Annotated in this window: 105 protein-coding genes, 2 tRNA genes and 1 pseudogene (1 of these 108 running past the window's edge); 46 read left to right on the forward strand and 62 right to left on the reverse strand. The window is 70.2% G+C overall.

Translation table 11 applies throughout. The features are described 5' to 3' along the window. The 20 genes and pseudogenes from DN771_RS13240 to DN771_RS13335 all read right to left on the reverse strand — a co-directional run. Positions 1-417: pseudogene (locus DN771_RS13240) on the reverse strand (hypothetical protein); the annotation flags it as partial. Between the two features lie 214 nt (positions 418-631). Then, entirely contained in the window at positions 632-1,783 is a 1,152-nt protein-coding gene (locus tag DN771_RS13245) for an FtsW/RodA/SpoVE family cell cycle protein (protein WP_162941902.1), read from the reverse strand. A 39-nt stretch (positions 1,784-1,822) separates the two neighbouring features. Continuing rightward, positions 1,823-4,120 carry a penicillin-binding transpeptidase domain-containing protein gene (locus DN771_RS13250; RefSeq protein ID WP_116998026.1) on the reverse strand — a complete coding sequence of 766 codons (2,298 nt, stop codon included), beginning with the start codon at positions 4,118-4,120 and terminating at the stop codon, positions 1,823-1,825. 178 nt (positions 4,121-4,298) lie between these two features. Then, positions 4,299-4,844 (reverse strand): hypothetical protein, encoded by a 546-nt coding sequence (locus tag DN771_RS13255; RefSeq protein WP_116998027.1) that lies wholly within the window; start codon positions 4,842-4,844, stop codon positions 4,299-4,301. A gap of 82 nt (positions 4,845-4,926) precedes the next feature. Then, positions 4,927-6,033 (reverse strand): rod shape-determining protein MreC, encoded by a 1,107-nt coding sequence (gene mreC / locus DN771_RS13260; RefSeq protein ID WP_116998028.1) that lies wholly within the window; start codon positions 6,031-6,033, stop codon positions 4,927-4,929. Between the two features lie 25 nt (positions 6,034-6,058). After that, positions 6,059-7,093, reverse strand: coding sequence for a rod shape-determining protein (locus DN771_RS13265; RefSeq protein WP_116998029.1), 1,035 nt, complete (start codon positions 7,091-7,093; stop codon positions 6,059-6,061). 70 nt (positions 7,094-7,163) lie between these two features. Then, entirely contained in the window at positions 7,164-7,574 is a 411-nt protein-coding gene (ndk, locus tag DN771_RS13270; protein WP_116998030.1) for a nucleoside-diphosphate kinase, read from the reverse strand. A gap of 77 nt (positions 7,575-7,651) precedes the next feature. Beyond that, entirely contained in the window at positions 7,652-8,788 is a 1,137-nt protein-coding gene (locus tag DN771_RS13275) for a hypothetical protein (protein WP_116998031.1), read from the reverse strand. Positions 8,789-8,799: 11 nt separating this feature from the next. Beyond that, positions 8,800-9,528 carry a neutral zinc metallopeptidase gene (locus DN771_RS13280; RefSeq protein WP_205528573.1) on the reverse strand — a complete coding sequence of 243 codons (729 nt, stop codon included), beginning with the start codon at positions 9,526-9,528 and terminating at the stop codon, positions 8,800-8,802. Between the two features lie 121 nt (positions 9,529-9,649). Further along, positions 9,650-10,939: a bifunctional folylpolyglutamate synthase/dihydrofolate synthase gene (locus DN771_RS13285; protein ID WP_116998033.1), complete on the reverse strand. Its 1,290-nt coding sequence runs from the start codon at positions 10,937-10,939 to the stop codon at positions 9,650-9,652. A 35-nt stretch (positions 10,940-10,974) separates the two neighbouring features. Next, positions 10,975-11,484: a hypothetical protein gene (locus DN771_RS13290; RefSeq protein WP_162941904.1), complete on the reverse strand. Its 510-nt coding sequence runs from the start codon at positions 11,482-11,484 to the stop codon at positions 10,975-10,977. After that, positions 11,463-11,966 (reverse strand): type IV toxin-antitoxin system AbiEi family antitoxin domain-containing protein, encoded by a 504-nt coding sequence (locus DN771_RS13295; RefSeq protein ID WP_162941905.1) that lies wholly within the window; start codon positions 11,964-11,966, stop codon positions 11,463-11,465. Before DN771_RS13295 ends, DN771_RS13290 begins: the two co-directional genes overlap by 22 nt. A gap of 193 nt (positions 11,967-12,159) precedes the next feature. Then, positions 12,160-13,440: an ATP-dependent Clp protease ATP-binding subunit ClpX gene (gene clpX, locus DN771_RS13300; RefSeq protein ID WP_116998036.1), complete on the reverse strand. Its 1,281-nt coding sequence runs from the start codon at positions 13,438-13,440 to the stop codon at positions 12,160-12,162. A 72-nt stretch (positions 13,441-13,512) separates the two neighbouring features. After that, complete coding sequence (locus DN771_RS13305) at positions 13,513-14,145, reverse strand: ATP-dependent Clp protease proteolytic subunit (protein WP_116998037.1); 633 nt, start codon at positions 14,143-14,145, stop codon at positions 13,513-13,515. Positions 14,146-14,151: 6 nt separating this feature from the next. Then, complete coding sequence (gene tig / locus DN771_RS13310; protein ID WP_116998038.1) at positions 14,152-15,564, reverse strand: trigger factor; 1,413 nt, start codon at positions 15,562-15,564, stop codon at positions 14,152-14,154. Positions 15,565-15,980: 416 nt separating this feature from the next. Further along, positions 15,981-16,328 (reverse strand): single stranded DNA-binding domain-containing protein, encoded by a 348-nt coding sequence (locus DN771_RS13315; protein ID WP_116998039.1) that lies wholly within the window; start codon positions 16,326-16,328, stop codon positions 15,981-15,983. Positions 16,329-16,330: 2 nt separating this feature from the next. Continuing rightward, on the reverse strand, positions 16,331-17,164 hold the full coding sequence (locus DN771_RS13320) for an SDR family NAD(P)-dependent oxidoreductase (RefSeq protein ID WP_116998040.1): 834 nt from the start codon (positions 17,162-17,164) through the stop codon (positions 16,331-16,333). Beyond that, positions 17,161-17,706 carry a carboxymuconolactone decarboxylase family protein gene (locus tag DN771_RS13325; RefSeq protein WP_116998041.1) on the reverse strand — a complete coding sequence of 182 codons (546 nt, stop codon included), beginning with the start codon at positions 17,704-17,706 and terminating at the stop codon, positions 17,161-17,163. Before DN771_RS13325 ends, DN771_RS13320 begins: the two co-directional genes overlap by 4 nt. Positions 17,707-17,710: 4 nt before the next feature. Further along, positions 17,711-18,382: a potassium channel family protein gene (locus DN771_RS13330; protein WP_116998042.1), complete on the reverse strand. Its 672-nt coding sequence runs from the start codon at positions 18,380-18,382 to the stop codon at positions 17,711-17,713. Then, positions 18,382-19,062, reverse strand: coding sequence for an NAD-binding protein (locus tag DN771_RS13335; RefSeq protein ID WP_116998043.1), 681 nt, complete (start codon positions 19,060-19,062; stop codon positions 18,382-18,384). The genes DN771_RS13330 and DN771_RS13335 overlap by 1 nt, the downstream gene beginning before the upstream one ends. 92 nt (positions 19,063-19,154) lie before the next feature. Here DN771_RS13335 and DN771_RS13340 point away from each other — a divergent pair, with 92 nt between their 5' ends. The 3 genes from DN771_RS13340 (at position 19,155) to DN771_RS13350 (ending at position 22,343) form a co-directional block, all read left to right on the forward strand. Beyond that, complete coding sequence (locus DN771_RS13340; protein WP_116998044.1) at positions 19,155-21,020, forward strand: APC family permease; 1,866 nt, start codon at positions 19,155-19,157, stop codon at positions 21,018-21,020. A gap of 20 nt (positions 21,021-21,040) precedes the next feature. Continuing rightward, the gene (locus DN771_RS13345; RefSeq protein ID WP_116998045.1) at positions 21,041-21,310 is read left to right on the forward strand and encodes a hypothetical protein; all 270 of its coding nucleotides are present in this window, start codon (positions 21,041-21,043) and stop codon (positions 21,308-21,310) included. A 109-nt stretch (positions 21,311-21,419) separates the two neighbouring features. Then, positions 21,420-22,343 (forward strand): Dyp-type peroxidase, encoded by a 924-nt coding sequence (locus DN771_RS13350; RefSeq protein ID WP_116998046.1) that lies wholly within the window; start codon positions 21,420-21,422, stop codon positions 22,341-22,343. A 137-nt stretch (positions 22,344-22,480) separates the two neighbouring features. On the opposite strand, the gene DN771_RS13355 is transcribed toward DN771_RS13350, so the two are convergent. Beyond that, the gene (locus tag DN771_RS13355) at positions 22,481-23,677 is read right to left on the reverse strand and encodes a hypothetical protein (protein WP_162941906.1); all 1,197 of its coding nucleotides are present in this window, start codon (positions 23,675-23,677) and stop codon (positions 22,481-22,483) included. 275 nt (positions 23,678-23,952) lie between these two features. On the opposite strand from DN771_RS13355, the gene DN771_RS13360 reads away from it, so the two are divergent. Then, positions 23,953-24,684, forward strand: coding sequence for an enoyl-CoA hydratase/isomerase family protein (locus tag DN771_RS13360; protein ID WP_162941907.1), 732 nt, complete (start codon positions 23,953-23,955; stop codon positions 24,682-24,684). 52 nt (positions 24,685-24,736) lie between these two features. Here DN771_RS13360 and DN771_RS13365 read toward each other — a convergent pair whose 3' ends face one another. The 3 genes from DN771_RS13365 to DN771_RS13375 are packed head-to-tail and all read right to left on the reverse strand — an operon-like array spanning position 24,737 to position 27,428. Beyond that, entirely contained in the window at positions 24,737-25,915 is a 1,179-nt protein-coding gene (locus DN771_RS13365) for a transketolase family protein (protein WP_205528574.1), read from the reverse strand. After that, positions 25,912-26,745, reverse strand: a complete 834-nt coding sequence (locus tag DN771_RS13370) for a transketolase (RefSeq protein ID WP_116998049.1) — start codon at positions 26,743-26,745, stop codon at positions 25,912-25,914. Before DN771_RS13370 ends, DN771_RS13365 begins: the two co-directional genes overlap by 4 nt. Next, on the reverse strand, positions 26,742-27,428 hold the full coding sequence (locus DN771_RS13375; RefSeq protein WP_116998050.1) for a TetR/AcrR family transcriptional regulator: 687 nt from the start codon (positions 27,426-27,428) through the stop codon (positions 26,742-26,744). Before DN771_RS13375 ends, DN771_RS13370 begins: the two co-directional genes overlap by 4 nt. A 150-nt stretch (positions 27,429-27,578) precedes the next feature. Between DN771_RS13375 and DN771_RS13380 the strand changes: the two genes are divergently transcribed. The 6 genes from DN771_RS13380 to DN771_RS13405 all read left to right on the forward strand — a co-directional run bounded on the left by DN771_RS13380 (position 27,579) and on the right by DN771_RS13405 (position 34,387). Further along, positions 27,579-29,198: an ABC transporter substrate-binding protein gene (locus DN771_RS13380; RefSeq protein WP_116998051.1), complete on the forward strand. Its 1,620-nt coding sequence runs from the start codon at positions 27,579-27,581 to the stop codon at positions 29,196-29,198. Between the two features lie 21 nt (positions 29,199-29,219). Continuing rightward, positions 29,220-30,233, forward strand: a complete 1,014-nt coding sequence (locus DN771_RS13385) for an ABC transporter permease (protein ID WP_116998052.1) — start codon at positions 29,220-29,222, stop codon at positions 30,231-30,233. Beyond that, the gene (locus DN771_RS13390; RefSeq protein ID WP_116998053.1) at positions 30,230-31,117 is read left to right on the forward strand and encodes an ABC transporter permease; all 888 of its coding nucleotides are present in this window, start codon (positions 30,230-30,232) and stop codon (positions 31,115-31,117) included. Before DN771_RS13385 ends, DN771_RS13390 begins: the two co-directional genes overlap by 4 nt. After that, entirely contained in the window at positions 31,117-32,100 is a 984-nt protein-coding gene (locus DN771_RS13395) for an ABC transporter ATP-binding protein (RefSeq protein ID WP_162941908.1), read from the forward strand. Before DN771_RS13390 ends, DN771_RS13395 begins: the two co-directional genes overlap by 1 nt. Further along, positions 32,097-33,128: an ABC transporter ATP-binding protein gene (locus DN771_RS13400; RefSeq protein ID WP_162941909.1), complete on the forward strand. Its 1,032-nt coding sequence runs from the start codon at positions 32,097-32,099 to the stop codon at positions 33,126-33,128. Before DN771_RS13395 ends, DN771_RS13400 begins: the two co-directional genes overlap by 4 nt. Positions 33,129-33,226: 98 nt before the next feature. Further along, positions 33,227-34,387, forward strand: a complete 1,161-nt coding sequence (locus DN771_RS13405; RefSeq protein ID WP_116998166.1) for an aminotransferase class III-fold pyridoxal phosphate-dependent enzyme — start codon at positions 33,227-33,229, stop codon at positions 34,385-34,387. Positions 34,388-34,394: 7 nt separating this feature from the next. Here DN771_RS13405 and DN771_RS13410 read toward each other — a convergent pair whose 3' ends face one another. Continuing rightward, positions 34,395-35,150 (reverse strand): SDR family oxidoreductase, encoded by a 756-nt coding sequence (locus DN771_RS13410; RefSeq protein ID WP_116998055.1) that lies wholly within the window; start codon positions 35,148-35,150, stop codon positions 34,395-34,397. A gap of 239 nt (positions 35,151-35,389) precedes the next feature. Between DN771_RS13410 and DN771_RS13415 the strand changes: the two genes are divergently transcribed. The 6 genes from DN771_RS13415 to DN771_RS13440 all read left to right on the forward strand — a co-directional run bounded on the left by DN771_RS13415 (position 35,390) and on the right by DN771_RS13440 (position 41,963). After that, positions 35,390-36,133, forward strand: a complete 744-nt coding sequence (locus tag DN771_RS13415; protein WP_116998056.1) for an alpha/beta fold hydrolase — start codon at positions 35,390-35,392, stop codon at positions 36,131-36,133. Between the two features lie 122 nt (positions 36,134-36,255). Beyond that, a complete protein-coding gene (locus tag DN771_RS13420) occupies positions 36,256-37,770 on the forward strand; it encodes an MFS transporter (protein ID WP_116998057.1) in 1,515 nt (504 codons plus the stop codon). Beyond that, a complete protein-coding gene (locus DN771_RS13425) occupies positions 37,767-38,060 on the forward strand; it encodes a UBP-type zinc finger domain-containing protein (RefSeq protein ID WP_116998058.1) in 294 nt (97 codons plus the stop codon). Before DN771_RS13420 ends, DN771_RS13425 begins: the two co-directional genes overlap by 4 nt. A 142-nt stretch (positions 38,061-38,202) precedes the next feature. Continuing rightward, a complete protein-coding gene (locus tag DN771_RS13430; protein WP_162941910.1) occupies positions 38,203-38,778 on the forward strand; it encodes a hypothetical protein in 576 nt (191 codons plus the stop codon). A gap of 87 nt (positions 38,779-38,865) precedes the next feature. Then, the gene (locus DN771_RS13435) at positions 38,866-41,637 is read left to right on the forward strand and encodes a helix-turn-helix transcriptional regulator (RefSeq protein ID WP_116998167.1); all 2,772 of its coding nucleotides are present in this window, start codon (positions 38,866-38,868) and stop codon (positions 41,635-41,637) included. A 65-nt stretch (positions 41,638-41,702) separates the two neighbouring features. Next, positions 41,703-41,963 (forward strand): hypothetical protein, encoded by a 261-nt coding sequence (locus DN771_RS13440; RefSeq protein WP_116998060.1) that lies wholly within the window; start codon positions 41,703-41,705, stop codon positions 41,961-41,963. A 2-nt stretch (positions 41,964-41,965) separates the two neighbouring features. Here the strand turns inward: DN771_RS13440 and DN771_RS13445 are convergent, their stop codons facing one another. The 3 genes from DN771_RS13445 to DN771_RS13455 form a co-directional block, all read right to left on the reverse strand. Then, positions 41,966-43,408, reverse strand: coding sequence for an FAD-binding protein (locus tag DN771_RS13445; protein WP_205528576.1), 1,443 nt, complete (start codon positions 43,406-43,408; stop codon positions 41,966-41,968). Then, positions 43,405-44,073, reverse strand: coding sequence for a sigma-70 family RNA polymerase sigma factor (locus DN771_RS13450; protein WP_116998062.1), 669 nt, complete (start codon positions 44,071-44,073; stop codon positions 43,405-43,407). The genes DN771_RS13445 and DN771_RS13450 overlap by 4 nt, the downstream gene beginning before the upstream one ends. Positions 44,074-44,171: 98 nt before the next feature. Next, positions 44,172-44,396 (reverse strand): hypothetical protein, encoded by a 225-nt coding sequence (locus DN771_RS13455; protein WP_162941911.1) that lies wholly within the window; start codon positions 44,394-44,396, stop codon positions 44,172-44,174. Between the two features lie 128 nt (positions 44,397-44,524). On the opposite strand from DN771_RS13455, the gene DN771_RS13460 reads away from it, so the two are divergent. Next, positions 44,525-45,469, forward strand: a complete 945-nt coding sequence (locus DN771_RS13460) for a DUF808 domain-containing protein (protein ID WP_116998064.1) — start codon at positions 44,525-44,527, stop codon at positions 45,467-45,469. 54 nt (positions 45,470-45,523) lie between these two features. Here DN771_RS13460 and DN771_RS13465 read toward each other — a convergent pair whose 3' ends face one another. Continuing rightward, the gene (locus DN771_RS13465) at positions 45,524-47,347 is read right to left on the reverse strand and encodes an ABC transporter ATP-binding protein (protein ID WP_205528577.1); all 1,824 of its coding nucleotides are present in this window, start codon (positions 47,345-47,347) and stop codon (positions 45,524-45,526) included. After that, positions 47,334-49,139: an ABC transporter ATP-binding protein gene (locus tag DN771_RS13470; RefSeq protein ID WP_116998066.1), complete on the reverse strand. Its 1,806-nt coding sequence runs from the start codon at positions 49,137-49,139 to the stop codon at positions 47,334-47,336. Before DN771_RS13470 ends, DN771_RS13465 begins: the two co-directional genes overlap by 14 nt. Positions 49,140-49,314: 175 nt before the next feature. On the opposite strand from DN771_RS13470, the gene DN771_RS13475 reads away from it, so the two are divergent. The 5 genes from DN771_RS13475 to DN771_RS13495 all read left to right on the forward strand — a co-directional run bounded on the left by DN771_RS13475 (position 49,315) and on the right by DN771_RS13495 (position 52,360). Beyond that, positions 49,315-49,938: a DedA family protein gene (locus tag DN771_RS13475; protein WP_116998067.1), complete on the forward strand. Its 624-nt coding sequence runs from the start codon at positions 49,315-49,317 to the stop codon at positions 49,936-49,938. A 39-nt stretch (positions 49,939-49,977) separates the two neighbouring features. Then, complete coding sequence (locus DN771_RS13480; protein ID WP_162941912.1) at positions 49,978-50,811, forward strand: hypothetical protein; 834 nt, start codon at positions 49,978-49,980, stop codon at positions 50,809-50,811. Continuing rightward, positions 50,808-51,389 (forward strand): NADPH-dependent FMN reductase, encoded by a 582-nt coding sequence (locus tag DN771_RS13485; RefSeq protein ID WP_116998069.1) that lies wholly within the window; start codon positions 50,808-50,810, stop codon positions 51,387-51,389. The genes DN771_RS13480 and DN771_RS13485 overlap by 4 nt, the downstream gene beginning before the upstream one ends. Before the next feature lie 85 nt (positions 51,390-51,474). Then, positions 51,475-52,017 carry a CinA family protein gene (locus tag DN771_RS13490; protein WP_227462349.1) on the forward strand — a complete coding sequence of 181 codons (543 nt, stop codon included), beginning with the start codon at positions 51,475-51,477 and terminating at the stop codon, positions 52,015-52,017. Further along, positions 52,001-52,360 (forward strand): hypothetical protein, encoded by a 360-nt coding sequence (locus DN771_RS13495; protein ID WP_116998071.1) that lies wholly within the window; start codon positions 52,001-52,003, stop codon positions 52,358-52,360. Before DN771_RS13490 ends, DN771_RS13495 begins: the two co-directional genes overlap by 17 nt. Before the next feature lie 50 nt (positions 52,361-52,410). On the opposite strand, the gene DN771_RS13500 is transcribed toward DN771_RS13495, so the two are convergent. From DN771_RS13500 to DN771_RS13510, 3 genes are all read right to left on the reverse strand, one after another. Further along, entirely contained in the window at positions 52,411-53,415 is a 1,005-nt protein-coding gene (locus DN771_RS13500; RefSeq protein WP_116998072.1) for a JmjC domain-containing protein, read from the reverse strand. Positions 53,416-53,524: 109 nt separating this feature from the next. Beyond that, the gene (locus tag DN771_RS29495) at positions 53,525-53,704 is read right to left on the reverse strand and encodes a hypothetical protein (RefSeq protein WP_162941914.1); all 180 of its coding nucleotides are present in this window, start codon (positions 53,702-53,704) and stop codon (positions 53,525-53,527) included. A 60-nt stretch (positions 53,705-53,764) separates the two neighbouring features. After that, a complete protein-coding gene (locus tag DN771_RS13510) occupies positions 53,765-54,868 on the reverse strand; it encodes a helix-turn-helix transcriptional regulator (RefSeq protein WP_162941915.1) in 1,104 nt (367 codons plus the stop codon). A 159-nt stretch (positions 54,869-55,027) separates the two neighbouring features. On the opposite strand from DN771_RS13510, the gene DN771_RS29500 reads away from it, so the two are divergent. Both DN771_RS29500 and DN771_RS13515 read left to right on the forward strand, forming a co-directional pair. Continuing rightward, positions 55,028-55,480, forward strand: a complete 453-nt coding sequence (locus DN771_RS29500) for a VOC family protein (protein ID WP_162941916.1) — start codon at positions 55,028-55,030, stop codon at positions 55,478-55,480. Between the two features lie 91 nt (positions 55,481-55,571). Further along, positions 55,572-56,984 carry an MBL fold metallo-hydrolase RNA specificity domain-containing protein gene (locus DN771_RS13515; RefSeq protein ID WP_205528579.1) on the forward strand — a complete coding sequence of 471 codons (1,413 nt, stop codon included), beginning with the start codon at positions 55,572-55,574 and terminating at the stop codon, positions 56,982-56,984. A 16-nt stretch (positions 56,985-57,000) separates the two neighbouring features. Here the strand turns inward: DN771_RS13515 and DN771_RS13520 are convergent, their stop codons facing one another. Together DN771_RS13520 and DN771_RS13525 are read right to left on the reverse strand one after the other, a co-directional pair. Beyond that, a complete protein-coding gene (locus tag DN771_RS13520; RefSeq protein WP_116998075.1) occupies positions 57,001-57,471 on the reverse strand; it encodes a pyridoxamine 5'-phosphate oxidase family protein in 471 nt (156 codons plus the stop codon). Further along, complete coding sequence (locus DN771_RS13525; RefSeq protein ID WP_116998076.1) at positions 57,471-58,343, reverse strand: universal stress protein; 873 nt, start codon at positions 58,341-58,343, stop codon at positions 57,471-57,473. Before DN771_RS13525 ends, DN771_RS13520 begins: the two co-directional genes overlap by 1 nt. A gap of 254 nt (positions 58,344-58,597) precedes the next feature. On the opposite strand from DN771_RS13525, the gene DN771_RS13530 reads away from it, so the two are divergent. From DN771_RS13530 to DN771_RS13535, 3 genes are read left to right on the forward strand one after another with little or no spacing between them, the layout of a single operon-like run. Beyond that, the gene (locus DN771_RS13530) at positions 58,598-61,252 is read left to right on the forward strand and encodes a cation-translocating P-type ATPase (protein ID WP_116998169.1); all 2,655 of its coding nucleotides are present in this window, start codon (positions 58,598-58,600) and stop codon (positions 61,250-61,252) included. Then, positions 61,249-61,389 carry a hypothetical protein gene (locus DN771_RS29505; protein WP_162941917.1) on the forward strand — a complete coding sequence of 47 codons (141 nt, stop codon included), beginning with the start codon at positions 61,249-61,251 and terminating at the stop codon, positions 61,387-61,389. The genes DN771_RS13530 and DN771_RS29505 overlap by 4 nt, the downstream gene beginning before the upstream one ends. 50 nt (positions 61,390-61,439) lie before the next feature. Further along, on the forward strand, positions 61,440-61,835 hold the full coding sequence (locus DN771_RS13535) for a DUF302 domain-containing protein (RefSeq protein ID WP_116998077.1): 396 nt from the start codon (positions 61,440-61,442) through the stop codon (positions 61,833-61,835). A 12-nt stretch (positions 61,836-61,847) separates the two neighbouring features. On the opposite strand, the gene DN771_RS13540 is transcribed toward DN771_RS13535, so the two are convergent. Beyond that, entirely contained in the window at positions 61,848-64,217 is a 2,370-nt protein-coding gene (locus DN771_RS13540) for a heavy metal translocating P-type ATPase (RefSeq protein ID WP_116998170.1), read from the reverse strand. A gap of 275 nt (positions 64,218-64,492) precedes the next feature. On the opposite strand from DN771_RS13540, the gene DN771_RS13545 reads away from it, so the two are divergent. The 8 genes from DN771_RS13545 (at position 64,493) to DN771_RS13580 (ending at position 74,549) form a co-directional block, all read left to right on the forward strand. Further along, the gene (locus tag DN771_RS13545; protein WP_116998078.1) at positions 64,493-64,966 is read left to right on the forward strand and encodes a CoA-binding protein; all 474 of its coding nucleotides are present in this window, start codon (positions 64,493-64,495) and stop codon (positions 64,964-64,966) included. Between the two features lie 56 nt (positions 64,967-65,022). Next, complete coding sequence (locus DN771_RS13550; RefSeq protein ID WP_162941918.1) at positions 65,023-65,532, forward strand: 2'-5' RNA ligase family protein; 510 nt, start codon at positions 65,023-65,025, stop codon at positions 65,530-65,532. Positions 65,533-65,666: 134 nt separating this feature from the next. Then, positions 65,667-68,510, forward strand: a complete 2,844-nt coding sequence (locus tag DN771_RS13555; RefSeq protein ID WP_116998080.1) for a bifunctional acetate--CoA ligase family protein/GNAT family N-acetyltransferase — start codon at positions 65,667-65,669, stop codon at positions 68,508-68,510. Then, entirely contained in the window at positions 68,507-68,755 is a 249-nt protein-coding gene (locus DN771_RS13560) for a DUF1918 domain-containing protein (RefSeq protein ID WP_116998081.1), read from the forward strand. Before DN771_RS13555 ends, DN771_RS13560 begins: the two co-directional genes overlap by 4 nt. Beyond that, entirely contained in the window at positions 68,752-69,786 is a 1,035-nt protein-coding gene (locus DN771_RS13565; RefSeq protein WP_116998082.1) for a zinc-dependent alcohol dehydrogenase family protein, read from the forward strand. The genes DN771_RS13560 and DN771_RS13565 overlap by 4 nt, the downstream gene beginning before the upstream one ends. After that, positions 69,783-71,147, forward strand: coding sequence for an ATP-dependent 6-phosphofructokinase (locus DN771_RS13570; protein ID WP_116998083.1), 1,365 nt, complete (start codon positions 69,783-69,785; stop codon positions 71,145-71,147). Before DN771_RS13565 ends, DN771_RS13570 begins: the two co-directional genes overlap by 4 nt. A gap of 72 nt (positions 71,148-71,219) precedes the next feature. Further along, the gene (locus DN771_RS13575) at positions 71,220-71,993 is read left to right on the forward strand and encodes an ABC transporter ATP-binding protein (RefSeq protein ID WP_116998084.1); all 774 of its coding nucleotides are present in this window, start codon (positions 71,220-71,222) and stop codon (positions 71,991-71,993) included. A gap of 6 nt (positions 71,994-71,999) precedes the next feature. Next, positions 72,000-74,549 (forward strand): ABC transporter permease, encoded by a 2,550-nt coding sequence (locus DN771_RS13580; RefSeq protein WP_116998085.1) that lies wholly within the window; start codon positions 72,000-72,002, stop codon positions 74,547-74,549. A gap of 29 nt (positions 74,550-74,578) precedes the next feature. Here DN771_RS13580 and DN771_RS13585 read toward each other — a convergent pair whose 3' ends face one another. From DN771_RS13585 to DN771_RS13590, 3 genes are read right to left on the reverse strand one after another with little or no spacing between them, the layout of a single operon-like run. Next, positions 74,579-75,688: a bifunctional aminoglycoside phosphotransferase/ATP-binding protein gene (locus DN771_RS13585; RefSeq protein WP_205528580.1), complete on the reverse strand. Its 1,110-nt coding sequence runs from the start codon at positions 75,686-75,688 to the stop codon at positions 74,579-74,581. Then, on the reverse strand, positions 75,678-76,103 hold the full coding sequence (locus DN771_RS30060; RefSeq protein WP_205528581.1) for a hypothetical protein: 426 nt from the start codon (positions 76,101-76,103) through the stop codon (positions 75,678-75,680). Before DN771_RS30060 ends, DN771_RS13585 begins: the two co-directional genes overlap by 11 nt. 3 nt (positions 76,104-76,106) lie before the next feature. Continuing rightward, positions 76,107-76,901 carry an AMIN-like domain-containing (lipo)protein gene (locus DN771_RS13590; RefSeq protein WP_116998086.1) on the reverse strand — a complete coding sequence of 265 codons (795 nt, stop codon included), beginning with the start codon at positions 76,899-76,901 and terminating at the stop codon, positions 76,107-76,109. 197 nt (positions 76,902-77,098) lie between these two features. On the opposite strand from DN771_RS13590, the gene DN771_RS13595 reads away from it, so the two are divergent. Beyond that, entirely contained in the window at positions 77,099-77,545 is a 447-nt protein-coding gene (locus tag DN771_RS13595) for a CBS domain-containing protein (RefSeq protein WP_162941919.1), read from the forward strand. Positions 77,546-77,614: 69 nt separating this feature from the next. Here the strand turns inward: DN771_RS13595 and DN771_RS13600 are convergent, their stop codons facing one another. From DN771_RS13600 to DN771_RS13615, 4 genes are all read right to left on the reverse strand, one after another. After that, positions 77,615-77,869, reverse strand: a complete 255-nt coding sequence (locus tag DN771_RS13600) for a hypothetical protein (protein WP_116998088.1) — start codon at positions 77,867-77,869, stop codon at positions 77,615-77,617. 14 nt (positions 77,870-77,883) lie between these two features. Next, positions 77,884-78,309, reverse strand: coding sequence for a hypothetical protein (locus tag DN771_RS13605; protein WP_116998089.1), 426 nt, complete (start codon positions 78,307-78,309; stop codon positions 77,884-77,886). 202 nt (positions 78,310-78,511) lie between these two features. Beyond that, positions 78,512-78,967 (reverse strand): Hsp20/alpha crystallin family protein, encoded by a 456-nt coding sequence (locus tag DN771_RS13610; protein ID WP_116998171.1) that lies wholly within the window; start codon positions 78,965-78,967, stop codon positions 78,512-78,514. Between the two features lie 116 nt (positions 78,968-79,083). After that, on the reverse strand, positions 79,084-79,491 hold the full coding sequence (locus DN771_RS13615) for a pyridoxamine 5'-phosphate oxidase family protein (RefSeq protein ID WP_162941920.1): 408 nt from the start codon (positions 79,489-79,491) through the stop codon (positions 79,084-79,086). Between the two features lie 187 nt (positions 79,492-79,678). Here DN771_RS13615 and DN771_RS13620 point away from each other — a divergent pair, with 187 nt between their 5' ends. After that, positions 79,679-82,273, forward strand: coding sequence for a cation-translocating P-type ATPase (locus tag DN771_RS13620; protein ID WP_420810928.1), 2,595 nt, complete (start codon positions 79,679-79,681; stop codon positions 82,271-82,273). A 64-nt stretch (positions 82,274-82,337) separates the two neighbouring features. On the opposite strand, the gene DN771_RS13625 is transcribed toward DN771_RS13620, so the two are convergent. Next, positions 82,338-82,414 (reverse strand) — tRNA-Pro (locus tag DN771_RS13625). Between the two features lie 186 nt (positions 82,415-82,600). Between DN771_RS13625 and DN771_RS13630 the strand changes: the two genes are divergently transcribed. Genes DN771_RS13630 through DN771_RS13650 form a run of 6 tightly spaced genes read left to right on the forward strand, consistent with a single transcriptional unit; the run spans position 82,601 to position 88,461 of the window. Next, positions 82,601-83,482, forward strand: coding sequence for an aldose epimerase family protein (locus DN771_RS13630; RefSeq protein ID WP_162941921.1), 882 nt, complete (start codon positions 82,601-82,603; stop codon positions 83,480-83,482). Between the two features lie 20 nt (positions 83,483-83,502). Continuing rightward, positions 83,503-84,948: an FAD-dependent oxidoreductase gene (locus DN771_RS13635; protein ID WP_116998092.1), complete on the forward strand. Its 1,446-nt coding sequence runs from the start codon at positions 83,503-83,505 to the stop codon at positions 84,946-84,948. A gap of 10 nt (positions 84,949-84,958) precedes the next feature. Beyond that, complete coding sequence (locus DN771_RS29510; protein WP_162941922.1) at positions 84,959-86,284, forward strand: L,D-transpeptidase family protein; 1,326 nt, start codon at positions 84,959-84,961, stop codon at positions 86,282-86,284. A 53-nt stretch (positions 86,285-86,337) separates the two neighbouring features. Next, a complete protein-coding gene (locus DN771_RS29515) occupies positions 86,338-87,075 on the forward strand; it encodes a gamma-glutamyl-gamma-aminobutyrate hydrolase family protein (RefSeq protein WP_162941923.1) in 738 nt (245 codons plus the stop codon). Next, entirely contained in the window at positions 87,072-87,617 is a 546-nt protein-coding gene (locus tag DN771_RS13645) for a MarR family winged helix-turn-helix transcriptional regulator (protein WP_116998093.1), read from the forward strand. Before DN771_RS29515 ends, DN771_RS13645 begins: the two co-directional genes overlap by 4 nt. Further along, a complete protein-coding gene (locus DN771_RS13650) occupies positions 87,610-88,461 on the forward strand; it encodes a DODA-type extradiol aromatic ring-opening family dioxygenase (RefSeq protein ID WP_116998094.1) in 852 nt (283 codons plus the stop codon). Before DN771_RS13645 ends, DN771_RS13650 begins: the two co-directional genes overlap by 8 nt. 44 nt (positions 88,462-88,505) lie before the next feature. Here DN771_RS13650 and DN771_RS13655 read toward each other — a convergent pair whose 3' ends face one another. After that, the gene (locus DN771_RS13655; RefSeq protein WP_116998095.1) at positions 88,506-89,966 is read right to left on the reverse strand and encodes an aldehyde dehydrogenase family protein; all 1,461 of its coding nucleotides are present in this window, start codon (positions 89,964-89,966) and stop codon (positions 88,506-88,508) included. Further along, positions 89,963-90,886, reverse strand: a complete 924-nt coding sequence (locus tag DN771_RS13660; protein WP_116998096.1) for a fumarylacetoacetate hydrolase family protein — start codon at positions 90,884-90,886, stop codon at positions 89,963-89,965. Before DN771_RS13660 ends, DN771_RS13655 begins: the two co-directional genes overlap by 4 nt. A gap of 77 nt (positions 90,887-90,963) precedes the next feature. Between DN771_RS13660 and DN771_RS13665 the strand changes: the two genes are divergently transcribed. Then, positions 90,964-92,283, forward strand: coding sequence for a type I glutamate--ammonia ligase (locus DN771_RS13665; RefSeq protein ID WP_162941924.1), 1,320 nt, complete (start codon positions 90,964-90,966; stop codon positions 92,281-92,283). Positions 92,284-92,307: 24 nt separating this feature from the next. Here the strand turns inward: DN771_RS13665 and DN771_RS13670 are convergent, their stop codons facing one another. The 7 genes from DN771_RS13670 to DN771_RS13700 form a co-directional block, all read right to left on the reverse strand. Beyond that, positions 92,308-94,101, reverse strand: coding sequence for a branched-chain amino acid ABC transporter ATP-binding protein/permease (locus tag DN771_RS13670; RefSeq protein ID WP_116998098.1), 1,794 nt, complete (start codon positions 94,099-94,101; stop codon positions 92,308-92,310). Beyond that, positions 94,098-94,988 (reverse strand): branched-chain amino acid ABC transporter permease, encoded by an 891-nt coding sequence (locus DN771_RS13675; protein ID WP_116998099.1) that lies wholly within the window; start codon positions 94,986-94,988, stop codon positions 94,098-94,100. The genes DN771_RS13670 and DN771_RS13675 overlap by 4 nt, the downstream gene beginning before the upstream one ends. Next, entirely contained in the window at positions 94,985-95,713 is a 729-nt protein-coding gene (locus DN771_RS13680) for an ABC transporter ATP-binding protein (protein ID WP_116998100.1), read from the reverse strand. The genes DN771_RS13675 and DN771_RS13680 overlap by 4 nt, the downstream gene beginning before the upstream one ends. A gap of 6 nt (positions 95,714-95,719) precedes the next feature. After that, on the reverse strand, positions 95,720-96,949 hold the full coding sequence (locus DN771_RS13685; RefSeq protein WP_116998101.1) for an ABC transporter substrate-binding protein: 1,230 nt from the start codon (positions 96,947-96,949) through the stop codon (positions 95,720-95,722). A gap of 118 nt (positions 96,950-97,067) precedes the next feature. Continuing rightward, positions 97,068-98,378, reverse strand: a complete 1,311-nt coding sequence (locus tag DN771_RS13690; RefSeq protein ID WP_116998102.1) for a cytochrome P450 — start codon at positions 98,376-98,378, stop codon at positions 97,068-97,070. Further along, complete coding sequence (locus DN771_RS13695) at positions 98,375-99,190, reverse strand: acetoacetate decarboxylase family protein (RefSeq protein ID WP_116998103.1); 816 nt, start codon at positions 99,188-99,190, stop codon at positions 98,375-98,377. Before DN771_RS13695 ends, DN771_RS13690 begins: the two co-directional genes overlap by 4 nt. Before the next feature lie 106 nt (positions 99,191-99,296). Continuing rightward, positions 99,297-100,061: a hypothetical protein gene (locus tag DN771_RS13700; RefSeq protein ID WP_116998104.1), complete on the reverse strand. Its 765-nt coding sequence runs from the start codon at positions 100,059-100,061 to the stop codon at positions 99,297-99,299. A 181-nt stretch (positions 100,062-100,242) separates the two neighbouring features. Between DN771_RS13700 and DN771_RS13705 the strand changes: the two genes are divergently transcribed. Next, positions 100,243-100,316: transfer RNA gene (locus DN771_RS13705), tRNA-Gly, on the forward strand. Between the two features lie 32 nt (positions 100,317-100,348). Here DN771_RS13705 and DN771_RS13710 read toward each other — a convergent pair. The 6 genes from DN771_RS13710 to DN771_RS13735 form a co-directional block, all read right to left on the reverse strand. Beyond that, the gene (locus DN771_RS13710) at positions 100,349-101,581 is read right to left on the reverse strand and encodes an ROK family transcriptional regulator (protein ID WP_116998105.1); all 1,233 of its coding nucleotides are present in this window, start codon (positions 101,579-101,581) and stop codon (positions 100,349-100,351) included. After that, positions 101,581-103,941, reverse strand: coding sequence for a glycoside hydrolase family 31 protein (locus DN771_RS13715; RefSeq protein ID WP_116998106.1), 2,361 nt, complete (start codon positions 103,939-103,941; stop codon positions 101,581-101,583). The genes DN771_RS13710 and DN771_RS13715 overlap by 1 nt, the downstream gene beginning before the upstream one ends. Before the next feature lie 64 nt (positions 103,942-104,005). After that, on the reverse strand, positions 104,006-105,244 hold the full coding sequence (locus tag DN771_RS13720) for an ABC transporter substrate-binding protein (RefSeq protein WP_116998107.1): 1,239 nt from the start codon (positions 105,242-105,244) through the stop codon (positions 104,006-104,008). A gap of 103 nt (positions 105,245-105,347) precedes the next feature. After that, positions 105,348-106,184 carry a carbohydrate ABC transporter permease gene (locus DN771_RS13725; RefSeq protein ID WP_116998108.1) on the reverse strand — a complete coding sequence of 279 codons (837 nt, stop codon included), beginning with the start codon at positions 106,182-106,184 and terminating at the stop codon, positions 105,348-105,350. Continuing rightward, complete coding sequence (locus tag DN771_RS13730; RefSeq protein ID WP_116998109.1) at positions 106,174-107,058, reverse strand: carbohydrate ABC transporter permease; 885 nt, start codon at positions 107,056-107,058, stop codon at positions 106,174-106,176. The genes DN771_RS13725 and DN771_RS13730 overlap by 11 nt, the downstream gene beginning before the upstream one ends. Positions 107,059-107,183: 125 nt before the next feature. Continuing rightward, a complete protein-coding gene (locus tag DN771_RS13735) occupies positions 107,184-108,623 on the reverse strand; it encodes a DUF222 domain-containing protein (protein WP_116998110.1) in 1,440 nt (479 codons plus the stop codon). Positions 108,624-109,371: 748 nt separating this feature from the next. Here DN771_RS13735 and DN771_RS13745 point away from each other — a divergent pair. Further along, positions 109,372-110,424: a L,D-transpeptidase family protein gene (locus DN771_RS13745; RefSeq protein ID WP_162941925.1), complete on the forward strand. Its 1,053-nt coding sequence runs from the start codon at positions 109,372-109,374 to the stop codon at positions 110,422-110,424. A 66-nt stretch (positions 110,425-110,490) separates the two neighbouring features. Here the strand turns inward: DN771_RS13745 and DN771_RS13750 are convergent, their stop codons facing one another. The 3 genes in view from DN771_RS13750 to DN771_RS13760 are tightly spaced (at most 3 nt apart) and all read right to left on the reverse strand, a layout consistent with a single transcriptional unit that may run on beyond the window. After that, on the reverse strand, positions 110,491-110,772 hold the full coding sequence (locus tag DN771_RS13750) for a metal-sensitive transcriptional regulator (protein WP_116998113.1): 282 nt from the start codon (positions 110,770-110,772) through the stop codon (positions 110,491-110,493). Positions 110,773-110,775: 3 nt separating this feature from the next. Next, entirely contained in the window at positions 110,776-113,166 is a 2,391-nt protein-coding gene (locus DN771_RS13755; protein ID WP_116998114.1) for a heavy metal translocating P-type ATPase, read from the reverse strand. Beyond that, positions 113,156-113,828, reverse strand: partial view of a hypothetical protein gene (locus tag DN771_RS13760; protein ID WP_116998115.1) — the 3' portion only. 275 nt of this gene lie beyond the right edge of the window; only the last 673 of its 948 coding nucleotides appear in the window; its start codon lies off the right edge, out of view; its stop codon occupies positions 113,156-113,158. The genes DN771_RS13755 and DN771_RS13760 overlap by 11 nt, the downstream gene beginning before the upstream one ends.

The raw sequence follows: 113,828 nt of genomic DNA on the forward strand, positions 1-113,828 counted from the left end.
CGCCGCCGCGTCGTCATCGGTGCGCGGCGGCCGGGCCAGGCTCCGGGCGACGACGACGAGGGTCGCCGACGCGGCGACGGCCCCGGCAAGGCTGGGCACGACGGCGTGCCACGGCGCCCCCTGCCGGCGCGTCGCGGCGGCCCACGCACCGACGAGCCCGAGCGCAGCGACGCCGGCGATCCCGACACGCACGTCACGGCGCAGCCCCACGACACCGACGATCAGCGCGGCGAACACGGCGAGGATCGTGCCGATGCCGATCAGCAGCGCCGGCTTGTCGTTCGTCCCGAACGTGTCGATGGCGAACTCCTTGAGGAAGACCGGCACGCGATCGATCACGCGGTCGCCGACGTCGAGCACCGGTGACCGCCAGTCACGCCGGAACCCGGCGACGAACTCGGCTCCCGCCAGGGCCACGCCGCCGATCACCAGGCCGGTGACAGCCGCGAAGCGCCGCGTGGGCGGCGACGTTTCGGTTGTCGATGACGACGAGGTGGACGGGAGGAGAGATCGAGGCGTGCCGGAGTTCACACCCAAGGTTCGTCAGCGACCGCCCCGCGGATTGGGCGTGGCGATCGCCGGCTCTGCCGGCCTCGGGGGCCGCGGGCCGGTCAGGTCAGGTCAGGTCAGGTCAGCGCATGCGGCGCATGTGCACGCTCTGCACGAGGCCGAACATCACGTACCACACGATGAGTCCGGACCCGCCGTACGAGATGAACGGCAGCGGCAGGCCGGTGACGGGGAGGATCTTCATCGTCATGCCGACGTTCTGGAACACCTGCCAGACGAGCATGGTGAACACGCCGGCACAGACGTAGGTCCCGAAGCGGTCGCGCGAGAGGTGGGCGATGCGCCAGATGCGCAGGAGGGCGACGATGAACAGACCGAGCACGACCGCGCACCCGGCGAGGCCGAACTGCTCACCGAGGGCGGCGAACGGGAAGTCGGCCCAGATCACCGGGATGTCGGCGTTGTTGGTGAGCGGTCCCTGCAGCCAGCCCTTGCCGAAGATGCCGCCGGTGCCCAGCGCCTGCTGGGCGAGGTCGACCTGGTACGACACGCTGCGGAGCTCGGGGTTCTTCTCGTCGAAGAGCACACGGATCCGGTCGAGCTGGTACTCGTTGACGAACTTGCCGGCGAGGGCGGCGAGCACCGTGGCGAGGGCGAGCGCCGAGTAGGCGACGATGTACTTGAAGCGCGCACCGGCCACGAGCAGCATGCCCATCGCCATCGCGGCGAGCACGGACGCCGATCCGAGGTCGGGCTGGACGAGCACGAGCACGCCGGCGATGCCGACGATGATGAGGCCGCCGATGAAGCGCGGATAGCTCACCTCGTCGGAGCGTTCTTCGTGCAGGTAGGCGGCGACGGCGATGAGCACCGCCACCTTTGCGAGCTCGGCGGGTTGGATGTTGATGGGGCCGATGTCGAACGAGATGAGGTCCTGGCCCGTCACCTTGCCCATGCCGAGGAGCAGGACGAGCAGTCCGACCGTGCCGAGATAGAGCGTGCCGGCCCGGTGGCGGAACCAGTCGTAGTCGACGGCCATGACGACGAACAGCACGATCGTGGCGAGCACGATGAAGATGACCTGCCGCTCGAGGAACTGGTACGGGTCGGCGCGCCGGGTACGGGTGGCCGAGTAGATGGTGGCGCAGCCGACGACGGTGAGCAGTCCCTGCACGAGCAGCAGCACCCAGTCGACGTTGCGACCGGGCGAGGCCGGCGAGGCGCGGATGTTGCCGAGCCCCGAGTCGGGCTTGCGATGGAGCAACGTCGGCACGGCGAAAACGATAGGGGCGAGGCGTGCGGGCGCTGGACGTCAGTCCTGGGCGGTGGCGATGGTCGGCGGCCGTGGCGTCACGTTGTTGCCGTCGCTGCCGGCCATGCACTCGGTGCCCGTTCGCGGCCAGTCGACCGCGGCCCGGTCGCTGTCGAGATCGAGCGGCTCGGACAGCGACGGGATCGGCAGGCGCGCCTGGTCGGCCAGCCCCATGAACATGCACTTCACCACCGGCGCTGCGGCCCGGGAGCCGAAACCCGACTTCTCGAGGTAGGCGACGACCGTGTAGGTGTGCGCCGGGTTCGGGTCGTTGTAGTTGAAGGCGGCGAACACCGACGAGTCGTTCCACCCGTACGAGTTGGCGCCCTGGGCCGTGCCCGTCTTGCCGGCCAGGGGAATCGTCCAGTTGAGCGAGTTGTAGAACTGGCCCTCCATCAGCTCGCCGGCGGTGGTGCTGCGACCGTTGCGCCCGTTGCCGAGGATGTTGTCCCGCAGGCCGTAGAGGATGAGATCGCGGTACTCCTGCGGCATCGGCACGTCACGCCACTCCGGAGCCATTCCCTGCACCAGGACCGCCCGGGACAGGTCGACGAACCCGGGTTGCGGGCTGGCCGGCGTGTTCGGCGCGTAGATCGCCTGCACCACCCGCGGGGTGAGCCACTTGCCGTTGTTTGCCAGCGTGGAGTAGGCCGTGGCGAGCTGGATCGGCGTGGCGGCCAGGAGACCCTGGCCGATCGACAGGTTGATCACGTCGCCCAGCAGCAGGTTCGGCTGTTCGCCCTCGGCGAGCACCCCGCGCTCCACCAGGTCGGCCTTGTTGGCGTTGGTGGGCACCCGGCCGTCGTACTCGCTGGGCAGGTCGATGCCCGTGTCGCGGCCGAACCCGAACTCCATCAGCCAGCGCGAGAGCAGCTCGTGCTCGGTGCCCTCGCCTGCTTGGAACATCTTCTCGGCCAGCCAGTAGAAGAACCCGTCGCTCGACACCGCCAGGGCGCCGGCGGCGTCGAGCCGCTGGTACACACACGGTCGTCCGTTGCCACAGACGCTGTTGCGCCACGAGCACTTCCACCCGTTCTGCCGGCACTCCTCCGGGTCGATCGAGCGCGCCTCGTAGATGCCGTCGTCGTCGTACGTCGAGCCCGTCTCCATGATCTCCGGCCCCGCCATCAGCGCCGACCAGATGACGAACGGTTTGAACGTCGAGCCGAGGTTGTACTGCCCCTGCACCGCGCGGTTGGTGAGCGAGGCCTGGTCGGGATCGTCGCGCGGCTCTCCCGCGCTGTTGAGGACAGGATTGCCGTCGCGGTCGAGCAACGGGTGCTTGAACAGCTCGTCGAACTTCTCCCGACCGATGTCGGCGCCGAACCAGCGGTTGTCGTAGGTTGGATAGCTGGCCATCGCGGCGACCTGGCCGGTCTGGTTGTTCATCACGACGACCGAGCCGGCGGGCGCGTCGTAGTTCACGTACAGACCGCACGTGAGGCATTCGAGCTGGCGCGTGCCGTCGGGTTTGCGCACCATCTGGTTGCGGGCTTGCCAGTTGCGCTGGATGTGCAGGCGGGTGACGAGCAGCTGCTCGGCGTAGAGCTGGATGTCCCCGTCGATCGAGAGCTGGACGTCCTGGCCGTTGATCGGCTCGGTGCGGCTGATCTCGCGGAGCACCCGCCCGGACGAGTCGATCTCGTAGACGGCCCGGCCCCACTCGCCGTGGAGGACGGTCTCGTACGACTGCTCCACACCGGCTCGCCCGACGTCCTCGCCCTGGTTCGACGTGTCGTAGCCGAGGTCCTTGTAGTAGTCCTCGTCCTCGGCCGTGATCGAACCCATGTAGCCGATGACGTGCGACGCCAGGGGCGCATACGGGTACACCCGGCGCCAGTCGTACTCGAACGCCACGCCCGGGAAGTCCTCGATCCGCTCCATGATCGCGGCGATCGTGCCCTCGCCGACGTCCTCCTGGAGCGGCAGCGGCCGCAGCGGGTTGTAGCCCCCGACGTCATACCGGCGCTCCATCTCCTCGACCGGCTGGTTGAGCCAGCCCGAGAGCCGCTCGAACAGCAGGGCCCGGTTGGAATCCCGGCGGATCGCGTCCCGCGACACGACGACGTTGACGACGCGCTCGTTGCCCGCCAGGAGGCGGCCGTCGACGTCGAAGATCTGCCCCCGCTCCGGCGGGATCAGCAGCGTGCGGGTGTTGCGCGAGTCCACCTGCGCCTGGAGCCCGTCGGCCTCCACGGCCTGCAGGAACCACAGGCGGGCACCGAGGGCGCCGAAGAGGATGATGCCGACCACCGCCAGCATCCCCAGCCGCGCCGCGCGCTTGTCGGACGTGGGCATTACTGCTGCGTTCCCCGGCTACGCAGGCCGCGTGCTTGCCCGCTCGAACTCCGGGACGCTCGCTGGCGCTCGCTCACGCTCCCGCATCTCACGGCCACCATTGTTACAGTTCCGTGGCAGAACGGGACGTCGTACCTTCGGCTGATTTTCCGGCGATCGACGCCGGTGACCGGGCGCATCACGTCTCCGGCGTCGGCCGCGGCGCCACCTTGGTCCAGTCGGTGCGCTTCACCTTCACGCACCACCGGCCGATCGGCGCCAGCACCGGGCTGAGCACCATCGCCGCCGCGGCGACCACACCCACCACGCGGACCCAGCGGAACGTCACGTCGTGCTCCTCGCCGAGGAACGCCCGCACGACCGGCACCGCCGACTCCCCCACCGCCGCCCCGAGACCGGTGAACAGGGCGATCAGCCACCACTGCGGGTCGACGGTGATCGACAAGGAGTACCCGGCGACGTAGCCACCGAGTCCCATCGTGAGGGAGGAGGAGCCCACCGGCGTGCCGGCTCGGAGGTCGTACATCAGCCCGAGGGCGAACCCCGCCAACGCGCCACGCTGCGGGCCGGCCGCCGCACCGGTTGCCGCGGCCAGGGCGAGGACGACCTGGACGATCACGCCGGCCGGGCGCAGATCGACGAAGAGCGTCTGTTGCAGCGCGACGAACAGCATGCCGACGAGCATCAGCCGGGGCACCGGTCCCTGTACGAACGAGGCGAACATCAGCGGGTCGGGCGGAGGGTCCGGGCATCAGTCGGCAACGGAGTCGTGGCGTCGTGCCAGGCCGGGCAACGCGGCGAGCCGGTCAATCGTCGGCCTCGGACTCGGGCTGGTAGAGGATCACCTCGACGAACTCGAGGCTGTTGATGTCGACGATCGGCGCCACCTCGATGGTGAGGCCTTCCGCCGGCGAACGCCGGTCGACCGACGCGACCACGCCGACGAGGAGGTTGGGCGGGGCCAGGCCCTGGCTCCCGCCGACGGTGAGCACCGCGTCGCCCGGCACCGGTGACCCGAATGCCGGGGTGTCGGCCACCAGCTCGATCACCGGGTACTCGCCGGGGCCGCGCCCGGTGAGGAGTCCCGTCTCCCGCTCGGGGTCGACCACCGTGGTGGGAGGTGCGGGGATCGTGGTGGTGGGGGCGCTCGAGTCTCCGGTGACCTCGGGGGCTGCCGTCGTGGTCGTCGTCGAGGAGGTCGTGGTGGCGGCGGTGGGCGGCGGCTGCACGACCGGGACGGTCGTGGTGGGCTCCACCAGCGAACCGTCCGGCGTCGTCTGCGGCGGCGGCGCCGTGGTGGTCGTGGTGGTCGTGGTCGTGGTGGCGAACTGCGGCTGCGGGAGCTCGTCCTCGGGACGGACGATCTTGACGTGCAGCCAGTAGTTGGTGTCGGTGAGGAGGCGCACGACGGACCGGTCGGCCGTCACCTCGGTGATCTTGCCCACCACGAATCCCGACGGCGAGATCACCGGCATGCCGACCCGGATGCCGTCGTTGCGGCCCTTGTCGATCTCGAGCGTCTGGTCGATGTTGCTCGGGCTCAGGCCGACGACGCTGGCCGAGACGCGGGGGAAGTCACCCACCGTCTCGAGATCGGCTGCGGCCTCGAGCTCACCGAGGCGGGCGAGCAGGCTGCGCGCGAGGATGGTGTCGGCCTGTTGGGCGTCCCGCTCGTTCCGCAGCCGGCGGTTCTCCTCCTGGAGATCGTCGTAGTCGGTGATCCCCCGCCACGCGTTGCGCACCGGTCGGGCGACCACCTCGGCCGCCGATTCGAACGGGCGCAGCGCCTGGTTCCACGCCGATCGTGCGCTGTTGAGGATCGAGTTGCCCCGGAGGTCGAGCGTGATGAGCAGGAGCGACGACAGGATCAGCAGGATGATGGCCCGGCGCCGACCCGGCGAGTACAGCGACATGGCGCGTCGGGCGGCTCGGCCGCCGTCAGTCGTCGCCGCCGAGTGACATCAGGCCGCGCATCGCGTCGATGTTCTCGAGCGCGCGGCCGGATCCGATGACGACGCTATAGAGGGGCTCGTCGGCGACGCGGATCGGCATGCCGGTCTCGTGGGCCAGGCGCTCGTCGAGTCCGCCGAGGAGGGCACCGCCACCGGTGATGCAGATGCCGTCCTCCATGATGTCGGCAGCCAGCTCCGGCGGCGTCTTGTCGAGCGTGGTCTTCACGGCGTCAACAATGGCAGCTACCGGCTCGGCGAGGGCTTCGCGCACGTGTTCCGTGGTGAGCTGGATGGTGCGCGGCAGTCCCGAGATGAGGTCGCGACCGCGGATGTCGGCGGTGAGCTCCTCCTCCATCGGCCACGCCGACCCCATCTGGATCTTGATCTCCTCGGCGGTGCGATCACCGATGGCCAGGGAGAACTCCTTCTTCACGTACTGCATGACGGCGTCGTCGAGCTCGTCGCCCGCCACACGGACGGACTGCGCGGTGACGATGCCGCCGAGGCTGATGACGGCGACCTCGGTGGTGCCGCCGCCGATGTCGACGACCATGTTGCCGCTCGGCTCGTGGACCGGCAGGTTGGCGCCGATGGCCGCGGCCATCGGCTCCTCGATGATGTGCACCGGCTTGCGGGCGCCCGCGTACTCGGCGGCATCCTGGACGGCGCGCTGTTCGACGCCGGTGATGCCCGACGGGACGCAGATGACCATCCGCGGCTTGTTCCACTTGCTGGCGTGCACCCGCTGGATGAAGTAGCGCAGCATCTTCTCGCACACCTCGAAGTCGGCGATCACGCCGTCCTTCAAGGGACGGATCGCCTTGATGTGATTGGGTGTGCGGCCCATCATCCGCTTGGCCTCGAGGCCCACGGCCACCGGCTTGCCGTCGTTGATGTTGATGGCGACCACCGACGGCTCGTCGAGCACGATGCCCTGCCCGCGCACGTAGATCAGCGTGTTCGCGGTGCCGAGGTCGATCGCCAGATCTCGACCGAGGCTGAGCGGGTTGTTGCGAGCCATACGGAACTCCTTGGGCATGAGCGAGGCCGTCGCGGAGGTCGCGCCAGGCCCGGCAGCCGATCCCGAGAGGTTACAGTTTCGGGAAGAAGATGTTGATCTCGCGCTCGGCGGATGCGAGCGAATCGGAGCCGTGCACCAGGTTCTCGGTGAACAGGATGCCGAGGTCACCTCGGATCGTGCCGGGGGCCGCCGAGCGGGGGTTGGTGGCGCCCATCATCGTGCGCACGACCTCCCACGTGTCCTCCGGTCCCTCGAGCACCAGGGCGACGACGGGCCCGCGGCTCATGAAGGCGACGAGGTCGTCGTAGAAGCCCTTCCCGACGTGCTCCTCGTAGTGGCGAGAGAGGGTGTCGGCGTCGAGCTGGCGGAGGTCGAGAGCGACGATCTTCAACCCCTTGGCCTCGAAGCGGCTGAGGATGGCGCCGACGAGCCCGCGCTCGACGGCATCGGGCTTCAACAGGACGAGCGTGCGATCAGACATGGCTGCCAACGCTACCGACGCGCAGCCGCAAGTGTTACGGGTGGTTCCAGCCCGCCCGTAACACTCGACCGGATGTCTCAGCCGGCGGCGACCGAGGGACAGAGCGTGGCCAGGGCGACGTCCCACGCCCGCTGGGTGTCGGCGGGGTTGGCCGCCGGGAACACGCCTCGCACGTAGTTGTCGTAGTCGGCGAAGGCGACGCCGGTCGACGCGTTGGCGCATGCCCAGAGGCCGACGAAGGCCGTCTCGGGCACCGTCACCTCGTTCGTCGAGAACCAACCGAGACCCTGGTTGTAGACGTACGTGTCGAACGCCGCGGGGTCCGCGGCCACGATCGAGTCGAACAGCGCCTGCACCGTCGCGTCACACGGGGTGACCGTGTCGCGAATGGAGATGATGTCGGCGCACGTGAAGTCGCGCGGACCGTCGGCCGTGCGGATCTGGGTCGTCGTTCCCGCCGTGGGCGGCACCGTCGGCACCGTCGGGATCACGCCGGTGGTCGTCGCCGGCACGGTCGGAACCGCCGCGGTCGCGGGGACCGTCGGCACACCGGGCACGGTCGTGATCGCCACCGTTCCGACCGGCACGGTGGTCGGCGTCTGGGCGGCCACCTCGGCGGGGACGTGGAAGTCCCACTCCGAGCTGCGGGTGTGCTGCAGTTCGGGGCACACGTAGGTCATCGCCGCGTCGAACAGCTTCTCGTTGGCGCTGGCCGAGTAGTCGGTGAACGTCAGCAGCTGGTAGTCGAGCCAGACCAGGTCGTCCTCGCCCTTGAGCACGCCGATGCACGCGTACAGCACGCTCTCGTTGAACTCCCAGTCGTGGTCGCCGACCGGCGCCCACACGCCGAGGCTGATCGGCAGGTCGGATGCGTACAGCAACCCGAGCTTGCCGCCGAACAGGTTGAAGCCCTCGGCCGCCGCGGCAGGGCAGGGGTCGGTGGAGGTCGGCGGCTGGATCGCCTGCTCGCACGTGGTGTACACCGGCAGCGTGCCGCTCGTCGACGGTGTGGAGACCGGCCCCGTGGTCTGGTCGAACGTCGTCGGCGCCCCCGGCTGCGTCGTCGGCGCCGCGGGGGTCGTCGGCGGCACGGTCGGGGGCACGGTGGGCGGGGCCTGGGCGGGCGAGGACGCGGCCGCCGTTCCTGCGGTGACGGCGCCGAACGAGGCGGCGGCAGCGACGGCGACGGTGGCGATGGTTCGCGTGATGGTCATCGGTCCTTCGTTCACGGGAAGACGGTCGGGGCCAAGGTGTTGCACGCCGCGATGCCGTCGTCGAACCCGAGGGTGAACGATGCGACGCGCTCGGCAGCGGTGCCATGGGTACGGTCGGGGATGTTGGGATGGGAGATGAACAGGAGCACCGCCTCGGCCTCCTGGTAGTCGTCGCCCTCGAGCATTCCCTGCTTGAGGGCGAAGTCGGTCCAGGCGCCGGCGATGCAGTCGGCCTGCAGCTCGTCGGCGAGGATCTGGGCCTCCGTGTTCCCCACGTGGTTGCGCAGGTTCTGGTAGTGGTGGGCGTACTCGTGGGCCATGCTCACCGGGAGCGACATGTCGCCGTAGATGTCGGTGTACTCCTCCCACACGCCGAGCCCGCCGATGTAGACCGTCATGTCGAGCGGGCAGTAGAAGTACGACATCTCGTCCGCCGGTGGGCCGGTGCAGGGATCGTCGAACGTGTCCCCCAGCGCCACGTAGAACAGCGTCGGCAGGGCCTCGTCGGGATAGCTCTCGAGGAAGAACGCGTCGACCTGGGGCTTCGTGCAGAGGAGGTATTGCTTCATGTGGTCGCTGGCGGTGAACACGCCCTCGAACGTCTCGGTCGGACAGCCGTCGGGGCCGAGAGGCGGGGTGGTCTGTGCCGCCGACGTGGCCGGGACCGAGGCGGATCCGGCGAACGGGAGGAGCATCGAGGCGACGGCCGACACAGCACTCAACCCGATCGCTCGCCTCACATCGCCCTCCCCAGGCACGCTCACGGGGGACCACTCCGCCCGCTCACCGGACAGTACCTGGCCGGGGCAACCGCCGCAGGCAATATCGGGCGAGATCGCCGTTACGGGCGCCGGCGAGCCGTTACGGGGAGTACTTGAGGATCGCACCCCGAGCGGCGCCGGCCACGTACAGCGAGCCGGTGGCGAGGATCGCATCGTCGCCGTCGGCCCCGCGCAGCGCCGCCCGGCAACCCTCCTCGACGGTGTCGAAGGCGAGCACCTCGTCGCAGCCAAGCTCGACGGCCGCCTTGGCCACCGCGGCCGCGTCGGCCGCGCGGGGCGACGGTGCCGTGCACGCGATGACGACGTCGAACTCGTCGGCGCGCAGCGCCTCCAACATCGCCTTCGGCTCGCGCAGCGTGCCGACGACGAGGATGCGACGGCCCTCGGGGTCGAAGTTGTCGAAGAAGACCTGAGCGCACGTGTCGCCGCCGGCCGGGTTGTGGGCACCGTCGACGATGGCGAGCGGCTGGTGCGTGAGCACCTCGAACCGCCCCGGCATCGTCACCATGGCGAACCCCTCGTTGACGACGTCCGGCGACAGCGGCGCGGCGAAGAACGCCTCGGCGGCCGTGAGGGCGAGCGAGGCGTTGTCGCCTTGGTGGGCGCCGTGCAACGGCACGAAGACCTCGGGGTAGATGGTGGTGGGCGTGCGGATGTCGACGAGGCGGCCGCCGAGGGCGAGCTGGTTCCCCGCCGTCTCGAAGTCGGCCCCACGCAGTAGACGGGTGGCCGCCGGCTGTTCGGCGAGCACGTCGACGAGCGCCGGATCGAGCTCGCCGATCACGGCCGCGCTGCCCGGTTTGATGATCCCCGACTTCTCCCTGGCGACGTCGGCGAGCGTCGGTCCGGCGAACTCGTTGTGGTCCATGCCGATGTTGGTGACCACGGCGACCTGGGCGTCAACGACATTGGTGGCGTCCCACCGCCCGAGCAGCCCGACCTCGACGACCGCCACGTCGACGGCGGTGTCGGCGAAGTACCGCAGCGCCGCCGCGGTGACCGCCTCGAAGTAGTTCGGCCGCACCCCGGCCAGGCCTTCGAGGTCGGCGACGGCGGCGATCTGCTCGGCGAAGTCGTCGTCGGGGATCGGCTCGGCGTTCCGTGCGATGCGCTCGTTGATGCGCTCGAGGTGGGGGCTGGTGTACGTGCCGACCTGCAGCCCGTTGGCCATCAACAGGCGGGTGATCATCTGCGACGTCGAGCCCTTGCCGTTGGTGCCGGTGACGTGGATCACCGGGTAGGCGAGCTGCGGGTCCCCCATCGCCCCCACGAGGCGGGCGATCCGGTCGATCGTCGGCGACTCGATTCGTCCGGTGTTGTTGTAGGACGCGTGATCGTCCAGGTAGGCCAGCGCCTCGCCAAAGTCCACGCCCGCAGTCAACCACCCGATTCACCCCATCCGATTCACCCGTCCGAGTGTTGAAGCGCTCCCGAGTGTCGGGTGCCCCCCGTCTGGACGTTCAACACTCCGATGGACCTCGCCCGCTCCCGGTAGAGCGACAGCAGTTCGTCCGCGAGCCGCTCGACGTCGACCATGTCGAGCTCGGTCACCGGCTCGACCTGCCAATCGCCACGATGGCGCGATCGCATCCGGCGGGCGTCGCGCTGCGCTCCCTCGAGACTGCGATGCTCGTGGTGGAGGTCGAGCTCGATCCCCCAGCGGACCTCGGGGACGGAGAGATCGGGGTGGGTCGTGACCTCTCCCGGCAGCGACAGCTCCCATTGCGGGACGATGGGGACGCCGCGCCGCAACAGGGCGTCGCCGAGGACGACCTCGGGATGGGAGTCCTGCGATTGCTCGCCGAGGCGCGCCAGCGTGAGGCGATACGTGATCGTGCCCCGTCGGGCCGGATGGCAGAGCCGGCCGCCGACGGCGAACAGCTCCTCGTCCGTCACCATGCGGCGATCACGCATCTGCTCCACGATCGAGAGGTGGTCGAGCGGCGTGTGGTAGCGGCGAGATCGAACGCCAGGCGGGGCGCCGACGCGACCGTGATCCCGTCGTCGCGGCGCCGACGGTCGTCGCGCCGGATCTTCGTCGATTGGCGGAAACGAACGCCGGGCATCGGGTCGATGTGCACGCCGTGAGGCAGGCAGATATCGACGAGGAACGTGCGCGGCTGGCGGCGCAGTTTCGCCAGCACGGCCGCCGCCGGCCCGGTGACGAAGCCGCTCGGGTACAGGCAGCTGAGCATGCGACAACGGTGCTCGAGCGTCGGCTCGGCCGAGGTCAGGACATAGACGCCGCGGGCGAAACGCACGACGACGCCCAGGCGCATCAGGCGAGCGAGCGCCTTGCGCCCGACGTGGCATCGCTGCAGCTCGGCGGCGGTGGCGACGCCGTGGTGGGTGCCGAACCACTTGGCGGCGGCCGGCGTGAATGGTGACGTGGGCAAGGGACCCTCCCAGGGCCATGCGCTCAGCGAGCGCCGGGGCTGGGGGGATGTCGGCAACGGCGACCCTACTCCGACGGTGTCACACCGACGCTGGGGCCAACCCGTCCGAGTGTTGAACGTCCGGACGGGGGGCGCCCGAGACTCGGGCGCGGTTCAACACTCGGGTGGGTTGAGGTGAGGGCCGGGAGCGGGGTCAGCTGGCGGCGCGGCGGGGGCGGGTGGTGCGGCCCTGCTCGCGAGGCACGAGGGTGGGATTCACCTTCTCGCGCACGGTGGCGGCGTCGATGACGACCTTGCCGATGTCGGTGCGACCGGGCAGGTCGTACATCGTGTTCAGCAACACCTCTTCGAGGATCGCCCGCAGGCCGCGAGCACCCGTGCCACGTAGCAACGCCTGGTCGGCGATCGCTTCGAGACCGTCAGGCGTGAACTCGAGCTCGACGTCCTCGAACTCGAACACCTTCTGGTACTGACGCACCAGGGCGTTCTTGGGCTCGGTGAGGATGCGGACCAGCGCCTCGGCGTCGAGGCTGCTGACGGCGCCCATCATCGGCAGACGTCCGATGAACTCCGGGATCATGCCGAACTTCACGAGGTCCTCGGGGAGCACCTGCGTGAACAGGGCACCGGGGTCGGACTCGGCCCGCGAGCGCACCGTGCCGTGGAAGCCGACGCCCTTGTGGCCGATGCGGCTCTCGATGATCTTCTCCAGGCCGGCGAACGCCCCACCCAGGATGAACAGCACGTTGGTGGTGTCGATCTGGATGAACTCCTGGTGCGGGTGCTTGCGCCCGCCCTGCGGCGGCACCGAGGCCACCGTGCCCTCGAGGATCTTGAGCAGCGCCTGCTGCACGCCCTCGCCCGAGACGTCACGGGTGATCGACGGGTTCTCGCTCTTGCGCGCCACCTTGTCGATCTCGTCGATGTAGATGATGCCCGTCTCGGCCCGCTTGGTGTCGAAATCGGCAGCCTGGATGAGCTTGAGCAGGATGTTCTCGACGTCCTCGCCGACGTAACCGGCCTCGGTGAGGGCCGTGGCGTCGGCGACGGCGAACGGCACGTTGAGCATCCGCGCCAGCGTCTGAGCGAGGTGGGTCTTGCCGCAACCGGTGGGGCCGAGGAGGAGGATGTTCGACTTGGCGAGCTCGACGTCGCTGCGGCCGACGCCGACCGACTGCTGGTACTGGATGCGCCGGTAGTGGTTGTACACCGCCACCGACAGGATCTTCTTGGCGTTCTCCTGGCCGACGACGTAGTCGTCGAGGAACGCCCGGATCTCACGCGGGTTCGGCAGGTGATCGAAGTTGAGCTCGGCCGGCTCGGCCAACTCCTCCTCGATGATCTCGTTGCAGAGATCGATGCACTCGTCGCAGATGTACACGCCGGGGCCGGCGATGAGCTTGCGGACCTGCTTCTGCGATTTCCCGCAGAAGGAGCACTTCAGCAGTTCTCCTGTGTCCCCGAACTTGGCCACGCCTACGTCTCCGTTCGCTGTCGACTCTGATCCGCTACCAGCTGATCCACTACCTGATCCGCAACCCGGAGGTCAGCGGATTGCCCCGCTCTGGTCGATGACGTCGCGAGACTCGATCACGTTGTCGATGATGCCATACTCCAACGCCTCCCTTGCCTCCATAACGAAATCGCGGTCGGTGTCGGCGTGGACCCGCTCGACGGTCTGGCCGGTGTGCTTGGCGAGGATCTGCTCGAGCAGGTCCCGCATACGCAGGATCTCCTTGGCGGCCAGCTCGAGGTCGGACACCTGGCCGTAGCCGGCGCCGCCGTGGGGCTGGTGCAGCAGCACCCGCGAGTGGGGCAGCGCGAGGCGCTTGCCCTTGGTGCCCGCCGCCAGCAGGACGGCCGCCGCCGACGCCGCCTGCCCGAGGCAGATGGTGGCGATGTCGTTGCGGATGAACTGCATCGTGTCGTAGATGGCGAACAGCGACGTGATGTCACCGCCGGGGCTGTTGATGTAGATGTTGATGTCCTTGTCGGGGTTCTCCGACTCGAGATGGATCAACTGGGCGCAGATGAGGCTGGCGATCTGGTCGTCGATCGGCGTCTGCAGGAAGATGATGTTGTCCTTGAGCAGCCGGCTGTAGAGGTCGTAGGCGCGCTCGCCCCGGCTCGTCTGCTCGACCACATTCGGGACGAGGTAGTTGTAGGCGTCGAGATTCATCGGGCGTCAGCTCTCTGCGTGGTCGTGGTCGTGACCGTCGTGGTCGTGACCCTCATGATCATGGTCGTCGTCGAGGGCGGCGAGTTCCTCGTCGTGTTCGTGGTGGCGGCCGGCGATGAGCGGCTCGCGGTCGAGGGGTTCACCCGCCTCGTCGACGATCTCGACGTTCTCGAGCAGCCAGTCGAGCGCCTTGGTCTTGCGGATCTGCGCCTTGAGCTCGGGTACCAGGCCGTTGGCCTCGTAGGCCTTGCGGATCTGCTTGGGCTTCTGGCCGATGTGCAGCGACAGGTGCTGGTACTCGGCCTCGATGTCGTCGTCGTCGATCTCGATCCCCTGGGCCGTGGCCACGGCCCGCAGGGCCAGATCGACCTTGACGGCCTGTTCGGCCTGGGGCCGGAAGTTCTCGACGAACGCCTGCGGGTCCTGGCCGGTGGCGCCGAGGAACTGCTCGACGTTGATGCCCTGGGCGGCGAGCTGCCGGACGGTCTGCTCGACCCGGCGCTGCATCTCGCTGCGCACGAGCGGCTCGGGGACCTCGAACTCGCCGAGGGCGACGAGGCCCTCGGTGGTCTTGCCGATCAGCACGTTGCGGGCCTGCTCGAGCTTGCCGGCGGCGATGCGCTCGCGCACCGACTCGCGCCATTCGGCGACCGTCTCGAACTCGCCGAGGTTCTCCGACACCCACTCGTCGGTGAGCTCGGGGGGAACCAGCTCCTGCACCTTCTGCACGGTGACCGTGAAGTCGGCTTCCTCGCTGGTGCCCTTGGGCGTCGTGGTGAAGGCGAGCTCGGCGCCCGCCGACGCGCCGACGATCCGATCGTCGAAGTCGTCGGCGATCCAGCCCTGGCCGACCTCGTAGGACCAGTCCTCGGTGTTGAGGCCGGTGACGGGCTCGCCGTCACGTGTGGCGGCGAGGTCGAGCGTGACGAAGTCGCCGCGCTCGGCCGGACGGTCGAGATCGGACAGCGTGCCGTGACGACGCAGTTCGGCCGTCAGCTCGGCCTCGACCTCGTCGTCGGTCGCTGCCGGATTGGGGAGCTCGACGCGCAGCCCCTCGTAGCCGGGGACGACGACCTCGGGGCGAACCTCGCACGTGGCGTCGAAATCGACCGGGCCGGCTTCCTCGCCGGACGTGATCTCCACCTCCGGCGTGGCGATGAGGTCGACCTCATGCTCGACGACCGCCTTGCGCAGGTACTCGGGAATGGCATCGCGCAACGCCTGCTCCCGGGCCGGGGCGACGCCGATGCGGGCCTCGAGCACGCGGCGCGGCACCTTGCCGGCGCGGAACCCGGGGATCCTCACCTCACGGGCGATGCGGCGGAACGCCTGGTCGATGTCGCGATCGAACTCGGTCTCGTCGATCGTGACCGAGAGCTTGACCTTGTTGCCCTCGAGGGCCTCCAACGAACTCTTCACAGATTGACCAGGCTATCTATGGCGTTCCCCGGCCACGCAGGCCGTCGCGCCGGCTCGCTGCGCTCGCCTCTCCGCTCGAACTCCAGGACGCTCGCTGCGCTCGCTGAACCCCACCAGCTCTGGCGTTCCCCGGCCACGCAGGCCGTCGCGCCGGCTCGCTGCGCTCGCCTCTGCGCTCGAACTCCAGGACGCTCGCTGCGCTCGCTGAACCCCACCAGCTCTGGCGTTCCCCAGCCACGCAGGCCGTCGCGCCGGCTCGCTGCGCTCGCCTCTGCGCTCGAACTCCAGGACGCTCGCTGCGCTCGCTGAACCCCACCAGCTCTGGCGTTCCCCAGCCACGCAGGCCGTCGCGCCGGCTCGCTGCGCTCGCGGCGAGTGCGTTCCGAGATAGTGCCAGGCACTATCTCGGAACGGGCCTAGGGAATGAGGGTGTAGGCGGGGTTGAAGATGACGTTGCGATCGCGCTCGGGGACGGCCACGCCCTCCAGGATCACGGCTCGGCCGTGCTCGATGCCACCGATCGAACGGCGGCCGGTGAACACGGCCGTGATCGACCCGCTGCCGTCCGAGATCATCACCTCGAGCGTGGGAACGCCGTGACGGGGAGCGATGACGACGCGAGAGATCTCCCCACCCACGCGGATCGGCCGGCGCGGCACCACGCCCGACAGCGGTGACAGATCGAGCCCGGCGAACCGCTGCGACAGCCGCGTCCGCTCCAACTCCTCCACCGACGCCCGCAACCGCTGCCCCAACTTCGACATCGTTACCGCAATGTAGTGAGGCCGCCGTCGACAACGAGCGACTGGCCGGTGACGTAGGACGACTCGTCCGACAGCAGGAAGAGGGCCGCGTAGGCGGTCTCCCAGGCCGTGCCCTGGCGCCCGAGCGGGATCGGCGCCTTGGTGCGCGACGGTCGTCCGGCCGACGCCACTCGGCCGAGCGACGTGTCCATCAGACCGGGAGCCACGACATTGGCGCGGATGCCGCGCCGCTCCCCTTCGACGGCGACGTGGCGCATCAGCCCGACGAGACCCGCCTTCGACGAGTCGTACGCCGGGATCCTGGTCCCGGGCTTGATCCCGGCGACCGACGAGATGAACACGATCGACGAGCGGTCGTCCACCACGGGCAAGACGGCCCGGGCGACGAGCATCGCGCCACGCAGGTTGACCGCGAACACACGGTCCCAGGTCTCGGCATCGGTGCCATCGAGGCCTCGGCCCCCGCCGATGCCCACGTTGTAAACGACCCCGTCGAGACCGCCGAGCGCGTCGGTCGCGTCGGCGACGAGGGCGCCGACGGCGTCGGGGTCGGCGACGTCGGACACAGCGGCGAGGAACGTCGAACCCTCGGCGGCGACGAGTGACGAGGTTCCCGTGAGGTTGCCGGCAGACACATCGGAGCCGAAGACCGTCGCGCCCTCACGGGCGCACAGCGCCGAGATCGCCCGGCCGTTGCCGATGGGAGCGTCGGCGAGCCCGTAGTCGTTCTGCCCGGCCCCGACCACGAGGATCCGCCGGCCGGTGAGTCGCCCGCGTCCCGGCGACCGGCCGGTCGCCTCTGGCGGCAGCGGCGGGTCGGACGCGGCGTCGCTCACCGCCCGGCCTTGCGCGTGGCCACCTCGACGGGATCCTCCTCGATGTCGATCCCGATGGTCTCCAGATAGCGGCTGACCAGCATGTAGTAGCCGATCGTGACGACGAGCTCCTGCACGCCGGCCTCCCCCACCACGGCGATCGCCGCGGCGAGGGTGTCGTCGCCGGCGCGCACGTTGGCGACGACGTCGTCGGTGAAGCGCAGGACCGCCCGCTGCGCGTCGTCGAAGGCAGCGGCGTCGGGCCCCTCCCGGAGGGCGGCGATCAGGTCGTCGGACGCGCCGACCGATCGGGCGATGCGATCGTGCTGGTGCACCTCGTAGGCGGCACCCGACAGGAGGCCGACACGGACGATCGCCAGTTCTCGCAGCAGCGGGTCGAGCGGCGACGTCAAGAGAATGTGGTTGCCCAACCGGGTGAACGCCCGCAGCAGCCCGGGCGAGCCGGCGAGCATGCGGAAGATGTTGAGCGGCGGCATCTTGGCGAGCAGCGCCGCCGACTCGGGGTCGAGGTCGTCCGCCGGCGGGTAGGGAATTCGTGCCATGCCGTCAGGAACTCGTGAGGAGGCTGTTGACCTCGTCTTCGGAATCGGTGGTGACGAGCACGATGACCTCGTCGCCCGCCCGCAACAGCGTGTCGCCGCGGGGCACGATGAGCCGCCCGTTGCGGAGCACCGCCACGACCGTCGCGTCGCGGGGCACGCGAAGTTCCTCGATCGTCTTGCCGTCGAGCGGTGAGCCCTCGGCGAGGGTGACCTCGGCGAGCTTGGCCCGCCCACCTTCGAACGACAGCAGGCGGATGAACGACCCGACGGCCACGGCCTCCTCGACGAGGGCGGCGAGCAGGTGCGGCGTCGACACGCTCACGTCCACGCCCCAGACCTCGTTGAACAGCCACTCGTTCTTCGGGTTGTTGACGCGGGCGACGACGCGGGGCACGCCGAACTCCTGCTTGGCAAGCAGCGAGATCACCAGGTTGTCCTCGTCGTCGCCTGTCACGGCGGCGACGACGTCGGCCTCCGACAGCCCGGCGGCTGTGAGCGCCTCGATCTCGCAGGCGTCGCCCTCGCGCCAGTCCACCCCGATCGGCTCGCCGGACGCCGCGGCCCGGGACACGACGTCGCGGTCGTTGTCGATGATGAGCACCGAGTGCCCCTGGCCATGCAACTGCTCGGCGATGAACCGGCCGACGCTTCCCCCGCCTGCGATGATCACACGCATCAGTGCCCCGCTTCCCGCTGGCTGCCGGCCGGACTGGCCTGCAGCCGAGCGTCCACCTCGGCCACGGCCGAGACGGCCACGGCGATGTACAGGAGGTCGCCTTCTTGGGCGACGGTCTTGTCACTGGCGACGAGCGCCGCACCCATGCGGCCGACGGCGGCGACACGCGTGCCGGTCTCCTCCTCGAACTCGGTGATCGTGCGTCCGACCCACGACTTCGTCACCGATCGCTCGACGATGCTCACGGCGGCCGTCGGGTCGGTCCACTCGGCACCGGTGGGATCGGGAAGCAGCCGGCGCATCACCTGGTCGGTGGTCCACGCCACCGTGGCGACCGTGGCGAGCCCGAGCCGTTGATAGATCGCCGCCCGCCTGGGGTCGTAGATGCGGGCCACGACCCGCTCGATGCCGAACGTCTCGCGCGCCACGCGGGCGATCAGGACGTTCGAGTTGTCGCCGTTCGTGACGGCGGCGACCGCTCCAGCTTGTTCGACACCGGCCTCGACGAGACGGTCCCGGTCGAAGCCGATGCCCTGGATCTTCTGGCCCCGGAAGTCGTCGGGAAGCCGTCGGAACGCTTCGGCCCGACGATCGATGATGGCGACCGTGTGGCCGTCGTCGAGGAGTTGTTGGGACAGGGCCGAGCCGACTCGGCCGCATCCCACGACGATCACGTGCACTCGGCCGAGTGTATGCACAGCGCCGCAACGGGACAGGGTTGCGGACGGTTTGACGCGAGGACGCCCCGGTGGTCATAGAGTGCGAAACTCGTATGGTCTCACTGGCCAAGCGCCTCCTGATCGGCAAGCCGATCGCCACATCCGAAGAAGGGCACCAGCGGCTCCGCAAGCGTGTGGCCCTTCCGATCTTCGCCTCCGACGCGATGTCGTCGACGGCGTACGCGACTGACGAGATACTCCACGTGCTGGTCGTGGTCGCCGGCGTGGGCGCTGTGGCGTTCAGCCGGCTGGTGCCGCTGGCGATCGTCGTCGCCGTTCTGCTGTTCATCGTCATCCTCTCGTACCGCCAGACCATCCACGCCTACCCGTCGGGTGGCGGGGCCTACGTCGTGGCCAAGGAGAACCTCGGCGCGATCCCGTCGCTCGTCGCCGGGGCGTCGCTCCTCACCGACTACGTCCTCACGGTCGCCGTGTCGGTCGCGGGCGGCGTGCTCGCGATGCAATCGGCGTTCGACTTCGACGAGTCGCTGCGGGTACCGCTGTGTCTCGGGCTGGTCGCCATCGTGACGGTCGCCAACCTGCGCGGGCTGCGCGAGTCGGGGGCGCTGTTCGCCCCACCGACGTATCTCTACATCGTCATGCTCGGCGTGCTGATCGTCGTCGGCCTGTACCGGGTGTGGTTCCGCGACCTCGGGCCGATCCCGGCCTCCCAGCTCTCCGAGGAGGCGCGGGAGCTGGCGAGCCACACCAAGACCCTCGGCGTGTTCATGCTGCTGCGGGCCTTCTCGTCCGGTGCCGTCGCCCTGTCGGGCGTGGAGGCGGTGTCCAACGGCGTCCAGACGTTCCGCAAGCCCGAGAGCCGCAACGCGTCGATGACGCTGGCGATGATGGGGCTCGTGCTCGGGTCCGGCTTCCTCGGCATCTCGATCCTCGCCTCGAAGCTCAAGCCGTTCCGCGACGACGCCGACCCGACCGGGATCGCGATGATGGCCGAGCACGTCTTCGGCGGCAAGAACGTCCTGTTCTGGATCATGCAGATCTCGACGTTCGCCATCTTGGTGCTCGCTGCCAACACCGCCTACGCCGGCTTCCCGTCGCTGTCGTCGATCATCGCCCGTGACGGCTACCTGCCGCGGCAGATGTCGAACAAGGGCGACAAGCTCGTGTTCTCCAACGGCATCATCTTCCTCGCCGCGATGGCTGCGGTGCTGATCATCGTCTTCAAGGGCAACATCACCGCCCTGATCCCGCTGTACGCGTTCGGCGTGTTCACCGGGTTCACGTTGAGCCAGGCCGGCATGGTGATGCACCACTGGCGACTGCGCGAACCGAAGTGGCGACCGTCGCTGGCGATCAACGCCTTCGGTGCGGTGTCCACGGGCGCGGTCGCGCTCATCGTGGTCGTCACCAAGTTCACGACCGGCGCGTGGATCCCGGCCGTCGTGATCCCGATCATGGTGGTGGGGTTCCGCGCCATCTGGAAGCACTACCAGGGCGTCGGTTCGTCGGTACGTGTGGAGCCGGGATACAAGCCGCAGCGGCACACGCACACCGTGGTGATCCTCGTCGGTTCGGTCCACCGAGGAGTGCTCGACGCCGTCCAATACGCCCGCGAGCTCGCCCCCGACCGCCTGATCGCGGTGTCGGTGGTCACCGGTCCCGAAGAGCAGGAGAAGCTCGCCAAGGCGTGGGAACGGTACGAGATCCCGATCCCGGTGCACACGCTGCTGTCGCCCTACCGGGAGCTGACGGGCCCCGTGCTCGCCTATCTCGACGAACTCGACGCCGACACGGTGGACGACATCATCACGGTGATCATCCCCGAGTTCGTGACTCAGTGGAAGACGCAGTGGCTGCACAACCAATCGGCGTTCGCGCTGAAGGCCCGTCTCTTGTACCGGCCGAACACCGTCGTCACCTCGGTGCCGGTGATCGTGGAATCCAGCCCGGCGGAATAGCCCCACTATCCTCGTCACCGATGCAGTTCTGGAAGCCGCACTCCCTCGCCAAGCCCCACGACGGGCAACTCGACCTGCGCATGGGCGACCGGGTCCGCACGGTCGTCGACCTTCCCGGCGTCGCTGAGGGATCCGAAGGCAGGGTGATCCTCGCCAACGGCTTCAACTGGCAGCGGTACCGAGTCCTCTTCTCCAACGGCGTCGAGGTGGCCGATCTCGATCAGCGACACATCGAGCCGGTGGGCAAGGCGGCCAGGCGTCTGGCGAAAGCGGCCGCCAAGGCGGGCTGACGCCGCCGACGAGCCGGATCACACCAGGTCGTCGAATTTCACAAGAAGTCACAGTCTGAAATACGGTGACGGCTCCGACCACCCGATTCTCCCTCGGAAGGAGCCAGCGATGGCCAACCCGCAGCCCGCGATCTTGACCAACCTCACCAAGTATCAGTGGTACACGCACTTGAGTCGTGTCGAGGGCGCCGATCTCGGCGTCATCAAGAAGGCGCTCAACGACGTGCGGGCCGCTGGTACCGACGTCGGTGTCACGGTGCCGGTCAATGTGTGCTTGCTGTTCGGCCCGACACTGCTGGCCGACCTCACCAACGACATCCCCGAGGACTTCCAGCCGTATCCGGGCTACGAGTCGCCCGACGGCAAGGTGGCCAAGGGCACGCAGGAGGAGCTCCTCCTCTGGGTGCACTCCGACGACAAGGACCTCTGCTGGGAGACCCAGTTCAACTTCCGCAACGCCGTCGCCGGCCACATGAACGTCGCCCGTGAGACGCCGACGTTCATCTACCGCAACAGCCTCGACCTCACCGGCTTCATCGACGGCACCGGGAACCCGGAGCCGCACGAACAGCACGACCGGGCGATCATCGACGAGGGCCAGCCGGGTGCCGGGGGGTCGTTCTGCATCGCTCAGCGCTGGGTGCACGACCTGAAGTACTTCAACGGCCTGTCGCTCGAGGAGCAGCAGAACGTGTTCGGCCGCACGAAGGACGACTCCACACGGCTCGACGTGCAGGTGCCGACGTCGCACCTCGCCCACGTCGAGCTTCGCGAGGGTGACACGGCGGACGCGTCGAAGCCCAAGCGTGGCGAGATGGTGCGCCGGTCGACGCCGTACGCCTTCCACGACGGCACCGTCGGCCTGTACTTCATGGGCTTCTCGAAGACCCAGGCCGTGCTGCGCGAGCGCATGGAGGCGATGTACGGGCAGAACGGCCAGCCGCGTGACGCCATCACCGACTACTCCACGCCGGCGTCGGGTTCGTACTACTTCGCTCCGTCAGTCGAGACGCTCGACGCCGCCCTGGCCTGAGGCGACCGAACGCACTGACGGCGAAGGGCGCCGTCCGGACGGAGACGTCCGGGCGGCGCCCTTCGAGCGTTTCGGCCATGCTGTCGCCAGCCGGCCTGAGTCTGATCAGCGTGTGGCCCTGATCAGAGTGTGGCCCGTCAGAGCGTCTCGGGGAGGGTGAAACCGCTGGACGAGTCGGTCGGCACGTTCTCGGGAACGTTGCAGCCGGAGGTCGCGGGCGGATATTGCACCGTTGCCGTGTCGGTCGGGTTGACGGTGAGCACCACGGTCAGGCCCTGGTGCAGATGAGCGTCGCTGGAGTCGGGAACCCACTGGCCGTTGGCGTACCGCCAACCCGGCCAATCCGTGGCGTTGCCGCCGGCGTCGACGCTCGCCCCGGGGTAGACGAACTGCACGGTGTCGCCGACCCTGAACGTGACCGAGTGCGTGGCGACGGTCGTCCCGTTGACGTCCACGAAGCTGACCGTGCCCGTGCGGCCGTCGAACACCGGGTCACCGCCGAAGGTCACGGCGATGTACGGCGCGTCCTTGTGACACAGCGGCGTCACGGCGGCGATGCGCACCGTGGGCGCCGTCGTCGTCGAGGTCGTCGTCGAGGTCGTCGAGGATGTCGTCGACGTCGTCGTCGTGTCGTCCGGAGCACACGCCTCGGCCTCCTCGTCGGTCAGCGGCCGGGTGATCGTCTCGACGACCGGTTCTCCGTCCCTCACCTTGTCCCAGGTGTCGGTGTCGTAGTTGTAGACCGCGACGTAGTTGGTGGTCGTCCTGGTTCCGGTGACCTCGGTGTCGCCGGTGGAGCAGTCGCCCCACTCCTCGATCACGTCGGGCGGGAATGACGGCGGCTCGCCGCACGGGATCTCCGCGCCCTTGACCGTGCGCTCGCCGGTCTGGGTCCAGCCGTCTCCGTCGGGCGGGCCGCTCAGCCAGCCGGTGGTCTCGTATGTCGTGCCCATCTGCGTCTGACGGGACTCGCCGCTCTTCACGAACCGGTAGTCACGTACGACGTGGTCGGTGTGGTCGTCGTGGGGCTCCCACCATTCGCCGAAGTTGCCGGACTCGATGACCTCGACGTCCTCGATCGACCACCTCGGGATGCCGGCGTCCCACCAGGTCCAGTCACCGACTTCGGTGACGTCGCCGTCGGGGAGGAGGTGCGTGACCGTGATCCGGACCTGCTTCTTGTACAGGTACTCCGTCTTGTAGACGGGCGTCGCCCGCTCGTACTGGTACTCGATGACCTGCTCGTAGCAACCGGTCGTGGTGCCGCCGTTCTCGGTGTGTGGGGCTGCGGTGGCCCGCGGCGCGGCAACTGCCGCGCCGCTGACTGCCACCACTGCCGCCACCATCACCAAGCGCGCGCTTGACGAGTGACATGCTCGTGTATCCGCCTTTTCTGCCGCCGAAGGTCGACCGTCCGCTTGGTCGATGGTTCCGCCCCTTCGAAGGCGTCAGTAGTGAACACCCTCAAGGCTGTCGTGCGCAAGGGATTTCTCGAATCGGTGTCGAGAACGCAGTCCCATCGCCTGGCCGGGCCAGGTTTTCGCCCGTACGCCCGAGCACCGGAGATCGGCTCTCTACGCAGGCACTCCGGCCGGTACGGTCGCGTCGCATGCCCGACGACCTCGTGCTCCGCTCCGACCGCGACGGGCTGGCGACGCTCACGCTCAACCGCCCCGACAAGCTGAACGCTCTGACGCCGGGCTCGTTCGTGGCGCTGCGGGCCCATCTCGACGCGATCGCGACCGACGAGTCGATCGGCTGCGTGGTGCTGCAAGGGGCCGGGCGTTCGTTCTGCGCCGGGCACGACCTCGGCGCGATCGCCGACCACGAACGCCCGCCGAGCAAGCATTTCGAGCCCGAGACGGTCGACGCCCTCGAGCTGTTGCCGCAGCCGACGATCGCCCGTCTCCACGGGCACTGCTTCACCGGTGGGCTCGAGCTGGCGCTCGGCTGCGACGTCCTCGTCGCCGGCGAGTCGACCGTGCTCGGCGACACCCACGGGCAGTGGGGCCTGGCCCCGGTGTGGGGGATGTCGGTCCGGCTCCCCGAGCGCATCGGGCGATCACGGGCCAAGGAGTTGATGTTCACCAGCCGGCGGATCTCCGGCACCGACGCGGCGGCGATCGGTCTCGTCGATCGCGCCGTCCCGGACGACCAGCTCGACGACGCCGTCGCCGCGCTGGCGGCCGAGATCCTCGCCAACTCGTGGGGCACCAACCGCATCGACAAGCTGCTCCTCGCCGCCGGCGTCGACCGGACGCGGACCGAGGCCCTCCTCCACGAGCGGGAGCTTCCCTACGGCCTCCCGGCCGACATGGCCGAGCGCATGTCCCGCCACTGACGGTCCGGTTCCGGACGTGACGGGATGTGTCTCTGTCACATCCCGTCAGGCGTCAGGTGTAGGTGTCGAGGAGTTGGCGGAGGGCGGCGAGCAGGCCGTCGGCGTCGAGGCCGTAGTGGGCGTACAGGGCGGCGGGCGGGCCGATGGGAACGTGCTCGTCGGGCACGTCGACGCGCCGTACCCGCACGTCGTGGTGACCGCCGTCGAACAGGGCCTCGACGACCGCCGTGCCGAGCCCGTTGGTGTGATTGTGTTCCTCGGCGACCAGGACCCGCCCCGTCCGCGCCGCCGCGGCAACCGCACCCGTGTCGAGCGGCTTGACCGTGTGCATGTCGTAGACGGCGACCGCTGCACCGGTCTCGGCACGTAGCCGCTGCGCGGCCGCGACGGACGGGTGGACGGTGGAGCCGGTGGCGACGATCGCCGCGTCGCCGCCGTCGACGACGCGGATCGCCTCGCCGAACCTCACGTCGGGCACGTCGCCGTACACCTCGGGATCGCGTCCCCGTCCGAGGCGGATGTACATCGCGCCGGGGTGATCGACCGAGGCACGGAGCACGCCGCGCAGATGGTTGGCGTCGGTGGCACAGACCACCGTGAGGTCGGCGATCGTGCGCATGATGCCGAGGTCCTCGAGGGCGTGGTGGCTCGTGCCGTAGAACCCCATCGACATCCCGGAGTGATGACCGATCACCCGGACCGGCAGATGCGGGTAGGCGCAGTCGGTGCGGATCTGCTCACACCCGAGCAGCGCCGAGAACGAGGCGAACGTCGCCGCGTACGTCACCATGCCCGACGCCGCCATCCCGGCGGCGACGGTGATCATGTTCTTCTCGGCGATGCCGAGGTTGAAGAAGCGGTCCGGGTGGCGACCAGCGAAGTCGTTGAGTCGGTTGGCCTTGGCGAGGTCGGCGGTCAGGACGGCGATGCGGTCGTCATGGTCGGCGAGATCGGCGAGCTCCTCCCCCAGCACGAACGCCGGGATCGCGCGCTGCTGATCGCTGCCGTCGGACGACCGCTCGTCCCGCAGTCGCGTGGCCCCCGACGCCGTGCCGCGGAAGACCTCGGCCGTGTCCTGCACGTCGCCGGAGTCGGCGGTGGAGCGGAGATCGTCGCTCGCTGCGCTCACGACGCCACCTTGGGGGCTGCGCCCCCGCTCGCTGAGCTCGCGCCCCATCGCCGCGCCGGCTCGCTGGCGCTCGCTCGGGCGGCCGTCGCTCGCTGCGCTCACGACAACCCCGCGGCCAGCTCGGCCATGACGTCGTCGTAGTCCTCACCGACGAGGTTGCCCACGTGCCAGTCGAGCGACAGTTCCATGCGGGCGACTCCCCGTCCCTTGATGGTGTCGGCGATGATCGCCTGTGGCTGGCCCCGCTCGGCCCTCGGCAGATCGGAGAACGTGGCCACGATGGTGTCGAGGTCGTGGCCGTCGATCCGCTGGACGTGCCAGCCGAACCCGGCGAAGCGATCGGTCAGCGGCTCGACGCTCATCACCTCGTCGGTGAACCCGTCGATGCACATCTGGTTGCGGTCGACGACCGCCACGAGGTTGCCGAGCTCGAAGTGCCCGGCCGCCATGGCCGCCTCCCAGACCTGTCCCTCGGCGAGCTCGCCGTCGCCGAGCATGCACCACGTCCGATGATCGCTCCCCCGCACGCGACCGGCGAGGGCGATGCCGACGGCCGCCGAGAGGCCGTGCCCGAGCGAGCCGGAACTGAAGTCGACACCGGCGATCTTCTTCATGTCCGGATGATCCCCGTAGCGGCTGCCGAATCGCGTGTAGTCGTCGAGCTCGCTCGGCTCGAAGAAGCCGAGATCGGCGAGGATGGGATACAGCCCGATCGCCGCATGGCCCTTCGACAGCACGAAGCGGTCGCGATCGGGCCAGGCGGGTTCGCCGGGACGAAGCCGCAGGGCGTGGTAGTAGAGCGCCACGAGCAGCTCGGCGGCCGAGAACGACGACGCGTAGTGGCCGGCCCCGGCTATGCGCGACAGTCGCACGGTCTCGGTACGGACGAACCGGGCACGATCGCGCAGATGGGCGAGCAGGTCATCGCTCATGTGGACTCCTTCTTCCAGCGTTGCTTGGACGATGGGCGAGACGACGCTCCGGGCGAGCCGGAGACAGCGGGCAACGGCACGAGATACCGACGGTTCGCGCCGAGGGACACGAGGAGGGCATCGAGCAGCAGGTCGATGCGTTGGCGGGTGATCAGCTCGGGGTACACCAGACCCTGCAGGCCGATGCCGTCGACGAACCCGACCAGCAGATCGGTGACGACGTCGGCCTTGCGCTTGCGATCGATCTGCCCGGCCCGCTGGCTCTCGCGGACGAGGTCGAGGATGCAAGTGCGCCATCCGTCGTGGTCCCGGTGCTGCAGCGTGCGCAGGGCCGGCTGGTTGAGGGCGCGGGCCCAGAAGTTGACATCGAGCGTGAGCTCGAACTCCCGCTCCTCGTCGAGTGGAAGGGCCTGCCGCAGGGCGTCCCGCAGCCGCGTGACCGGCCGGGCGTCGGCCGGCATCTGGTCGAGACGGTCGCGGATCTGCTGATCGGCCCGTTCCAGTGCCGACCGCAGGATGTCGTCCTTCGTGGGGAAGTAGTGCGCCAGCGATCCCGTCGAGTACCCCGACTCGAGGGCGATCTCGCGGACGGTCGTCTTCTCGAGTCCGCACCGGTTGATGACGCGCCAGACCGCCTCCACCAGCTGCTGTCGGCGCTCCTCGTGGTCGACGATCTTCGGCACGCTTCCTCCGGGTTGACACCGTAGTCCGCTCGCGGCATTGTTAACACGGACGTCCGAAATAGATCATCGACCGGAAACACGGTCGGGGGATGATCGACGTCGACCGGCTGCCAGGCGGCGCCGGAACCGGACGAATTTGAGGGGAGCACGATGAGGTCCACCACCGACGCCGCGCCGCGGCGGCACCGCCGACGGCTGGGAATTGCCGCGACCGCGGCCGTCCTCGCCGTGTGGGCGGGATCCGCCAGCACCAATGCAGGCGGCAGGCCGGCACCGCAGGCGGCAGACGCCCGCGAGCTGCTGATCGCCCGCGACATGGACCTGACCACGCTGGATCCCGGCCTGGTCTACTGCGACACCTGCCAGATCTACCTGACGGCGGTGTACGAGACCCTCGTCGGCGTCGACCCGGCCGATCTCAACGTGCTCGTGCCACGCCTCGCCGAGTCGTGGGAGGCCAACGCCGACAACACCCAGTTCACATTCACGCTCGACGCCGATGCCCACTTCGCCGACGGCGCTCCGGTCACGTCGGCCGACGTGAAGTTCTCATGGGACCGCCTCGCCGGGCTCGCCGGCTCGGCGTCGTACCTCATTGCCGGGGCCACGATCGAGACACCAGACGAACAGACCGTGGTCGTGACGTTCGAGCAGCCCAACTCGGCCTTCCTCAGCGTCGCCGCCGCCCCGTACCTCGCCATCACCAACTCGGCCCTCGCCGAGGAGAACGGGGCGACGACGAGCGCCGACACCGACACCGCCGAGCCGTGGTTCCTCGAAAACTCCGCAGGCAGCGGCCCGTTCGTCCTCGAATCGTACTCCGACGGCGAGGAGCTGGTGCTCGTGCGCAACGACGACTACTGGGGCACGCCGAGCGTCTTCCCCGGTGTCACGTTGAAGCAGGTCGTCGACTCCACGTCCCAGTTGCAGCAGCTGCAGCAGGGCGACGTGGACATCGCCATGCAGATCAGCTTCGACTCGATCGGGGAACTGGAGGGCGACGCCGAGATCACGACCGAGATCGTCAACTCCTACAACTTCGTCTACGTGGCATTGAGCCCCGGCGCCCCCGGGGGCGAGGAGCTCGCCAATCCCGACGTGCGCAACGCCATCCGTATGGCGCTCGACTACGAGGGCATCCTCAACACCACCGTGGGCGGCAACGGCCGACTGCAGGCGTCTCCGATCCCCAACGGCTTCGCCGGCTCCGAGGATCTCCCGCTCCCGGTGCAGGACGTGGAGGGAGCCCAGGCGTTGCTCGACGCGGCCGGCGTCGATGGCCTCACCCTGCGCGCCGCCTACCCCGCCGTCAACGTCTATGGCGTCGACTTCGACACCTTGATGGCGAAGGTGCAGCAGGACCTGACGGCGATCGGCGTCGAACTGGAGCTCGAGCCGCTGGAGTTCGCACAGTGGGTCGAGCAGATCACCGGCGACGGCATCCCCGTGACCGCCGTGTACTTCGCACCCGATCACGTCGACCCCAGCCAGTACGTGCAGTACTTCGGGATGGTCGAGGGGTCGGCGTGGCTGGGCCGCAGCGGCTTCGACGCCAACCCCGAGCAGGACGACCTTCTGGCCCAGGCGCTGGCGGCGAGCGGCGAAGAGCGGACGGCGCTCTACGCCCAGCTCGGTCAGGCGATGATCGACGACGCGATCATCCTGCCGCTCGTCAACCCCGATCTCGTGCTCGCCTACGCCGCCGACCTGACTGGCGTCCGCTACAGCGCCTGCTGCAACCTGGAACTGGGGAGCGTCGGCATCTCGTGAGCGCCGCGGCCGCCGCACGGCATGGGTAGCTATCTGCTGCGGCGGCTCGCCGTCACCCCGATACTGCTGTTCGGGATCCTGACCCTCGCGTTCATCATCGCCCGGCTCATCCCGGCCGACCCCCTGGCGTCGATCGTGGGTGAGCGGGCGATGAACAACGAGGTGGTCGTCGCCGCGGCACGCAAGAAGTGGGGCCTCGACGGCTCGATCCTGGAGCAGTACTTCTCGTACCTCCGCAACGTGTTCTCCGGCGATCTCGGTACGTCGTTCCGCACCCGCAAGCCGGTGACGTCCGATCTGTGGGATCGGCTGCCGGCGACCGCCGAGCTGGGGCTGGCCGCGCTCCTGTTCGGCGGCATCGGCGGCGTGATCCTCGGCGTCGTCTCGGCCCGGCACCAGAACCGCCTCGTCGATCACGTCGCCCGGCTGACCGCACTGGTCGGTTCCTCGCTCCCGGTGTTCTGGCTCGGACTGGTCGTCCTGTACGTGTTCTACGCCCGCCTCGGCTGGTTCCCCGGCCCGGGACGGCTGCCGTCACGGGTCGACCCTCCCGACCACGTCACCGGGCTCTACACGATCGACGCCCTGCTGGACGGCAACCCGAGCCTCGCGTGGCAATGCCTGCGCCAGCTCGCCCTGCCGGCGCTGGTGCTCGGGTGGAGCCTGATGGGCATCGTGTCCCGGCTCGTCCGGGCCGCGACCCTCGACGAGTTGCACGCCGACTACGTCCGCACGGCGAGGGCGAAGGGCCTCGACGAGGGTGGCGTCATGCGGCACCACGTGCTGCGCAACTCGCTCACCCCGGTGATCACGATCATGGGCCTGATGCTCGGCGTGGTCCTCACCAGCGCCGTGCTCACCGAGACGGTCTTCTCGTGGAACGGCATCGGTTCCTACGCGGTCGAGTCGACCACGCGGCTCGACTACCCGGCGATCAACGGCGTGTGCCTGACGGCCGGCGTGATCTTCCTCGTCAGCAGCCTCCTGGCCGACATCGCCTACGCCGTCGCCGACCCGAAAGTGCGCTTGTCATGAGCCTCGCCGATCCGACGATCGACGCCGTTGCCGTGGCGGCGCGCCCGTCCGAGGCCGGACGCTGGGCGACGATCCGCTCGGCCTTCCGCCGCCCGACGATCGCCATCGGAACGGCGGTGCTGGTCGCGTGGGCGATCGTCGCCATCACGGTGCCGATCTGGGGATGGGCGACGCCCACCGAGGCCGTCGGTGAACGGCTCAGCTCGCCGAGCTGGTCGCACCTGCTCGGGACGGACTCCCTCGGCCGCGACGTGTTGCTGCGCACGCTCCACGGGGCCCGCCAGTCCGTGCCGGCCACCGCCGTGGTGATCGCCGCCACGGCGGTGATCGGCGGCCTCCTCGGCGCGATCGCCGGGTTCCGAGGAGGATGGATCGACTCGGTGATCATGCGGGCGAGCGACATCGTTCTGGCGTTCCCGCCGATCTTCCTCGCCATGGCCGTCGCCGCGGCACTCGGTCCCGGTCTGCGCAACACGGTGATCGCCGTGATCCTCGTCTGGTGGCCGTTCTACGCGCGCCTGCTGCGCGGCCAGGTGCTGTCGATCCGCAATCGTGAGCACGTGGAGGCGGCGACGTCGGTGGGTGTCCCCCGTCATCGCATCCTCCGCAAGCACGTCCTGCCGCTGGCCTTCACCCCGGTCCTCGTCAACGCGACGATGGACTTCGGCCAGGTCGTGATCCTCACGGCGTCGCTCAGCTTCCTGGGTCTCGGCGCCGCCCCACCGTCGCCCGAGTGGGGGCTGATGATCGAGGACGGGACGAAGAACTTCTACCAGTGGTGGATCTCGCTCGGGCCCGGGCTGGCGATCCTGTCGATCTCGCTCGCCGCCAACTTCCTCGGCGACGGCCTGCGCGACCACTTCGACGTGAGGTCTCGCAGCTGATGCCGCTGCTCGAGATCCGTGACCTCAACGTCCGCTTCGGCACCGAGGCCCGTGCGCTCCACGCCGTGCGCGGCATCGACCTCGACGTCGGGGCCGACGAGGTGGTGGCGATCGTCGGGGAGTCGGGGTCGGGCAAGAGCGTGACGATGCTGTCCGTGCTCGGCCTGCTGGGTCCGAGCGCTCGCGCCAGCGGGAGCATCGTCTTCGACGGCATCGATCTGCTCGATGCGTCGCCGGCGACGTTGCGAGGCATCCGCGGGCGACGCATCGGGGTGGTGTTCCAGGACCCGATGACGTCGCTCAACCCGGCGCACACGGTCGGTCACCAGCTGGCCGAGGCGGTGCGGATCCACCAACGCGGCGACCGCGGCAACGCCACGCGCCGCGCCGCAGAGCTGCTCGAGCTGGTCTCGATCAGCGACGTCGGGCGGCGCCTGCGCAACTACCCTCACGAGCTGTCGGGTGGCATGCGCCAGCGGGTGATGATCGCCATGGCCCTCGCCAACGATCCCGAGCTGCTCATCGCCGACGAGCCGACCACGGCGCTGGACGTGACGATCCAGGCGCAGATCCTCGACGTCCTCGCCTCCGTCCAGCGCGAGCGCAAGCTCGCCGTCGTGCTGGTGACGCACGACCTCGGCGTGGTCGCCGGCCTCGCCCAGCGCGTGGTCGTGATGTATGGAGGTCGGGTCGTCGAGCAGGGCGGGGTCGTCGACGTGTTCCACCGTCACCACCACCCCTACACACGAGGACTGCTCGCCTGCCTTCCGCGGCTCGACCGGCGTCACGACCTCGTTCCGATCGGGGGCGCTCCTCCGTCGCTGGACCAGCTTCCCGGCGGATGCGCCTTCCACCCGCGATGCCCGGTCGCCATCGATCGCTGCCGGACCGAGGCGCCGGAGCTGTTGCCCCGGGGTTCGACGTCGGCCGCGTGCCACGTGGCGGCGATGCCGGTCGCCATCGGCAACGGAGCCACACCATGACGGCGTTGCTCGACGTCGAGCATCTCGTGAAGACGTTCGCCATTCGGGGCCGGCCGTTCCGGCGCTCGACGGGTCGTGTCCACGCGGTGGCCGACGTGTCGTTCCACCTCGATCGCGGCGAGACCCTGAGCCTGGTCGGCGAGTCGGGCTGCGGCAAGAGCACGACGGCCCGCTGCGTCGTCCGCACCGTCGAACCGGACAGTGGGTCGATCCGCTTCGCCGGTACCGACCTGATGCAGCTCGGCACCGAGGAGTTGCGGGTCATGCGCCGCCGCTTCCAGATGGTCTTCCAGGATCCGCAGGCGACGCTGACACCCCGGATGAAGGTCGGCGAGCTCCTGGCCGAGCCGCTGCGCGTGCACGGCATCGATCCCGGGCGCGAGGACCAGCGGGTGGCCGAGCTGCTCGACCTCGTCCAGCTGCCCCGCAGGGCCGCCGAGCGATATCCCCACCAGTTCTCCGGCGGACAGCGCCAGCGCATCGGGATCGCCCGGGCGCTGGCACCGCGCCCCGACATGCTGGTTCTCGACGAACCCGTGTCGGCCCTCGACGTGAGCATCCAGGCCGAGATCGTCCGGCTGCTGGAACAGCTGCGGACCGAGCTCGACCTGGGCTACCTGTTCATCGCCCACGATCTGTCGGTCGTGCGGCATCTGAGCGACCGGGTTGCGGTGATGTACCTCGGCCGCATCGTCGAGCAGGGAACGGCCGAGGACGTCTACGACCGGCCGGGCCACCCGTACACGCAAGCGCTGCTGTCGGCGGTCCCCATCCCCGACCCCCTCGTCGAGCGGCAGCGGCGGCGCATCGTGCTCGCCGGCGAGGCGCCGACGCCCATCTCGCCGCCGTCCGGCTGTCACTTCCGGACCCGCTGCTGGAAGGCGACGGAGCGCTGCGCGCTGGAGGTGCCCCTGCTGGCCGATCCGGGGATCGGTCACCCCGTCGCTTGCCATCATCCCGAGTCGACCAGCGTGCTGCCGACTCTGTCTCCACTCCCGTCCCCGACCCTCGAAACGGAGGCGCTGTGACGCCCACCAACTCCATCACGCCCACGACCGACGACGTCCGCCCCCGCCAGGCGGACCGTGCCCTGCGCGCCCGTGCCGCGGCCGTGATCCCGGGCGGCATGTACGGCCACCAGAACGTCGCCCGCCTCCCCGCCGCACTCCCCCAGTTCCTCGAGCGTGGCGAGGGCTGCCACATTTGGGACGTCGACGGCAACGAGTACGTGGACTTCATGTGCAGCTACGGGCCCATCGTGCTCGGGCACCGGCACGCCGCGGTGGAGGCAGCGGCGGAGGATCAACGCCGGCGGGCCGACTGCCAGAACGGGCCCGGTGCCGTGATGGTCGAGCTGGCCGAGAAGCTCGTGTCGGTGGTCGACCACGCCGACTGGGCGTTGTTCGCCAAGAACGGCACCGACGCCACCACGACGTGTGTGACGGTCGCCAGGGCGACGACGCAACGGCGCAAGGTGCTCGTCGCCGAGGGCGCCTATCACGGTGCCGCGCCGTGGTGCACGCCGATCACCAACGGCACGACCCCCGAGGACCGCGTCCACCTGTTGCACTACCGCTTCAACGACCTCAAGTCGGCGATCGCCGCGGCCGAGTCCGCCGGTGACGACGTCGCCGCCATCGTGGTCTCGCCGTTCAAGCACGACGCCCGCTTCGACCAGGAGCTGGTGGATCCGGTGTTCGCCGCCGGACTGCGCGAGCTGTGCGACGACCTCGGAGCGGCGCTGATCCTCGACGACGTGCGGTGCGGGTTCCGGCTGGCGCTCGGTGGCAGCTGGGAACCGATCGGGGTGAAGCCCGACCTCTCGGCCTGGAGCAAGGCGATCGCCAACGGCTACCCGCTCGCCGCCGTTCTCGGCAACGATCGCTTCCGGCCCGGCGCCGAGGGCATCTTCGTGACCGGCTCGTTCTGGTTCTCGGCGGTGCCGATGGCGGCGTCGATCGCCACGATCGACTCCCTCGCCCGCGAGAGCGCCGTGGCGACGATGGAGCGGGCCGGGCAGCGGCTACGCGACGGGATCGCCGCCCAAGCCGCCGCCCACGGTCTGACGGTGAACCAGACCGGCCCGGTGCAGATGCCGTTCATGACGTTCGAGGCCGATCACGACTACCGGCTGGCGTCGCATTGGACCGAGATCGCCGCGCGTCACGGCGCCTACTTCCATCCGATGCACAACTGGTTCCTGTCCGCTGCGCACACCGACGCCGACATCGACCGGGCCCTGGAGGCCACCGAGGCCGCCTTCGCGTCGGTCGCCACCATCGCCTGATCGGCGCCTACCCGTTGGCGGCCTGCGCGGCGACCCAGTCCTGGAAGCGGATCTCACCGAGCTGGGCGTCATCCTCGGGCACGAGGGTGCGCTCGCTGACCTTGACGTCCCAGTACGGCGCTTCCGGATCGGTGACGACCTGGCGCGGATCGCCCTTGGCCGCCAGCACGTTGCGGACGAGCTCGTCGAGGCGGAACTTCTCCGGTCCGCCGACCTCGACGATGCCGTTGACCGGAGGGCCGGCCGCGGTGCGGCCGACGGCCTTTGCGACGTCGGCGGCGGCCATCGGCTGGAAGAGCACCGGTGGCAACCGGACGACGTCACCGTTCGTCGCCGTCTGGGCGATCGTCTTGATGAACTCGTAGAACTGCGTCGCGTGGACGATCGAGTACGGGATCGACGAGCTGGTGATCAGCTTCTCCTGCGCGATCTTGCCGCGGAAGTAGCTGCTGCCCGAGAGACGGTCGGTGCCGACGACCGACAGCGCGACATGGTGGCCGACCCCGGCCGCCGCTTCCGCCTCGAGCAGGTTCCGCGTCGAGGTCTCGAAGAACTCGAGCACCGCCGACTCCTCGAACGACGGCGAGTTGGTGACGTCGACGACGACCGACGCACCCCCCATCACGTCCGCGAGACCGGCGCCGGTCATCGTGTCGACGCCAGTTGCCGGGGACGCTGGGATGGCCTCGTGGCCGTGCTCGTTCAGACGGGCGACGACCTGCGAGCCGATGAGGCCGGTGCCTCCGATGACGACAACCTTCATGATGAGCCTGCTTTCTGGAAGGGGTGGAGCCGACGTGCGGTTGTGGTGAAGACCGCACAGCTCGCCGGTCTGTGACAGATGGACGTCCGACCCGACGGCCCGGACGTCACGACATCGGCCTGACCGCGGCCGGACCCACCGGGGAACGGACTGGGGACTTCGACGGACGCGAACGGGGGCGGCGCGGCGCGACGTTGCGGAGGTCGGCAACCGATCGACACGAGTGAGGAGACCCCGCAATGTCCCAACGACCCACCATCGTCCTCGTCCACGGCGCGTTCGCCGAGTCGGCGAGCTGGAACCCCGTGATCGAACGGCTCCGGCACTACGGCACCACACTGATCTCCGGAAGCCGCAACGCCTGTGACATCGTCGCCGTGGCGAATCCTCTGCGCAGTCTCGCCGGGGACGGCGCCTACGTGCGCGACGTGATCGCCGGGATCGGCGGCCCGGTGCTGCTCGTCGGCCACTCCTACGGTGGCATGGTGATCACCGAAGCGGCAGCCGACAACGACGCCGTCGTCGGACTCGTCTACGTCGCCGCCTTCATGCCCGACACCGGGGAGTCGGCCTTCGAGCTGTCGACGAGATTCCCCGGCAGCACGCTGGGCGACGCCCTCACCGCGTACCCCGTGTCGTCGGGTGGCGAAGAGTTCGTTATCCGTCAGGACCTCTTCCACGCCCAGTTCGCCGCCGACGTGCCCGCCGAGCAGGCCGCCGTGATGGCCGTGACGCAACGACCCGTCACCGCGGCAGCCCTGTCGGATGGTCTGCCCACGGCGTCTCCCGCCTGGACGTCCATCCCGTCGTGGTGTGTCTACGGCAGCGAAGACCGCAACATCCCCGCCGACCTGATCCGGTCCTTGGCCGATCGAGCGTCGGCCAAGGTGGCCCGCCAGGTCGTCGGCGGCTCGCACGCCATCAGCGTGTCGCGGCCCGACGAGGTGGCCGCGACGATCCTCGACGCCTACGCGACTCTGTAGTACCCGCGGCCGCGGCACGAGCACCGTGCCGGCGGACTCGCCACCCCGCCCCCCCCGGGGTCGCGCGTCCGCCGGCAGGACATCACATCGTCGGCCAGACTGGCGAGCAGGGAGGCAGTCGGATGCCACACGAACCAGGAGCAGCGGAGCCCGACGATGCCGAGCTTCGCGTCGGGACACCGCAGGGACGGTGGGTGCTCGCCGCCACGGTCCTCGGCTCGGGCATCGCCTTCCTCGACGGCACCGTCGTGCAGGTCGCCCTGCCGGCGATCGGCGACGACCTCGGGGGCTCGCTCGCCGATCTCCAGTGGACGATCAACGGCTATCTCGTCACGCTCAGCGCGCTCCTCCTCCTCGGCGGGAGCCTGGGTGATCGTTTCGGGCGGCGGCGTGTGTTCGTCGCCGGTCTGGTGGCCTTCACCGTCGCGTCGGTACTGTGCGGCCTCGCCCCGTCTCCCGGCCTGTTGATCGCGGCCCGCGCCCTCCAAGGTGTCGGCGGGGCGATGCTCGTCCCCGGCAGCCTGTCGATCGTCGCGTCGAGCTTTCACGCCGAGGACCGGGCCAAGGCGATCGGCGCCTGGTCGGGGCTCGCCGGCGTGGCGGGTGCCGTCGGCCCGTTCGTGGGCGGATGGCTCATCGACTCGGTGAGCTGGCGCTGGGTGTTCCTGATCAACCTGCCCCTCGCCGCGGTGGCGATCTGGATCACCGTCCGCCACGTCCCCGAGACCCGGTCGGCGACGGCGACCCACCTCGACGTCCCCGGCGCCGCGCTGGCGACCATCACGCTCGCCGGGATCACGTACTTCGCCATCGACCGCGGTGGCGGGCTCAGCGTCGCGTCGGGAGTCGGCGGCTTGGCGGCCGGCATCGCCTTCGTGGTGGTCGAGCGCCGCAGCCCACAACCGATGTTGCCCGTGAGCTTGTTCGCGTCGCGCCAGTTCAGCGGCGCCAACCTGGCGACGGTCGCCGTGTACGCCGGGCTGGGCGGCGCCTTCTTCCTCCTCGTCCTGCGCCTGCAGTTCTCCCTCGGCTACAGCGCGCTCGAGGCGGGCGCCGCACTCGTTCCGTTCACCCTGCTGCTCCTCGTCCTGTCCGCCCGCGCCGGCGAGCTCGCCCAGCGCATCGGGGCCCGGGGTCCGATGACGCTCGGGCCGTTGGCGGCAGCGGTCGGCATCGTGCTGCTCTCCGGCGTGTCTCCTGGTGATCGTTACGTCAGCGGCGTCCTGCCGGGCGTCGTTGTGTTCGGGCTGGGCATGGCGCTGACCGTCGCCCCGCTCACCGCGGCGGTGTTCGCCAGCGTTCCCGACGAGTCCGCCGGAGCGGCGTCGGGCGTCAACAACGCAGCAGCGCGCATGGCCGGCCTCCTCGCCGTCGCCGCCCTTCCGTCACTCGCCGGCGTCACCACCGACGGCCCGGTGGCCGACAGCCTCGATGCCGGCTTCGCCGCCGGCATGCGCATCGCGGCCGCTGTGACGGCCACCGGAGGGCTGATCTCGTTCCTGCTCGTACGCGAGACAGCCCCGGTGCATGCTGTCCCGCAGCCCTCGGCGCAGTGGGCGTGCCACGACCCGTCGGTCAAGAGCGAGGCGAGCCCGTCCCATCGTCCCAGCCAACCAACACCGAAAGCTCACCCATGACCACCACCTGCACCCACCTCGGCACGGTCGCCGACGTCACCCCGTCCAGCCAAGGCTGCGAGGATTGTCTCGCCATCGGCGGCCGCTGGGTCCATCTGCGGATCTGCCAAGCCTGCGGCCACGTCGGATGCTGCGACTCGTCACCCAACCGGCATGCCACCGCGCACTTCCACTCGCACCCCGACCACCCGTTGATCCGCTCCTACGAGCCGGGCGAGAACTGGTGGTGGTGCTACGCCGAAGAGCTCTTCTTCGAGCACGGCGACACGCCGTCGCCGTCCCACCCGTGACCGTGCTGACCGCCCCGAGATAGTGCCTGGCACTATCTCGGGGCGGCCCGCACCGCGGTGTCACAGGAAGGCGGCTTGTGCGGTCTTCGTTGCGGTGACAACGATCCCACCACAACCCGTCGTGCGAGGATGCCTCCGCCGGGTGAACGCCGACCAGGCCCGCCGCGTCGCCATGGCGTTCGCCGACGCGCCGCGATCGTCCGCCGATCCGTCGATCGCCCACGCCTACGCGGACCTGAGTGAGCAGGCCTGCCGCTGGTTCGACCGGCTGACGGGTCCGCGAGGTCGGCGCCCCGTGCGCGTCGTCTACACCCGCTGCGCCGAGCCGTACGTGTCAGCCGTCGAGCTCGCCGAGTCCGTGCGTCACCACCGCGTGCTCGAGCTGTGGCCGGTGGCGTACGACCGCGATCGCCGGCCGCCGTTGCTCGACTCCCGGATCGGCGGTCCGTACGACCGCTTCCGGGCGGTTCACGACATCCTCAGCCACGGCTGGTTGCAGCTCGGTTTCGACCGCGACGGCGAGTACTCGGCGTGGCTCGCCGAAGATCGGCTGTACCGCGGAGCAGCCCGGAAAGCGTTGGCGACCGAGCTCCACGGCGAACACAGCGTGCGCTGGACGAGCGGCGACCTCGCCGACCACAAGGCCGTTCTGCTGGACGAACGGCTCATCGAGGCATCGCGGCGCAATCGCCCACCGGCCGGCCACGAGCGCCGGTAGTGCCGAGTGGCTGGCATCGGTGCGGCAAGCGCGGCGGCGACCCTTAGTCTGACAGATCGATGTCGAACTCTCGGCGGGGCGGTGGGCATGCTCGGCTATGAGCCCGGCCCTCCCGTGCTGCTCGGACGCAGCAACGAGTTCGACGTGTTCGACCGCCTGCTCGACGACATCCGGCAGGACAGGAGCCGAGTGCTCGTCCTGCGAGGGGAGGCCGGCATCGGCAAGTCGGCGCTTCTCGACCACCTCGCCAACGGGGCCGGCGACTGCCGCGTGCTGCGAACGGCCGGCGCGGAGTGGGAGATGGAGCTGGCGTTCGCCGGGCTCCACCAGCTCTGCCTACCGATGCTGGATCACCTCGACGCCCTGCCCCGCCCCCAGCAGGACGCCCTCGGCACGGCGTTCGGCATCGTCGCCGGCGACGCCCCGGACCGCTTCCTCGTCGGCCTCGCCGTGCTCAGCCTGCTCGCCGCATCGGCGGAGCACATCCCGCTGTTGTGCCTCATCGACGACGCCCACTGGCTCGACCACGTGTCCGCCCAGGTGCTGGCATTCGTGGCCCGCCGGCTGCTCGCCGAGTCGGTCGCCCTGGTCTTCGCGGTGCGCGATCCCAGCGACGCGGTGGAATTCGACGGACTGCCGCAACGGACGATCGGGCCACTCGGCAGCGCCGACGCCCGAGCCCTGCTCGAGTCGGCGAGTCCCGGCCGGCTCGACGAGCGTGTCCGCGACCGGATCGTCGCCGAGACCCGCGGCAACCCGCTGGCCCTCCTCGAGCTGCCTCGCGGTCTGAGCGCGGCCGAGCTCGCCGGCGGCTTCGCGCTTCCGGACGCCCGACCGCTGTCGAGCCAGATCGAGCAGGCATTCGTCCGGCGCGTGCAGGTGCTCCCACCCGATGTACAACGCCTGCTGCTCGTCGCCGCGGCCGAGCCGATCGGCGATCATGCCCTGCTTCGGCGGGCCGCCACTCGTCTCGGCATCGGGCCCGACACCGAGCTCGCGGCGGAGGGAGCCGGGCTCATCGAGTTCGGCGCGCACGTCCGTTTTCGCCACCCGCTGGTCCGATCGGCGGCCTACCGCTCCGGCAGCGCCGCCGACAGGCAACAGATCCATCTGGCACTCGCGGAGGCGACCGATGCCGATCACGCCCCCGACCGCCGGGCGTGGCACCGCGCCCATGCCGCCGTGGCTCCCGATGAATCGGTTGCCGCCGACCTCGAGCACTCCGCCGGCCGGGCGCAGCGGCGCGGTGGGGTGGCGGCGGCCGCGGCATTCCTCGAGCGGGCCGCCGAGCTCACCGCCGACCCGGGTCGCCGTGCCGGCCGCATCCTGGCCGCCGCGCAGGCCAAGCTCGACGCCGGGGCGTTCGACGCCGCAGACGCCCTGCTGACCGCGGCGGACATCGTCGACCTCGACGATCACCAGCGGGCCCGGGCGGCCCTTCTGCGCGCCGAGATCGTCTACTCCCGACAGCGCGGTACCGACGCTCCCCCACTCCTGCTCGATGCGGCGACCCGTCTCGACGATCTCGCCGACCCGTTGGCCCGCGGCACCTACCTCGAGGCGCTCACGGCGGCGATCTTCGCGGGGCGGGCCGCGGTGTACCCGACGGTTCACGACGTCGCCGGCGCCGTCCGACGGGCGGCGGCCCGCCCGGCCATGCCGCCGACGGTCGTCGACGCCCTGCTCGACGCCATGGCCGCCCGGTTCACCGATGGCTACGCGGCGGCGGCGCCCGAGCTGCGGGCCGCGCTGGAGTCGTTCCGGGCCAACTTCGACGGCGACGCCGGCCGGTCGTTCGGACTGGCCTGGCTCCTGGCCGGCGAGCTCTGGGACGACCAGCTGTGGGAGGAGCTCTCCACCAGAGCCATCAAACTCGCTCGCGACGCCGGTACCTTCGGCCGTCTGCCCCTGGCGTTGATGTACCGGGCCAGCGTCCACGTCCACGCCGCCGAGTTCGACGCCGCCGACGGCCTGATCGAGGAGTCGGACGCGATCACGGCCGCCATCGACACCGCCCCGCTCAAGTACACCACGGGTCTGCTGGCCGCGTGGCGGGGTAACGAGTCCTTCTCCAGCTCGCTGACGGCCGCGGCCGTTGCCGACGCCAACACCCGCGGCGAGGGGCGGGCCTTCGGACTCGGGGGCTACTTCGACGCCGTCCTCTACAACGGACTCGGGCGCTACGACGCCGCCTTACTGGGGGCCCGGACGGCGTGCGCCTTTGACGACTTCGGCGTCCGGGGATTCGCCCTCGCCGAGCTTGTCGAGGCCGGGGTCCACGGCGGCGAGCGGACCGAGGCATCCGAGGCCCTGGAGGAGCTCGAGGACCGCACGATCGCCGCCGGAACGGAGTGGTCGCTCGGCGTGCTCGCCCGCTCACGGGCGATGATGGCCAGCGGGAGCGATGCCGACGAGCTGTTCACCGATGCCGTCGAACGGCTGGGCCGGACGCGTATCAAGCTCGATCTCGCCCGCGCTCATCTCCTGTACGGCGAATGGCTGCGGCGGGAGGGCCGGCGGGTCGACGCGCGGGACCAGCTGCGCTCGGCAGACGAGATCTTCAGCCGCGCCGGGGCCGAAGCATTCGCCGAGCGAGCTCGCCGGGAGCTCCGCGCGACGGGTGAGACCGCTCGCAAGCGCTCGGTCTCCACCCGCATCCAGCTCACCGGTCAGGAGGCGCAGATCGCCCGCTTGACCGCCGCCGGGCTCACCAACCCCGAGATCGGCAGCCAGCTGTTCATCAGCCCCCGTACCGTCGAATACCACCTCGGCAAGGTGTTCACGAAGCTCGGCATCAGCTCACGGCGAGAGCTGCGGTCGATCGGCGCGCAGCTCGATCTCGACGACGCACCGCACTGACGCGGGTTCGGACTGGGCGTTCTCCCGGAGGCGACCGACGCGACGTTCTGCGACCGTGGTCAGGCATGAGCGTCTCACCCGGACCACATCCGCAGGAGTCCCAGCTCCGGTTCCTCCGGGGCATGATCGCCGAGAACGCCGTCATCTCGGGTGACGTCGCCGAGATCGGCGTGCGGGCGTTCGCCATCCACGGGATGATCGCCGTCGACGGCGACGTGATCATGGCGAACTTCGACTCGTACGAGGCGGCGCGCCTCGTCCTCGATCTGCTTCCGGTCCCGGCGCCTCGCCTCGGCGCGAGCGCTCCGATCGGGCCCGGCCGCTGACCTCAGCGCGCCCCGCGGCCCATCAGGCGGGCGATGCCCTCCGGAGGGCGGGGAATCGCTCGGCGGGCGATCTGTCCCGGGCCCGACCAGATCAGGCTCACCTCGAGCGACGGATCGGTCGACGGGAAGTCGGAACGCACGTGGCAGCCACGGGTCTCCCGGCGCGCCGCCGCGCCGTCGAGGGTCGCACGCGCGGCGACCGCCGACGATCGCAGGTCGTAGGCCTGAGCGAGATCACGCGGCCCGGAGACGTCGGGGTGGACGCCGACGTGCCCGATGCGCTCTTCGATGGCGTCGAGCATGGCGAGCCCACCCCGGATCCGCGTGCCGTCGCGGGTCTCGCCGGCACAGACCGACATGAGCTCGCCCATCTCGCGCTGCAGCGTGCGCACGCTCTCGGGGCCGGTCGCCGCGGCGACCGCATCGACGTCGGCACGCGCCGCAGCGACGGCATCCATGAACGCTGCCGTGTCTCGCCGGGGGACGAGGCCACCGGTGGCGTACGCACCAGCGGCCGCACCGACGATGCGTCCGTAGACGAGCAGCTCGATCAGGTCATTGCCGGCGAGGCGGCTGGCTCCGTGGACCCCGCCCACCGCCTCACCGACCGCGTACAGGCCGGCGACCCCGGTGCTGCCGTCGGCCGGACGCACGGCGATCCCGCCGAGCGTGACGTGGGCCCGGGGCACGGCGTCGGCCGTTCCTCCGTGGTCGCCCGGGCCAATCTCGTCGAACAGGTCGAACTGAACCAGCTCGGCGTCCCGGATCCGGCCCCCCACCGCCCACGCCAGGCGCATCGAATCGCCGGTGTTCTCGTCGTGGCGGGCCGAGCTGTGGAGCCAGATCCCGCTGTGCCCGCCGGCGGCGAGCACGACGGCGTCGGCCTCGACCACGTACCTCGCACCGTCGGTCAGCCCGAAGCCATAGGCGCCGACCACCGCCCCGGCGACCTCGAGCAAGCTCGTCACATAGATCGTGTCGTCGACCGGAACATCCAGCTCGGCGGCCCGGCGGGTGAGGGCGCGCTGGATCTCGAGTCTTGTCGACTCACCGGTGAAGGCGGCCCGCTGGAACGACTGCAGGCCGAGCTCTCGCCGCGAGATCCGGCCGTCGCGATCGTGGTCGACTCGCATCCCGTAGCGTTCGAGGTCGGCGAGGGCGCGCACGGCGCCCTCACAGACGATCTCCACCATGCGCGGGTCGGCGAGACCGCGGCCTTCCACCAGCGTGTCGGCGGCGAGCTGGAGCCATCTGTCCTCGCCGTCGGGCGTGGCGAGCGCCGCGTCGGCACCGGCGGTGGCCAGCGCCGTCCGGGCGTCCGCCGGCGGTCGCTTGCCGACCGCGACCACGGGGACGCCGCGCTCGGCCGCCTCGATCGCGGCGCGGAGTCCGGCTCCGCCGGTTCCAACGACGAGCACCGACGTGCGGATCCGGCGTGGGGTCACGCCGCCTGCACCTCGTGCAGCGGGCGGCATTCGGCGACGACGACATGGATCGTCAACAGCGATTCGAGCCTCGCCGCGTCGCCGCCGCACGCGGCACCGACGAAGGCGTCGATCAAGGCGTGACGCTCGGCGGCGCTGACCGTCCGGAGCCGCTCCATCGCCGACAGGCGCTTGCCGGCACGACTCACGAGCTGACGGGTGTTGGCCTCGGTGATGCCGAGGATGGCGGCGATCCGCGAGTACGGGTACTCGAACGCCTGGCGCAGGACGAACGCCGCCCGTTCGACCGGAGCCAACCGTTCGAGGAGAAGGTGCAGTCCACGTTCCACCAAGTCGGAACGCTCGGCCCCGAGCGCCGGGTCGCCATGAGGATCGACCGGTTCGAGCGTCCAGTGCCCGACGCACGACTCATGGCGGGCCCGGGCCGACTGGGCGGCGTTGAGCGCCAACCTCGCCGTCGTGGTGACGAGGAAGGCGGTCGGGTTGAGGACCCGGCTCCGGTCGTAGGCCTGCCAACGGAGCCAGGCGTCCTGCACGATGTCCTCGGCCTCGGCGTGGTTGCCGAGGATTCGGTGGGCGACGGACAACAATCGGGCCCGGATGGCGGCGAACTGTTCGGCGGCGAACTCGTCGGCGCACCGGCTGGGGACGGAGACATTGCTCATGGGGTCACCTCGTGACAAGTGGGGTACTTGACGGTGACAGCGGGCAACCCGACGTCGCCTCCGTGGGAGTCCCCAGTCGGGTCCCCAGTGAGGTGGCCTCAATCGGCGGCGCGCCGGTTGCCGACCTCGTCCGGGTCTGTCGCAGTCTCGGCGGGCCGGACCTCCCGACCGTCGAGGGCGATCGGCTCGCTCGACGTGAACGCCGTCGGCAACCGCCGCTCGGCGAGCTGGGCATCGCCGTCGCCAGGTGAGGGCGGCTCGATGAACTCGGCTGGTTCGACGCCCGTGGGCCACACGTCGAGGTTGGAGAGGTAGAAGCTCATGATCGGAAGACCGCCCGGGCCCGTGCCGTGTGACATCGGCGCGCCGGCATCGCGCCGGACCGGCCGTCGGCGCGCTACCTTCAGCCCGCCGACCGGGGCGTGATCGTCGAGAAGGAGCAAGCAGCCCGATGAGTGGTGGATTGATGGCCCTGTGGGACGACATCGCGTCGCTCGCCAAGATGGCCGCGGCGTCCGTGGACGACGTCGGCGCGGCTGCCGCCAAGGCGAGCGCCAAGGCCGCAGGCGTGGTCGTCGACGACACGGCCGTGACGCCGAACTACGTGCGCGGCGTGGCCGCCGCTCGCGAGCTGCCGATCATCAAGAAGATCGCCATCGGCTCGCTGCGCAACAAGCTGCTGCTCATCCTGCCGGTGGCGATGCTGCTCAGCGAGTTTCTCCCCGACGCGATGCCGTACCTGCTGATCCTCGGCGGTCTCTTCCTGTGCTTCGAGGGCGCCGAGAAGGTCTACGAGCTGTTGACCGGCACCCACGAAGAGGAGCTTCCGTCGCCCGAGGAGCTGGCAAGCCCCGAGCACGAGAGCCGGGTCGTTCGTGGTGCCGTGCGCACCGACCTCATCCTCTCGGCCGAGATCATGGCGATCTCGCTGGCGTCGGTCGAGGACGAGCCGTTCGTCACCCGGCTGCTCATCCTGATCGTCGTCGCCGTCGTGATCACGATCATCGTGTACGGCGTCGTCGCCCTCATCGTGAAGATGGACGACATCGGACTGAAGCTGGCCCAGCGGCCGTCGGAGTCGAGCCAGCGCATGGGCAAGCGCCTCGTCGAGGCGATGCCGAAGGTGATGAACGTGCTCGGCCTGGTCGGCACGGCGGCGATGCTCTGGGTCGGCGGCCACATCCTGCTCGTCAACATGGCAGAGGCCGGCTTCCACGGTCCCGAGGACGTCGCCCACGACGTGTCCCACTGGTTCCGCGACCTGTTCCCGTCTGCGCTGCAGGGAGTGGCCGGCTGGCTCGGCGACACGGTCACGTCGGCGATCGTCGGGCTCGTCGCCGGGGCGATCGTCGTCACCGTGCTCCACCAGCTCCCCCGGTCGACGAAGGCCCACTGAGCCGCGGCCGGTGAGATCGTGCCTGGCACTCTCTCACCGCCGGCGACGCCGGGCTCAGGTGTAGCTGCGGGCCTGGATCTCGAACAGGTCGGCGTACTGGCCACGGCGCCGGAGCAGCTCGTCGTGCGTCCCGACCTCGACGACGTGGGCGCCGTCGAGAACGACGATGAGGTCGGCGCTGCGGACCGTCGAGAACCGGTGCGAGACCAGCACCGTGATGCGGCCGTTGTCGTTGGCGGCCCGTGCTGCGGCGGCGTAGCGCTCGAACAGCGAGTGCTCGGTCTCGGCGTCGAGCGCCGAGGTGGGCTCGTCGAGCACGACGACAAGGGGTTCGTCGCGCATGAAGCCCCGGGCCAGCGCGAGCTTCTGCCACTGCCCGTGCGACAGCTCGGCGCCGTCGTCCCAGGTGGGTCCCAGTTGCGTTGCGAGTCCGGCGGGGAGGCGTTCGACGACGTCGGTGGCGCCCGACCGGACGATCGCTGCGTCGACCGCATCGATGGAGTCGAGGCGCTCGAGATCACCGACGCCGACGCTCTGTGACGCGACGTACTCGAAACGGAAGAAGTCCTGGAACGCTCCCGCCATCCGGCGACGCCACGCGCTCGGCGACATCTCGGTGACGTCGATGCCGTCCACGGTCACGATCCCGGAGGTCGGCCGATACATGCCGGCGAGCAGCTTGACCAGCGTCGACTTGCCGGCGCCGTTCTCGCCGACGATGGCCACGACGGTTCCCGCCGGTATCTCGAACGTCGCCCCGTCGATCGCCAGGCGGTCGGTTCCGGGATAGCGGAACGAGACGTCGTCGAACCGGATGCCGGTACGCAGGCGGCCGGGCGGTTGCTGCGTCGCTCGCTTCTCGGCGGCGGCCGCGTAGTCCTCGAGCCAGGCGAGCCGGACAGACGACTCCATCCACACGCCACGCAGGAACCCGAGCTCTCCGGCCGACTGCGCGACGTATTGCGACAGCCGCTGCCCGGCGGCGACCACCAGCACGACCTCGGCGACGCTGCGGTCGAGCCGGCGAGCGACCCAGGCGATGCCGAGGGCGTAGGCGGCGCCGAAGACCGCCCACGCCGCCGCCGACCAGCGCGCCGACACCCACCGGGCGCCGGCGACGGGCCGTTCCCACGTGGCCCGGGTGGCGCGCCGCCGCGACCGCAGCTCGGGGCCGAGACCGGCGAGGCGGACCTCCTTGGCCGGCCCTGCGGTCGTCGCCACGTCGAACACGTGGCGGGCCAACCGGTCGTGGTGGGCGTTGGCCTCGAAGACCCGGTTCTCCACACCGGGCCGCCAGAACGACACCGCCAACGCCGGGGCGCCGAAGGCGAGCAGCAGGACGAGGGCGGGATGCACCGAGGCCAACAGGGCGGCCGTGATGACGAGCCGGACGATCAGGGCGATGTTGGTCAGCATCGACGAAAAGAGGTGATCGAGCGCGAACGACTGATCGCGGAGGAGAGCGAGACGGTCGAGGTAGTCCGGTCGCTCCTGGTGCTCGATCGTCGGCACGCTGGCCTGCAGGCCGGCAATGTGTCCTTCGACGTGCATGGCGAGACGGTCACGGAACCGCCTCGAGACGCGGTCGTTGATCACGCTGAGGTACCACGTCAGCGTGGCCGAACCGGCGAGTCCGGCCGCTGCCGTGTAGACCCGGCCCCGGTCGCCGTCGACGATGCCCTCGGTGAGGATCTTCAACCAGAGCGCCAGCACCGCGTCGGGGAGCATCGTCAGCAACGTCATCCCGAGCGACAGGGCCAGCAGCCGCGGCTCCACCCTCCACCCCAAGCGCATCAATCGCCACATCGCCGGCAGCGGCCGCGGCATCGGCTGGTCCGCGTCGGGCGGAGTGGCGAGGCCCGAATCAGGCGAGCTCATCGAGGACCACCTCCTCCCCCGTCTGCTCGTCCACCTCGACGAAACGGGACGCTTGCAGGTCAAACATCCGCCGGTACCTCCCGTCGAGAGCGATCAGCTCGTCGTGGGTCCCCAACTCGACCACCCTGCCCTGTTCGAGCACGCAGATGCGGTCGGCCTGGCGCACCGTCGAGAAGCGGTGCGAGACGAGCACGGTGGTGCGACCGCGGGTCGCCGCCAGCACGCGCTCGAAGATCTCCGCCTCGCCGCGCACGTCGAGTTGGGCCGTCGGCTCGTCGAGCAGCACGACACCGGCACCCCGCCGGACCGCCGAAAGTGCTCGGGCCAGTGCGACGCGCTGCCACTGTCCCCCCGACAGGTCGGTGCCACCGGGATAGCCGGTGGCGAGGATGCGATCGAGCGAGGCCACACCAGATCCGCCAGCATCCGCCAGGGCCGCTTCCAGTTCACCGTCACTCACCCCGCCTCCCGGCGCCAGGTTGTCGCGCAGCGTGAAGTGGTAACGGACGAAGTCCTGGAAGACCGCAGTGACGTGGCGCCGCCAGACGTCGAGGTCGAGGTCGCGAAGGTCGGTGCCGTCGACCTCGACCGCTCCGGACGTCGGGTCGTAGAACCGGCAGATCAACTTGGCGAGCGTGGTCTTGCCGGCGCCGTTCTGCCCGACGATGGCGAGCGACGTCCCGGCCGGCACGGTGAGATCGAGCCCGTCCAGCACCAGGGGCCCGTCGGGGTAGCCGAACGAGACGTTGCGGAATCGCAGTTCCGGCCCTCGTCCCCGTGCCGGGGTCGCCGTCCCGCCAACACCGCTGGGCAGTCGGCCGGCCTCGCCCATCGACGCCGACAACCGGGAGATCGCCGCCACCGGCGCCGCCATGCCGTCGAGCGCCCAGCCCAGCCCACCGAAGGCGATGCCGCTCACTCCGACGGCGGCCTGGGTGGCGATGAGCGCCGCCCCGAGCCCGAGTCCCCCGTCGGCGGCCCGCTCCGCCAGCGACCAGAACACCAGGACGTTGGATGCGACGAGCGCGAGCAGGCACACGATCGTCGACCGCTCCCGGAGCCGCGTCGCCTCGAACTGAAGGTCACCGAGTACGCGGCGCTGGGCCCGGAAGCGATCGACGATCCAGTCGCCGAGACCGAACAACCGCAGTTCCTTGGCCGCCGGGGGGTCGACGGCAAGACGATACGAGTACTCCGCGTGGCGCTGGGCCCTCTGCACCTCGGGCGTGTTGCGGTCGTGCCACACGGCGCTCTCGCGCAACAGGACGTGGGTCGATGACCATGCGGCGACGAGCAGGATCGCCTGCCACCACCCCAGCGTCGCCAGGACCACCGCCGACGAGACACCGGTGACGATGAGCACGAGGCCGTCGCTGATGAAGTTCATCGAGTACGACACCGGTGGTCCGGTCATGCCGATGTCGAAGTCGCGCGCCATCGTCAGGTCACCGATCAGGTCCGGGCGCTCGAGGTGGGCGATCCCGGCCGGCGACGTCGTCACCTCCATGAGGCGATCGTGCAGGTAGGTGGAGACGCGCTCGCCGAGTGAATAGCCGACCGCCTCGTGCAACGGGCCGACGACCTGGGCGGCGACGAAGAGCAGACCGAACACGGTGAGCGGCGCGCCGAGTCCCCGACCGTGCTCGATCTCGTTCACCAGCCAGCCGACGGTGATGCCGAGCAACGGCGGGAGCACGCCGCGCAGGATCAGTCCGGTCCACCAGCAGAGCGCCCGTGCAGGCGCGGCACGCCGGACGGCGGCGAAGAATCCCCACTCCGGACTGGACGACATTCGAGGCACAGTCCTCCATCGTTGCCGACGGGCGATATCCGTCGGTCCGGGACGCGCCGGACCGCAGTTCTCACGGCGACGACTGTCCCGTCCGCTGCGGCGGGTACACGGAGCAGGACCAGGGAGGTGCGACATCGCCAGCAGGATCATCGAGACGATCGCGAGGGCCGACGGCGTGACGCTCGCGCTCATCGTGCTGGCGATGGTGCTCGCCGAGAGCCTGATCCTCACCGACTTCGTGGTGCCCGGCGAGGTCGGCCTGGTCGCGGCCGGCGCCGCCGCCGCCCACAACGACACGGCGATCGCGCTCGTGATCGTGGCGGCGACGATCGGGGCCGTCGCCGGCGACACCGCCGGCTACACCGTCGGGCGAACGGTCGGCACTCGTGCGATCGATCGATGGCGGTGGTTGCGCAGATTGCGCCCGTCCGTCCAGCGAGCGCACCGGTACTTCACGAAGCGGGGCGGTGTCGCCGTCGCCGTGGCCCGCTGGGTGGGCGCCCTGCGCGCCGTCGTGCCGGTCGTCGCCGGGACCGCCGGGATGCCGGCGGCCCGCTTCCTGGCCTGGGACGTTCCGAGCGCGGCGGCGTGGTGCACGGTGGTCGCCACGATCGGCTTCGTGTGGGGCGACGACATCGCCGACGTCGTCGACCGGGTCGGAATCGGCGTCTCGATCGCCGCGATCGCCGGCATCGTGCTCGTCGCGTTGATCTGGCGCCGTCGCAGGACGACCGAGGGGTCGTCCCCCGGTGACGCCCACGAGACGAGCCGGGCCGATCTCGTGGACGTCCATGGTTGACCGGCGGTGCTGACGGGTACCGGTGGCCAGGAGAGGACGATGGACCGACCGAGTGATCCGCCCGCCGCACCAGCGACGGCACGGCGACTGCATGCCTTGGACGCCATCCGCTCGTGGCCCGGCGAATCGCGCCGGCCCGCGAGCTGGCTCATCCACGTGCACCACGAGCCCAACCGAGTATCGGAACGCGAGCTCGTGTGGGAGCGCGTGGAGCCGTGGGAGCGGATCGTCGCGGCGCGCGACTTCGAGGAGCGGGAGTGGCCGGTTCCTCACGCCGCGTCGGTTCGCTCGGCCATTCGCTACCACGTCCCCGCCGATCGACGCGCCGCCGTCGACGAGCTCGACCTCGGCCTGGTCGTGGATGACGACGGCTTGGTGGAGGTGGTCGGCCCCGACCTGCGGACCAACCTGCTCGCACTCAACCTGATGCACGACGTGGTGACGGGGGTGCTCGCCCCCGGCGACGCCCGCCGTCGCTACGCCGACGTGACCACCACCGCCCCCGACGGTCCGCCTCACGCCGACCTGGTCAAATGCCGGTTCGACGATGTCACTCCGCTCGAGCCGGGAGCGGTGCCTCCGAGCGATCCACAGCCGGTCCCGCCGGCCGGCGCCTCGGCGCCATCCGGCAGCGTGCCGTCGACTGCGTCGCCGATCGTCGGGGTACACGAGGCCATGCCCACACCTCCACCCGACTCGGATCCGACGAGCAACCGCGACACCGACCAGGTGAACGAGCGCCGGATGACCCGTCGCCACGGGCACGATGTGGACGAGGCCGCCGAGCGGTCCTCGGGCTTCGATCTGGACGATGACCGTAGCGGTGACGATGCCGGTGACCGGCAGGCGTCCCCCGGCGAGGCGCCGGCATGACCATCGCCGTGGGCTGCATCGTCGGCAGCACCTCGTCCGTCTCCATCAACCGCAAGCTGCTGAACGGGGTCATCGCGCTCGAGCGCGAGCGCGACGTCGGCGAGGAGGATGCGATGGAGTTCATCGACATCCCGATCAATCACCTCCCGCTGTACACGTACGACGCCGACGACGACTATCCGCCAGAAGCCCTGGAGCTCAAAGACGCCATCTCGCGCAGCGACGCCCTCATCATCGCCACACCCGAGTACAACCGGTCCATCCCGGGTGCGCTCAAGAACGCCATCGACTGGGCATCGCGGCCATACGGCGAGAGCGCCTTCACCGGCAAGCCCGTCGGGATCGTCGGCGCGTCGGTCGGCGCGCCCGGCACGGCGATGGCTCAACAACACCTCCGCAACATCCTCGCCTACCTCGACGCGCCGACACTCGGACAGCCGGAGATCTACGTGCAGTACACCGAGGAGCGATTCGCCGGCGACGGCACCATCATCGACGCGTCCACCCGGGAACTCCTCGGCGACTGGCTGACCGCCTTACGGGACTGGATCGGGCGGGTCGCCCACGATCGCGCCTGATCGGGCGGTCCGGAGCGCGACTGCGCTCGGCCCGAGAGCGGTACATGGGGTCATCGACACTGAGCTCATTCCCCTCGTCGAAGACATCGCTCGCCGGCTCGCCGGGCGTCAGGTGGCCACCGCCGAATCGTGCACGGCCGGCCGGGTGAGTACCGCCCTGGCGTGCGCCGACGATGCCCAGTCGTTCCTCCGCGGCGGGCTCGTCAGCTATCAGGTGCAGACCAAGCGGCGTCTCCTCCACGTCGATGCCGACAGCGTCCTCAGTAGCGAGGCCGCCGTCGAGATGGCCGTCGGAGCGTGTCATCATCTCCACGCCGACGTGGCGGTCGCCACCACGGGTCTCGCGGGCGGCGAGCCGCAGGACGGCGTGGAGGTCGGCACGGTGTTCATCGCCACGTGTGTGTCGGGCCGGACGGCCGCCCGCCGATATCGATTCGACGGCGACCCACTCGAGGTGTGCGACGCCGCGACGCGTCAGGCGCTCATCGATCTCGCCCGGGCCCTACGGGCCACGGAGAACGGAGACATCGGCCCGTCGACCGGGACGGTCGGTACCAGGCCCGGCTCGAGCGAGCCGACTGCCGACATCGCGCAGGGGGTACCCAACGGTCATGACGCTCTTCGGTAGTTCGCCCGGCCCCGACGAACGCGAGCCGTCGCAGCCCTGGGCCTGCCAGCTCATCAGCTTCGAGATCGCCGGCGGGGTGGTCGTCCTCGACCTGATCGCGCTCGAGGACCGCCCGGGCTTCGCGATGCAGTGGCCTCGATCGACGCCGTTCACCGTCCACTTGGCCGTGGCTCACGTGCCCGTTCGTGCCGTCGAACGCGTGCTGCGGGCGTGGACCGACTCGAGCGACGTCGTGGCGATCACGCACGGCGAGACCGACGGCAGGGTGTGGCTCAACTTCGCATCGGACAACACCAGGCTCGTCACGCACCTCGCCGACCCCTCACCCGGTTCGCGCCGCTGACACGCCGGGAACGCATCGTTCCGACCTGGCCGGCGTCGTCCGCCCACCGCTCAACGTGCGGCGAGGCGGCACACGTTGGCGGCGAGCAGCCGACGGGCCAGAACCAGGCGGCTCGGGCCGTCGAGACCGACCAGGCTCGAGACTCGCCGGCCTGATCGCGCGCTCGCCAGCTCGACCACGGCGGGAACGACCACTTCAGGTACCCGCCACGTCGTCGGACCCATCACGAGCCGCCAGTGCCCGTCGGAGATGGGTTCGGCCCGGGGGCAGTCCGTCGCCCACGAGATCACGTCGTCGTCACCGAGGGTGTCGGCCAGAGCGGCCGCCCTCACGAACCCGGTCCGGTCGTGGATCGGGACCCCGCGGGCACGCACACGATCGACCGTCGCCTCCACGTCGGCACCCCTCAGCGTCGAGATGGCAGACTCGACAGCGTGCTCGATATCGACGGCCAGCCGGTTGCGCCTCTCCCGCGGGTGACCAAGCGGGAGCGGCAGATCCAGGTCGCTCGCGCCGTCGCGTAGCAGGCGTTCGATCACGCCCCGGTACGTCCGGGCGAACACGCCAAGCGTCAGATGCAGAGACGGCTGGTCGATGGTCTCGGCGCGGTGACGGACGCCCGCCGGGATGTACAAGACGTCACCGGGTCCGACGTCGAGGTCGCCGAGGCCGACGACGCTCCAGCGCTTGCGCCCGAACACCTGCAGGGCAAAGACCTCGTGGCCGTCTGCGTGCTCGCCGAAGCCCTGCGCCCCGGCCGGCGCGAGGTAGGCGTTGAGCTGGACCGGATGCCCGGCGTCGGCGGCGAACTCATCGGCAAATCGTGCGGCTGGAGGCCACGTTCGGTGCAATGACTGCAGCACCACCGTGGCGCCGCCGCGCATGAGCGCCGCGACCCGCAGTCCATCGACCGTGCCGTCGACCAGCCGACCGCCGAGTCGCGCTGACGAGCAGTACTCCTCGGGGTCGACCGGTCGACCGTCTTTGATCATTCGAACCGTCGGCCGTCGCGGCGACGAACCGATCAGCGCGTCGACGTCGTCGAGGGACAGCACGTGGTCGAACGACCCCGCGCCCCGGCGCCAGAGCGGCGCCCGTCCCCACTGCCGGTCGAGGAACGGTTCGAGGTCCCCGACGACGAGTTCGAACGCGCTCGGCGACGACTCAGGCTTCGTCGCCGGTGTCCTTCGTTCCTTCGCCGCCGGCGTCCCGATCCTCCTCGGCTTCGGTCGGCTCGTCACCGGTGTCGGCGTTGCCGCCCCCGCCGGTGTCGCGGTCTTCATCGTCTTCAGTGGGGCGCTCGTCGACCAGGTCGGCATCGGTGATGGAAGCATCGTCACTCATGCCCGCCCGTACCCACGGGACATCGGCAGCAGACCTGACGGGATGTGCCGGCACGTCCCGTCAGACGTCGTCGGCGAAGAAGCCATCGGGTCCGACCGGCCGACCGAGGCGCGGCGCGTAGATGCCGAAGAAGACGTCGGCGATCAGTTCACGCCGGCTGTTGACGCCCGCCTTCTGGAAGACCGTCTTGAGGTGATCCTGCACCGTGTAGGTCGACACCTGCAGCGCGGCGGCGATCTCCTTGGTGGATGAACCGCGCAGGACTTCGACGACGACATCGGTCTCACGGGAGGACAAGCCGATGGCCGCGCTCAGGATGGCGACGACATCGGGCGGGCCGGCCTCGTCGATCGTGACGATGCCCCGCCGATCGCCCAGCGGAGCGCTCCGCATGACCAACCAGGTGCCGTCGGCGGTGCGGGCCCGCTGAGCAACCGTGCGGCCGTTGGCGGCAGCGACGGCGACGGCCGAGAGCACCGACGGCTGCGATCCGTGCCCGCGATCGGCCGCCCCGAGGCGCTCGAGCCAGCGTTGGGCCGCCGGCGTCGCCTCGACGACGTCCGCACCGTTCACCACCACGACGGCCGGCCCCTGCCGCTCCGGATCGATCTGGACCGGTTCGACGACCGAGCGTACGAGCGAGGCTCTGACGGCCGCCGTGATCGGCGGAGCGACGAGGCGCAGGAACCGCTGCTCGTCGTCGCTGAACGCAGCCGCACCCGTCCGGCGCATGAGCCCCGCCCCACCCCAGCCGGCGCGCCGGTGGCGCAGCACCACCCGCAGCTCCTGACCGATCCCCATCGAGGCGAGATGCTCCCCGACCTCGGCGTGGCCGGCGCTCGCCGGCGGGCTGGAGGTGGCGTCCTGCACGATCAGCGGGGTCTGGGCCGAGAGCAGCCCGCGGTAGTGGCCAGGCGCCTGGGTCACGTACTCGAGCTCCATGAAGCGCACGGCATCGTTGCCGCTCTCGTCGAGATTGCGGCCGACCGCCGACGTCAGCATCGTCGTCGCCGGGTCGAACGTGCTCCAACACGACGCGTCGGCCGGCACCACCTGGTCGACGAGGGCGTCGACGGCACACAGCAACTCGGCCGTCACCAGCCCGCGGGCCGACAGGCCCGCCAGCTCTCCGGCCACCCGCTCCGCCCGCAGCTCGCTCCACACGACCCGCATCTTTGCAGCCGTTGTCGCGAGCCACCATCCCATCAATCTGGGAGGGCTGCTCCACCCCAGATCTCCGGGATCGACGGCCAGCCGGTGGCGGCGCAACATGCCGTCGTCCGCTGCAGTTCGCCGCGGACACGCCATCGAAAGGACCACGACATGATTCCGGTGACCCTCAACCACGTCGCTCTCGACGTCGCCGATCGGGAGCGCTCGATCACCTTCTACGCCGAGTTGCTCGGCGCCGAGGTGGTCGCCGAAGACTCCGAGCACAGGATCACCTTCCTGCGGCTGCCCGGCTCGGATCGCTACAGCGACCTCGCTGTCCACGAACACCCCGACCTCGCCGGTGCGTACCCGCCGCACCAGATTCGGATGGCCCACATCGGTTGGGAGGTCGACGAGCCCGCCCATCTCGTCACGGCGTTCGACTTCTTCACCGAGCGGACACGGGTGGTGCTCGCGGCCGACTTCCGAGTCGCCCGTTCGGTGATGGGCCTCGATCCCGACGGCCACGTCGTCGAGTTCGAGCTGTTCACCCCAGGCGCCACCGGCGAGCCGGGCTTCGCCGTCCTCGACATCGACGCCCTGCGAGCGGTCGCGCTCGCCTGATTCCTCCCGGTGAGGAGGGACGGAGCCGTCGCGGCGCGGAGTGGTCTTCCGGCCCTACTGGGTGCCCGACGGCGACGGGATACTCGACGTCATGCCGTCCGACAACATGGTCCCGTCACTGCAATTCCTGGGCGGCACGGGAACAGTGACCGGCTCGAAGTACCTCGTGCGGACCGATTCCAGCCGAGTGCTCGTCGACTGCGGTCTGTTCCAAGGTCTGCGGGCACTCCGGACCCGGAACTGGGATCCGCTGCCCTTCGACGCGGCGTCGATCGACGCCGTCGTGCTGACGCACGCTCACGTCGATCACTGCGGTTACCTGCCGCGCCTGGTCGCGGCGGGCTATCGGGGACCGATCTACGCGACACCCACCACCGGCGACCTCGTCCGCATCGTCCTGCCGGACTGCGCCCACCTGCAGGAGGAGGAGGCCGAGTACGCCAACCGCAAGGGTTTCTCGAAACACGATCCGGCGCTCCCCCTGTACACGAAGGAGGACGCCGAGCGGGCGCTCTCACTGCTGCGGCCGGTCCCGTTCCACACCGACGTCGGCATCACGCCCGACATCGGCATCCGCTTGTCGCGGGCCGGTCACATCCTCGGTGCGGCAACGGTGCGACTGACGCTGGGACGGTCCGGTCGATCGGTGGGGTTCAGCGGAGACCTCGGCCGCGGAAGTCATCCGTTCCTCGTTCCACCCGATCCTCCGCCGGCAGTGGACACCCTGCTCGTCGAGTCCACCTACGGCGACCGGGAGCATGTCGACGAGGATCCGAGCAACCGGCTCGCCGAGGTCATCGAACGCACGGTGGGCAGGGGTGGCAGCGTCCTCATCCCGGCGTTCGCCGTCGACCGGACCGAGGTGATCCTGCATCACCTCGCCCGCCTCGTCGCCGAGGGTCTCGTTCCCCGCGAGATCCCCGTGTTCGTCGACAGTCCGATGGCGCTCGCCGCACTGCGCGTCTATCGAGAGGCGATCGCCCGACGCGATCCCGACATCCGTCCGGACGACGCCGGCGCCGACCCGTTCGCCGTGCCCCGGCTCACCGAAGTCCACGACGTCGAGCACTCGAAGGCCCTGAACCGCCCGTCGGAGCCATCGATCGTCATCTCGGCATCGGGAATGGCGACCGGTGGACGGGTGGTCCACCACCTGGCCCACTGGCTTCCCGACACTCGCAACACCGTGCTGCTCGTCGGCTACCAGGCGGACGGGACCCGCGGGCGCGTGCTGATCGACGGGGCGAGCGAGCTGAAGATGCTCGGCCGGTACGTGCGGGTCCGCGCCGACGTGGTCACCCTCCCCCAGTTCTCGGTCCATGCCGACGCCAGCGAGCTGCTCGCGTGGCTGGCCGCAGCGTCGCCGGCGCCCGAGACCGTGTACGTCGTCCACGGTGAGCCGACCGCCAGCCGCTCGCTGGCGGCTGCCATCGCCGACTCGCTGGACTGCACGACGGTCGTCCCCCGCTACGGCGAGCGCGTCCGCCTCGACCGGCTGTCCTGAGCGGACCCGCTGGTCGTCACTCCGGCGAGGCGCGGCGCACGGATCGGACGGCGGGGTGATCGGCGACGAGGAAGCGCCGACCGGTGATCTCGTTGGGGACGATCCGGATGATGCGGGGCTTCGGCGACAGCTGCCACGGGAACAGCGGCAGATCGGCGGCGTCGAAGCGCTCGTGGAGGTTGCGCACCTCGGTGGCCCGTCCCTTCACGATGACGCTCCACGCGATCCCCTCGACGGCATCGTATCCATCGGCCTCGAACGCCACGGCGTCGGTCGTGGCGATCGATGCCAGCTTCGTCCCCTCCGCCGTACGGAACACGACGGTGCCATGGTCGACGATGAAGTTGATCGGGAAGATCTCGGGACCTTCCGCCACCACGACGGCAAGGCGACCGACGTCGCTCTCGCGCAGGAGCTCGAGACAGTCGTGCTCGTCGAGGACCTCGACGCCGGGCTGGCCGAGCGGGCGTTCGACGTCGGGGCCCATCAAGCCGGCTCCGCCGAGGGGATGACGACGACCGGGCACGGCGCGTGATGGACGACATGCTGGCTGACCGAGCCGAGGAGCAGGCCGGCGAAGCCGCCGCGTCCGCGGGATCCGACGACGACGAGTGACGCGGAACCGGCGGCATCGAGAATGGCGCGGGCCGGCGTGTCGTCGACGACGAGCGGCTCGGGCGGCGCGACGAGACCGTGCAGGTCGGCACGGGCGAGCTGGTCGGCGACGAGTCGACGGGCGTCACGCTCGAGGTACGGGTAGTCCACGACCGGCGTGACGGGAACGACGAGTGGCACGATCGCCGGCTGCCACGCGTGGACCACATCCAACGCCGCGTGCCGGGTCCGGGCCTCGTCGAGCGCCCACTCAAGCGCCCGCTGCGATGTCGGGGACCCGTCGACGGCGACCACGATTCGCTCCGATGATCCCGCCTCGGCGGGCCGGGACTCGCGCACGATGGCGACGGGGACCTTCGAGTGGTGCGCGCACTGCTGGCTCACCGAGCCGAGGAGCATGCCGCGGAACCCTCCGAGCCCGCGAGCCCCGACGACGAGCAGATCGGCGTCCTCCGACGCCTCCAGAAGCGCACGGGCGGGGAGGTCGCAGATGACCCGCTGCTCGATCGTCTCCGCCTCGTCGGCAACAGCTCGGGCGATGATCGCCCGCAATGCCGACGCGGCGTCCGCTTCGGTGTAGTCCGGGCGGAACGCATCGTCGCTTGTGCCGTCGTGCTGACCGAGGAAGCTCCACGCCAGCACGGCCGTGAGCGTTCCACCCCGCAGATGTCGCTCACGGACTGCCCATCGCACGGCTTCAGCGGCCGCTGTGGACTCGTCGACTCCGACGACGATGCGTCCCATGGCTGTAGTGTCGGCCCGGCGGACCACTCGTCACTAGGGCTGACCGACCGCCGGATCACGGGACTTTCGGCCCTGTGACGATGACCTGCTGCGTCGACGAGCCGTCCCCGGGTGTGTGCTACGCCCCAGATCAGGACCATCGACCCTAGGCACCCCGGGTGGCTGGGCCGATCGTGAAGCCATGACATCATCCCGCGTCGCGGTCAAAGGTCGCCGCCTCGCGATGCGGACCGGGTGACGTCGCGGCGGTGGACATGCCGACTGAGACGCACGGCGGTGCCGCAATCGGGCTCTCGACCCTCGAGGCCGCTCGGCGCCGGTCGAGCGACGGCCCGAACCGGCTGCCGGCGCCGGCCCGTCCCCGCTGGATCCGCCAGCTGATCGCTCAGCTCACCCACTTCTTCGCCCTGCTGCTCTGGGCGGCTGCCGTGCTGGCGGCGGTCGCCGGCATGCCCCAACTCGCCGTCGCGATCGCGGTCGTCGTCGTGGTCAACGGCCTGTTCGCCTTCGCCCAGGAGCACCGCGCCGAGCGGGCCGCCGAACGTCTGCACGATCTGCTCCCCCGCCGGGTGACCGTGCGGCGCGACGGCGACGTCGTCGAGATCGATGCCGTCGACCTGGTCACCGAGGATGTCGTTCTGCTGCGGTCCGGCGACCGGATCTCCGCCGACCTGCTCCTGCTGGAGACCAGCTCCCTGGCCATCGACACGTCGACGATGACCGGCGAGAGCGTTCCTGCACACCCCGAATCCGGCGACCGGGCCGACGCCGGCACGTTCGTCGTCGAGGGCGAGGGCGTCGCGATCGTGACGGCGACCGGCGAACGTACCCGCCTCGCCGGGCTCGCCGAACTCACGCAACGGGGCGGGCGGCGCCCGACCCCGCTGACCGCCGAGCTCGACCGCCTGGTGCGGGTCGTCGCCGTGATCGCGGTCGGTGTCGGCGTCGGCTTCTTCGGCATCTCGCTACTGGTCGGGACCCCGGCGACCGACGGGTTCCTGTTCGGCATCGGCGTCATGGTCGCCCTCGTCCCCGAAGGCCTGCTCCCCACCGTCACGCTGTCGCTCGCCGTCGGGGCCCAGCGCATGGCCGGCCGCAATGCGCTCGTCCGCCGACTCGAGGCGGTCGAGACGCTCGGCGCGACGACGTTCATCTGCACCGACAAGACGGGCACACTCACCCGCAACGAGATGACGGTCATGGCGATCTGGACACCCTCCACGGAGCTCGTGGTCACCGACAGCTCCGGGTACGACCCGACGCAGCCGCTGCAACTCGACACCGACGCCCACCGATCGGTCGGCGAGCTCGTGTCGACCGCCCACCGGTGCTCCGACGGCTCGGTCGTCCTCGACGACCATGGTCGCTGGACCGCAGTCGGCGATCCGATGGAGGCGGCCATCGACGTCGTCGCCCGGCGGCTCCGGCTCGAGCCGTCGCCAACAGCGAGCACGAGGTTTCCGTTCGACCCGCACCGCCGGCGCATGTCGGTGCTGCACGGCACCTCGTTGAGTGTGAAGGGCGCGCCGGACACCACGCTTCCCCGCTGCACGCCGGACCCGGGAGCCGCTGACGCCGTCGAGCGGTTCGCCCATTCCGGCTGGAGGGTGCTCGCCGTCGCGCAGCGAACCATCGCGCCCGGCGGCGAGGTGCAGGCCGCCGATGCGATCGAGAACAATCTCGAGCTCGCCGGCCTGCTGGCCTTCGCCGACCCGCCTCGACCCCACGCCGCGGAGGCACTCGCCGCGTGCCGACGGGCCGGCATCAAGGTCGCCATGGTCACCGGCGACCACCCCGCCACCGCCCGCGCCATTGCGGAGGAGGTCGGGCTCAGGCTCGATGATGCGCCGGTCCTGCTCGGGGCCGATCTCCCCGAAGATGGCGAGGTCCTCGGTGCGCTCGTCGATCGGGATGGCGCCGTCATCGCTCGCGTCGCTCCCGAGGACAAGCTGCGCATCGCCGAGGCCCTCCGCCGACGCGGCCACGTGGTCGCCATGACGGGCGACGGTGTGAACGACGGGCCGGCACTGCACGCCGCCGACATCGGCATCGCCATGGGCCGGTCGGGCACCGACGTCGCCCGCGAATCAGCCGACCTCGTCCTGCTCGACGACGACTTCGCCACCGTCGTCGCCGCGGTCGAACAGGGTCGGGCGACCTTCGGCAACATCCGTCGCTTCCTCACCTACCACCTCACCGACAACGTCGCCGAGCTCACGCCGTTCGTCGTGTGGGCCCTGTCGGGCGGCCGCTTCCCGCTCGCCATCGGCGTGCTGCAGGTTCTCGCCCTCGACATCGGCACCGATCTCGTGCCCGCCCTCGCCCTTGGTGCCGAACGCCCGCGGCCCGGGCTGCTCGACCGACCCCCGATCAGCGGCCACCTCGTCGACCGCCCCCTGCTGGTGCGGGCGTTCGCGCGACTGGGGCCCACGGAGGCGGCCGTGTCGATGGCTGCGTTCGTCGCATCGCTCATCGCCGTCGGTTGGCGGCCGGGTGCCGACGCCCCGACCGGCGTGGCGCTCTACACCGCCTCCGGGGCAGCGTTCGCCGCCATCGTGGTCGGACAGATGGCGACCGCACTGGCCTGTCGCAGCAGCCGCCGGTGGGTCGGCGACGTCGGCGTACGGGGGAACCGGCTCCTGCTCGCGGCCATCACCACGGAGATGGCCGCCCTGACCGTGTTCCTCGCCGTGCCCCCGGTGGCCCGACTGCTCGACCATCGACCGCCATCGACGCTCGGCTTCGCCGTCGCCCTCCTCGCCGTGCCCGCCATCGTGGCCGTCGACTGGGCCGACAAGCACCAGCGGTCGCGACGCCCTCAGGAAGGCCAGCCCGCCGATCACAGCCACCCACTGCACCGCCGTCATCAACCTCACCTGAGCACATCTACAGCAAGGAGCCCGTCATGACCGAACGCGTCCACCAGTGCCCGTATTGCGAACTGCGCTTCGGCTACGCCAACGACCTCAAGGACCACGTGATCCACGACCATCCGGACCACGCCGAGGCCTTCCTCACGGTCGAACCCCACGAACTTCCCCACTGAACCGCGGCGCCGGCGGGCATCCGCCGACGCGATCCAAGGAGCACAACACCATGACGAAATTCATCCACCACCTCGAACTCGACGTTTCCTTCGAGAAGGCCGTCGAACAGGTCAAGCTGGCCCTCGCCGATCAAGGCTTCGGCGTGCTCACCGAGACGGATCTGCAACAGACGTTCCACGACAAGCTCGGCATCGACACCGCTCCGCAGGTGATCCTCGGCGCGTGCAATCCTCGGCTCGCCCATCGAGCCCTCGAGATCGACCCCCGCGTCGCCGTTCTACTGCCGTGCAACGTCGTCGTTCGTGACCACCACGGCCACACCGTGGTCGACGCGTTCGAACCAGCCGTGATGGCCACCCTCACGGAGAACTCCGAGCTCGCGGCCGTCGCCGACGAAGCGTCCGAACTCATCCGAGAAGCGCTCGACAAGCTGGCCGACCGCTGACGCCGAGCGTCGCTACGGCGAGGCCTCCAGCTGCCCGACCTCCTCGACCGGTTGCGAGCCGGCCGGGAGGTCGAACAGCGTGAAGTACTCCTCTTCCTCCTGGGCGAAATGGAGCGTGAGGATGGCGTGGAGCCCGTAGAGCAGCTGCCGGAGGTCGCCGACGTCGCCTTCATCGGGGTGCTCGGGGTCGATGCTGTCGAGGAGACGCCCGAGCCGGCGAACGAGTCGCTCGATCTCGGCGTGGGCCCGGCCCATCGTCGCCGTGGCTCCCTCGATGCCGAGGATGCGCTCGACGATCGGGTAGAGCTCGCGACCTTCGCTCAGCTCGTGGGGCAGGAGCTGTTCGATCAGGATGCCCTGGACGCGCCGGACCCGTGCCATCGCACCAGGGTCCGGACGCGCGCTCAGCGCGTCGGCGGTGGCTCGGAGGTCGTCGAGCCGCGGCCGCAACGCTGCGTGGTCAGCGATGATGCGCCGGGCAAGGTCGGCGTCGGCGGGGCTCATCGCATCACGCCGGCGCGTCGAGAATCGCGCCCGCAGAGCGTTGAGGATCGCTGCGGCGTCGATGCCCTCCTGGGCGAGGGCTCCGACGACGGGGGGCAGCAGCCCGACCCCGGCGATTCCCATTGCCACCAGCGACAGACCGATGCCGACCAGCACGCTCTGGCGGGCGATTCGCATCGTCCTCTGTGCGATGTGCATCGCATCGGCGACGCGGTCGAGGCGATCGGTCATCAACACGGCGTCGGCGGTCTCGGCGCTGGCGACGCTGCCCGTGCCGCCGATGGCGACTCCGACGTCCGCCTCGGCCAACGCGGCGGCGTCGTTGACGCCATCGCCGATCATCAACGTCGGCCCGTGCGCCCGTTCGTTGCGGACGATGTCCACCTTGTCGGCGGGGCTGCACTCGCCGCGGACGACATCGATGCCGAGGAGCACGGCGACCGATTCCGCCGTACTGGAGCGGTCGCCGGAGACCATCACGGCGCGGGTGATGCCGTGCTGCCGCAGCGTCCGGATGGTGCGGCTGGCGTCGGGCCGGACGGGATCGTCGAGCAGCACGGCCCCGGCCGGCTGTCCGTCGATCGCCACGAACACGGTGAGCGCCCCGTCGAGCTGGGCCCGCCGGCGGATCGCCGACGCCCAACCGGGCGCAGCGTTGGCGGCGGCCCAGGCCGCCTTCCCGACCGCCACGAAGTGATCGCCGACGCGACCGCGTGTCCCCGCCCCGGGCACCTCCTCGACCAGGTCTGGTTGCTGCAGCGACAGGCCCCGGTCGCGAGCGGTGCGGACGAGCGCGGTGGCCAACACGTGAGACGACATCTGGTCGAGGGACGCGGCATACCGGAGCAGCTCGGACGCCGGCCACGGTCCGGTGGTGACGATGTCGACCACAGAGGGTCGTCCGAGGGTGAGCGTGCCCGTCTTGTCGAGGAGGAGAACCTTCGACCTGGCGAGCTGCTCGAGGACTGTGCCGCCCTTGACGATGACGCCACGCGATGCGGCACGAGAGATTCCCGACGTGATGGCGACCGGCGCGGCCAGTACGAGCGGGCAGGGCGTGGCGACCACGAGCACCGCGACGGCCCGGGTGGCGTCCCCGGACAGCACCCACGCGGCGATGGTCGCCACGGCCGCAGCGAGGAGGAACAGGCCGGCGTAGCGGTCGGCGAGGCGGACGAATGCGGCGTTCGCGGCATCGGCCTCCGCCGCCTCGGCGAGCCGGACGATCCCGGCATACGTGCTGTCGGCGGCCGTGGCCGTCGCCCGCATCCGGAACGGAGCCCCTGCGTTCGTCGCCCCGCTGCGCGCCGGGTCGCCGGTGGCGAGCTCGACGGGCACGTGCTCGCCGGTCAGGGCCGACTCGTCGATCACCGCGGCGGTGCTCTCGACACGCCCGTCGACGGGGATGACCTCACCGATCTGGACGACGAGCAGATCGCCAGGCACGACGTCGGCGAGCTCCCGGGAGATCAAGCCGGCGGCCTCGACGCGATGGACGTGTCGCGGGCTGCGGTCGCGGAGCGCTCGCAGCTCACGTCGCGCTCGCCGAGTGGCCCGGTCCTCGAGTGCGCGACCGGTGGCCAGCATCAGGCTGATCACGGCGCCGGCGAGGAACTCGCGGGTGAGGAACGTGCCGAGGAGCGCCGCCAGGGCGATCACGTCCACGCCGAGGCGGCGGCGTCGCACGCTCGACCAGATCCACCAGGCCGCAGGACCGACGCCGACGAGCGTGGTCGATGCCCACACCACGTCGGCGACCTGCCGGGCGCCGACGAGCCACGCCACGATCCCCGAAGCCGTCGCCGCTCCCGCAACGAGCAGCGCGCGCTCGGAGATCGAACGGGGAGCGCGGTGCCCGTCGGCCTCCGCGCTCGGCACGTTCACGGCTGAGCGCGCGGCGCGGGGGCGTCGGCGACGGTCGGCGGTCGAGACGCCGCCGGCGGACGCGGGTCCACCGGGTGTGTCCGTCCGGCGAGAGGCATACCTCCAGCGTGCGTGATCGATCGCGCCGATCCAAGGGCCACAAGTCCCATCACCGGGGGGGAAACGGCGATGCTCGGTGATCGGTCCGGGGACCTTCGGCCCTGGCCCGCAGCCGCTCACCGGCAGACGATGTCAGCAGTGGCCGTCGGTCAACGAGAGGAGATCGGCCCGTGAAGACCAAGGATGCGACCAAGGAGTTCCTGTCGAAGCGACGGATCGCGGTGACCGGGGTGTCCCGGACGCCGAAAGGCCACGGCAGCAACGTGGTCTACCAACGGCTCCGTAGCCGCGGCTTCGAGGTGTTCGCCATCAATCCGAACGCCGACCAGGTCGAGGGGGACCCGTGCTACCCCGACCTCGCATCGGTGCCCGGCGGCGTGGACGCCGTCGTGATCGCCACCAGTCCGGCACGGGCCGAAGCGACGATGCGAGAGTGCGTCGAGCTGGGCATCAGCCACGCCTGGATGCACCGCGGTCCGGGGCCGGGAAGCGTGTCGGACGCGGCGACGACCTACGGGCGCGATCACGGGATGACCGTCATCGACGGTGGGTGCCCGTGCATGTTCGATCCGACCGCTGATCTCGGTCACAAGGCGATGCGTGTGGTGTTCGGGTTGACCGGAAGGATCCCCAAGCAGGTGTGAGCCGGCCGGCGCGAGGGCCCGACCCGATGGAGCACGTCGTCATTCCGCTGGATCTCATGCACGCGCGGGCCGCCGGCGATCTCGCGGCCGGGCTCGTCGGCCCGTCCGGCCACCGCACGGCTGCGACGCCGTCCTGGCACATCACCGTGGCCTCGTTCGAGCCGGTGTCGCCGTCGGTCAGCCGGCAGGTGGTCGCCGCTGTCGCGGCGCGCACCGACCCGTTCGTCGTGCACGCCCACGGCTACGGCCTGTTCGTCGGCGCGCACGGGTCCAGCCTCATCATGTACGTCCCGGTGGTCCGCGGGCCGAGACTCGAAGCCCTCCGGGTCGACCTGCATCGATCGCTCGAGGACGCCGGTGTCCGCGTCGCGCACTGGCTCGATGCCGACCACTGGACGCCGCACATCACGCTGATCGACCGCGACATGGCCGAGATCGACGTCGCGAGACTCGCCGCGTTCGTTCGCCAACGGCAACATCCGAGCTGGCACGTTCCCGTCGGCGAGCTCGCCGTCTCGACGGCACACGGCGAGTACTCGGACCCGATCACGCTGGGCGTTCGCTGACGCGTCGACGGGTGTCCGTCGTGGCGGCGAGCATCCCGCTCGACCGGCCGAGTGGGGTCGGCGGCCCTGGCCGCACAGCCGATTGGGGACATTGGGCCCTGGACGGGCGATGACGCGGCGACCAGGCTGGTCGCATGCCGACGATCGATGCTGGCGGCCGCCCCGGTAGCTCCGCCACGGTGTTGGAGCGGTTCGATCGCGACGTGCTGCTGGCCACCGGGCGAGCAGTACGCATCCGCCCGTCGGGCGACACCGACGTGGCGGCGATGCGGTCGTTCTACGAATCGCTCAGCGACCGGTCGACGTACTTCCGGTTCTTCGGCCTCCGCCCCGCCCTGCTCGACCCGTACATCGATCCGGCAGCGGCGCTCGACATCGAGCACCGGGTGGTGCTGCTCGCCTACGACGGGGACGAGCTCATCGGCATCGGCGAGTACATCCGGGTGCCGGGCCGCCCCGAGGCCGAGGTGGCCTTCGCCGTCGCCGACAGCCACCAACACGAGGGGGTGGCCACGGTTCTCCTCGAGGACCTCGCCCTGATCGCCCGGGCCGCCGGCCTCACGAAGCTGGTCGCCGAGACGCTCGCCACCAACGACGCGATGCTCGTCGTGTTCCGGTCGGTCGGCCTGGTCACACGCTCGTGGTACGACGCCGGGCAGATTCACGTCGAGCTCGACCTGACGGGCGAGTCGCTGCTCGAGGATCGCGCCGACGGGCGTGACTGGGTCGCCGCTGTGGCGTCCCTGCGGCCGATCCTCGAGGCGCGCCACGTCGTCGTGATCGGCGCCGGTCGCGACCCCTCGTCGGTCGGGCGGCAGATCCTCGCCAATCTGCGGCAGACGTTCCACGGCCGCGTCAGCGTCGTCCACCCGGTCGTTGACGACGTGGATGGGATCGCCACGGCGCGGCGGGTCGGCGATCTCGACGCGGTCCCCGACCTCGCGGTCGTGGCCGTCCCGGCGGCACATGTGACCGACGTGGTCGAACAGTGCGGGCGGGCTGGGGTCAGAGCGGCCGTCGTCATCTCCGCCGGATTCGCCGAGGCCGGCGACGACGGCGTGGCCCGGGAACGCGACCTGATCCGCGCCGCGCGGCGGCACGGAATGCGCATCGTGGGTCCCAACTGCCTCGGAGTCGTGTCGACCGGCGTCGGTCTCGACGCCACGTTCATGCGGCATCCCCTGCGCGCGGGCTCCATCGCGATCGCGTCCCAGTCGGGTGGCGTCGGCATCGTCCTCGCCGATGAAGCGGCCCGCCGCGATCTCGGCGTGTCGACGTTCGTGTCGATGGGGAACAAGGCCGATGTCAGTGGCAACGACCTCCTGCGCTACTGGGTCGATGACCCGGCGACGAGGGTCGGCCTGATGTACCTCGAGTCGATCGGCAACCCGCTCCGCTTCGCCCGAGTCGCCCGGGCCGCGTCCCGGCGTCTCCCGCTCGTCGCCCTCAAGAGCGGACGCTCCGAGGCGGGCCGACGTGGCGCCCGCTCGCACACGGCCGCTCTCGCCGCCGACGACGCTGGCATCGACGCGCTCTTCGCCCACACTGGCGTGATCCGCGCCCACTCGCTCGACCACCTCCTCGACATCGCCGCCCTGCTCGTCGATCAACCGGCTCCGTCGGGCCGGCGCGTCGCCCTCGTCGGCAACACAGGAGGACCGTTGATCCTCGCCGCCGACGCCGCTGCCGCCACCCACCTCGACGTGGTCGAGCTCTCCGGAGAGCTGCAGGACCGCCTGCGCGCCTTCGTCCCCGACGCCGCGGCGCTCGCCAACCCGATCGATCTGCTCGCCACGGCCACACCCGACCAGTACCGGACCGTGCTCGACACGATTGCCGACTCGGGGGAGGTCGACGCGTGCGCGGTCATCCACGTCAACCTCGCCAGCCACGCCGCAGCGGCCCCGCTGCCCCTCGACTGGTCGGATCGACAGGTGACGGCCGCCGCCGTGCTGCTCGGTGGCGCGACGGCCGTCGGGTCGATGCCCCGCTACCCGACGCCGGAACGGGCCATCGCCGCGCTCTCCTCCGCCGCCGATCGCGGTGCCTGGCTGGCGTCCGTGGCCTCCGAGCCATTCCACGCTGAGGACGTCGACCTGCTGGCGCTCCGGCACCGGGCCCGCAGCCTGGCCGAGCACAGCGAGCCGAACGGCTGGCTCGCCCCGAGTGACACGTTCGAACTGCTGAGTGCACTCGGCGTGCCGGTCGCATCCTGGGCGGTCGCCACCACCGCCGCCGACTGTGTCCGCCAGGCTCAGCGGCTCGGATTCCCGTGCGTGCTCAAGGCGGTCGTTCCGGGGATCGTCCACAAGACCGAGGCCGGCGCGGTGATCTGCGGCATCGACAACGCGGCGGCGGCCCGCCGGGCCGTCCGCGAACTCCAGCAACGGTTCGGCAGCCAGCTGCACCACGTCCTCGTCCAACAGCAGGTCGGACCGGGGCCCGAGCTGCTCGTCGGTGGCGTCCGCGACCCGGCCATCGGGCCGCTCGTCGTCGTGGGTGCCGGCGGCACGGCGGCCGAGGTGTTGCGCGACCGCTCCGTGATGCTCGCCCCGGTCAGCGACCGGCAGGCGCGAGCGGGCGTCGAGCGACTCCGCATGTACCCGCTGCTCACCGGCTTCCGGGGTCGTCCGTCCATCCCCACCGAGCCGATCATCGACATCGTCGGGCGGGTCGGGCTGCTGATGGCCACCGTCCCGGAGATCGCCGAACTCGATCTCAACCCCGTCATCGGCGCCTCGAGCGGCACCGTCGTGGTCGACGCCCGCATCGCCCTGAGCCCGGCACCGGTCGGACCGCTACGCGGCTTGCGCGTGTCCACCGGGCCAGGCAGCCGCAACGGGGACAACTCGTCGTCGACGACCGACCCTGCGGCGGAGACGCGCGCCCGACGGGACGTTCGACCCTTGTCAATCCGGACTGACGACGGGACGATGGGAGTGCGATCAGTCATCTCTGTGAACGAGGAGGCACCATGAAAGCGACCGTAGGCGATCGGCTCATCGTGAGCGGTCACCATGTCGGCGAACCCGACCGTGACGCCGAGATCCTCGAGGTCCACGGCCCGAACGGCGCGCCGCCCTACCAGGTCCGCTGGTCCGACGACGGCCACGAGTCGTTGCTCTTCCCGGGGAGCGATGCCCGTATCGAACACTTCGATCACCACCGCGGTCGTGCCCGCACCGACTCTGGTCCGAGGCGGCCCGCCGCGCCCTCACCGTGACGGCGTGGGCCGTCGGCACGCCAGCCCCGGCGGCATCCGAGCCGCTGGTGGCTGTCGACCGCCCGAAACCGGAACCGGCGACCGGGCAGATCCGTGTCCGGGTGACGGCGTGCGGCGTGTGCCGCACGGATCTCCACCTCGCAGAAGGTGATCTCCCACCCCGCCGGCATCTCACCGTCCCGGGCCACGAGATCGTCGGCGTCGTCGACGCCCTTGGCGCCGGTGGCTCACGGTTCGAGCCGGGGCAGCGGGTCGGCATCGCCTGGCTGCGATCGACGTGCGGACGGTGCCGCTGGTGCCGGGCAGGCAGCGAGAACCTCTGTGAACGCCCGCGATTCACCGGCTGGGACGACGACGGCGGCTTCGCCGAGTGGGCGGTCGCCGACGAGGCGTACGCCTACGCGCTCCCCGACCGCTACGACGACGTGCACGCGGCACCCCTCCTGTGCGCCGGCATCATCGGATATCGCTCCCTACGCCGCACCGACCTGCCTCCGGGCGGACGGCTCGGCATCTACGGATTCGGAGCGTCCGCCCACCTGACCGCGCAGGTCGCCCTCGCGGCCGGCGCGACCGTGCACGTGATGACGCGGTCGGCCGATGCGCGAGAGCTCGCCCTCGAGCTCGGCGTCCACTCTGCGGGCCTGGCTGACGCGCCGCCACCCGAACCACTGGACGCGGCGATCGTCTTCGCGCCGGCCGGCGAGCTGGTCCCGGTGGCCCTGCGGGCCCTCGACCGCGGCGGCAAGGCGGTCCTCGCCGGCATCCACATGTCGCCGATCCCCCCGCTCGATCACCGACGTGAGCTCTTCGACGAGCGTGAGCTCCGCACGGTGACGGCCAACACTCGCCGCGACGGCGAGGAGTTCCTCGCCATCGCGGCGAATCTCGACCTCCACGTCGTCGCCCAGCCCTACCCGCTCGGCGCCGCCAACCAAGCATTGCGCGACCTGGCCGAGGACCGGATCCGCGGCGCCGCCGTGCTGATCATCGACGACGCGACATCGCCTCAGGGAGCGACGACCCGATGACCGATCACCCCATCACCCTGCCGGACCACGACGAGTTGCTCGTCGACACCGTGGACACCGCACGATGGCCGAATCCGTTGATCGAGCATGGCCTGGAGCCCGTCGAGGACGACCACGGCTTGCTGTGCTCGTCGGACATCCGGTCGTTCGCCGCGTTCGTCGACCGTGGCGAGCTCCCACCCGCGTTCGAACCGGCGGGGCCCCGACGGCTGCTCGGGTTCGATCCACGCGCCGTCACGGCGGGAGTCGTCACGTGCGGCGGGTTGTGCCCCGGCACCAACGACGTCATCCGGTCCTTGACGTTGACGCTCCTCCACGGTTACGGCGTTCGCCGCGTCATCGGCTATCGGTACGGCTTCGCCGGCCTCGCCGACCCACTGCGCCTGCCACCGCTCGCCCTCACCGCCGCGGCCGTTCGGGACGTCCACCTGCACGGCGGCACCGTCCTCGGCTCGTCACGAGGCCCTCAGGACCCGGACGCGATGGTGCGAACCCTGGTGCACGACCGCGTCTCGATGCTGTTCTGCATCGGTGGGGACGGCAGCGTGCGCGGGGCATCGGCGATCGTCGCTGCCGTGCGGCGGCTCGGGCATCGCATCGCCGTCGTGAGCGTGCCCAAGACCATCGACAACGACCTGGACTGGGTGGATCGGAGCTTCGGCTTCGCCACGGCGGTCGACGCCGCGGCCAGAACGATCGGCGCGGCCCACGTCGAAGCACGCGGCGCGCTCGACGGGATCGGCCTCGTCAAGCTGATGGGCCGGCACTCCGGGTTCATCGCCGCCCACGCATCGTTGGCGAGGCCCGACGTCAACCTGTGCCTCGTCCCCGAGGTGCCCTTCACCCTCGCCGGCGACGGCGGCGTCGTCGACGTGGTCGCCCGCCGGTTGGCGCGTCGCCGCCACGCCGTGATCGTCGTCGCCGAAGGCGCCGGCCAGGACCTGCTGGCGCCGCCCGCGGCGACCGATGCGTCCGGCAACACCAAGCTGGCCGACGTCGGCACCTGGCTGCGGGATCACCTGAGATCCGATCTCGGCGAGCTCGGTGTCCACGCCGACATCAAGTACCTCGACCCCAGCTACGAGATCCGCTCGCTCCCGGCCAACGCCACCGACGCCGCCTTTTGCCTGTCGCTGGGACAGATGGCTGCCCACGCCGCGATGGCAGGCAAGACCGACGTCGTCGTCGGGTATCACCAGGGCCGCTTCACGCACCTCCCCAACGATCTGGTCACGCGGCGACGGCGGCAGGTGCAACCGACGGGCGATCTGTGGCAGCGAGTGCTGCAGTCGACGGGACAGCCACTCGCGCTGATCGGCGACCCCGCTCGGCACCCGGAGACGACGGCCGCGGCCACCTGACGACTCGGGACCAACGGCACTGGCCCGGCCGCCTCCTCCTCCGTACCGTCGAGACGAGAGAGAGGAGCTGCGATGACCGCACCACTCGGAACGACCTCACCGGTACCCGTCCAATCGGCGGCGACACCGGCTGCGAGAGCCATCCACGCGGTCAAGATCTATGGCGCAGGCGACACGAGGGTCACGGCGCTGGACGACGTCTCGGTCGACTTCGAAGCCCGTCGTCTCACGGCGATCATGGGGCCGTCGGGTTCCGGGAAGTCGACCCTGCTGCACTGTCTCGCCGGCCTCGACCGGCTGACGTCCGGTTCGGTGCTCATCGGTGACACGGACCTGTCGACCTTGAACGATCGTCAACTCACGCACCTGCGTCGCGACCGCATCGGCTTCGTCTTCCAATCGTTCAACCTCGTGCCCACCCTCACGGCGAGGGAGAACATCGAGTTGCCCGTCGCGCTGGCCGGCCGGCGGGCGGATCCGGCCTGGTTCGAGGCCATCGTGACGCAACTTGGTCTCGGCGATCGGTTGCGCCACCGACCGTCGGAGTTGTCGGGGGGCCAGCAGCAGCGAGTGGCCGCGGCGCGAGCGATGATCAGCCGTCCTGAGCTGATCTTCGCCGACGAGCCCACCGGCAACCTCGACTCGAAATCGGCGACCGACCTGCTCGACAACGCCCGGGCGTCGGTCGAGGGGCTCGGTCAGACGATCGTCATGGTCACCCACGATCCACGCGCGGCCAGCTACGCCGACCGGGTCCTGTTCCTCGCCGACGGACGCGTCGTCGACGAGCTGCAGCGCCCCGCGATGGACAGCATCCTGGACGCCCTCAAGCGGTTGGGAGACTGAGCCGCCATGCTCGGCATGACACTGCGGTCGATGTTCGCCCGCAAGCGGCGGATGGTGAGCATGGCGCTCGCCGTCGTGCTCGGCGTGGCGTTCCTCGCCGGCACGCTGGTGTTCACCGACACGATCAGCCGCACGTTCGACGACCTCTTCGCCGACATCTATGACGACACCGACACCATCGTGCGGTCGGCCACCGGCATCGAGGTCGAAATGGCGGGCGAACAGCGCGGCCGCATCCCACAGTCGACGCTGAGCACCGTGCAGGGCGTCGCCGGCGTCGCCGATGCACAAGGGTTCGTGCAGGGCTTCGCCCAACTCGTCGACCACGACGGCGATGCCATCGGCAATCCCGGACAGGGACCGCCCACACTCGGCATGAGCTACCTCTCCGGTCGGTTGGGACCCTGGACACTCACCCAGGGCAGCCGCGCACCGGGACCCGGTGAGCTCGCCATCGACCGCAAGAGCGCGCGCGACGGCGACTTGGAGCTGGGTGACCTGGTGACCGTCATCACCCAGACCGGTGCGCACGAGTTCCCGCTGGTCGGCATCGTCCGGTTCGGCTCGGTCGACTCCCTCGCCGGCGCCAGTGTCGCCCTGTTCGATCTGACCACCGCCCAGCAGGTGCTGATCGGTGACGTCGGCGAGCTCGACACGATCATGGTCGCCGCCGAGCCGGGCGTCTCCGAGGAGGAGGTGACCGAACGCGTCGCCGGTGTCCTGCCGGACGGACAAGAAGCGGTGACCGGGGCCGAGATGACCGAGGAGCAGCAGGACTACGTCGCCGACGCGATGGGGTTCTTCACGACCTTCCTGCTCGTGTTCGCGGTGATCGGACTCGTCGTCGCCTGCTTCACGATCTTCAACACCTTCCAGATCGTCATCACCCAACGCCTGCGAGAGATGGCTCTCCTGCGCGCGATCGGCGCCACGCGGCGCCAGGTGCTGGCCGCGCAGCTCCTCGAGGCGGTCGTGGTCGGCACCATCTCATCGGCGGTCGGCCTCGGCGTCGGCGTCGGTGTCGCCCAGGGCCTGAAGGCATTGATGGCGGGCTTCGGCATCGACCTCCCCGCCGGCGGGACCGTCCTGCAACTGCGCACCGTCGCCGCATCGATGGTCATCGGAACGGCGGCGACGGTGGTGTCCGCGGTGTTTCCGGCACTACGTGCCTCGCGAGTCCCACCCATCGCCGCGCTGCGCGACGTGGCCGTCGACGTCAGTGCCCACTCCTCGCGGCGTCTGCTGATCGGCGGCGCGACGACCGCGCTGGGAGTTGCCGCCTTCGTCGCCGGCCTCGTCGGGTCGGAGATCGCCTGGGTAGGGCTGGGTGCCCTGGTGACCTTCCTCGGCGTCTTCGTGCTCGGTCCGCTCGTTGCCGGGCCGACCGCCGACACCGTCGGTGCGCCACTCGCCCGCTTCCGGGGCATCGCCGGCCGGCTGGCGCGCCAGAACGCAACCCGCAATCCCAAGCGCACGGCGCGCACGGGCGGCGCCCTGATGATCGGTGTCGCCCTGGTGATCGCGATCAACGTGATCGCAGCGTCGGCCAAGGACTGGATCCGTGACGTGATCGGCACGCAGTTCACCGGCAGCCACGTCGTCACCAGCGACACGTTCGCCTTCGGCGGCCTCAGCCCCGAGCTCGGCGCCGAGCTCAGCGCCCTCCCCGAGATCGAGGCGGCCGCCGGCGTCCGCACCGGCGTCGCCCAGATCGTCGGCGACGGCGATCTGTCCGACATCGCCTATGTCGCCGTCGATCCTGACAGCGCGGGTCAGGTCTTCGAGATCGGTGTCGCCGATTCGGTGCTGGAGTCCCTCGACGAGACCGGGATCCTGCTCGACGACGGCGAGGCGGCCGCGCGCCGGCTCGGTGTGGGCGACGTCATCGACGTGAGGTTCATCGACGGCACCACCCGGCCGCTGACCGTGACCGGGATCTACGCCGACGACGAGCTGGCAGGCAAGTTCGTCGTCAGCCAGGGACTTCACGAGTCCACCGGTGCCGATCAGTTCGACTTCGCCGTGTACATCGCCGTCGCGCCGGGCGTCAGCGACGACGAGGCCCGAGCGGCGATGCAGCCGATCGTCGACCGCTTCGCCAATGCCGAGCTCGTGAGCCGTACGACCTACATCGACGACCAGGCCGCCCAGATCGACCCGCTCGTCAACCAGATGTATGCCCTCCTGGCCCTCGCCGTGGGGATCGCCCTGTTCAGCATCGCCAACAGCATGGCCCTGTCCGTGTACGAACGGACCCGTGAGCTGGGCCTGCTCCGAGCCGTCGGGATGGACCGTGGACAGACCCGCTCGTCGGTCCGGTGGGAGGCCGCCATCGTCGGCCTCATCGGGACAGTGCTCGGGCTACTGATCGGCGTGTCGTTCGGATGGGCGATCAGCGTCACGATCCGCGGAGACGGCCTGGAAGCGTTCTCGTTGCCGCTCCAGCCGGTCGCCGTCGTCACCCTGCTCGCCCTCGCCGGAGCGGTCCTCGCCGCGACCCGCCCGGCCCGGCGCGCCGCCCACGTCGACATACTGCGTGCGATCACCACAGAGTGACCGGCGGCTGGAGTCACCGGGTCCGTCAGTCAAGGCCCGATCGACGGCCGGTCCGCGTCGACCACGGCGAGCACGCGCTGCTGAACCTCGGCCGGCGACGATCGGGTGTCGATCGGTGTGGCTGACGGCCACGGTGTGAACCGCCCGGCCATCACGGCGGCCACGGAGGGGTCGGCGTCCGAGGCATCGGCGTGGCCGCGGGCTCGTTCGACGAGACGGCCGGCGGCGGTCTCCGAGGGGAGCTGGCAGCACAGCTCGACGAGATCGGCGTGGAGTCGACCGGCGGCCACGGCAGCGTCCTGCCGCCACGGCTCCTGGGCGAACGAGGCATCGAGGATGACGCTCTCCCCTCGTGTGAGGAGCGTTCCCGCCCGCTCGAGCATCACGCGGTACGTGCGCTCCGTGGCGGCCGACGTGTAGAGGCCGTGGCCGAACTCCGCGGCCGCGTGGTCGACGGTGTCCAGTCCGGCATCCTGCTTGCGCAGCTCGTCGCTGCTGAGCACCGTCCAGCCGAGGGTGCGAGCGAGGCCACGAGCGACGGTCGTCTTGCCGGTGCCGGGGAGACCACCGACGAGAACGAGTCGCACGCGAGCCGCGCGCAGGTGCTCGAGGCACTGGGCGATGTAGCGGGATGCCTCGGCGTGGTCGGCCGGCGTGCCTTTCAGACACGACACCTTGGCGCGTACCAGAGCGCGGTATGCGATGTAGTGGTCTTCGAGCGAGCGCGGATGGTTCTCCCCGGACAGCCGCCGGTACTCGTCGAGGAGCGATCGGGCGAGCTCGGGATGGCCGAGACGTTCGAGATCCATGGCCAGGAAGCCGACGTCGTAGAGGACGTCCCCCCAGCGCAACGCATCGTCGAACTCCAGGCAGTCGAGGATCCGCGGTCCGTCGTCGAGGCAGAAGATGTCGTCGGCGAGCAGGTCCCCATGGCCGTCGACGATCCGCCCGGCCGAACTGCGCTCGGCGAGCAGCACACCACGACCCGCCAGGTATCTGGTCGCCAATCGCTCGATGTCGCCGAGCGACGGGCGGTCGAGGATCGACGGGACGAACGCGTCGAGCTCGACGAGATTGTCGTGCCAGAGCCGTCGCAGGGCTCGTGGCGTGGCAACGGCGCGGATCTGGTCACTGGTCACTGGTCGCTGCCCTCGCATGGCAACCGGCCATGATCCTGGCGACCGCCTGGAGACACGGCGACACATCGCGTCCCGTGGTGATCAGCGTGGCCAGTCGGCGAGCGGCCGGCATCCGTCGCATGAGAACCGCATGGTCGACGACCCGGCCCTCGTCATCGACGACCTCCTCGACGCCGAGGTACACGTCGGGGCTGAATCGCCGGTTCAGCTCCACCTCGCGGCGACACACCCACTCGCGCCGCTCGGGGGTGGAGAGGTCGACGAAGGCGAACCGGACGGCCTTCTTGAGCTTGTGAGCGCGATCGCCGATGAAGGCGATCCGGGAGACGTGCGTCTCGGCGACCTCGACGCCGGGCCGGAACAGGTCGTCGGCCGCGATCCGCGGCGATCCCACGTCGTCGCCGACTGGTGGCACGTCTCAACCAGCCGCAGGACCCATCGGCCCCATCGGCCCCATCGGACCGCCGATCATCAGGTCACGCGCCGATTCCGACCACGGCGGGCCGAACCGCGTGGGCGGAATCTGGGGCGCCGTCGGTGTCGCCGTGGACGGCACCGTGGCCCCCGGCGACGTGGTCGCGGGGAGCGGTGCGTCGCGAGCGATGTCGATGACGATGCGGACCGGATCGTCGAGGGTGAACACGTCGAAGTCGCGTTGTCGGTCGAGACCGATCGCCCACGACGTCATCCCTTCGAAGTTCTCGAGCATCTGCAGTTCGAGGATGTTGTCGACGTTGGTCGGCACGAACTCCGACGGCCCCTGGTAGCCGCCGCTGTCGGGCGACGTCATCCACGCCCCCACCGAGAGCACCAACGTGGCATCCCCGGCCACGTCCACCGGCGCGCCGCGGGGGGAGTCGAGGATCGGATCGGACTCGTACTGCACCTGGTAGCCGGGCAGGTCCCCGTCGCCCTGGAGCTCGAGCACGACTCGCTCGAAGCAGTCGTGCCCACCCGTGCGGATGTCGGCTCCGACGAGGCTCGACAGGCGCTGAGGGAAGCCGTCGTTCACCGGAGCCGTGTCGCCCAGATCGCCGCAGTCACCCCGCGCGGCCAGCACCTGCTCGCCGGCGCCTTCGGCCGCCGACACCCTCGACGAGGCGACGAGCCCGCCCGCTGCGACCAGCACGCCGGCGGCTGTGAGCCACGTATGTGCGCCGGGTCGCACCGGCCGGACGGATGAGGAGAACCTGCCGTACGTGTGAGCCTTCATGATCGTGCCTCCTGTCTCAACTCTGCTCCTCCCACCGGGTTCCCGGAAGGGGCGAAGGTCCCGGGCCGCCCCGGCGCACGCTCGTCGGCACTCCGCACTGCGGCCGAATGGACTTTCGGCCCTGGCCCCGCCCGGTGGTCCGGCGTGCTCAATGGACGTGGGCTGACACAGACCCGCAGCGAACGGAGGTCGCGACCATGAAGACGATCGAGAACCTGCACCGCCCCGGCGTCGCCGTTCCTCCCGACACGACGCTTCGCGCGGCCGCCGGTGTGATGGAGAACTCCGGAGTCGGCTCGCTCGCCGTCGTGGAGCGCGACCGGCTCGTCGGCATCGTCACCGACCGCGACATCGTCCGGCGGGCCGTCGCTCGCGGCATCCCCTCCGACGCCCGCATCGATTCGGTCATGACGCCCGACCCGGTCACGATCGAGGCCGGTGCCGACGTGCACAGCGTCTACCGCCTCCTGCACGAACACGCGATCCGACGCATTCCTGTCGTCGAGGGCACACGGTTCGTCGGCATGCTCTCGACCGACGACCTGCTCGTCGAGTTGGCGTCCGACCTGGCCGATCTCGCCCGGCCCCTCACCGCCGAGGCCCTGTTCGCCCACCGCGAAGTGCCACCGCTCTCGACGACCTAGGACCCGCCTGCGACGGGTCACGGTGGACAAGCCCGCCGACCGCCGGCTCGGCGCTGCGCGGCGCGACCCTCAGCCTCGTTGCGGGTCGTCGAGGAGCGGTTCCTCCACCGACGCGAAGAACTCCTGCGGCGGCATCGGCCCGCGCGACGGCTGCCGCTCGTCGACGATCTCGAACCGGGTTCCGTCGACGTCCTCCCACGCCTCGATCACAGCCAGGACCTCGTCAGCTGATTGGCACCGCTCCTCATGGGCGACGAGGCCGTCGTGGACGACTCGCACCACGACCAGTCCGGGAGTGCCCGCTTCGTCGAATTCCTGTTGCATGTGTTGCTCCTGCGTCAGGTGTGGTCGGCACGAGGGGAACGCGCCGGTTGCTGGCCGACCAGACGATCGAGTACGACCAGGAGCCACTCGGATGGCTCCTGGTAGGCGAGAGTGCGGGCTGCCAGCTCGAACTCGAGCGGCACGAGGACACGCGTCTGGAGGCGACGCAGGGCGCTCGGCTCCGGAACCCGATCGAGCAGTTCGGCGGCCAGGTACTGGCGGGCCTGCGCCCATCGTGACGAGTCGGCGAAGTTGGCGCGCGTCGCGCCGATCAGCTGGTCGCGCGTGCCGTGGGCGAGCAGGTTGGTCCAGGCCCAGGTCGGTACGCACCGATCGTGGCGGAGATGCCACTCGACGAGCGTTCCCTGCAGGAACGCCTCGGTCTCCTCGACGAGATCACGCCGGCTCCCGGCGTCGGATCGTTTCTTGCGTCGCCACATGTGGCGTCCTCCTCCCGTGCGGGTCGAGAGAGTTCTCCGTAGCGGTCACCTCGCTCGCTGTCAGCATTCTCACGCCGCGTCCCCGATCACCGGAAGGGCCCTAGGTCCCAATTGGACGTCCGTGGCTGCGGCCGGCATCACCCACAGCCGGCCCCGTTGCCCACTCAGAGCAAACGGGGCCGGCCGCGATGTGGCGGCTGGTTCAGCTCCTCGTGACCTCGATCCGCTGGCCATGAGGTGCGGAGTCGTCCACCGGGACCCGGACTTCCAGGACGCCATCGCGGTACGTCGCCTTGACGTCCGTTCCGGTCGCGCCCGCCGGGAGGTGGACCATCCGGTCGAACGACCCGTAGCGGAACTCACTCCGGTACGAGCGATCGTCCTTGTGACTGGACTCCTCCGACCGTTGGGCGTGGATGTGGAGCGTGCCGTCCTTGACGGTCACGGCGATGTCCTTGTCCGGGTCGACCCCCGGCAATTCGGCTCGAACCACCATCGATCCGTTGTCGCGGAACTCCTCGAGCTTCACGTCCGGGCCGGCGAACGCCTGCCACAGATCGGGGAAGCTGAACCGGGACATCCACTGTGTCGGCGCAGGTAGCGTCGAAGTCGGTACCTCGTGGGAGGGTGCCGTCTTGTTGTCCTTCTGCTTGCTCATCTGAGCACCTCCTTCGATCTCAGCTTGCGTCGACCGCATGCGGCCCGACAGGGCCGATGGTCCCGTTCTGGACGACTTCTCTCGCGGCGTCTCCGCGACCCCAGCGGTGGGCGCCGTTACAGGTACGCCGCGGCGTCGTAGTCCCAGTCCGAGGACGGGGGGTCGACCTTCCGTCCCGTGACGACGTGGGGGATGACGATGCGCCACGCATCCCGGCCGTCGAGGATCGGGTGTGAGTCGTACACCTCGTCGGGTGTCACGGCGAGGAGCCGGCCCCGCACGAGCACGCTCCAGCCTCGATCGCGGCCGACCTCGGTGCTGTCGATCTGGAAGGCGACCAACTCGTCGACGCGATCGATGACATTCGTCGGTCGCGTGCGGATCGCGATCATGAACCCCTCCTCCGCCCGCACCATCACGTAGTTCACGGGAAAGACGGCCGGATAGCCCTCATGCACGACGGCGATCCGGCCGACGGTGCGAGCGGACAGCAGGGCGATGCACTCGTCCTCTGTCAAGGACACGACACGCTCTGGCCCCGGCTCTGCGTTCGACTCTTCCACGCACTCATCGTGGGCCCGCCGCGCCCCTCCTCACTAGGGCCGTGCGTCCCGACTTCCACGGCGCCGGGACGGCGGGGTGGGCTGCTCCCGAAGGTGGTCCGCGCTCGGGCCGTTCGCCCCTGGTGCGTGCCGACGTATGCCATCGACGATGGAGGCGATGCAGGACTCCGTCGGTGCCAGCCCATTGGGTCTCACCTCGACGGAGGCACGCGCCCGCCTCGACCGCGCGGGGCCGAATCAGTTGCCGCCTCCTCGGCGTCGCTCGGCCTGGCGTCGCTTCGCGGATCAGCTGCTGCACTTCTTCGCGGTGATGCTGTGGGCTGCGGGCGGGCTGGCGTTCGTGGCCGGGCTCCCGCAACTCGGGGTCGCGATCTTCGGGGTCGTGATCTTGAACGCGGTGTTCGCCTTCGTGCAGGAAAGTCGGGCCGACAAGGCGGCGGAGCGGCTTCGCGCCCTGCTGCCCCAACGAGTGACGGTCCGCCGCGACGGTCGCCCGGTACAGGTCGACGCCCAGGAAGTCGTCGTCGACGATGTGGTCTTGCTGGAGTCGGGGGATCGGATCGCGGCCGACGCGAGCGTCGTCGTCGCCCACGGCTTGCTGGTGGATACGTCGCTGCTGACGGGTGAGAGCGAGCCGACCGCCATGGAGGGCGGGGATCTGTTTGCCGGGAGCTTCGTGGTGGAGGGCGAGGCCGAGGCGGTCGTCACGGCCACCGGGGAGTCGACTCGGCTGGCCGACATCGCCCGGCTCACCGTGCTGACCGAGCGGCCGCCGAGCCCGTTGGCGCGGGAGCTGCACTCCGTCGTGCGCACGGTCGCAGCCATCGCGGTGTGTGTGGGTGTCGCGTTCTTCGCGCTCACGGTGGCGCTTGGCAACCCGGCATCGGACGGTTTCGTGTTTGCCGTGGGGGTGACGGTGGCGCTCGTCCCCGAGGCACTGCTACCGACCGTCACCTTGTCGCTGGCCTGGGGTGCCGAGCAGATGGCCAAGCACCAGGTCCTGGTGCGCGAACTGGAGGCCGTTGAGACGCTCGGGTCGACCACGTTCATCTGCACCGACAAGACAGGCACGCTGACCCGCAACCAGATGACGGTGGTCGAAGCGTGGACGCCGGACGGCATGGCGTTGATCGGTACCCCCGGCTACGAGCCGGTCGCGACGGCCGTGCTCTCCAGCCCCGACGCCCGGGCCGCTCTGGAGCGTCTTGCGCTCGCCTCCGCTCGTTGCTCGGTGGGCTACGTCCACGAGGTCGACGGCGAGTGGCGAGCTCACGGCGACCCGATGGAGGCGGCCCTCGACGCGTTCGCCCGCCGCATGGGTATCGACACTGGCACCGACCGCGTCGAGCACCGCGCCGAAGCCCGCTTCCCGTTCGACCCACGGCGTCGGCGCATGTCGATCGTTGTCGACGGGGAGGTGCTCGCGAAGGGCGCACCCGACGCGGTGCTCCCACTGTGCGTGCAGGATGCCGGCGCGAGCGATGTGCTTGCCGCGCTGACCCAGAAGGGCCTGCGAGTCCTTGCGGTCGCCGGCCGACCCACGGGTGGACGGCTGCCGGCCTCCGCGGAAGAGGCCGAGGTCGGTCTTCGCCTCTATGGGCTCGTTGCCATGGAGGACCCGCCCCGTCCCGATGTCGCGAGCGCCATCGACACGTGCCGCCGGGCCGGGATCAAGGTGGCCATGGTCACCGGCGACCATCCCGCCACGGCCGCGGCAATCGCCTCGGAAGTCGGGTTGCACGTCGAGGGGGCGCCGGTGCTGTGTGGCAACGATCTCCCTGCGGACGGCCAGGTGCTGGGGGCCGTGCTGGACCGCGACGGGATCGTGGTGGCCAGGGTCTCCCCGGAGGACAAGCTGCGCATCGCCAAGGCACTGCGGGCGCGCGGGCACGTGGTGGCGATGACCGGTGACGGCGTCAATGATGGCCCAGCCCTGCACGAAGCCGACATCGGCATCGCGATGGGTGCCTCCGGAACGGACGTCGCGCGGGAGGCAGCCGATCTGGTGCTGCTCGACGACCACTTCGCCACCATCGTCGCCGGCGTCGAGCAGGGACGTGCCACGTTCGTGAACATCCGCCGGTTCCTCACCTACCACCTCACCGACAACGTGGCCGAGCTCACCCCGTTCATCGTCTGGGCGATCTCGGGTGGCCGCTTCCCACTAGCGTTGGGTGTCCTTCAGATCCTCGCCCTCGACCTCGGGACGGACACCCTCTCCGCCGTCGCTCTTGGCGCCGAGCCACCAGCGCGGCATCTGCTCGAAGGCCCACCGGTCTCAGGCCGGCTCCTGAACTACACCGTCGCCCGGCGAGCGTTCGGTGTGCTCGGCCCCACGGTGGCGGTGATGACCATGGCCTCGTTCCTTCTGTGCCTCGTCGTCGCCGGCTGGCGGCCCGGCGAGACGTTCCCTGAGGGGCCCGCTCTGGCTGCCGCGTCCGGCGCGGCGTTCATGACGGTTGTCATCGCCCAGACCGCCAACGCCTTCGCGTGCCGGAGCTCCAGCCAGTGGCCTGGCGCGCTGGGTTGGACGACGAACCGGTTGCTGATCCCAGCCGCCAGCGTCGAGCTCGTCTTCTCGCTCCTCGTCATCCTCGCCGGTCCGATCGCGAGCGAGCTCGGCCACGCCAGCCCCCCGCTGGTTGGCTGGCTCGTGGCCGTCGCCGCTGCCGCCGTGCTGCTCGCCGTGGACGCCATCGACAAGATCCACCGGCGAGCTCGAGCCAGGCCGCGTCACCTCTAGGGAGAGGACCGCAACGACGAGCCACGCCAGCTGATCGGTTCGCCGGGGAACCCCCAACGTGTGGTGGTCGGGGAGGCGGGATTTGAACCCGCGACCTCCTGCTCCCAAAGCAGGAGCGCTACCAGGCTGCGCTACTCCCCGTGGTGCTCCGAAGGATACCGAGCCGCCCGGTCGAACGACGGGAGGTATTCGGATCACGCCTGCGCTGGCCGCCCGGCATGCGAGTGTGGAATGACCGACAGGTGGGCATTCCACACTCGGGAGCACTTCGACACTCGGATGGGTGGGGCGGTGAGGGGGCTCCAGCGTGCCGACTACTGTCACGCTGTGGCGCAGGACGACATCGATCTCGTGCTCGACGATCTGCGAGCGACGATCGCGCCTCAGCACGGCGGGCGTCTCGCCCAGCTCGACCTCGGTCGCGGTCCCTTGCTGCGGCCGCGTGATCAGAGCGATCCGGCCGACCCCTACCACTGGGCGCAGTGGGGCAGCTATCCGCTGGCGCCGTGGTCGAACCGGATCGCCGACGGGCGGTTCACGTTCGACGGGGTGACCCACCAGCTGCCGATCAACTACCCCGACGGCACGGCCATCCACGGCCTCGTCGCCGCGACCGCCTGGTCGGTGACCGAGCAGAGCGCGACCAGCGCGACGCTCCGGACCACCACCGACACACCGCCCTACGCCGTCGCCGTCGAGCAACGGTTCACCCTGCACCCCGAGGGTCTTCACCAGGAGCTCGCCGTGACGAACGGCGGCGACCGCGCCGTGCCCGTCGGTCTCGGGATCCATCCGTGGTTCCGGGCGTCGCCGTTCTGGGCCGACGTCTCGCACATGTGGCCGGCGGGTGACGATTGCCTGCCGACCGGACCACCTGTCCCGGTCGATGCCGACCACGACGTGTCACTCGACGGCGAGGGCCGGCGACGGGTGCCGCCAACCATCGACACCTGTTTCACCGGCATCGGCGAGCGGCGGGCCGTCCTCGACGACCTGATCATCGAGTGGAGCGACGACATCGACCACCTCGTCGTGTACACCGGCGTGCCCGGGTGGATCTGCGTCGAGCCCGTCACCAACGCCAACGACGCGTTCAACCTCGACCAGCGGGGCATCGACGGCACGGGGACGCGCGTCCTCGGGCCCGGGGACTCCACCTCGTGCCGCTACCGGTTCCTCGTCCCGCCCGGCGGGACAGGGGTCGGCTGAACGAGCCCAACGAACCGCGCATGTCGTCGGTCGAGATCCCCGGGGGGCAGGGCATCTCGCGGCGCAGGCTGATGAAGGCGGGCGCAGCAGTCGGCGCAACAATGGTGATCGGAGGCGCACGCGAGCCGTCGGCGAGACGCGAGGCGACGCCAGGGATGCGGGTCGGAGTGATCGGCGGCGGCATGGCCGGGCTCGAGACCGCATGGTTGCTCGACGGCATTCACACGGTGACGGTCCTGGAACGAGATGAGTTCGTCGGCGGGCACGCCGAATCCGTCGTCGTGGACGTCGGCGACGATGTGCACTGGGTCGACGTGGGCGCCCAGTACTTCGCGCGACGTAGCTACCCGAACTTCTGGAAGCTGGTGACCGACACGCTCCGGTTGCCGATCGTGCCCGCCAACATGACGATCGCGATGTGGCAGCACGGGGCGCCCGGCCTGACGTTCTCGTCGGTCGACCCCTCGGCCCAATTGGACAACGCGGTGGCGCTGCTCACGTTCACGACCGCGGCCCAGGCCGACTGGGCGGGACCCCAACGGCTCGGCACGGGCGACTGGAGCACCACACTCGGCCAGTACGTCGATCAGCTCGACCTCTCGCCGACGGCGACGAGCACGGTCATCTACCCGCTCCTCGCCGCCCTCAACGGGACGTCGACGGAGGAGAACAAGGCGGTCGCCGCCCGGGGCGGCGTGGCGTTCCTCGCCCGCCCGGTCGACCTCGCCGACCCTCTGGGTGTGAACTACCACAACGTGGCAGACGGCCTTCAGGCCGTGGCCGAGGCATTGATCGGCCAGTTGACGACGACCGACATCCACACCTCCGCCGAGATCGTCGGCGTGAGCCGGACCGGCGACGAGTTCACGGCGACGGCAGCCGACGGACGCCAGTTCACGTTCGACGAGATCGTCCTGGCCCTGCCGCCGGAACCGGCCAGCCGGCTCGCCGAGCAGTTGGGCGCGGGCGGTGTGGGCATCGCTGAGATCTACGGTCGGCAGCAGTACTTCTCGGCCAGCGTGGCCATCCACACCGACTCGATCTACATGCCGACCGATCCGGCGCACTGGGCGTCCTACAACGCCCGCAACGACGGTGACCAATGCGAGGCGAGCATGTGGTACGGCGCGATCCAGGACCGGGCCGCCGGGCTACCGGTCTTCAAGTCGTGGACGACGAACCGCCGCGAACCTCCCACGAGCGTGCTGGCGAACAGGGAGTACCGACACCCGAACATCACCCCGGCGTTCATCGCGGCCCAGCGGTCGCTCGCCGAGATCCAGGGCGACGAGGGGATCTGGTTCGCCGGCACCCACACGTTCGACGTCGATTCCCAGGAGAGCGCGCTGGTTTCCGCGTGCATCGTGGCTGCCGGCCTGGCGCCGCAGTCGACGCGACTGGTCGCGCTGGCGCCGGTCATCGAGCCGATCTGGGAGAGCCATCGGGCGCCGGTCCGAACTCGCTAACGTCGCTCGGGTGTCGATCCGCCGCAGCTGGGTGACCCGCGTCGGCATCCTCGCCGGACTCGTCCCCATCGTCGCCACGCCCACGGTGTCGGCCACATCGCCGCCGGCCACCGGCCCCTCCTCGACGGCGCTCGTCGGGCCGTCTGCCACGTCCAGCGCCACTCCCCCGGCGACGACATCCACGGCTCCTGCGCCATCGACGACGACATCGACATCGACCACCACGGCACCGCCCGTCGACCTGCTGGCCGGCGTAAACTGGCTGCAGGCCGTCGTGCCGTCGCCGTGCGGCGACGGCGACGTCCAGGTCATCGGCGGCGCCGCGATCGTCGGCGTCGAGCGAGTCGTGCTCGACGACGTCCGCCCGATCGCCCCGTTCGACGGCCTGGCGCTGGCGTTCCTCTCCTGCGAGCAGGCCGGCGGGGTGATCCGGACGCGCAGCGCCGCGCTCCTTCAGGTCGCCGCCGACCACTCGGTGACGGTCATCGCCGAACAGGAGCTGCCCGCCGGCCGCATCCTCGCCGCGGACGGCCCCACGTTCACCGTGGAATCCGGGGAGGGGCCGGTGCCGGGTGACGGCTGCTGCGCCCCACTCGTGCGACGGCAGACGTTCACGGCCACCGCCGATGGCTTCGACGTGGTCGACGGCGGACAGCTCTCGGCGTTCGAACAGACCGTCACTCCCCAGCCAACACAGCTGGGGAACGCCGAACTGGTGCGGATGAGCGTTCCCGCCGCCGCCCTCTGCTACCGGTGGGGCGACGCCTCGCTGTACCCGCAGGACCCACCGGCCGAGCCCGTGCCGCCCACCGAGCCATCGGCCGAGCTGCAGACGATCCGGCTGGCGATCATCCACGTCACGGGGCGATGGGTTCCGCCCGCCTCGACCATGACGCCCGAGATGGGCGCGGTGGTCGCCGCCTACCAGGAGTCCCGCGGCCTGGTGGCCGACGGGGTGGTCGGCCCACAGACGGCCCGCACGTTGGCCGGCGATCTCGGCTGCCCGGAGACCGGGTCGTTCCGTCAGATCGACCCGCCCCAACTCGGACCGCGCCGCTACAGCGGGGTCGCCGAGCTTCTCGCCGCCGCGGCGCGCTACGGCACCACCGGCCAGAGCGGCAACCCATCGCTCGATGCCCTCTTCGTCGCCGCCTCGTGGGATGGCGCCAACGCGATGTTCCTCGGGTGCGCCCGACGCCAGTCCCCCACGTCCGGGGTGACGTGCAGCTGGAGCGGCCGGACGCCGTTGCAGATCGTCGGACTGGTCGACGACCCGTCGGTGGATGGCATCGGGTCCTTTTCCGTGCTCTACGCCCGGAGTGCAGCACCCGCCTGAGGCCAGGCGACCGGGATCCACCAGCGGCTCGATCGACTATCGTTTGGACCCGAATGATTAACGATCGCCCGCTCATCGGCCTGACCGGTCGGGTCGCTCGGGGGTCGCAGTTCGCCGGCATGCCCGCCAACTTCGCCGACGCCTCGATCGACATGTACGTGTCGGCCTATGCCGCAGCGGTCGCCGACGCGGGTGGGTTGCCGGTGCATCTGCCCCAGGCCGTCGACGTCGACGAGTACCGCGGCGTGCTCGACGGCGTCCTGCTCAGTGGTGGTGCCGACATCGACCCGGCCCGCTACGGCGCCAGGCCCGAGGCCGAGCTCCACGGCCCCGAACCGGAGCGGGACGCGATGGAGCTCGACGTGATCGACATGGCCGTCGCCGACCACGTCCCGGTGCTCGGGATCTGCCGCGGGTTCCAGCTGCTCAACGTCCACGGCGGCGGCACGTTGCACCAGCACGTGCCCGATCACGCCCGCTTCGACCTGGCCCCCGACGCCGAGACCGACACCGTCGTCATCACGCCCGGGTCTCGCCTCCACGACCTGTACGGACCCGAGGTGGCCATCAACTCGCTCCACCACCAGACGATCGACCGCCTCGCCGAGGGCTGGGAGGTGGTGGGCCGGAGCGGCGACGGGACCATCGAGGCGATCGAGTTGCCGGATCGGGACGCCATCGCCGTGCAGTGGCACCCCGAGATGCTGGCCGGCGCAGCATCGGACCCGATCTTTGCCTGGCTCGTCGAGGCTGCGTCACGGCGCCGCCGGCAGAGGTCGACACGACGATGAGCCGAGCACCAGCCCCCGATCCCGAGCTCCTCCCTGCCGAGATCGAAGTGGGCGAGCGCCTGCGTGAGCTCGGTCTCGACACCGCTCTCGACCTGGACGCCATGGCCGCGTTGTCCAACGTCTTCCGCGCCGCCAACGCCGCGCGGTCTCAGCTGGAACGATCGGTCCTCACCGTGCACGACCTGTCGTTCACCGCCTTCACCGTGCTCTGGGTCCTCTGGGTGTGGGGCGAGCACGAGTTCCGCGATGTCGCCGCCAACAGCGGCATCACCAAGGGCACGCTCACGGGCGTCCTCTCCACGCTGGAACGCCGCCAGCTCGTCGAGCGCCGACGCCACGACGAGGATCGGCGGCGGCTCTACGTCGCCCTCACGCGACGCGGAACGAGCCTGATGTCGAAGCTGTTCGTCACGTTCAACCGCGGCGAGTCGGCGATCGCCGCCGGTCTCGACCCTGGCGAGCGCCACGAGCTCGCCCGCCTGCTCCGCAAGCTGCAGCGTTCCGTCGAGGGCGTGGACCAGTCGGGGCCGGGCAATGGGTGAGATCGTCGGCGCCGCCCTCGTGGCCCACGTCCCCACCATCGTGCTTCCCGAGGCCACCCGCCACGAGCTGAACGAGGGCAAGGAGATCAGCCTCGTCCCCGGGCTGCACCGCATGCGCGCCGAGAAGCTCGACGCGCTGGGCGCCGACACCTACGTGGTGTTCGACGCTCACTGGTTCACGACCGTGGAGTTCGTCGTCTCCTCGCACGAGCGCCGGACGGGCCGCTACACCTCCGACGAGTTGCCGCGTGGCATGAGCGGCGTGCCTTACGACTTCCCTGGCGATCCCGAGCTGGCTGCGCTGATGGTCGAGGAGGCCACGGCCGCCGGCACCTGGTTGACGCCCATCGACGACCCGTACCTGCCCCTGCACTACGCCACGGTCAACCTGTTGCCGTTCCTCCAAGGGCCCGAGCGGTGGGTGAGCGTGAGCCTGGCCCAGACGGCCGAGACCGACGACTTCGAACGCGTCGGCGAGGCGATCGGCCGGGCGATCGCCCGCAGCGACCGCCGAGTCGTGCTCCTCGCCAGCGGGGCGATGAGCCACACGTTCTGGAAGCTCAAGCAGCTCCGCAATCACGAAGCGTCCGATCCGGTGCACATCCGCACGCCCGAGGCGCGTGCCGCCGACCAGCAGCGCATTGCGTGGATGGAGGCCGGTGACCACGCTCGCGTGCTCGACTCGATGCCCGATTTCCTCCGGTTTCACCCCGAAGGCATGTTCGGGCACTACATCATGATGGCGTCGGCACTCGGGGGCAGGAACTGGCACGGTCGCGGCGTGAAGTACTCGGAGTACGAGAACTCGATCGGCACGGGACAGATCCACATCTGGTTCGACTGAGGTGCGCGTCACGGATGGTGCCTGGCACCATTCGTGACGCGCGTCTACGTCGTCGTGCCCTCGGCGATCTGGAGTGTCTTCAGGTCGCTGTGGAAGTCGAGGGCGTAGTCACCGCCCTCGCGGCCGATGCCCGACAGACCGATTCCTCCGAACGGTGCGGTGAGATCGCGGACGAGGAACGTGTTCACCCACACCACGCCGGCGCGCAGCGCCCGGCCCACGCGCTCGGCCCGCTCGGTCGAGCCCGTGTAGACGATGGCCGACAGGCCGTAGGCGGTCGAGTTGGCCATGGCGATCGCCTCGTCCTCGTCGGCGAACGTCTGCAGTGTGAGCACCGGACCGAACACCTCACGTTGGACCACTTCGCTGTCGTTGCCGGCCGGCTCGATGAGCGTCGGCTCCACGTGGAGGGTGTCGCCCACCCGGTGGCTGCCGAAGACGACCTCGTCCCCGGCGGCGACGGCCCGTTCGACGAAGCCGAGCACACGCTCGACGTGGTCGGGGTGGATCATCGGTGCGATGGTCGTGGCGGCATCCCGGCTGTCGCCGAGCACGTGGCGGTCGACGGCGGCCCGGAACCGGGCGACGAACTCGTCGCGCACCGACGCCTCGACCAAGAGGCGCGTGCCTGCCAGGCACACCTGGCCGGAGTCGTCGTACATCACGGCCGCCTTGGCCGCCGCGGCGTCGAGGTCGGCGTCGGCGAAGACGACCAGCGGACCCTTGCCGCCGAGCTCGGCGGTGAACGGGACGATGTTGTCGGCCGCGGCGCGGCCGATGTGCCGCGCCGTCTCGGGCGATCCGGTGAAGCTGATGCGACGCACCCGCGGGTCGCTGACGAGCGCCGCACCGACCTCCTCGCCGATGCCCTGCACGAGGTTGAACACGCCGGGCGGGAACCCCGCTTCGACCGTGAGATCGGCGAGCAGCGAGCACGACAACGGCGACCACTCGGCCGGCTTGAGGACGACCGTGTTGCCGGCGGCCAGGGCCGGGGCAACCTTCCACGTGGACAGCATGAACGGCGCGTTCCACGGCGTGATGATCACCGCCGGGCCGGCGGGCATCCGCTGCACCGTGTTCGCCGTGCCCTTGGAGGACCACCGCCGCTCCTCGTGCGCCGCCGCCAGGTCGGCATAGGTGCGGAAGTTGATCGCTCCGCGCGCCACGAGGCGCAGTCGCATCGACTCGAGCAGCATCCCCATGTCGACGGTCTCGACGGCCGCGATGTGGTCGGTGTGGGCGTCGATCAGGTCGGCGAGACGATGCAGGCACGCCCCCCGCTCGGCGACGCCGGCCGCCGCCCACGCCGGGAAGGCGGCGACGGCGGCGTCGACTGCGGTGGTGGCGGTCGACGCGTCGCCGCGGGCGACGTCGGCCAGCTTCCACGACCAATCGAGCGGCGAGCGGTCCTCGAACGTGGTCGGCGACGACACACGGGCGCCGCCGATCAGGTGATCCGGCGAGACGGCGACACCCTCGACGAGAACCCGTCGGTCACTCACCCTCGGTCCCCTCGTTCGCCGGCATCGCGCTCGACGGCGCCCGGCTCGAGCGCACTCTCGTAGTGCTGAGCTCCGGGGCCCCGTGGTGCCCGCTTGCCGCGGTGCTCCCAGTCCCCCCCGAGCGCCGTGGAACGCACCTCCTCGGACTCGGTGGGCTGCGCCCCGACATCGGTACGGACGGGCGTCGGGCCGGCGACGATCCGATTGGTCAGCGCGCCGAGCCCTTCCACCTCGACGGTGACCACGTCGCCCGGCTCGACCGGTCTCGAATTGGCCGGCGTGCCCGAGAGCAGGATGTCGCCCGGCACCAGGGTGATCAAGCGGGCGATGTCGGCGACGAGGTAGTGCATGTCCCACTCCATCTCGTCGGTGTTGCCGTCCTGACGCACCTCACCGTTCACGAGGGTGCGCAGCCGCTTGCCGCGGAAGTCCCAGTCGGTCACCAGACCGGGCCCGACGGGGCAGAGGGTGTCGGCGCCCTTCACGCGAAGCATCGAGCCGGCGTCGGTGTCACGGAAGTCGTGGAGCCCGTAGTCGTTGGCCACGGCGTAGCCGGCGATGTGGTCAGCGGCCTCGCCCGGGGCGATGTTGCGGCAGGTGCGCCCGATGACGATGGCGATCTCACCCTCGAAGTTGAGCCAGTGGCACCGATCGGGACGCACGACGTCGGCGCCGTGGGCGTTGAGCGCCGTGATCGGCTTGTGGAAGTAGGTCGGCGCGGGCGGAAGCTTGGTGATGAACTCCTGCACGCGGCTCGAGTAGTTGAGGTGGACGCAGATGATCTTCGTCGGCTCCACGGGAGGCAGATGCACGGCGTCAGCGGCCGCGACCGTCCGGCCGTCGCCGGCGACCAGCTCATCGCCGACGAGGCGGACACGGGTGGCATATCCGTCGAGGAGAATTCGTCGATATTCGGTCATTGTCATGTCCTCTTGGTGGTCTGCATGGTGATCAGCACGTGTCCGACGCTCGTCGGGAATGTGGGAGAATGGAGACGATGGCGAATCGGCGAATCCGCACCATGTGGAGCGACCTCAATGGTCTCACTCACGGACGCTACGTCCCGGCCGGGCGCATCGACCACCCCACGCATCACGCCGTCACCACGTTGGCCATGAGCACCGCCGGCGAGATCCTGCCGATCGCCGGCTACGCCGCCGACGTCGGGTTCGCCGACCTCACCGCCACGCCGGTGCTCGACTCCCGGCGGCCGGGTTGGGAGCCCGACACCGATGTCGTGGTCTGCGAGCTGTCGTTCGGCCACGCCCCGCTGCCGATCTGCCCGCGAGCGGCCCTGGCCCGTGCCGTCGACGGCTGGCGAGCCCTCGGCTACGAGCCACAACTGGGCTTCGAGCTCGAGTTCTACGTGATGGCGCCCGATGGCGAGGGCGGGTGGCGTCCTGCGGCCGGCGAGGGCCATCGCGTGTACGGCGTCGGACTCGGCGGGGATCCCACCGGCCTCGCCCTCGAGTACTTCGACCGCGCCGAGGCGATGGAGCTCGGGCTGGAGGGCGTGCTCACCGAGTTCTCCCCCGGCCAGATGGAGCTCAACCTCGAGTACGGCCCGGCGCTCGAATCGGCCGATCGCACCGTCATCGCCAAGGAGATGGTGCGCGAGCTCGCCGCCACGCGCGGCTACCAGGCCACGTTCCTCGGCCGCCCCGACGCCGGCGGCGCGGGGTCGGGCCTGCACATCAACCTGTCCCTGTCCACCGCCCACGCCGCGGGCGGACCCGGAGCCAACGCGCTCTTCGACCCGGCCGATCCCGACGGCCTGTCCATGCTGGCCCGCCGGTGCATCGCCGGCCTCGTCGACCACCACGAGGCGGTGTCGGCCTTGAGCGCCCCGCTCGTCAACAGCTACAAGCGCCTGATGCCGGGCCTCATCGCCGGCTACTGGGCGAACTGGGGTCTCGACAACCGCATCAGCACGTATCGCATCCCGCAGGAGCGAGCCGAGGCGACGCGCATCGAGAGCCGTGTCCCGTGCGGCACGGCGAGCCCGTACCTGGCGGCGGCGGCGATGCTCGACGCCGCCCGGCTCGGCGTGCTCGCCGAACTGGACTGCGGAGCACCGCAGGTGGGTGACGCCGACGCCGAACCCAACACCGATCGCCACACGCCGCACTCGCTCGGAGAGGCGCTCACCGCCCTCGAGGCCGACACCGACCTCGTCGACGCCGTGGGCACCGACGTGACGGCGGCCTACGTCACCCTGCGCCGCCACGACCTCGCCCGGTGGGAGGCCGCCGGCGAGCCATGGGACCCCACGACGATCTCGGCCTGGGAGCTCGACACTTACCTGCCGTACTACTGACGCGGTGCCTGCGACCATCGTTCGTCACCCCTCGGCGCCGAGGTAGGCGGCCGCCACCGCGGGATCGGCACGCACGGCGTCCGGAGTGCCCTCGGCGAGGACGCGCCCCTCGGCGAGCACGACGACGTGGTCGCTGATGCGCGTGATGAACGCCAGGTCGTGGTCGATCACCAGCACACCGGCGCCGACACCGCGGGCGGTCGCCCGCACCTGGTCGACCATCGCCAGGCTCTCCTCGTCGCTCATCCCCGAGGTCGGTTCGTCGAGCAGGAGGTAGTCGGGCGCCATCGCCGCCGCCCTGGCGAGCTCGAGCCGGCGTTGGTTTCCGTAGTCGAGTGTGTGGGCCGGTCGGTCGGCGACGTCGGCCAGTCCGGCATCGGCCAGCAGAGCGTCGACGTCCGGACCGGGTCGGTGGCTCCGGTAGGTGGCCGCAGCGACCGCGGCCAGCTCGACGTTCTCTCGGACGGGCAGGTTGGCGAAAAGCCGGAGGTTCTGGAAGGTGCGGGCCAGACCGGCGCGGGCGATGCGATGGGGCGGTTCGGCGGTCAGGTCGCGATCGCCGAGCCTCACGCGTCCCGACTGCTCGGGCACGATTCCCGTCACGACGTTGAACAGCGTGGTCTTGCCGGCGCCGTTGGGACCGATCAGTCCGACGACCTCGCCCGGACCGATCCGGAAGCCGGCGCCGTCGAGCGCGAGAAACCCGCCGAAGCGGACGACGACGTCGTCCGCCGACAGCGGGCCGACCGGGGTTGGCGCTTCGGCCGGCGCGATCGCAGCGGCCGGCACCGGCCCGTCCCGCCCGCGCCACCACCTGGCCATCGTCGCCGCCAGGTCGGCGTCGCCGAGGAGCCCGCCGGGGCGCAGCAACATCACGGCGAGAAGCACGACGCCGAGGAACAGGTCGGGCAGGCGGGCGATCTCGTGGCGGTCACCGAACTGCCTCGCCGCTTCGTTACCGACCGTGATGACCACCGTGCCGACGAACGCACCGGACACGGTGCGCATGCCCCCGGCCACGAGCATGGCGAGCAGGAGCACGCCGACGTCGAGCGTGTACTGCTTGGGGTTCGTCGATCCGACGGCCTGGACACGAAGGGCGCCGGCGACCGCGACAACGGCGATGCTCGCCACCCACGACATCCATCGTGTCCAGAACAACGAGATGCCGATGGCCGGCGCGGCGATCTCGTCCTCGCGTCCGGCCACGGCGAAGCGGCCCGTCCGGCTCGTGCGGAACAGGTGGGCAACGGCCAGCGCGCCGGCGGCGACGACCCACAACGGGGTGTTGGTCGCCAACCGCGGCACGCTGGCCAAGCCGCCCGCGCCCCTGGTGAGCTCCTGCCAGCTCTTCACCACCTGGTCGACGACGAACAGCACGGCGAGCGAGATCATCGTCGCGGCCAGTCCGCCGGCCCGGGCGATGGCCGTCCCGACCACCCCGCCGACGAGGACGGCGACCACCACGCCCACGGTCGTCGCCCACACGGGGCCGAGCTCGACGCCTCCGAGGTCGAAGGGGATGTCGGGGAGGGACGTCGCCTTGGTCGCCGCCGGGATCAGCGTCAGCGCCGTCCCGTAGGCGGCGATCTGGGTGAACGCCAGGTGGCCGAAGGACAAGATGCCCGTGTTGCCGATGAAGATCTGCAGCCCCAGCACGAGCACGAGGTTGATGAGGAGCTCCTGGACGAGCAGGTCGCGGGCGGCCCCACCGGTGGACGTGTAGATCCAGCAACCGGCGACCAACGCGGCGAACAGCACGGCGGTGGCGCCGACGCCGTCGCGCAGGCGGCCGAGCAGCGGGCGCAGCCCCGTCACACGCGCTCCGCCGAACGAACGGTGAACAGGCCCTGCGGCCGCAGCACGAAGAGGGCGGCGATGAGGACGAACACGAAGGCGTCGGTGAGCCGCTCCATCACGCCCTCGGGGAGGTAACCCCGGAGGAAGACCTCGGCGAGCCCGAGGGCGACACCGCCCACGATCGCCCCCGTGAAGCTCCCCAGGCCGCCGAGGATGGCCGCCACGACGGCCTTGATCAGCCAGTCCGAACCGAGCGTCGGTTCGGCGCTGGGACTGCGCATGAGGATCAGGACACCGGCGACCCCGGCCAGCGCGCCGGCGAAGGCGAAGGCGCCGACGATGACACGATTCGCCCGCACCCCCATCAGCCGTGCGGCGTCGAAGTCCTCGCTCGCGCCGCGCACGGCGATGCCGAACATCGTGCGCCGGAACACGAACGCCGTGACGGCGAGGACCACGACGGTGACGAGGATGGTGACGAGGTCCATCACCTCGAGCCGGATGCCCCCGATCTCGATCGTCTCGAAGGCCCAGCCGGGCCCCGAGAACGACTGCTTCTTCGGTGAGACGAGCACCTGCCACAGCGCCTGCGACAGGCGCTCGAGGGCGAACGACGTGAGGAGCATCGTGAACGGGCCGGCCTTGCGAACCCAGCGAAACGCCACCCGCTCGGTGACGACGGACGCCACCACGGCGGCGGCGATCATCGCCGGCGCCATCAGCCACCAGGCGACGCCGCGTGTCGACAGCGCGTAGCCGACGTAGGCCGCCACCGTGATCAGCTCGGCGTGGGCGAAGTTGACGAGGTGCATCACGCCGAAGATCAGCGAGATTCCGAGGGCGAGCAGGGCGTAGGTGCTGCCGCGGCCGATCCCGTCGACGAGGGTCTGCACGAACACGTTCACGACGGAGGCGCCACCGACACGTCGCCGTCGCCGATGAACGCGCCGAACAGGTCGTCGCGAGCGCCGAGGGCCGCACCGGTGTCGGACGCCGTGACGCGTCCGGTCCTGAGCACATAGCCGCGATCGGCGAGGGCCAGGGCTCGTCGGGCGTTCTGCTCGACGACGAGGATCGTGTGGCCCTGGGCGTGGAGGTCGGCGAGGACCTCGAAGACGACGTCGATCATCACCGGCGCCAACCCGAGCGTCGGCTCGTCGAGCGCGAGCACCCGCGGCCGGCTCATCAACGCCCGGGCGACAGCCAGTTGCTGGGCCTCGCCACCGGACAAGTACCCGGCCGCCGTGTCCCACTTGCGGGCCAACACCTCGAACCGCTGGCGCGCCTCGTCGAGTCGCCGCCGGCGCTCGGCCGTGCCGACGGTGATTCCCGCGAGGGCCAGGTTCTCGGCCACCGTGAGATCGCGGAAGATCCGGCGGTGCTCGGGGACGAGAGCGAAGCCCGCCCGCACCAGCGTTGCCGGCTCGGCACCGGTGACGTCGACCCCGCCGAGCACGACCCGTCCGACCGCAGGTTTGAGCAGACCGGCGATCGTGTTCAGCAGCGTCGTCTTGCCGGCCCCGTTGGGGCCGACGACGGCCACCAACTCGCCTTCGGCGACGTCGACACTGACGCCGCGGAGGGCGACGACCGCGCCGTAGCGCGTCGTGACGTCGTCGACCCGCAGCAAGGCGGCTCAGCTGCCGGGGATGAATGCCGGCCGCAACGCGGTGGTGAGCGCCGGCGCCCCATCGCTGATCGTGAGGATGGCCACGTCCTTCTCCGGCACGCCGTTGGTGCCGGCGTAGGTGACGGTGCCGGTGGTGACCTCGAGGTCGGCGATCGACGCGATCGTCTCGATGAGGGCTGTGCCCTCGACCGAGCACGCCGTCTCCGCGGCGTGGGCGAACACCTTGACGGCGTCGGACGCCAGGGCGCCGAAGCTCACCGTCTCGATCTCGACTCCGGCGTCGGCCGCCGCGTCGAGGAATGCCTGCACCCCGTTGTCGTCGCTGGGGAACGTGTGGGCCGTGAACGAGACGCCCTCGGCGACCTCTCCTGCGCTCCACACGACCGTGGCGTCGAAGCTGTCGGCGCCGATCACCTGGAGGTCATCGAGTCCTGCGGCGCGGATCTGCTCGAGCAGGGCGCCGGCGCCGGGCATGATCATCGCCGTGTAGAGCACCTCGGGCAGCGGGTCCATCGACGCCAGCTCGTTGACCTGTGACGAGAAGTCCTCGTCGGCGATGCCGAACGTGAAGTCTCGGAGCACCTCGCCGCCCTGCTCGCCGAACGACTCGGCGAAGGCGGCAGTCGTGTTGGTGAAGTACGGATCGTCGGGCGACGAGAACGTGACGGCGGTGGTCGCACCCTCGCCCACGGCGAACTCGGCGGCGGCAGCAGCCTGCACGGGATCGCTGAAGCTCATCAGGAACGCGCCGCGATCGGGCTGGGCGAGTTGCAGGTCGGTGGATGCGTTGGAGATGATCGGGACCTGACCGTCGACCGTGTCGATCAGCGGCACGCCGTTGTAGGCGAACGGCGGTGCGATGATCGCGTTGACGCCGTCGTCGAGCATCTCCTGGGCGGCCCGTTGCGCACCCGACGGATCCTCGGGCAACTCCTTGACGATGTACTCGACAGGCAGGCCGCCCACCCCGCCGGCCTCGTTGAGCAGGTCGACCTGAACGCCGGCGGCCTCCGAACCGGGCTGGTCGGCGAACCCGCCGAAGTCGCTGAAGTCGGCGGCGTAGCCGATGCGCAGCGGCTCGGTCAGTATGCAGTCCGAGGCGGCTGCGCTCGCGGCCGGCTCTGACGCGTCGGGCGGCGCCGTCGTGGCCCTGGCGGCGCCGGCGGTCCCCAACGCGACGACCGCAGCTCCGGCCACGGCCACCCGTCGTGCCCTGATGGTTCCCGTTCGCCTCATCACTCCCCCTTACTCATGACGGCGTTTCCGCCGTGTGCTCATGACGGCGCTTCCGCCGTGTGCTCATGACGGCCTCATCCGCCGACTGTACTGCACGATCGTACGGGTCCGAACGATCTCACGCCAGGGCGAACCGCACCGGCAGGTGCTTGATCCCGGCGATGAAGTTCGACCGGAGGCGCGGGGCGGGCCCGACGATCTCGGCCCCGGCCAATCGGGGCAGCAGTTCCTCGAACAGCACCTTGATCTCCATCCGGGCGAGCTGGGCACCGAGGCAGAGGTGGGGACTCTGCATCCCGAACGCGACCTGGGGGTTCGGCGTGCGGTGGATGTCGAACACGTAGGGATCGCCGAACACCTCGGCGTCGTAGTTGGCCGAGACGAACCAGATCAACACCTTGTCGCCCGCCCGGACCTGACGCTCTCCGATGGTCGTGTCGGACATGGCCGTGCGGCGGAAGTGCATCGTCACCGACCCCCACCGCAGCACCTCTTCCACCGCCGACGCCACCACTTCGCCGCGACCGGCGACAACGGCAGCGCGCAACTCGTCGAGCACGGCCGGGCGCTCGATCAGCGCTTTCATCCCGGCCGCCATCGTGTACCGGGTCGTGTCGTTGCCGGCCGCCACGAGCAGCGTGAAGAAGTTGTTGAACTCGTGCTCGCTGAGCGTCTCGCCGTCCACCTTGGGACGAAGCAGGTCGCTGATGACGTCGTCGGTGGGGTGCTCGCGGCGGCGCGCCGCCTGCTCCTGGGCGTAGCGGAACAGTTCGATCCCGGCCGGGCTGCGGAACGGGAGCAACCGGAACTCGTCGGTGTCGACGAGCCCGACAGGATGCGAGGTGTACTCGGGATCGGTGTTGCCGAGGAGGGCGTCGCCCTTCTCCACCAGCCACGGCCCGTCGGCGTCGTCCACGCCGAGCATCGTGCCGAGCATGCGCATCGGCAGCTGGCGGGCGATGTCGTCGACGAAGTCGAGCTCGGCGCTCGCTCCTCGGCCCGCCAGGGCATCGTCGAGCACCGCCCGGGCCAGCACGCGGATCGCCTGTTCGTAGGCCATCACCTCGCGCCGGCTGAAGGGCTTGGACACGAGTCGCCGGTACGCCGTGTGCTCGGGCGGGTCGAGCTCCATCATCGTGCGCCGGGCCGCCGTCTCGTCGTCCGACATCTCCTCGAGGCGGATGCCCTTGGCACTGGAGAACGTGGCGACGTCGCGGCTCACCCGGAGGAGGTCGTGGTGGCGGGTGACTGCCCAGAAGCCCGAGCCGCCGGCATGGTCCTCGGCCCACCAGCTCACCGGATCGTCGCGCCGGAGCCGGGCGAACGTGGCGTGGGGAACGCCCGCGACATAGGTGTCGGGGTCGGCGATGTCGGCATCGGAGGGACCGAGATCGAGCTCGGCGTCGACCGCCGGGGACGGACCGCTCACCGCGCTCCCCCGTCGACGCGGTTGTGCCGCTCCAGCGTCGTCCCCCCGTTCCAGCTGACGCCGACCTCACGCCAGTAGCCGCCGATCATCTCGAGCGGAGCCAGCCGGGTGAGCTCCTCCACCGGGGACTCGTACAGCTGGATCGTCGCGTCACCCGAGTAGCACGGTCCGGCCTCGGCGTCGTAGCCCCGCATCGTCACCAGCTCGTCGAGCGAGTCGGCACCGCCCTCGATCGCCGGGAACACCCGGTGGTGGATCATCGGGTGGCCGTTGACGAAGCCGGCGGTCTCGCTCTGCCCGGTGATCGTGAACGTCGCCTCAATGAGGCGACGGCCGTAGGCCGAACAGGTCGCCCCGAAGCGACCGCCCGGCTCGAGTCGGGGCCCGGCCCGCCCCACGTTGACGGGACGGGTGACGTACAGCTCGCCGAGCTTCTTCGGGTACCCCTGGTGGTGTCCGCGGACCATCGCGTAGTCGCGATCCACCCAGATGTACACGCACCGGCTGAACGTCTCGCCGCGGTACTGGCACCGCACGACGACGAACGTCTCGAGGTACTGGGCCCGCACGGGGTCGAGCAGCTCCTCGAAGGTGTCGCTGCAGCTCTGCCAGTCGGCCCAGATGACCGCCACGGCGCCCGGGTCCTCGTCGGCGAGGGTGAGCGGCGAGGGGAGCAGCTCGGCCACCGCGGCCGGATCGGTTCGGTACTCGACCGTGAGCATCTGGCCCGAGTAGTGCCACGGCGGCGGGGGAACGAGCGACGCCCTCCCCGTCGCCGTGCGCGGGAACATGAACCCCCGGGTCCCGGTCACGGGCGGCCCCTGGTCGGTCGCAGGTCGATCAACAGCCCCTCCTGCCGGACGAATCGTTTGGGTACGAACGATCCTTCCCGACGGAGGGGACGTTGTCAATGTCGGGTCACTCGAACAGACCGGCGATGCCGTCCGCGACATAGCTCGCCGCGTCGGAGACCTCGTCGTAGGCCGACTCGGCGACATCGGCGACCTCGTCGTACGCCGACTCGGCGACATCGGCCACCCCATCGGCCACGTAACCGGCGGCGTCGGCGACGTTGTTCGCCAGCCCGACCGTCATCTCCACCACCCCTTCGCCGGCTTCCCAGACCGTCTCGCCGGCCATCTCGACGATCTCACCACCGGCGTGAACGACGGCCCCGGCCGTGTCGAAGGCCGTCCCGGCGAGGCCTGCGATGTCCTTGCCCGCCTCGAAGACGGCATCGGCGGCCCCGCCGACGTCACCGTCCAGCAGGCTGCCGCCGGCGTCCCAGAGCTTGCCGGCGGCGCCACCGACGGCCTCGGTGACTCCGCCGGTCAACTCCATGGCGGCCTCCCCGAACCCGGCGCCGATCTCGGCGATGCCTTCGGTCACCTCGCCGACGATGCCGAAGAACGCCTCGCCGGTCTCGCTGGCGAGACCGGTGCCGAAGTCCTCCGACCCGAAGGCCTTGCCGATGCTCTCCTCCAGCGTGTCTCCGAGGCCCTCGCCGAAATCTCCGACAGGGTCGGCGAGATCGGAGATGTGCTTGCCGACGGCTTCGACCGCCTCGGCCGGGCCGGCGTTCCTCATCGCCTGCTCGAACTTCTCCTGCGCCTCGCGGATCTGCCGCTCGACGTTCCGGATGTTCTCGGCCTGCTCTTCCGACAGGCCTGAGGTGTCGCTCACTGATTGCTCCTTTGTCGTCCTCCCGACCGAGTGCCGGGACTTCCATCCGCCGTTGCGTCGATGGTGAGCGACGGAGGACGACTGCGCACCGGGAGATCTCCCGGATCGGTCCCCGGGTCCGGGCCGCGACGACCGAGCCGCCGCTAGCCTGTCGGTCCAGCCGCCCTCCGGAGCGGCGATCGCGGGTGTAGCTCAACGGTAGAGCTCCAGACTTCCAATCTGGTGACGCGGGTTCGACTCCCGTCACCCGCTCCAGGTGCCCCGAGCCCTCAGGAGAGTCGCTGTCGCTACTGGCGGGCGGTGAGCGACGGACGGGAGTCCTCACCCGGGCGCAGCGCCGGCTGGAAGAGCTCGCCGAGAAGGAGGCTGGCGGCGCCGCGTGCCCACGCCTCGTCGTCCCACGGCTCGACCACCAGCTCGAGGTCGTCGGCGATGCCGTCGAACGCGGCCGCCTCCATCGCCTCCCGCATCGCCGCCAGCTGGAAGGGGCAGCCGCGGGTCCCCTCGCCGGCGAGGACGACGACCCGAGGGTTGAGCACGTTGAGCAGGTTCCCGATCGCCGTTCCGAGCAGGCGTCCGGCGTCGGCATAGGCGCGCAGCGCGTCGTCGTCGCCGCTCGCGGCGAGAGCCAGCACCTTGGTGATCGTCAGCTTGGTGCCCTTGGCCGCGGACACCGCGGCGGCGATCGCCGGTTCGCTGGCGAGCGCTTCCAGGCACCCCCGGCTCCCACACGGACAGGCGGGCCCATCGGCCATCACCTTGATGTGGCCGAACTCGCCGGCCCCGCCGTGGGCGCCCCGGTACAGGCGACCGTCGAGGACGAGCCCGAGGCCGATCCCCCGCCCGACGCTCACCGTCACGAAGTCGGCGATGCCGCGCCCGGCGCCGAACCACTGCTCGGCGGCGACCAGCGCGTTGACGTCGTTGTCGACGACCACGGGCCGGCCGAGCCGCTCGCTCAGCAACGACGCCAGCGGCACCGACTCCCAGTCGGAGTACGTCGCATGCCGCACCTCGCCCCGATCGCGGTCGATGACGCCGGCGAGGCCGACACCCGCCCCGTGTATCGGCCGGCCGTCCGCTGACGGCGTGAGCGCGTCCGCGCATTGACCGATGGCGTCGACGACCGCGTCGATGTCGCGCCGCTTCAACGACAGATCGTGGCGGGCCACGACGTTGGCATCGAGGTCGGTGAGGACGGCGACCACCTGGCGCTCGGTGATCTTCGCCCCGATGGCGTAGCCGGCCGCGGCGTTCAGCGACAGGAGCACCGGTCGCCGACCGAGGGCCGAGGACGCGGTGGCCGACGACCCGGGCGCCGTCGCGTCGGACTCTCGTTCGACGAGCAGTCCGGCGTCGACGAGCTCGGCGGTGATGCCCGACACCGTCGGGAGTCCGAGCCCGGTCTGTTTGGCGATCTCGGTCCGCGACACCGCTCGCCGCATGCGGACCGCGTTGAGCACGATCGCCTGATTGATCTCGCGGATCAACTGCTTGCTGCCGGTGCGGATGGACTGCATCACGCCGGCCTCAGCCCGTCGGGAAGGGCGGCGAACAGCGGAACCCACGCGTCGGCCCGCTCGGCCGGGACGTACGCGGCGATCTCGTCCCACGGCACGTCGCGCGAGATCACCTGACCGCCCGCGACCCGCTCCCCGGACCACACGTCCACCCAGTCGCCGGCCGGAAGCGCCACGTGGACCGCGGTGGCCCCCTCGTGACACGCCGGCGCGACCAAGAGGTCGCGGCCCAGGACGTACTGATAGGGCTGGCTCCACAGGGCGTCGTCACCGGGGAACTCGATGAACGGGGCCCGCATCATGGGGAGGCCGGTGGCCACCGAGTCGTCGGCCGCGGCACGGAGCTGCGGCCGGAGGCGCTGGCGCAGCACGGCGAACCGTCGGTACAGGGTGAGGGCGCGCTCGTCGCCGTGCTGCTCGGCCACGTTCCACGGCGTGCGATCGCGTCGACGCGGGCGCTCGCCCGGGTCGGTCGGATCGGCGAGGCCCGATGCATCGCCGCCGACAGGTACATCACCGGCATCGAACTCGCTGTGGTACTGCATGATCGGGCAGAGGGCCGCCATCGCCGCGGCCCGTACGTACAGCTCGACCGACGGCAGCGGGCCGGAGAACCCGGCGAGGTCCCAGCCCCAGAACGAAACCCCGCTCACGCCGGCCGTCAGCCCGGCGGTGATCGACGCCCGGAAGGCTTCCCACGTGGAGTTCTCGTCGCCCGCCCAGTGACATGGCGCCCGCCCGGCACCGGTGAACCCGGCCCGGCTGAACGTCACCCCGGGCCGGCCCGTCGACTCGAGGAGCGACGTGTACGCCTCGGCGTAGCGGAGCGCGAAGAGGTTGTTGGCGACGTCGCCGCGGCTGCCGTCGGCGTAGCGCAGGTCGTCGCCCCACGCGTGCTCGCCGCCATCGGTCTTGAAGCCGTCGATCCCGACCTCGTCGAGCAGGTACCGGCGTTTGGCGAGCCACCATTCGGTCGCCTCGGGGTTGGTCCAATCGGGCAGCAGCCCCCCGGGGAACCACCAGCCCCGGTTGCGGTACGGCGTGCCGTCACCCTCGGCGACGCAGTAGCCGCGTTCGATCATCGTCGCCGCGTCGGCAGCCACCTGCGAGGTCTCGCGGTGCTGCGGCTCGCCGACGTGCTCGCGGTCGGCCGGCACGATCGGGATCTGCCAGAGCAGTACCCGGACGTCGAGGTCGTGCAGCGCCTTGACCATCCCGACCGGATCGGGCCATGCCCCGTCGGCCGGATGCTCGATGTCGGCGAGCGTCAACGGCGCACCGTCGGGGCGGACCTCGTAGCGGGCGTCGCGGAACACGGTGAACGTCGACTCGTCGCTCCACGCTTCGATGACCACGGCGCCGACCGGCACGCCGAGCTCGACGCTGCGCTGGACCTCCTCGACGACACGCGCCTGCGTGTTCCAGTTGTTGGCGCTCATCCACGGCCCGAACACCCAGTCGGGCGGGCGGCGCAGTCCGCCGACCTCGGCGACGTGCGCGCCGATCACCTCGGCCGGCGTCCCGAGGTGGGTCCGGACTCGGACGACCGGGTCGGCGGGATCGACGGCGAGCTCCACCGCCAGCCGGTCGCGGTCGGTCGACCCGACGTCGAAGGCGACGCGACGGGACGTCATCACGTGCAGTGCGGTGCACGGTCCCGCCGCGGCACCCGCGGAGGGTTCCGACGACGGCACGATCACGAAGAACGGCGATGGCAGGTAGGTGCGGTTGCCCTGGTTCTTGTACTGCTCGAAGACCGTCGTGTCGAGTTCCCGGCCGCGCTGATCGAGGGCGTCGAATCGTTCGCCGAAGCCCACCACCCGATCGCCGGCATCCAGCCGGAGGGCGAACCGAGCCCGTACCGGCCCGTCGTCGGTGACGAGCCACTCGACCGAATCGGCGAGCAGGCGCTCGTCGGCGCCGTCGATCCGGCCGCCCTCACGACGCCACACGCCGACTGGTGCATCGAACCACTCCCCCGGCGTGCCGTCGGCGACGAACCGGTAGCGCACCGCCCCGCCGGCGGGCGAGGTGAGCTCGGCGCGCCAGATCGCGGCAGCGCCGACGGCGGGCCGGGCTCCGCTCGCCGCCGCCAGGTGGCCGTCCGTGACGCCGTCATCCGTGACGCCGTCATCCGTGCCGCCACCGTCCGTGCCGCCGTACAGGTCGTCGACCGTCGCCGGCGTCATCTCCACCGACGATCCGCCGTCGACCTCGGCCACGACCCTGGCCACCGTCGGCGGTGCGAGGACGCGCAGCTCGAACCGCTCGCCCCCGACCAGCTGCACCGGATGCCGCTGGTCGGGGTCGATCCGGTAGGGATGCCCGCTGCCGTGAGGAACGTGTCGGACTCGGGACATCACGGGTTCGATGATTCGGGCGGCACGACCACCGCGCCTCGGCGATCCACCTGGCGGCAGTGCCTCATGACAGGGAGTTGACCTCGTCGGCCGCGTCGTCGAGCGCCTCCTGCGGGTCGACACCGTCGCTGACGATGCGCTCGAGGGCTTGCGTGACGATGTCCTGCATCTCCTGCTGGCGTTCGATCACCGGTGGCAGGGCGACGTTGTCGAGAGCGTCGAAGACGGCCTGCCGGTTGGCGGGCGGCGTGATCTCGAGGTAGCTGGCGAACGCCTCCTCGTCGTCGACGGCGGGCAGTTCCCAGCTCGACGCGAGACGGGTCTCGACGGTGATCTCGGAGCCGGCGAGGAAGGCGACCCACGCCGCCGCCTCGGCGGGGTGATCGGTGCCCTCGGACACCACGGCGCCGTTCATGAACACGGCACTGGCGTCTGTGACGCTGCCCGGCTCGACGACGATGTCGTAGTTGACGCCCGACTCGTTGAGGCCGGTGAACTGCCAGATGCCGTTGTGCCACATCGCCAGCTTGCCGCTCTTGAAGAGGGCGGTGTCGAAGTCGGGCGTGCCGCCGATGTCGGCGAGCGTCGGCATCGTCGACCCCGGCTTGCTGGTCAGCCACTCGGCCGCAGCGACGCCTTCGGCGCTGTTGAACGCCGCCTGTCCCTCGTCGTCGAAGAACGTCCCGCCGGCCTGGGCCAGGGCCTTGTAGAACTCGTGGAAGCTCACCGGCTGGAAGTCGCCGTACACGCCGGCGTCGGCATCGGTCAGGGCCTCGGCGGCGGCCTGCTCGTCCTCCCAGGTCCAGTCGGCGGTCGGGTAGTCGAGGCCGGCGGCGTCGAAGAGGTCCTTGTTGTAGATCAGGACGACGTCGGAGAAGGTGATCGGCAACCCGTACTGCACGCCGTCGTCGGTGAAGCCCTCCAGCGCGAGCGGGTAGTAGCGCGCCGGGTCGGCGATGTACTCGCCGATGTCGAGGAGCGCACCGCTACGTGCGTACGTCACGAAGTTCTCGTAGTTGAGCTCGAAGGTGTCGGGCGCGCTGCCCCCGGCGATCTGGGTCTGCAGGCTGGTGAAGTAGTCGGCATACGCCGCGGTCTGCACCTCGATCTCGATGCCCGGGTTCTCGCTCTCGAACGCGGCGATGATCGCGTCGAGATCCTCGAGGTGATCGGGTGCCGCCGAGAACGTGAAGTAGCTGAGCGTCACGGTGTCGCCGGACGCCTCGACGCCCGTCGCGACGAGCCCGCCGGCGGCGAGGGCCGCCGCTGCTGCGGCCGAGACGATTCGGGTGGTTCTGGTCATGATTTCCCCTTGGTTGAGTGTGTGATCGTGGACGGTGGTGGACGGTTGGGACGGCGGTGGTGGACGGTGGACGGTGGACGGTGGACGGTCGTGGCCGGGAGCGTCAGCCCTTGAGGCCGGCGAAGGCCACGCTGCGGATCACCCAGCGCTGTGTGACGAGGTAGAAGGCGAGGATCGGCACGATCGTCATCACCGACCCCGCCATGACGACGTTCCAGTCGGTGGAGAAGCGCCCGTTGAGCCGGGACAGGCCGACGGGGAGGGTGACGTGGCGGTCGGAGGCCTGGGTGATGACGAGCGGCCAGATGAACGAGTTCCAGGTCGACATGAAGGCGAACACGGCGAACGTGGCGAGGGCCGGTCCGATCAGCGGCAGCAGCACCCGGGCGAACACGCGGAAGTGGCCGGCGCCGTCGATGAACGCGGCCTCGTCCAGTTCCCGGGGAAGGGCGCTGAACGCCTGCCGCAGGAGGAAGACTCCGAAGCTCGACACGATCGTCGGCAGGATGAGGGCGGCGAAGGAGTCGACGAGCTGCAGGTTCCGCATCTCGATGAAGAGCGGGACGATGATCACCTGGAGCGGGATCATCATCGTGGCGAGATAGATGCCGAACAGCAGGCTCCGGCCGCGGAACTCGATGCGGGCGAAGGCGTAGGCGGCCGTCGACGCGACGATCAGTTGCAGCGCCGTCGAGATGACGGCGACGAGGACGCTGTTGCGAGCGAAGCGCCAGAACGGGAACGAGTCGACGACGCGGCGATAGTTCTCGCCGGTCACCGGATCGGGGATGATCGTCGGAGGGAGGCGGCCGATGTCGGCGTCGGTCTTCAGCGACGCCAGCACCATCCACACGAACGGCCCGATCAGCGCCGCCGCGCACACGATCATCACCGCGTAGCGGGCGGCGAGCTGCAGGCGCGAGCCCCCCTCACGTCGCATAGTGGACCCAGCGCTTCTGGAGCCGGAGTTGCACGGCCGTGACGGCGAGGATGATCACGAACAGCACGACGCTCTGGGCCGAGGCGTAGCCGGCGCGGCCGTAGGTGAACGTGTTCTTGACGATCTGCTCGACGACCACGGTCGACGCACCGGCGGGACCGCCCTCGGTCATCACCCAGACCTGGTCGAAGACCTGGAAACCGTTGATCAGGCTGATGACGGCGACGAAGAACAGCGACGGCGTCAACAGCGGGATCGTGACGCGCCACAAGCGCTGCCACGGACCGGCGCCGTCCAACGTCGCCGCCTCGTGGAGCGAGATCGGGATGCTCTGCAGCCCGGCGAGGAGGATGACCATCACGAACCCGAGGTCCTTCCACGCCGACGCGAGGATGACCGACGGCATGGCCCATCGCTTGTCGGTCCACCAGCCCGGCCCGTCGATGCCGACCTTGTCCAGTGCCCAGTTGACGAGGCCGTCGTTGGGGTTGAGCAGCCAGCGCCAGAGGAGGGCGACGACCACCCAGCTGGTGACCACCGGGAGGAAGTACATGGCCCGGAACAGGGCGACGCCGCGCAGCCGCTGGTTCACGAGGAGGGCGAGTCCCAGCCCACCGACGGTGACGAGCGGGAGGTATCCGACCAGGTAGTACACCGTGTTCGCCAGCGCCCGCCGGAAGTCCTCGTCGGACCACAGCTCGCGGTAGTTGTCGAGCCCGATGAACTCGGCGTCTCGGATGAGGTTCCACTCCTGGAGGCTCGTCCAGACGGTGCCGATCATCGGCCCCAGCGAGAAGGCCAGCAGGCACACGAGGCTGGGGCCGAGGAAGGTCGCGACGACGGCGGCCTTGCGCCATCCCCTCATCCCGACCATGACCCCTCCTGAGCGCCGCCTTTACTTTATTCAGTGACGAAACTTAAGCGCACGACCGGCCATCGTCAACCCCTTCGCCGACCACCGGAGCGGTCCGACCGGCCAGTCGTGCCGTCGAAGGTCGACTATCGGGCTGAGGTGCGGCGGGTGCCGGGTCCGAAGACGGGAGGCGTCGGAGCGGTGTAGGTGCGTCCGGTGGGGGTGGTGATGGTGAGCATCGGCGCGTTCGGACGATCGCGGTCGGGGTGCTTGGTGACGGTCCAGCCGGGGAGTTCTTTGATCTGGTTGTAGGACTGGCAGGCGAGTTGGCCGTTGGCGACGGCGGAGTCGTGGCTGTGGCGGTAGGGGTCGACGTGGTCGAGATCCAAGTCGTGGTCACGGTCGCAGACCGGCATCCGGCAGATGTTCGCGTCGCGGGCGCGAATCCAGCGGGCGACGTGAGGATGGAACCGTCGCCGGTGCTGATCGACCGCTGAGACGGTGTCGTCGGCGGGGTCGGTGAACACCCGCCGTAGCCACACGGCCACACCGGTGCCGGACGTGGTGTTGGTGTCGGCGGTGTCGGGCTGGTGGGCGATGGTGTCGAGGAGCTCGCGGGCCCAGGTGGCCGGGATCGGTCCGTAACCGGGGATGACCCCGGGTGCGGTGTCGTTGCCGAGAAGCGACTCTGCGGGGATCGTGATGTTGAACTCGATGTTCACACCGGGACGGGTGCGTCGCCCTGACAGCAGGTCGACGAACAGATCGGCACGCAAGTGGTCCAGCGGCCGTTCGTCACCGTTGGAGCGGGCGTCGCGCGCGGCGCGGTCCAAGGTGCCGTAGGCGGCGACGCCGTCACGCATCGGCACTAGACCTGAGATGCGGACCATCCCGTCGGCGACCGGTCGCATCGACACGCCGCGTTGTTCGGCGGCGCGGGTGTGGCGCTCGAGGAACCCGGCCTCGTCGAGGCCGATGGCCAGATACCGGGCGGCGGCTTCGGCCTTGCCGACACCCAAGCCGACGAGTTGCCGCGACAGTTCGGTGTCGACGCGATGGGCCAACTCGTCATTCAGGTGTTGGCACTCGCGCGCCACCACTGCAGCGACGCGTTCGGACACGTCACCGACGCGTAGCAGCCGCCCGAGGATCGGGAACCGGACGTCGAGTTGGCGGGCCAGCCGCATGTCGGCTGCGGCGTGTTGCGGCGAGACCCGTCGAGCGAGGCCCAACTCGTCGGACACGCCGCGCCCGACCCACCGGGCCGAGACTCCCTGGTCGCGATGCTCGTCGATCGTCGCGTCGGCGAACGCCACCGACACCTCCGCCCGCAACCCTGCCGCCGCGTTGATGATCCGTTCCAGCAGCGTCACCTGACCGATCTGGCCGTCGGTGGCCGACGCCGGCCCCATCGCAACGATCACATCCAGCACATCGGACAACCGATCGACCAGCACCCGATCGCACGCCGGCAACGGCGACCGCCACGGTCCGGGCGGACCGGGTGGTGCGGGTGGCTCCGGCTGGAGTGGTGGGGCCGCGGCGTACGCGGCGCCAGCGGTCGGCAAGTCGGTCGAGTGCCACATCGGGCCCTCCTCTGGATCTGCTCGGGATCTGCTCGGGTTGCTGCAGGGCGACACGTGTCGCCAATTCCCTCAGGACACGGTCCGACTCAGTGTCCGATCGTGGACCGCTGTTGCGATTCAGGATCGAGGCCGAGCTCCACGGCTGGCACCACATTCGACTCCGTCGAGATCACTCACCATACTATACGAAGGAGGTTCGAAGATCCAGCCGCACGGCGAAGATCACGAAAAATCTGGATCGACGTGTTCCAGACCTCAGACCTTCATCATCAATACTCAGACACTCGCGCGGTCGACCAATGGAAAATCAGTAACGACCACACCGCTCGGTGCGGCCGATCATGCCGTGGCACGGCGACGGCAACCCAGGAACACCCAGGTTCCAGCCGACGTCGACGAATGGGCGGTGAAAGGATCGGGCGCCGTGGTGACTCCTACGGTGGTGTGATCGCAGCGACGTCACCGGACGGGGGCCCCGACGAGCCAGCACAGCCCGATGACGTCGCCGACGTGTCCGCCATCATCGTGGCGGCCGTCGTCACCGTTCGCCGGGCGCTCGTGGCACGCAACGGGCTGGTCGACGGATGCGACGCCGCCTCCGAGGCCATCGCGTGGGCCTGGGAGCATCAGCGGAAACTGGCCGAGATGAGCAACCCGGTCGGCTACCTGTACCGCGTCGGGCAGTCGTCGCTGCGCCGCCGCTTTCGCCACGATCGACTCCGCGTCGACGTGATGCCCGAGGTGCATGATGCACGTCGATCTGGAGGCTCGGCTCTCCCGAGCCGCGCCGGCGCTGGACGCAGCGATCGAGGCTCAGCTCGCGCAGCGGTCGGGCATCTCGGCTCCCCGACACACGGTGTCTCGCGGCTGGCGCCCGCTGGCCGCTGCCGCCGCGGTGGTTGTCATCACGGGAGCTGCCGCCGCGATCGCCAGAACTCGTTCGCCCGACGAGATCAACACGGTCGAGCCGGCGGCGCCCGGAGCGGCCGTCGAGGCGACGACGACCAGCACCACCACCACGCAGGCTCCGAGCGTTCTGTCGGACCCGATCGGCATCGGCACCTCCGGGCCTGCCGTCGAGGAGTTGCAGCGGCGCCTCACCGCCCTCGGGTTCGTGCCGGGACCCATCGACGGCGAGTTCGGCGTCACGACACAGCAGGCGGTGTGGGCCTTCGAGAAACTCGTCCTCGCCACTCCAGCGGCGGAGGCCACGGGTGTCGTGACCGACGAGATGTGGCAGCGCATGCAGGCCCCGATCGAGGTTCGACCACGGCGGGCCTTCGCCGACGGGGCGTCGGCCACCCGGAGCCACACCGAGATCTACCTGGCCGAGCAGGTGGTCGTGTTCTTCGTCGACGACGAACCGGCGCTGATCAGCCACATCTCCACCGGGTCGGGTGAGGAGTACCGCGAGGTTGCGACGATCGACCCCGGCGAGCGCCGAAACGAGTCGGGTACCGAGCCGATCGAGCTCGGCCTGATCGGCACTGCCGTCACCCCGGGCGGGGTGTTCGAATACTCACGGCTGCTCACCGGCATGCGACAGACGCCGCTCGGCGAGATGTACGACCCGGCGTATTTCAACGAAACCATCGCCATCCACGGGGCGAGCGACGTACCGCTGCACCCGGTGTCCCACGGCGGCGTCCGGGTCCCGCTGTACATCGGTGAGCGCTTCCACGAGTTCGTGGCGACGGGCGACCAGGTCTTCGTGTTCGACGGAGTCGCCGAGCCCGAGGACTACGGCGCGCAACCGCCCGTGCCGGACCGCATCGACCCCGCGTGGTCGCCGCCGGACTGACTCGCCCACGTTCTTGTACTGATTCCTTGTCGCCGGTGACCAAGGATCAGTACAGGAACTCTCGGGTCAGGCGCGCATGAGGCGGGCGATGGCGGCGGTGGCCTCGTCGAGCTTCTCGCGGGCCTCGTCACCACCCTCCTGCACGGCATCGGCGACGCAGTGGCCGATGTGGTCGTGCACCAGGCCGAGCGACACCTGCTGCAACGCCTTGGTGACCGCCAGCACCTGATCGAGGATGTCGATGCAGTAGCGATCGTCCTCCACCATCTTGGCGATGCCGCGCACCTGGCCCTCGACTCGGGCCAGGCGTTTGGCGATGTCGTCTTTGTGCATCGTGTAACCAGGCATCGGTCACCCCTTCTTGACGGTAGCTACAGGAGATCCTCCACGATCCGACCACGTCGAGTCGAAGCGTCGCAGACGGAGGCTGTTGGTCACGACGAAGACGCTCGAGAACGCCATCGCGGCGCCGGCGAGCATCGGATTGAGCAGCCCGGCGGCGGCGATCGGGATCGCCGCCACGTTGTAGGCGAACGCCCAGAACAGGTTGCCCTTGATGACGGCCAGCGTGTGCCGCGATAGGCGGATGGCGTCGGCCGCCGACCGCAGGTCGCCGCGGACCAGCGTGAGATCGCTCGCCTCGATCGCCACGTCGGTGCCGGTGCCCATCGCCAGGCCGAGATCCGCCTGGGCCAGCGCGGCGGCATCGTTGACACCGTCGCCGACCATCGCCACGACCTTGCCCTCCGACTGCAGGCGCTGGACGACCGCCACCTTGTCGGCGGGCAACACGTCGGCCACGACGTCGTCTGCGTCGATGCCCACCTGGGCGGCGACGGCGCGGGCCGCCCGCTCGTTGTCGCCGGTGAGCAGCACCGGCCGCAAGCCGAGCTCGCGGAAGGCGCTGATGGCCTCGGCGGAGGTGTCCTTCACGGTGTCGGCGACGACGAGCATGCCGCGCACCTCGCCGTCCCAGCCGGCGAACACCGGCGTGCGGCCGGCGGAGCGGGCCTCGTCGGCCGCGAGCTTCAGCGAGCCGCCGGTGGAAGCCGTCAGCACATCGCCGAGGTGCAGCGCCGAGTCGGCGAGGAACGTCTCGCGCCCCACGGAGACGGCGTGACCCTCGACGAGACCTTCGACGCCGAGCCCGTCGCGGGACGAGAACGACTCGACCGGGGCGAGAGTCAACCCTCGCTCCCCCACTCCGGCGGCGATCGCCTGGGCGATCGGGTGCTCGGAAGCGTGTTCGACGGAACCGGCCAGGCGCAGCAGTTCGTCGGCGTCGACACCGTCGACCGGCACGACGTCCACCAACGCCATCTTCCCGGAGGTCACCGTGCCGGTCTTGTCGAGCACGATCGTGTCGATCCTCCGGGTCGACTCGAGCACCTCCGGGCCCTTGATCAGGATCCCGAGCTGTGCCCCGCGGCCGGTGCCGACCATGAGCGCCGTCGGCGTGGCGAGCCCGAGGGCGCACGGGCAGGCGATGATGAGCACGGCGACGGCGGCGGTGAATGCCGTGGTCGCCGATCCGGTGGACGCCGCGGTGAGCCAGAAGCCCAGCGTGGCGACGGCCAGGACGATCACGGCCGGGACGAAGAACGCCGAGATCCGATCCGCGAGCCGTTGGACCTGGGCCTTGCCCGTCTGGGCGTCCTCGACCAGGCGGGCGATCTGGGCCAGCGCCGTGTCGGCGCCGACCCGCGTGGCGCGGACCACGAGGCGTCCGCCGGCGTTGACGGAGGCGCCGACGACGGGGTCGTCGGGACCGACCTCCACAGGGACCGGCTCGCCCGTCAGCAGCGACGTGTCGACGGCGGACGTGCCGTCGACCACCACACCGTCGGTCGCCACCTTCTCGCCCGGACGCACGACGAAGAGATCCCCGACGGCGAGCTGGTCGATCGGGATGCGCGTCTCCGAGCCGTCACGGACGACGGCGACGTCCTTGGCGCCCAGCTCGAGCAGCGCCTGGAGCGCGGCACCGGAGCGTCGCTTGGCCCGCTGCTCGGCGTACCGGCCGGCGAGGATGAACACGATGACGCCGGCGGCGACCTCGAGGTAGATCTGGCTCGATCCCATGCCCCGCTCGGGCCGGAACGAGAACCCATGACGCATCGACGGGTCGCCGGCGTCGCCGATGAACAGCGCGTACAGCGACCAGCCGAACGCGGCGAGCGTGCCGACCGAGATCAGGGTGTCCATGGTGGCCGTGCCGTGACGCACGTTGGCCCACGTCGCCTTGTGGAACGGCCAGCCGCCCCACACCACGACCGGCGCGGCGAGGGTGAGCGACAGCCACTGCCACGAGTCGAACTGCAGCGCGGGGATCATCGCCAGGGCGACGACGGGGACCGCCAGGACGAACGAGATGAGCAGCCGGCGGCGCAGGACGTCGATCGGCTCCTCGGCGTGATGGCCGTCGTGGGCCCCTGCGTGGTCACCGTCGAGGCCCGAGGCGTCGGGGTGACGACTCCCGGGCGGCTCGTGGACGCTGGCCGAGTAGCCGGCCGCTTCCACCTGCTTCACCAGGTCGTCGGTCGACACCTCGGCGTCGGCGGCCACGGAGACCTTGGCCTTCTCGGTGGCGTAGTTGACCGTGGCGCTGACGCCGTCCAGCTTGTTCAGGCGCTTCTCGATGCGCGCCGCGCACGAGGCGCACGTCATGCCGACGATGTCGAGGCTGACATCGGTCGCGGCGGCTTCGGCGGCCTGCGGGTGGGCGTGGGTGTCAGTGGTCATCGTGGACCTGTCCCGTGGTCGCCGTCCCGTCGGACGGAGCGGTGCCTCCGTTGCCGACGTCCACGGTGAAGGCGGCGGTGTGGACCTCGCCGTCGACCGAGAAGTCGAGGAACAGCCGGTAGGTGCCGGCGGTTGGGAACGCCGCGGCGAAGCCGATCGACGGTGCTTCGACGTCGTCGAGCGGATGCACGTGGAGGTAGCCGAGATCGCCGGCGCGCAGCACGACGAGGTGGCCGGCGGCCCCGAGGTACGGATCGGTGACGACGTCGTCGCCGTCACGGCTGACCTCGAACGTGAGCGTCGACTCGCCGGCAGAGATCGCCTCGGCACCTGACAGGGCGACGTCGAAGCCGTCGACCGTTGTGGTCGATGCGACGGCGGGTAGCTCGGACACGGCCGTGTCCCCGGCGACGGCGAGGTCGGTGGCCAACGTCAGCGCGTCGGCGCCGGTCGCGCGGAAGTCGGCGTACACCCGGTACGAGCCGGCCGGGAGCTCCGGCAGATCGATCGACCAGGTGCCGTCCGCGGCCAGATCGGGGTGAACGTGGTGGAACTCGACGAGATCTCGGGAGGCCACGATGAGATGCAGCCGGCGCTCGTGGACGACGTCGAACTCCGTGACCGCCTCACCATCGGGACCTTCGATGGTGAAGGCGTACTCC

This window comes from Desertimonas flava (genome assembly GCF_003426815.1).
Lineage (GTDB): Bacteria > Actinomycetota > Acidimicrobiia > Acidimicrobiales > Ilumatobacteraceae > Desertimonas > Desertimonas flava.

Excerpts from the sequence above, each read along its gene's own strand:
- DN771_RS13660 (WP_116998096.1), bottom strand. The coding sequence starts at position 90,886 with ATGACCGAATATCGACGAATTCTCCTCGACGGATATGCCACCCGTGTC.
- DN771_RS13530 (WP_116998169.1), top strand. The coding sequence starts at position 58,598 with ATGCCGACTGAGACGCACGGCGGTGCCGCAATCGGGCTCTCGACCCTC.
- DN771_RS13360 (WP_162941907.1), top strand. The coding sequence starts at position 23,953 with ATGCCCGACGACCTCGTGCTCCGCTCCGACCGCGACGGGCTGGCGACG.
- DN771_RS29505 (WP_162941917.1), top strand. The coding sequence starts at position 61,249 with ATGACCGAACGCGTCCACCAGTGCCCGTATTGCGAACTGCGCTTCGGC.
- DN771_RS13370 (WP_116998049.1), bottom strand. The coding sequence starts at position 26,745 with ATGAGCGATGACCTGCTCGCCCATCTGCGCGATCGTGCCCGGTTCGTC.
- DN771_RS13410 (WP_116998055.1), bottom strand. The coding sequence starts at position 35,150 with ATGAAGGTTGTCGTCATCGGAGGCACCGGCCTCATCGGCTCGCAGGTC.
- DN771_RS13560 (WP_116998081.1), top strand. The coding sequence starts at position 68,507 with ATGAAAGCGACCGTAGGCGATCGGCTCATCGTGAGCGGTCACCATGTC.
- DN771_RS13605 (WP_116998089.1), bottom strand. The coding sequence starts at position 78,309 with ATGTGGCGACGCAAGAAACGATCCGACGCCGGGAGCCGGCGTGATCTC.
- DN771_RS13460 (WP_116998064.1), top strand. The coding sequence starts at position 44,525 with ATGAGTGGTGGATTGATGGCCCTGTGGGACGACATCGCGTCGCTCGCC.
- DN771_RS13755 (WP_116998114.1), bottom strand. The coding sequence starts at position 113,166 with ATGACCACTGACACCCACGCCCACCCGCAGGCCGCCGAAGCCGCCGCG.
- DN771_RS13520 (WP_116998075.1), bottom strand. The coding sequence starts at position 57,471 with ATGGGCCCCGACGTCGAACGCCCGCTCGGCCAGCCCGGCGTCGAGGTC.
- DN771_RS13420 (WP_116998057.1), top strand. The coding sequence starts at position 36,256 with ATGCCACACGAACCAGGAGCAGCGGAGCCCGACGATGCCGAGCTTCGC.
- DN771_RS13535 (WP_116998077.1), top strand. The coding sequence starts at position 61,440 with ATGACGAAATTCATCCACCACCTCGAACTCGACGTTTCCTTCGAGAAG.
- DN771_RS13395 (WP_162941908.1), top strand. The coding sequence starts at position 31,117 with ATGCCGCTGCTCGAGATCCGTGACCTCAACGTCCGCTTCGGCACCGAG.
- DN771_RS13470 (WP_116998066.1), bottom strand. The coding sequence starts at position 49,139 with ATGTCGTCCAGTCCGGAGTGGGGATTCTTCGCCGCCGTCCGGCGTGCC.
- DN771_RS13455 (WP_162941911.1), bottom strand. The coding sequence starts at position 44,396 with ATGAGCTTCTACCTCTCCAACCTCGACGTGTGGCCCACGGGCGTCGAA.
- DN771_RS13720 (WP_116998107.1), bottom strand. The coding sequence starts at position 105,244 with ATGACCAGAACCACCCGAATCGTCTCGGCCGCAGCAGCGGCGGCCCTC.
- DN771_RS13570 (WP_116998083.1), top strand. The coding sequence starts at position 69,783 with ATGACCGATCACCCCATCACCCTGCCGGACCACGACGAGTTGCTCGTC.
- DN771_RS13485 (WP_116998069.1), top strand. The coding sequence starts at position 50,808 with ATGACCATCGCCGTGGGCTGCATCGTCGGCAGCACCTCGTCCGTCTCC.
- DN771_RS13620 (WP_420810928.1), top strand. The coding sequence starts at position 79,679 with ATGGAGGCGATGCAGGACTCCGTCGGTGCCAGCCCATTGGGTCTCACC.
- DN771_RS13325 (WP_116998041.1), bottom strand. The coding sequence starts at position 17,706 with ATGGCACGAATTCCCTACCCGCCGGCGGACGACCTCGACCCCGAGTCG.
- DN771_RS13750 (WP_116998113.1), bottom strand. The coding sequence starts at position 110,772 with ATGCCTGGTTACACGATGCACAAAGACGACATCGCCAAACGCCTGGCC.
- DN771_RS13255 (WP_116998027.1), bottom strand. The coding sequence starts at position 4,844 with ATGTTCGCCTCGTTCGTACAGGGACCGGTGCCCCGGCTGATGCTCGTC.
- DN771_RS13350 (WP_116998046.1), top strand. The coding sequence starts at position 21,420 with ATGGCCAACCCGCAGCCCGCGATCTTGACCAACCTCACCAAGTATCAG.
- DN771_RS13315 (WP_116998039.1), bottom strand. The coding sequence starts at position 16,328 with ATGTCGAAGTTGGGGCAGCGGTTGCGGGCGTCGGTGGAGGAGTTGGAG.
- mreC (WP_116998028.1), bottom strand. The coding sequence starts at position 6,033 with ATGTCGCTGTACTCGCCGGGTCGGCGCCGGGCCATCATCCTGCTGATC.
- DN771_RS13450 (WP_116998062.1), bottom strand. The coding sequence starts at position 44,073 with ATGAGCAATGTCTCCGTCCCCAGCCGGTGCGCCGACGAGTTCGCCGCC.
- DN771_RS13600 (WP_116998088.1), bottom strand. The coding sequence starts at position 77,869 with ATGCAACAGGAATTCGACGAAGCGGGCACTCCCGGACTGGTCGTGGTG.
- DN771_RS13425 (WP_116998058.1), top strand. The coding sequence starts at position 37,767 with ATGACCACCACCTGCACCCACCTCGGCACGGTCGCCGACGTCACCCCG.
- DN771_RS13330 (WP_116998042.1), bottom strand. The coding sequence starts at position 18,382 with ATGCGTGTGATCATCGCAGGCGGGGGAAGCGTCGGCCGGTTCATCGCC.
- DN771_RS13265 (WP_116998029.1), bottom strand. The coding sequence starts at position 7,093 with ATGGCTCGCAACAACCCGCTCAGCCTCGGTCGAGATCTGGCGATCGAC.
- DN771_RS13380 (WP_116998051.1), top strand. The coding sequence starts at position 27,579 with ATGAGGTCCACCACCGACGCCGCGCCGCGGCGGCACCGCCGACGGCTG.
- DN771_RS13645 (WP_116998093.1), top strand. The coding sequence starts at position 87,072 with ATGAGCCGAGCACCAGCCCCCGATCCCGAGCTCCTCCCTGCCGAGATC.
- DN771_RS13340 (WP_116998044.1), top strand. The coding sequence starts at position 19,155 with ATGGTCTCACTGGCCAAGCGCCTCCTGATCGGCAAGCCGATCGCCACA.
- DN771_RS13725 (WP_116998108.1), bottom strand. The coding sequence starts at position 106,184 with ATGCGACGTGAGGGGGGCTCGCGCCTGCAGCTCGCCGCCCGCTACGCG.
- DN771_RS13685 (WP_116998101.1), bottom strand. The coding sequence starts at position 96,949 with ATGAGGCGAACGGGAACCATCAGGGCACGACGGGTGGCCGTGGCCGGA.
- DN771_RS13515 (WP_205528579.1), top strand. The coding sequence starts at position 55,572 with ATGCCGTCCGACAACATGGTCCCGTCACTGCAATTCCTGGGCGGCACG.
- DN771_RS13405 (WP_116998166.1), top strand. The coding sequence starts at position 33,227 with ATGTACGGCCACCAGAACGTCGCCCGCCTCCCCGCCGCACTCCCCCAG.
- DN771_RS13250 (WP_116998026.1), bottom strand. The coding sequence starts at position 4,120 with ATGCCCACGTCCGACAAGCGCGCGGCGCGGCTGGGGATGCTGGCGGTG.
- DN771_RS13480 (WP_162941912.1), top strand. The coding sequence starts at position 49,978 with ATGGACCGACCGAGTGATCCGCCCGCCGCACCAGCGACGGCACGGCGA.
- DN771_RS13435 (WP_116998167.1), top strand. The coding sequence starts at position 38,866 with ATGCTCGGCTATGAGCCCGGCCCTCCCGTGCTGCTCGGACGCAGCAAC.
- DN771_RS13595 (WP_162941919.1), top strand. The coding sequence starts at position 77,099 with ATGAAGACGATCGAGAACCTGCACCGCCCCGGCGTCGCCGTTCCTCCC.
- DN771_RS13745 (WP_162941925.1), top strand. The coding sequence starts at position 109,372 with ATGCACGTCGATCTGGAGGCTCGGCTCTCCCGAGCCGCGCCGGCGCTG.
- DN771_RS13465 (WP_205528577.1), bottom strand. The coding sequence starts at position 47,347 with ATGAGCTCGCCTGATTCGGGCCTCGCCACTCCGCCCGACGCGGACCAG.
- DN771_RS13715 (WP_116998106.1), bottom strand. The coding sequence starts at position 103,941 with ATGTCCCGAGTCCGACACGTTCCTCACGGCAGCGGGCATCCCTACCGG.
- DN771_RS13550 (WP_162941918.1), top strand. The coding sequence starts at position 65,023 with ATGCACGCGCGGGCCGCCGGCGATCTCGCGGCCGGGCTCGTCGGCCCG.
- DN771_RS13610 (WP_116998171.1), bottom strand. The coding sequence starts at position 78,967 with ATGAGCAAGCAGAAGGACAACAAGACGGCACCCTCCCACGAGGTACCG.
- DN771_RS29515 (WP_162941923.1), top strand. The coding sequence starts at position 86,338 with ATGATTAACGATCGCCCGCTCATCGGCCTGACCGGTCGGGTCGCTCGG.
- DN771_RS29495 (WP_162941914.1), bottom strand. The coding sequence starts at position 53,704 with ATGAGTGACGATGCTTCCATCACCGATGCCGACCTGGTCGACGAGCGC.
- DN771_RS13735 (WP_116998110.1), bottom strand. The coding sequence starts at position 108,623 with ATGTGGCACTCGACCGACTTGCCGACCGCTGGCGCCGCGTACGCCGCG.
- DN771_RS13575 (WP_116998084.1), top strand. The coding sequence starts at position 71,220 with ATGACCGCACCACTCGGAACGACCTCACCGGTACCCGTCCAATCGGCG.
- DN771_RS13390 (WP_116998053.1), top strand. The coding sequence starts at position 30,230 with ATGAGCCTCGCCGATCCGACGATCGACGCCGTTGCCGTGGCGGCGCGC.
- DN771_RS13495 (WP_116998071.1), top strand. The coding sequence starts at position 52,001 with ATGACGCTCTTCGGTAGTTCGCCCGGCCCCGACGAACGCGAGCCGTCG.
- DN771_RS13665 (WP_162941924.1), top strand. The coding sequence starts at position 90,964 with ATGGCGAATCGGCGAATCCGCACCATGTGGAGCGACCTCAATGGTCTC.
- DN771_RS13635 (WP_116998092.1), top strand. The coding sequence starts at position 83,503 with ATGTCGTCGGTCGAGATCCCCGGGGGGCAGGGCATCTCGCGGCGCAGG.
- DN771_RS13440 (WP_116998060.1), top strand. The coding sequence starts at position 41,703 with ATGAGCGTCTCACCCGGACCACATCCGCAGGAGTCCCAGCTCCGGTTC.
- DN771_RS13290 (WP_162941904.1), bottom strand. The coding sequence starts at position 11,484 with ATGCGTGATCGCCGCATGGTGACGGACGAGGAGCTGTTCGCCGTCGGC.
- DN771_RS13305 (WP_116998037.1), bottom strand. The coding sequence starts at position 14,145 with ATGAATCTCGACGCCTACAACTACCTCGTCCCGAATGTGGTCGAGCAG.
- DN771_RS13345 (WP_116998045.1), top strand. The coding sequence starts at position 21,041 with ATGCAGTTCTGGAAGCCGCACTCCCTCGCCAAGCCCCACGACGGGCAA.
- DN771_RS13730 (WP_116998109.1), bottom strand. The coding sequence starts at position 107,058 with ATGGTCGGGATGAGGGGATGGCGCAAGGCCGCCGTCGTCGCGACCTTC.
- DN771_RS13275 (WP_116998031.1), bottom strand. The coding sequence starts at position 8,788 with ATGACCATCACGCGAACCATCGCCACCGTCGCCGTCGCTGCCGCCGCC.
- ndk (WP_116998030.1), bottom strand. The coding sequence starts at position 7,574 with ATGTCTGATCGCACGCTCGTCCTGTTGAAGCCCGATGCCGTCGAGCGC.
- DN771_RS13710 (WP_116998105.1), bottom strand. The coding sequence starts at position 101,581 with ATGCAGTCCATCCGCACCGGCAGCAAGCAGTTGATCCGCGAGATCAAT.
- DN771_RS13590 (WP_116998086.1), bottom strand. The coding sequence starts at position 76,901 with ATGAAGGCTCACACGTACGGCAGGTTCTCCTCATCCGTCCGGCCGGTG.
- DN771_RS13415 (WP_116998056.1), top strand. The coding sequence starts at position 35,390 with ATGTCCCAACGACCCACCATCGTCCTCGTCCACGGCGCGTTCGCCGAG.
- DN771_RS13580 (WP_116998085.1), top strand. The coding sequence starts at position 72,000 with ATGCTCGGCATGACACTGCGGTCGATGTTCGCCCGCAAGCGGCGGATG.
- DN771_RS13400 (WP_162941909.1), top strand. The coding sequence starts at position 32,097 with ATGACGGCGTTGCTCGACGTCGAGCATCTCGTGAAGACGTTCGCCATT.
- DN771_RS13385 (WP_116998052.1), top strand. The coding sequence starts at position 29,220 with ATGGGTAGCTATCTGCTGCGGCGGCTCGCCGTCACCCCGATACTGCTG.
- DN771_RS13555 (WP_116998080.1), top strand. The coding sequence starts at position 65,667 with ATGCCGACGATCGATGCTGGCGGCCGCCCCGGTAGCTCCGCCACGGTG.
- DN771_RS13650 (WP_116998094.1), top strand. The coding sequence starts at position 87,610 with ATGGGTGAGATCGTCGGCGCCGCCCTCGTGGCCCACGTCCCCACCATC.
- DN771_RS29500 (WP_162941916.1), top strand. The coding sequence starts at position 55,028 with ATGATTCCGGTGACCCTCAACCACGTCGCTCTCGACGTCGCCGATCGG.
- DN771_RS13525 (WP_116998076.1), bottom strand. The coding sequence starts at position 58,343 with ATGGGACGCATCGTCGTCGGAGTCGACGAGTCCACAGCGGCCGCTGAA.